General features: G+C 63.8%; 97 protein-coding genes, 7 tRNA genes and 1 pseudogene (1 of these 105 cut by a window edge). 36 read left to right on the top strand and 69 right to left on the bottom strand.

The window, feature by feature from the left end:
• The 5 genes in view from carB to pyrR are tightly spaced (at most 33 nt apart) and all read right to left on the bottom strand, a layout consistent with a single transcriptional unit that may run on beyond the window.
• A protein-coding gene (carB, locus tag HMPREF3227_RS12185; RefSeq protein WP_066493161.1) for a carbamoyl-phosphate synthase large subunit crosses the window boundary here: on the bottom strand, positions 1-726 show its beginning. The gene continues 2,610 nt to the left of window position 1, outside the view; the window shows 726 of its 3,336 coding nt (coding positions 1-726); it begins with the start codon at positions 724-726; its stop codon lies off the left edge, out of view.
• Positions 727-757: 31 nt separating this feature from the next.
• Positions 758-1,966: a glutamine-hydrolyzing carbamoyl-phosphate synthase small subunit gene (gene carA, locus HMPREF3227_RS12190; RefSeq protein ID WP_066513361.1), complete on the bottom strand. Its 1,209-nt coding sequence runs from the start codon at positions 1,964-1,966 to the stop codon at positions 758-760.
• Between the two features lie 16 nt (positions 1,967-1,982).
• On the bottom strand, positions 1,983-3,335 hold the full coding sequence (locus tag HMPREF3227_RS12195; RefSeq protein WP_066513364.1) for a dihydroorotase: 1,353 nt from the start codon (positions 3,333-3,335) through the stop codon (positions 1,983-1,985).
• 33 nt (positions 3,336-3,368) lie between these two features.
• Entirely contained in the window at positions 3,369-4,325 is a 957-nt protein-coding gene (locus HMPREF3227_RS12200) for an aspartate carbamoyltransferase catalytic subunit (RefSeq protein ID WP_066493151.1), read from the bottom strand.
• A complete protein-coding gene (gene pyrR, locus HMPREF3227_RS12205; protein ID WP_066493149.1) occupies positions 4,326-4,907 on the bottom strand; it encodes a bifunctional pyr operon transcriptional regulator/uracil phosphoribosyltransferase PyrR in 582 nt (193 codons plus the stop codon).
• Positions 4,908-5,088: 181 nt separating this feature from the next.
• Between pyrR and HMPREF3227_RS12210 the strand changes: the two genes are divergently transcribed.
• From HMPREF3227_RS12210 to HMPREF3227_RS12230, 5 genes are all read left to right on the top strand, one after another.
• Positions 5,089-6,468, top strand: coding sequence for a TIGR01777 family oxidoreductase (locus tag HMPREF3227_RS12210; protein WP_066513365.1), 1,380 nt, complete (start codon positions 5,089-5,091; stop codon positions 6,466-6,468).
• A gap of 75 nt (positions 6,469-6,543) precedes the next feature.
• Positions 6,544-7,044: a YbjN domain-containing protein gene (locus tag HMPREF3227_RS12215; RefSeq protein WP_066493144.1), complete on the top strand. Its 501-nt coding sequence runs from the start codon at positions 6,544-6,546 to the stop codon at positions 7,042-7,044.
• Positions 7,037-7,534 carry a YbjN domain-containing protein gene (locus tag HMPREF3227_RS12220; protein ID WP_066493143.1) on the top strand — a complete coding sequence of 166 codons (498 nt, stop codon included), beginning with the start codon at positions 7,037-7,039 and terminating at the stop codon, positions 7,532-7,534. The genes HMPREF3227_RS12215 and HMPREF3227_RS12220 overlap by 8 nt, the downstream gene beginning before the upstream one ends.
• A 2-nt stretch (positions 7,535-7,536) precedes the next feature.
• Positions 7,537-8,094 (top strand): hypothetical protein, encoded by a 558-nt coding sequence (locus tag HMPREF3227_RS12225; protein ID WP_066493138.1) that lies wholly within the window; start codon positions 7,537-7,539, stop codon positions 8,092-8,094.
• A gap of 3 nt (positions 8,095-8,097) precedes the next feature.
• Positions 8,098-8,604 (top strand): hypothetical protein, encoded by a 507-nt coding sequence (locus HMPREF3227_RS12230; RefSeq protein ID WP_066513369.1) that lies wholly within the window; start codon positions 8,098-8,100, stop codon positions 8,602-8,604.
• Between the two features lie 107 nt (positions 8,605-8,711).
• Here the strand turns inward: HMPREF3227_RS12230 and HMPREF3227_RS12235 are convergent.
• Positions 8,712-9,541: pseudogene (locus HMPREF3227_RS12235) on the bottom strand (PPK2 family polyphosphate kinase).
• Positions 9,542-9,629: 88 nt separating this feature from the next.
• On the opposite strand from HMPREF3227_RS12235, the gene HMPREF3227_RS12240 reads away from it, so the two are divergent.
• Positions 9,630-9,947: a PadR family transcriptional regulator gene (locus HMPREF3227_RS12240; protein WP_066493136.1), complete on the top strand. Its 318-nt coding sequence runs from the start codon at positions 9,630-9,632 to the stop codon at positions 9,945-9,947.
• Between the two features lie 2 nt (positions 9,948-9,949).
• Positions 9,950-10,636 carry a DUF5808 domain-containing protein gene (locus HMPREF3227_RS12245; protein WP_066513371.1) on the top strand — a complete coding sequence of 229 codons (687 nt, stop codon included), beginning with the start codon at positions 9,950-9,952 and terminating at the stop codon, positions 10,634-10,636.
• Here HMPREF3227_RS12245 and HMPREF3227_RS12250 read toward each other — a convergent pair.
• From HMPREF3227_RS12250 to HMPREF3227_RS12295, 10 genes are all read right to left on the bottom strand, one after another.
• Positions 10,602-11,276 carry a GNAT family N-acetyltransferase gene (locus HMPREF3227_RS12250; RefSeq protein WP_197429533.1) on the bottom strand — a complete coding sequence of 225 codons (675 nt, stop codon included), beginning with the start codon at positions 11,274-11,276 and terminating at the stop codon, positions 10,602-10,604. The two genes, HMPREF3227_RS12245 and HMPREF3227_RS12250, sit on opposite strands and share 35 nt — an antisense overlap.
• A 77-nt stretch (positions 11,277-11,353) precedes the next feature.
• Positions 11,354-11,950 (bottom strand): transcription antitermination factor NusB, encoded by a 597-nt coding sequence (gene nusB, locus HMPREF3227_RS12255; RefSeq protein ID WP_066513375.1) that lies wholly within the window; start codon positions 11,948-11,950, stop codon positions 11,354-11,356.
• Positions 11,951-11,964: 14 nt separating this feature from the next.
• Positions 11,965-12,528 (bottom strand): elongation factor P, encoded by a 564-nt coding sequence (gene efp / locus HMPREF3227_RS12260; RefSeq protein ID WP_066493128.1) that lies wholly within the window; start codon positions 12,526-12,528, stop codon positions 11,965-11,967.
• 115 nt (positions 12,529-12,643) lie between these two features.
• Positions 12,644-13,735 (bottom strand): M24 family metallopeptidase, encoded by a 1,092-nt coding sequence (locus HMPREF3227_RS12265; protein WP_066493125.1) that lies wholly within the window; start codon positions 13,733-13,735, stop codon positions 12,644-12,646.
• A 144-nt stretch (positions 13,736-13,879) separates the two neighbouring features.
• Positions 13,880-14,314: a type II 3-dehydroquinate dehydratase gene (aroQ, locus tag HMPREF3227_RS12270; RefSeq protein ID WP_066493119.1), complete on the bottom strand. Its 435-nt coding sequence runs from the start codon at positions 14,312-14,314 to the stop codon at positions 13,880-13,882.
• Between the two features lie 10 nt (positions 14,315-14,324).
• Entirely contained in the window at positions 14,325-15,401 is a 1,077-nt protein-coding gene (gene aroB, locus HMPREF3227_RS12275) for a 3-dehydroquinate synthase (RefSeq protein WP_066513376.1), read from the bottom strand.
• 9 nt (positions 15,402-15,410) lie between these two features.
• Positions 15,411-16,007: a shikimate kinase gene (locus HMPREF3227_RS12280; protein WP_082723333.1), complete on the bottom strand. Its 597-nt coding sequence runs from the start codon at positions 16,005-16,007 to the stop codon at positions 15,411-15,413.
• Positions 16,008-17,219, bottom strand: a complete 1,212-nt coding sequence (aroC, locus tag HMPREF3227_RS12285; protein ID WP_066513377.1) for a chorismate synthase — start codon at positions 17,217-17,219, stop codon at positions 16,008-16,010.
• A 62-nt stretch (positions 17,220-17,281) separates the two neighbouring features.
• Positions 17,282-17,707 (bottom strand): prepilin peptidase, encoded by a 426-nt coding sequence (locus tag HMPREF3227_RS12290; RefSeq protein ID WP_066493112.1) that lies wholly within the window; start codon positions 17,705-17,707, stop codon positions 17,282-17,284.
• A gap of 39 nt (positions 17,708-17,746) precedes the next feature.
• Positions 17,747-18,097 (bottom strand): ArsR/SmtB family transcription factor, encoded by a 351-nt coding sequence (locus HMPREF3227_RS12295; protein ID WP_066513380.1) that lies wholly within the window; start codon positions 18,095-18,097, stop codon positions 17,747-17,749.
• An 83-nt stretch (positions 18,098-18,180) separates the two neighbouring features.
• Between HMPREF3227_RS12295 and arsB the strand changes: the two genes are divergently transcribed.
• Positions 18,181-19,239: an ACR3 family arsenite efflux transporter gene (arsB, locus tag HMPREF3227_RS12300; protein WP_066513381.1), complete on the top strand. Its 1,059-nt coding sequence runs from the start codon at positions 18,181-18,183 to the stop codon at positions 19,237-19,239.
• Here the strand turns inward: arsB and HMPREF3227_RS12305 are convergent.
• Complete coding sequence (locus HMPREF3227_RS12305; RefSeq protein ID WP_066513385.1) at positions 19,236-20,060, bottom strand: shikimate dehydrogenase; 825 nt, start codon at positions 20,058-20,060, stop codon at positions 19,236-19,238. The two genes, arsB and HMPREF3227_RS12305, sit on opposite strands and share 4 nt — an antisense overlap.
• Before the next feature lie 184 nt (positions 20,061-20,244).
• On the opposite strand from HMPREF3227_RS12305, the gene HMPREF3227_RS12310 reads away from it, so the two are divergent.
• Positions 20,245-21,249 carry an HNH endonuclease signature motif containing protein gene (locus HMPREF3227_RS12310; protein WP_066513386.1) on the top strand — a complete coding sequence of 335 codons (1,005 nt, stop codon included), beginning with the start codon at positions 20,245-20,247 and terminating at the stop codon, positions 21,247-21,249.
• Positions 21,250-21,300: 51 nt separating this feature from the next.
• Here HMPREF3227_RS12310 and mltG read toward each other — a convergent pair whose 3' ends face one another.
• The 6 genes from mltG to aspS all read right to left on the bottom strand — a co-directional run bounded on the left by mltG (position 21,301) and on the right by aspS (position 30,516).
• Positions 21,301-22,485 carry an endolytic transglycosylase MltG gene (gene mltG, locus HMPREF3227_RS12315; RefSeq protein ID WP_066513473.1) on the bottom strand — a complete coding sequence of 395 codons (1,185 nt, stop codon included), beginning with the start codon at positions 22,483-22,485 and terminating at the stop codon, positions 21,301-21,303.
• Between the two features lie 100 nt (positions 22,486-22,585).
• Positions 22,586-23,101, bottom strand: a complete 516-nt coding sequence (gene ruvX / locus HMPREF3227_RS12320; protein WP_066513389.1) for a Holliday junction resolvase RuvX — start codon at positions 23,099-23,101, stop codon at positions 22,586-22,588.
• A gap of 4 nt (positions 23,102-23,105) precedes the next feature.
• Complete coding sequence (alaS, locus tag HMPREF3227_RS12325; protein WP_066493100.1) at positions 23,106-25,790, bottom strand: alanine--tRNA ligase; 2,685 nt, start codon at positions 25,788-25,790, stop codon at positions 23,106-23,108.
• A gap of 117 nt (positions 25,791-25,907) precedes the next feature.
• A complete protein-coding gene (locus tag HMPREF3227_RS12330; protein WP_066513391.1) occupies positions 25,908-27,269 on the bottom strand; it encodes a replication-associated recombination protein A in 1,362 nt (453 codons plus the stop codon).
• 1 nt (position 27,270) lies between these two features.
• Entirely contained in the window at positions 27,271-28,542 is a 1,272-nt protein-coding gene (locus HMPREF3227_RS12335; protein WP_230384125.1) for a phosphotransferase family protein, read from the bottom strand.
• A gap of 171 nt (positions 28,543-28,713) precedes the next feature.
• A complete protein-coding gene (aspS, locus tag HMPREF3227_RS12340) occupies positions 28,714-30,516 on the bottom strand; it encodes an aspartate--tRNA ligase (RefSeq protein WP_066513394.1) in 1,803 nt (600 codons plus the stop codon).
• 330 nt (positions 30,517-30,846) lie between these two features.
• Here aspS and HMPREF3227_RS12345 point away from each other — a divergent pair, with 330 nt between their 5' ends.
• From HMPREF3227_RS12345 to HMPREF3227_RS12370, 6 genes are all read left to right on the top strand, one after another.
• Positions 30,847-31,764 carry a KPN_02809 family neutral zinc metallopeptidase gene (locus HMPREF3227_RS12345; RefSeq protein WP_066513395.1) on the top strand — a complete coding sequence of 306 codons (918 nt, stop codon included), beginning with the start codon at positions 30,847-30,849 and terminating at the stop codon, positions 31,762-31,764.
• Positions 31,765-31,951: 187 nt separating this feature from the next.
• Positions 31,952-33,571, top strand: a complete 1,620-nt coding sequence (locus HMPREF3227_RS12350; RefSeq protein ID WP_231732361.1) for an inorganic phosphate transporter — start codon at positions 31,952-31,954, stop codon at positions 33,569-33,571.
• Positions 33,572-33,674: 103 nt separating this feature from the next.
• A complete protein-coding gene (locus HMPREF3227_RS12355; RefSeq protein ID WP_066513397.1) occupies positions 33,675-34,394 on the top strand; it encodes a CBS domain-containing protein in 720 nt (239 codons plus the stop codon).
• A 91-nt stretch (positions 34,395-34,485) separates the two neighbouring features.
• Entirely contained in the window at positions 34,486-35,607 is a 1,122-nt protein-coding gene (locus HMPREF3227_RS12360) for an LLM class flavin-dependent oxidoreductase (protein WP_066513400.1), read from the top strand.
• Entirely contained in the window at positions 35,600-36,271 is a 672-nt protein-coding gene (locus HMPREF3227_RS12365) for an FMN reductase (protein ID WP_066513401.1), read from the top strand. Before HMPREF3227_RS12360 ends, HMPREF3227_RS12365 begins: the two co-directional genes overlap by 8 nt.
• 187 nt (positions 36,272-36,458) lie before the next feature.
• Positions 36,459-37,868, top strand: coding sequence for an L-serine ammonia-lyase (locus HMPREF3227_RS12370; protein WP_066493081.1), 1,410 nt, complete (start codon positions 36,459-36,461; stop codon positions 37,866-37,868).
• A 117-nt stretch (positions 37,869-37,985) separates the two neighbouring features.
• On the opposite strand, the gene HMPREF3227_RS12375 is transcribed toward HMPREF3227_RS12370, so the two are convergent.
• The gene (locus HMPREF3227_RS12375) at positions 37,986-38,363 is read right to left on the bottom strand and encodes a hypothetical protein (protein WP_066513402.1); all 378 of its coding nucleotides are present in this window, start codon (positions 38,361-38,363) and stop codon (positions 37,986-37,988) included.
• On the opposite strand from HMPREF3227_RS12375, the gene HMPREF3227_RS12380 reads away from it, so the two are divergent.
• Positions 38,362-38,940: a TetR/AcrR family transcriptional regulator gene (locus tag HMPREF3227_RS12380; protein WP_066513403.1), complete on the top strand. Its 579-nt coding sequence runs from the start codon at positions 38,362-38,364 to the stop codon at positions 38,938-38,940. The genes HMPREF3227_RS12375 and HMPREF3227_RS12380 overlap by 2 nt on opposite strands.
• A 40-nt stretch (positions 38,941-38,980) precedes the next feature.
• Here the strand turns inward: HMPREF3227_RS12380 and hisS are convergent, their stop codons facing one another.
• Positions 38,981-40,261: a histidine--tRNA ligase gene (hisS, locus tag HMPREF3227_RS12385; protein WP_066513481.1), complete on the bottom strand. Its 1,281-nt coding sequence runs from the start codon at positions 40,259-40,261 to the stop codon at positions 38,981-38,983.
• A 6-nt stretch (positions 40,262-40,267) separates the two neighbouring features.
• On the bottom strand, positions 40,268-40,912 hold the full coding sequence (locus HMPREF3227_RS12390; protein ID WP_066513406.1) for an MBL fold metallo-hydrolase: 645 nt from the start codon (positions 40,910-40,912) through the stop codon (positions 40,268-40,270).
• Between the two features lie 662 nt (positions 40,913-41,574).
• Here HMPREF3227_RS12390 and HMPREF3227_RS12395 point away from each other — a divergent pair.
• The 3 genes from HMPREF3227_RS12395 (at position 41,575) to HMPREF3227_RS12405 (ending at position 43,544) form a co-directional block, all read left to right on the top strand.
• On the top strand, positions 41,575-42,426 hold the full coding sequence (locus HMPREF3227_RS12395) for a peptidylprolyl isomerase (RefSeq protein WP_066513407.1): 852 nt from the start codon (positions 41,575-41,577) through the stop codon (positions 42,424-42,426).
• A gap of 372 nt (positions 42,427-42,798) precedes the next feature.
• Entirely contained in the window at positions 42,799-43,149 is a 351-nt protein-coding gene (locus tag HMPREF3227_RS12400) for a hypothetical protein (RefSeq protein ID WP_066513408.1), read from the top strand.
• A gap of 149 nt (positions 43,150-43,298) precedes the next feature.
• Entirely contained in the window at positions 43,299-43,544 is a 246-nt protein-coding gene (locus HMPREF3227_RS12405) for a hypothetical protein (RefSeq protein WP_066513410.1), read from the top strand.
• 94 nt (positions 43,545-43,638) lie between these two features.
• Here the strand turns inward: HMPREF3227_RS12405 and HMPREF3227_RS14035 are convergent, their stop codons facing one another.
• The 13 genes from HMPREF3227_RS14035 to HMPREF3227_RS12470 form a co-directional block, all read right to left on the bottom strand.
• Complete coding sequence (locus HMPREF3227_RS14035) at positions 43,639-44,343, bottom strand: DUF421 domain-containing protein (protein ID WP_369799448.1); 705 nt, start codon at positions 44,341-44,343, stop codon at positions 43,639-43,641.
• Positions 44,344-44,446: 103 nt separating this feature from the next.
• Positions 44,447-46,531, bottom strand: a complete 2,085-nt coding sequence (locus HMPREF3227_RS12415) for a bifunctional metallophosphatase/5'-nucleotidase (protein WP_066513482.1) — start codon at positions 46,529-46,531, stop codon at positions 44,447-44,449.
• A gap of 222 nt (positions 46,532-46,753) precedes the next feature.
• Entirely contained in the window at positions 46,754-49,051 is a 2,298-nt protein-coding gene (locus HMPREF3227_RS12420) for a RelA/SpoT family protein (RefSeq protein WP_066513414.1), read from the bottom strand.
• 84 nt (positions 49,052-49,135) lie between these two features.
• Positions 49,136-49,681 carry an adenine phosphoribosyltransferase gene (locus HMPREF3227_RS12425; RefSeq protein WP_066513415.1) on the bottom strand — a complete coding sequence of 182 codons (546 nt, stop codon included), beginning with the start codon at positions 49,679-49,681 and terminating at the stop codon, positions 49,136-49,138.
• 29 nt (positions 49,682-49,710) lie between these two features.
• Positions 49,711-51,333, bottom strand: coding sequence for an ABC transporter substrate-binding protein (locus HMPREF3227_RS12430; protein WP_231732362.1), 1,623 nt, complete (start codon positions 51,331-51,333; stop codon positions 49,711-49,713).
• Between the two features lie 54 nt (positions 51,334-51,387).
• The gene (gene secF, locus HMPREF3227_RS12435) at positions 51,388-52,524 is read right to left on the bottom strand and encodes a protein translocase subunit SecF (RefSeq protein WP_066513416.1); all 1,137 of its coding nucleotides are present in this window, start codon (positions 52,522-52,524) and stop codon (positions 51,388-51,390) included.
• A gap of 3 nt (positions 52,525-52,527) precedes the next feature.
• The gene (gene secD / locus HMPREF3227_RS12440; RefSeq protein ID WP_066493057.1) at positions 52,528-54,381 is read right to left on the bottom strand and encodes a protein translocase subunit SecD; all 1,854 of its coding nucleotides are present in this window, start codon (positions 54,379-54,381) and stop codon (positions 52,528-52,530) included.
• Between the two features lie 263 nt (positions 54,382-54,644).
• Entirely contained in the window at positions 54,645-55,010 is a 366-nt protein-coding gene (yajC, locus tag HMPREF3227_RS12445) for a preprotein translocase subunit YajC (RefSeq protein WP_066493055.1), read from the bottom strand.
• A 184-nt stretch (positions 55,011-55,194) separates the two neighbouring features.
• Positions 55,195-56,307, bottom strand: a complete 1,113-nt coding sequence (gene ruvB / locus HMPREF3227_RS12450; protein WP_066493053.1) for a Holliday junction branch migration DNA helicase RuvB — start codon at positions 56,305-56,307, stop codon at positions 55,195-55,197.
• 19 nt (positions 56,308-56,326) lie between these two features.
• Positions 56,327-56,941: a Holliday junction branch migration protein RuvA gene (ruvA, locus tag HMPREF3227_RS12455; RefSeq protein WP_066493051.1), complete on the bottom strand. Its 615-nt coding sequence runs from the start codon at positions 56,939-56,941 to the stop codon at positions 56,327-56,329.
• A 9-nt stretch (positions 56,942-56,950) separates the two neighbouring features.
• Positions 56,951-57,514: a crossover junction endodeoxyribonuclease RuvC gene (gene ruvC / locus HMPREF3227_RS12460; protein ID WP_066513485.1), complete on the bottom strand. Its 564-nt coding sequence runs from the start codon at positions 57,512-57,514 to the stop codon at positions 56,951-56,953.
• A gap of 95 nt (positions 57,515-57,609) precedes the next feature.
• The gene (locus tag HMPREF3227_RS12465; protein ID WP_066493050.1) at positions 57,610-58,368 is read right to left on the bottom strand and encodes a YebC/PmpR family DNA-binding transcriptional regulator; all 759 of its coding nucleotides are present in this window, start codon (positions 58,366-58,368) and stop codon (positions 57,610-57,612) included.
• Between the two features lie 98 nt (positions 58,369-58,466).
• On the bottom strand, positions 58,467-59,312 hold the full coding sequence (locus HMPREF3227_RS12470) for an acyl-CoA thioesterase (RefSeq protein ID WP_066493048.1): 846 nt from the start codon (positions 59,310-59,312) through the stop codon (positions 58,467-58,469).
• Positions 59,313-59,469: 157 nt separating this feature from the next.
• Between HMPREF3227_RS12470 and HMPREF3227_RS12475 the strand changes: the two genes are divergently transcribed.
• Complete coding sequence (locus tag HMPREF3227_RS12475) at positions 59,470-60,837, top strand: glycosyltransferase 87 family protein (protein ID WP_082750361.1); 1,368 nt, start codon at positions 59,470-59,472, stop codon at positions 60,835-60,837.
• 15 nt (positions 60,838-60,852) lie between these two features.
• Here the strand turns inward: HMPREF3227_RS12475 and HMPREF3227_RS12480 are convergent, their stop codons facing one another.
• The 9 genes from HMPREF3227_RS12480 to HMPREF3227_RS12520 all read right to left on the bottom strand — a co-directional run bounded on the left by HMPREF3227_RS12480 (position 60,853) and on the right by HMPREF3227_RS12520 (position 69,124).
• The gene (locus tag HMPREF3227_RS12480) at positions 60,853-61,320 is read right to left on the bottom strand and encodes a hypothetical protein (RefSeq protein ID WP_066493047.1); all 468 of its coding nucleotides are present in this window, start codon (positions 61,318-61,320) and stop codon (positions 60,853-60,855) included.
• Complete coding sequence (locus tag HMPREF3227_RS12485) at positions 61,320-62,408, bottom strand: glycosyltransferase family 4 protein (protein WP_066513417.1); 1,089 nt, start codon at positions 62,406-62,408, stop codon at positions 61,320-61,322. The genes HMPREF3227_RS12480 and HMPREF3227_RS12485 overlap by 1 nt, the downstream gene beginning before the upstream one ends.
• The gene (locus tag HMPREF3227_RS12490; protein WP_066513421.1) at positions 62,409-63,317 is read right to left on the bottom strand and encodes a phosphatidylinositol mannoside acyltransferase; all 909 of its coding nucleotides are present in this window, start codon (positions 63,315-63,317) and stop codon (positions 62,409-62,411) included.
• A 15-nt stretch (positions 63,318-63,332) separates the two neighbouring features.
• On the bottom strand, positions 63,333-63,959 hold the full coding sequence (gene pgsA, locus HMPREF3227_RS12495) for a phosphatidylinositol phosphate synthase (protein ID WP_066493038.1): 627 nt from the start codon (positions 63,957-63,959) through the stop codon (positions 63,333-63,335).
• A complete protein-coding gene (locus HMPREF3227_RS12500) occupies positions 63,952-64,563 on the bottom strand; it encodes an HIT family protein (protein WP_369799447.1) in 612 nt (203 codons plus the stop codon). The genes pgsA and HMPREF3227_RS12500 overlap by 8 nt, the downstream gene beginning before the upstream one ends.
• Positions 64,550-66,607: a threonine--tRNA ligase gene (gene thrS / locus HMPREF3227_RS12505; protein WP_066513423.1), complete on the bottom strand. Its 2,058-nt coding sequence runs from the start codon at positions 66,605-66,607 to the stop codon at positions 64,550-64,552. Before thrS ends, HMPREF3227_RS12500 begins: the two co-directional genes overlap by 14 nt.
• A 77-nt stretch (positions 66,608-66,684) precedes the next feature.
• Positions 66,685-67,920 carry a Dyp-type peroxidase gene (locus HMPREF3227_RS12510; protein ID WP_066513425.1) on the bottom strand — a complete coding sequence of 412 codons (1,236 nt, stop codon included), beginning with the start codon at positions 67,918-67,920 and terminating at the stop codon, positions 66,685-66,687.
• A 9-nt stretch (positions 67,921-67,929) separates the two neighbouring features.
• Positions 67,930-68,565 (bottom strand): copper chaperone PCu(A)C, encoded by a 636-nt coding sequence (locus HMPREF3227_RS12515; protein ID WP_066493029.1) that lies wholly within the window; start codon positions 68,563-68,565, stop codon positions 67,930-67,932.
• Between the two features lie 13 nt (positions 68,566-68,578).
• The gene (locus HMPREF3227_RS12520) at positions 68,579-69,124 is read right to left on the bottom strand and encodes a copper resistance CopC family protein (RefSeq protein ID WP_066513426.1); all 546 of its coding nucleotides are present in this window, start codon (positions 69,122-69,124) and stop codon (positions 68,579-68,581) included.
• A 400-nt stretch (positions 69,125-69,524) separates the two neighbouring features.
• Between HMPREF3227_RS12520 and HMPREF3227_RS14040 the strand changes: the two genes are divergently transcribed.
• Positions 69,525-69,977 carry an HIT family protein gene (locus HMPREF3227_RS14040; protein ID WP_077210070.1) on the top strand — a complete coding sequence of 151 codons (453 nt, stop codon included), beginning with the start codon at positions 69,525-69,527 and terminating at the stop codon, positions 69,975-69,977.
• 46 nt (positions 69,978-70,023) lie between these two features.
• Here the strand turns inward: HMPREF3227_RS14040 and HMPREF3227_RS12530 are convergent.
• The 6 genes from HMPREF3227_RS12530 to HMPREF3227_RS12555 all read right to left on the bottom strand — a co-directional run bounded on the left by HMPREF3227_RS12530 (position 70,024) and on the right by HMPREF3227_RS12555 (position 70,615).
• A tRNA-Gly gene (locus HMPREF3227_RS12530) sits at positions 70,024-70,096 on the bottom strand.
• A gap of 40 nt (positions 70,097-70,136) precedes the next feature.
• A tRNA-Val gene (locus HMPREF3227_RS12535) sits at positions 70,137-70,208 on the bottom strand.
• 24 nt (positions 70,209-70,232) lie between these two features.
• Positions 70,233-70,303, bottom strand: a tRNA-Cys gene (locus tag HMPREF3227_RS12540).
• A gap of 47 nt (positions 70,304-70,350) precedes the next feature.
• Positions 70,351-70,423: transfer RNA gene (locus tag HMPREF3227_RS12545), tRNA-Gly, on the bottom strand.
• A gap of 22 nt (positions 70,424-70,445) precedes the next feature.
• A tRNA-Val gene (locus tag HMPREF3227_RS12550) sits at positions 70,446-70,517 on the bottom strand.
• A gap of 25 nt (positions 70,518-70,542) precedes the next feature.
• Positions 70,543-70,615 (bottom strand) — tRNA-Gly (locus HMPREF3227_RS12555).
• A 295-nt stretch (positions 70,616-70,910) separates the two neighbouring features.
• On the opposite strand from HMPREF3227_RS12555, the gene HMPREF3227_RS12560 reads away from it, so the two are divergent.
• The 3 genes from HMPREF3227_RS12560 (at position 70,911) to msrB (ending at position 72,789) form a co-directional block, all read left to right on the top strand.
• Positions 70,911-70,982: transfer RNA gene (locus tag HMPREF3227_RS12560), tRNA-Val, on the top strand.
• A gap of 105 nt (positions 70,983-71,087) precedes the next feature.
• Positions 71,088-72,383 carry a glycosyltransferase family 87 protein gene (locus tag HMPREF3227_RS12565; RefSeq protein ID WP_231732363.1) on the top strand — a complete coding sequence of 432 codons (1,296 nt, stop codon included), beginning with the start codon at positions 71,088-71,090 and terminating at the stop codon, positions 72,381-72,383.
• Positions 72,376-72,789 (top strand): peptide-methionine (R)-S-oxide reductase MsrB, encoded by a 414-nt coding sequence (gene msrB, locus HMPREF3227_RS12570; protein WP_066493026.1) that lies wholly within the window; start codon positions 72,376-72,378, stop codon positions 72,787-72,789. Before HMPREF3227_RS12565 ends, msrB begins: the two co-directional genes overlap by 8 nt.
• Before the next feature lie 41 nt (positions 72,790-72,830).
• Here the strand turns inward: msrB and hemQ are convergent, their stop codons facing one another.
• A complete protein-coding gene (gene hemQ / locus HMPREF3227_RS12575) occupies positions 72,831-73,526 on the bottom strand; it encodes a hydrogen peroxide-dependent heme synthase (protein ID WP_066513428.1) in 696 nt (231 codons plus the stop codon).
• A 130-nt stretch (positions 73,527-73,656) separates the two neighbouring features.
• Here hemQ and HMPREF3227_RS12580 point away from each other — a divergent pair, with 130 nt between their 5' ends.
• The 5 genes from HMPREF3227_RS12580 (at position 73,657) to HMPREF3227_RS12600 (ending at position 77,526) form a co-directional block, all read left to right on the top strand.
• Positions 73,657-74,292, top strand: coding sequence for a DUF3000 domain-containing protein (locus HMPREF3227_RS12580; protein WP_066513432.1), 636 nt, complete (start codon positions 73,657-73,659; stop codon positions 74,290-74,292).
• Complete coding sequence (locus tag HMPREF3227_RS12585; protein WP_066513442.1) at positions 74,292-75,524, top strand: HRDC domain-containing protein; 1,233 nt, start codon at positions 74,292-74,294, stop codon at positions 75,522-75,524. The genes HMPREF3227_RS12580 and HMPREF3227_RS12585 overlap by 1 nt, the downstream gene beginning before the upstream one ends.
• Before the next feature lie 196 nt (positions 75,525-75,720).
• Positions 75,721-76,059 carry a helix-turn-helix domain-containing protein gene (locus HMPREF3227_RS12590; RefSeq protein WP_197418410.1) on the top strand — a complete coding sequence of 113 codons (339 nt, stop codon included), beginning with the start codon at positions 75,721-75,723 and terminating at the stop codon, positions 76,057-76,059.
• Between the two features lie 2 nt (positions 76,060-76,061).
• Positions 76,062-76,898, top strand: coding sequence for an ImmA/IrrE family metallo-endopeptidase (locus HMPREF3227_RS12595; RefSeq protein WP_066493016.1), 837 nt, complete (start codon positions 76,062-76,064; stop codon positions 76,896-76,898).
• A 4-nt stretch (positions 76,899-76,902) separates the two neighbouring features.
• On the top strand, positions 76,903-77,526 hold the full coding sequence (locus tag HMPREF3227_RS12600; protein WP_066513447.1) for a PIN domain-containing protein: 624 nt from the start codon (positions 76,903-76,905) through the stop codon (positions 77,524-77,526).
• A gap of 131 nt (positions 77,527-77,657) precedes the next feature.
• On the opposite strand, the gene HMPREF3227_RS12605 is transcribed toward HMPREF3227_RS12600, so the two are convergent.
• Entirely contained in the window at positions 77,658-78,302 is a 645-nt protein-coding gene (locus tag HMPREF3227_RS12605) for a response regulator transcription factor (protein ID WP_066493010.1), read from the bottom strand.
• Complete coding sequence (locus tag HMPREF3227_RS12610) at positions 78,299-78,994, bottom strand: sensor histidine kinase (RefSeq protein ID WP_066493009.1); 696 nt, start codon at positions 78,992-78,994, stop codon at positions 78,299-78,301. Before HMPREF3227_RS12610 ends, HMPREF3227_RS12605 begins: the two co-directional genes overlap by 4 nt.
• Before the next feature lie 117 nt (positions 78,995-79,111).
• Between HMPREF3227_RS12610 and HMPREF3227_RS12615 the strand changes: the two genes are divergently transcribed.
• The 3 genes from HMPREF3227_RS12615 to HMPREF3227_RS12625 are packed head-to-tail and all read left to right on the top strand — an operon-like array spanning position 79,112 to position 82,148.
• On the top strand, positions 79,112-79,834 hold the full coding sequence (locus HMPREF3227_RS12615; RefSeq protein WP_066513449.1) for an ABC transporter ATP-binding protein: 723 nt from the start codon (positions 79,112-79,114) through the stop codon (positions 79,832-79,834).
• Entirely contained in the window at positions 79,831-81,234 is a 1,404-nt protein-coding gene (locus tag HMPREF3227_RS12620; protein WP_066513450.1) for an FtsX-like permease family protein, read from the top strand. Before HMPREF3227_RS12615 ends, HMPREF3227_RS12620 begins: the two co-directional genes overlap by 4 nt.
• Positions 81,231-82,148 (top strand): S41 family peptidase, encoded by a 918-nt coding sequence (locus HMPREF3227_RS12625; protein WP_066513454.1) that lies wholly within the window; start codon positions 81,231-81,233, stop codon positions 82,146-82,148. Before HMPREF3227_RS12620 ends, HMPREF3227_RS12625 begins: the two co-directional genes overlap by 4 nt.
• 62 nt (positions 82,149-82,210) lie before the next feature.
• Here the strand turns inward: HMPREF3227_RS12625 and dxs are convergent, their stop codons facing one another.
• The 5 genes from dxs to dut all read right to left on the bottom strand — a co-directional run bounded on the left by dxs (position 82,211) and on the right by dut (position 87,541).
• Entirely contained in the window at positions 82,211-84,121 is a 1,911-nt protein-coding gene (gene dxs / locus HMPREF3227_RS12630) for a 1-deoxy-D-xylulose-5-phosphate synthase (protein WP_066513458.1), read from the bottom strand.
• 70 nt (positions 84,122-84,191) lie between these two features.
• Complete coding sequence (locus HMPREF3227_RS12635) at positions 84,192-85,562, bottom strand: class I SAM-dependent RNA methyltransferase (RefSeq protein WP_066513459.1); 1,371 nt, start codon at positions 85,560-85,562, stop codon at positions 84,192-84,194.
• Between the two features lie 3 nt (positions 85,563-85,565).
• Complete coding sequence (locus HMPREF3227_RS12640; RefSeq protein ID WP_082723337.1) at positions 85,566-86,177, bottom strand: DUF3159 domain-containing protein; 612 nt, start codon at positions 86,175-86,177, stop codon at positions 85,566-85,568.
• 77 nt (positions 86,178-86,254) lie between these two features.
• Positions 86,255-87,055 (bottom strand): DUF3710 domain-containing protein, encoded by an 801-nt coding sequence (locus HMPREF3227_RS12645; RefSeq protein WP_066513460.1) that lies wholly within the window; start codon positions 87,053-87,055, stop codon positions 86,255-86,257.
• A 21-nt stretch (positions 87,056-87,076) separates the two neighbouring features.
• Positions 87,077-87,541: a dUTP diphosphatase gene (gene dut / locus HMPREF3227_RS12650; RefSeq protein WP_181734599.1), complete on the bottom strand. Its 465-nt coding sequence runs from the start codon at positions 87,539-87,541 to the stop codon at positions 87,077-87,079.
• Positions 87,542-87,586: 45 nt separating this feature from the next.
• Here dut and HMPREF3227_RS12655 point away from each other — a divergent pair, with 45 nt between their 5' ends.
• On the top strand, positions 87,587-88,156 hold the full coding sequence (locus HMPREF3227_RS12655) for a DUF3093 domain-containing protein (protein ID WP_082723332.1): 570 nt from the start codon (positions 87,587-87,589) through the stop codon (positions 88,154-88,156).
• Between the two features lie 164 nt (positions 88,157-88,320).
• On the opposite strand, the gene HMPREF3227_RS12660 is transcribed toward HMPREF3227_RS12655, so the two are convergent.
• Both HMPREF3227_RS12660 and HMPREF3227_RS12665 read right to left on the bottom strand, forming a co-directional pair.
• The gene (locus HMPREF3227_RS12660; RefSeq protein ID WP_066492996.1) at positions 88,321-88,611 is read right to left on the bottom strand and encodes a DUF4193 domain-containing protein; all 291 of its coding nucleotides are present in this window, start codon (positions 88,609-88,611) and stop codon (positions 88,321-88,323) included.
• Between the two features lie 127 nt (positions 88,612-88,738).
• Complete coding sequence (locus HMPREF3227_RS12665) at positions 88,739-89,614, bottom strand: inositol monophosphatase family protein (RefSeq protein ID WP_066493276.1); 876 nt, start codon at positions 89,612-89,614, stop codon at positions 88,739-88,741.
• Positions 89,615-89,836: 222 nt separating this feature from the next.
• On the opposite strand from HMPREF3227_RS12665, the gene ppgK reads away from it, so the two are divergent.
• Together ppgK and HMPREF3227_RS12675 are read left to right on the top strand one after the other, a co-directional pair.
• Positions 89,837-90,607 (top strand): polyphosphate--glucose phosphotransferase, encoded by a 771-nt coding sequence (gene ppgK / locus HMPREF3227_RS12670; protein WP_156452998.1) that lies wholly within the window; start codon positions 89,837-89,839, stop codon positions 90,605-90,607.
• A gap of 142 nt (positions 90,608-90,749) precedes the next feature.
• Entirely contained in the window at positions 90,750-92,183 is a 1,434-nt protein-coding gene (locus HMPREF3227_RS12675) for an RNA polymerase sigma factor (RefSeq protein WP_066492992.1), read from the top strand.
• A 140-nt stretch (positions 92,184-92,323) separates the two neighbouring features.
• Here HMPREF3227_RS12675 and HMPREF3227_RS12680 read toward each other — a convergent pair whose 3' ends face one another.
• The 5 genes from HMPREF3227_RS12680 to HMPREF3227_RS12700 form a co-directional block, all read right to left on the bottom strand.
• On the bottom strand, positions 92,324-93,067 hold the full coding sequence (locus HMPREF3227_RS12680) for an ABC transporter permease (protein WP_066492991.1): 744 nt from the start codon (positions 93,065-93,067) through the stop codon (positions 92,324-92,326).
• Positions 93,068-93,071: 4 nt separating this feature from the next.
• A complete protein-coding gene (locus tag HMPREF3227_RS12685; protein ID WP_066513467.1) occupies positions 93,072-93,818 on the bottom strand; it encodes an ABC transporter permease in 747 nt (248 codons plus the stop codon).
• Entirely contained in the window at positions 93,815-94,729 is a 915-nt protein-coding gene (locus HMPREF3227_RS12690; RefSeq protein WP_066492985.1) for an ABC transporter ATP-binding protein, read from the bottom strand. Before HMPREF3227_RS12690 ends, HMPREF3227_RS12685 begins: the two co-directional genes overlap by 4 nt.
• Before the next feature lie 73 nt (positions 94,730-94,802).
• On the bottom strand, positions 94,803-95,480 hold the full coding sequence (locus HMPREF3227_RS12695; RefSeq protein ID WP_066492983.1) for a response regulator: 678 nt from the start codon (positions 95,478-95,480) through the stop codon (positions 94,803-94,805).
• Positions 95,477-96,610 (bottom strand): sensor histidine kinase, encoded by a 1,134-nt coding sequence (locus HMPREF3227_RS12700; protein WP_231732364.1) that lies wholly within the window; start codon positions 96,608-96,610, stop codon positions 95,477-95,479. The genes HMPREF3227_RS12695 and HMPREF3227_RS12700 overlap by 4 nt, the downstream gene beginning before the upstream one ends.
• A 328-nt stretch (positions 96,611-96,938) precedes the next feature.
• On the opposite strand from HMPREF3227_RS12700, the gene HMPREF3227_RS13830 reads away from it, so the two are divergent.
• Entirely contained in the window at positions 96,939-97,319 is a 381-nt protein-coding gene (locus HMPREF3227_RS13830; protein ID WP_156452999.1) for a hypothetical protein, read from the top strand.
• The last annotated feature ends 196 nt before the right edge of the window (positions 97,320-97,515 follow it).

Below are 97,515 nucleotides of genomic sequence, written 5' to 3' on the forward strand. Positions count from 1 at the left end.
GACGTTTTCGATGGACGCGATGACGACCACGTTGTCGTCACCATCGCGCATAAGCTCGAGCTCGAATTCCTTCCAGCCGAGAATGGACTCCTCGATGAGTACGTTGGCTTCCGGCGAGGCGGCCAAGCCACCGCCGGCGATGCGGTCGAGGTCTTCGTTGTTAAACGCCAGACCGGAGCCCAAGCCACCCATGGTAAACGACGGGCGGACGACGACGGGCAAGCCCAGTTCCTTGACGGTCTCGTGGACTTCGTCCATGTTGTGGCACACGCGGGAGCGCGCGGACTCGCCGCCGACGGAGGCCACGATGTCCTTGAACATCTGGCGGTCCTCGCCGCGCTCGATGGCCGGAATGTCCGCGCCGATGAGCTCGATGCCGTACTTCTCAAGGATGCCAGCACGGTCGAGCTGGATGGCCGCGTTGAGCGCCGTCTGGCCGCCCAAGGTGGCGAGCACGGCGTCGATCTTGTGGCCCTCTTCGATTTCCTTCTGGAAGACCTTCTCGATGTAGGCCGGATCGATGGGCTCGATGTAGGTGTGGTCCGCGAACTCCGGGTCGGTCATGATGGTGGCCGGGTTGGAGTTGATGAGCGTAACGCGCAGGCCTTCTTCTTTGAGGACGCGGCAGGCCTGGGTGCCGGAGTAGTCAAACTCGCAGGCCTGACCAATAACGATCGGGCCAGAACCGATGACCAGGACGTGGTTGATGTCGTTGCGCTTAGGCATGAATTTCTTTCTCTTCCCTTTTCCTGGTTGCTTACTTGTGGTCGTCCATAAGCTGGATGAACTGGTCAAACAGCGGGTTGGCGTCGTGCGGGCCGGCGGCGGATTCCGGGTGGTACTGCACGGAGAAGGCCATGCCGGACTTGAGCGCCACACCCTCAACGACGTCGTCGTTGAGGCAGGTGTGCGTCACGAGAGCCGGGCCGAAGTCGGTGTCGAACTCGGCGCCGCCGGCGGGCTTGCCCTCGCCAGCCGGGTTTTCGAGCGCGAAGCCGTGGTTCTGTGCGGTGATATCGATCTTGCCCGTGAGGTGGTTCTTCACCGGCACGTTGATGCCGCGGTGGCCGAACTTGAGCTTGTACGTGTTCAGCCCAAGTGCGCGGCCCAGAATCTGGTTACCGAAGCAGATGCCGAAGAACGGGGTGCCAGACGCGAGGATGTCGCGGGTGATGGCGACCATCTTGTCTGCGGTGGCTGGGTCACCCGGGCCGTTGGAGACGAACACGCCGTCTGGGTTGTACTGCTTGATGTCCTCGTAGGGCGTATTCGCCGGAACGACGACGGTTTCGATGCCGCGCTTGGCGAAGTTATTCGGCGTCGAGGTCTTAATGCCCATGTCATAGGCGACGACGGTGAACTTCTTCTCCCCCTCCGCCGGGACGGTGTAGGGCTCAGTGGTGGAGACGTCCTCGGCCAGGTCGAGGCCCGCCATAGACGGCTGTGCCTTGACCTCGGCGAGCAGCTCCTCGACGGGGCGCTCGGCAGCCTCGCCGGAGAAGACGCCGGCGGCGATGGAGCCGAAGTTGCGCAGATGGCGCACAAGAGCGCGGGTGTCGATGCCGCGGATGCCGACGATGCCCTGCTTCTCCATCTCCTCAGGCAGCGAGCGCGCCGCACGCCAGTTAGAGACGCGGTGTGCAAGGTCGCGGATAACGAGGCCGGCGACCCAAATCTTCGAGCCGTGCGACTCGTCGTCCTCGTCGTTCCAACCGGTGTTGCCAATCTGCGGCGACGTCGCGACCACGATCTGGCGGTGGTAGGACGGGTCGGTCATGGTCTCCTGGTAACCGGTCATACCGGTGGTGAACACTGCCTCGCCGAGCGTGGTGCCGGTCTTGCCAAAGCCGAAGCCGCGGAAGACCTTGCCATCGGCAAGAACGAGCACGGCGGGGATAGGAGCAGAAGTCAAGGTTTCATCCTTTGATGTTGCGTTCTGTGATGTAGATCGGGTTGTGCTATTCATTATGGTCTGGTTCCGCCTACTCGGCAGCAGATTCGTCAGCAGCCACGTCGTACGTGAGCGAGCCGCGCAGGAAGGTGTGCGTGACGCGGGCGTTGAAGTGCTCGCCAGCGTACGGGTTGTTCTCGGCCTTGGACGCGAGGTGCTCGACGTCCGAGGTCCAGGGGCGCTGCGGGTCGACGATGGTGAGGTTTGCCGGCTCCCCCACCGCGATCGGGCGACCGTGGCCCGGCAAGCGGGTGATTTCGGCCGGTCGCTCGGACATGACGCGAGCGACGAAGCGCCAGTCGGCCAGGCCGGACTCGACGAAGACCTTCGCGATGACGGCGAGCGAGGACTCGAGGCCCAGCATGCCGGGCTTGGCGTGCTCGAACTCCACGCACTTGTCTTCCGAGCCGTGCGGCGCGTGGTCCGTGGCGACGCAGTCGATGGTGCCGTCGAGCAGCGCATCGCGCAGTGCGAGGGCATCGTGCTCCTCGCGCAACGGCGGGTTGACGCGGAAGAGTCCGTCGTAGTCGGCGATCTTCTCGTCGGTGAGCATGAGGTGGTGCGGGGTGACCTCGGCGGTGAGCGGAATGTCCTGGCCCTTCGCCCACTTGAGCAGCTCCACCGTACCCGTCGTCGAAGCGTGGCAGATGTGCATGCGATTGCCGTAGTCGCGTGCAAGCAGCGCGTCGCGCGCCACGATCGATTCCTCGGCGACGCGCGGCCAGCCACGCAGGCCCAGGCGTGCGGCGACCTCGCCCTCGTGGGCGACAGCACCCTCGGTCATACGGGAATCCTCGGCGTGCTGCGCGAGCAGGACGTCCTGGCCCTTGGCGTACTCGAGGGCGCGACGCATGATCTGCGGGTCCTGGACGCACTTGCCGTCGTCGGAGAACATGCGGACCTTGGCGTCCGAGTTCTTCATCATGCCGAACTCGGTAATGGTCTTGCCCTCGAGGCCCTTCGTGATGGAGCCCACCGGGTGGACGTCGCACACGCCGAGCGCCTGGCCCTTGGCCCACACAGACTCGGCGATGATGGGCTGATCCATCACCGGCATGGTGTTCGCCATGGTAAACACGGCCGTGAAGCCGCCCTTTGCCGCGGCGCGAGAGCCGGTCTCGATGGTCTCGGTATCCTCGCGGCCCGGCTCGCGCAGGTGCACGTGCATGTCCACGAGGCCCGGCAGAAGCACGTGGCCCTCGCCGTCCACGACGCGGTCTGCACTCGCGTCCGCGTCGGCGTTCACAGACTCGATGAAACCGTCACGCACGAGCACGTTGACGGGCTCGCCCTCGCCATACGGGCGGACGTTGGTGATAAGCAGCGTGCCGGCGGCGGGTGCGGACAGGCCACCGGTCGCCGGGAAGTTCTCAGGTGAAGTCATAATCTACTGAACGTCTTTCTGTACTCGAACCGGTTAGAATCCAGCATTCTCGCCGTTGGCCAGGAGGGTAAACAGGACGGCCATGCGCACGTGCACGCCGTTGTTGACCTGCTGCAAAACAGCGGAGCGCGGTTGATCCGCGACCGCGTAGTTGATCTCCATGCCGCGCAGCATGGGACCTGGGTGCATGACGATGGCGTGGTCCTGCATCTTCTTCGCACGGTCCTTGGACAGGCCGTAAAGCGCCGCGTATTCGCGGTGAGACGGGAAGAAGCCGCCGTTCATGCGCTCGGCTTGGACGCGCAGCATCATGACCACGTCGGCATCGACAAGCTCGGCGTCGAAGTCATAGGAGACGCGCACCGGCCACTTCTCCACGCCAAACGGCATAAGCGTAGGCGGGGCGACGAGGGTGACCTCGGCGCCGAGCGTGGTGAGCAGGTCGACGTTGGACCGCACGACGCGGGAGTGGAGGCAATCGCCCACGATTTTGACGCGCAAGCCTCGGAAGGAGGCGGCATCGGAAAGCCCGAGACGCTGGCGCATGGTGGTGGCGTCGAGCAGTGCCTGCGTGGGGTGCTGGTGCGCGCCGTCGCCGGCATTGATGACGGACGGGCCGTCGCCATTGGGGGCGACCCAGCCAGCGAGCTGCTTTGCTGCGCCCGAGGACGGGTGGCGAATGATGATGGCATCCGTGCCAATCGCCGAAATAGTCAAGCCGGTGTCCTTGAGGGACTCGCCTTTCTTCACCGACGAGCTCGCCGCGGAGATATTGATGACGTCCGCGGACATCCACTTGCCGGCCGTCTCGAAGGAAGAACGGGTACGCGTGGAGTTCTCATAGAACAGGGTGTAAACCGTGCGCCCGCGCAGGGTGGGCAGCTTCTTCACTTCGCGGCCATTAATGGCCTCGCGGAAGCGGTCGGCCTCGTCCATGAGCCCCAGGATCTCGTCTGCCGTGAGATCCGCGATATCGATGAGGTGCTTCATTTACTTGTCCTCTTCTGCTTTGCGCGTTAAAACAACCGCATCGCGGCCGTCAATGGCCTCGATGAAGACGGTGACATCCTCGTCGCGGGCCGTGGGAATATTCTTGCCCACGTAATCGGCGCGGATGGGCACCTCGCGGTGGCCACGGTCAACGAGGCAGGCGAGTTGGATGATGTCCGGGCGTCCAATGTCGCGCAGGGCATCGAGTGCTGCGCGGATGGTGCGTCCCGAATACAACACGTCATCGACAAGGATGACCGTGGCGTTATTAATGCCGCCGTCGGGGATCAGCGTGGGGCGCAACGCGCGGTGCGGCTTGCCGCGGAGATCGTCGCGGTACAAGGTGATATCGAGTGCCCCGGCCGGAATTTCCACCCCCGAGAATTCCTTGATTTTTTCAGCCAGGCGCTCCGCCAACGGCACGCCACCAGAGGGAATGCCAAGTAGCACGACGCGTGGTGCGTCGGCCGAATCGAGCGCCGTCTTTTCAATGATCTGGTGCGCGATGCGTGCAACGGTGCGCGCGACGTCATCCGAGCTGAGCAGCTCAGTTGCGTCCGCGGTAGCGTTATCAACACTCATCGTGACCTCCTTCCCCGCCTCACGGTGCGGTCTTTAAAGGATGCCTATATATGTGTGTCCTCAAATCGAACGACTCCAACTGTAGCACCCACCCGCCGTAATGGGGGTACCTCGACTAGAGTGGACGGAGTTCTTACGGCGCCGCCGCGCGTCCTCCCCGTCCAAGGAAGAATCCACCCCGTTGAGTTTTGAGGCTTCCCACGTCATCGACGCACCCCGCGAGCTCGTGTGGCAATGGCACACTCGCCCCGGCGCCTTAGCGCGTCTTACCCCGCCTTTCTTGCCCGTGACCCCGCGCCGCCAGGCCGAACGGCTCTCCGATGGCACCACGGTCCTCGGCTTTCCTGCGGGTCTCACATGGGTCGCGCGCCACGATCTCTCCCGCTACCAGCGCGGCCGCAGCTTCGCCGACGTGTGTATCAACGCGCCCATGCGCAAGCTCGCGAACTGGCGTCACACCCATACCTTCGCGGACTTTGAGACGGCCAGCGCCGCCCTGCGAGGCGAGCGCACACTCATCACCGACACCGTCGACACGCGTATTCCGGCATCGGCGCTGACGCCGATGTTTGCCTACCGCCAGCGCCAGCTCATCGCGGACTTCGACTTCCTCGCGCGAGTGCAGAGTATCAACGGTGCGGCCCGCCCGCTTACCGTCGCTATGACCGGCTCCCGCGGCGCCGTGGGTCGTGCCCTGACGGCACAGCTCACCACCGCCGGTCACACCGTCATCCAGCTCGTGCGTTCCAAGGCCAAAGAGGGCCAACGCGTCTGGAACCCCGCGAATCCTGCGCCCGATCTCCTCGCGGACGCCGACGTCCTTATTCACTTGGCCGGCGAGCCCATTTTCGGCCGCTTCAACGACTCCCACAAGGCGGCCATACGCGACTCCCGCGTGGGTCCCACGCGCAAGCTCGCAGAGCTGGTCTCCCGCACGCAGTCTGTCAAGACCTTCGTCTCCGCCTCCGCCATCGGCTACTACGGCCCTGACCGTGGCGATGAGCTCCTTACGGAGTCCTCGGACTCCGGCGACGGCTTCTTGGCCGAGGTCTGCCGCAACTGGGAGGCCGCCACGGCGCCTGCTGCCGATGCCGCCCGCGTTGTCCAGGTCCGCACCGGCGTCGCGCTCACCGGCAACGCCGGGTTGCTTCCGCTGCTCCGCGCGCTCTTCCACACAGGCCTGGGCGGCACCTTCGGCGACGGCGACTTTTGGCTGAGTTGGATCGCGCACGACGACCTCACCGATATCTATTTCCGTGCCGCGATCGACGACGCGCTCACCGGCCCCGTCAACGCCGTAGGGCCGGAACCCGTTCTCAACCGCGACATGGCGCATCTGCTGGCAAAGGAGCTCGGCCGTCCCGCTATCATCCCCATCCCCACCCTCGGTCCGGCCCTGTTGCTCGGCCGCGAGGGTGCTCAGGAGCTGGCGCTGGCGAACCAGCGCGTCGCGAGCGAGAAGCTCACGCCTGCGAACCACACGTACCGCTTCGAGACGATAGCCGCGGCGCTCGCCCACGAGCTTGGCGGCGAGGAACTCGTCGCGCTGCCTGCCGTCTAAGGCCGCTCGCCACGCCACACGCCCGCATGCCTTAAGCTGGTGGGCGCACTCTATCGACACAAGTTAAGGATTCACGTGACTTCACCCGAGCAGAAGATCCTGCCGGATACCGAGGTATCCCCCGCGACGGTCGCCCGTATCGCGGAGATTTTTGACCAGCAAGGACTGCAGTACCGCACCGAGGAGCACCAGCACGAGGACGGCTCGACCGTCGAGGTCTTCCGCTCCGGCTTCGCGAACACCGCGATTGCCATGCAGGTGCGCGAGGACACCCTCATCATCGACTCCATCTGGCGCGGCCAGGTACCGGTTTCCGAGGGCCCGACCATCCTCACCCACATCAACCAGTGGAACGCCGAGCACTTCGCGCCCACGCTGCGCTTCTACGAAGGCGGCGCGGACGAGAAGGCACTCGTCGTCTCCGCCGTGCGCGAGCTCACCATCTCCGAGGGCGTTTCCCGCAATCAGCTCGGCGCCTTCGTCATGTCCTCGCTCAACTCCATCCTGGAGGCGTGGACCTTCATCGAATCGCAGTACCCGCAGCTCGTGACCTGGGAGGAACACAAGCATGACTAATCAGCAGACCCTCAACCCGGAGGATCCGAATTCGTTGCCCGTCGTGACGCTCGAGCGCGTTATCGACGCCATGGCGACCTTCGACGTCACCCTCGACAAGATCGAGGGCCGCGACGACTCCGCCACGGCGAACCTCAACGGTCTGCCCTGCCTATTCGCAGTGCTCGACTCCGTTCTCATCGTCCGCTGCGACGTGCAAACGGACGCGACCTTCTCGCAGGCGGACGCCGGTCTCTTCCTCGCCGCCAACCAGATCAACTCGGTGCAGATGGGTGCCCGCGCCGCCATCACTGATTTCGACGACTCGCTCGTCGTGCGCACCGAGCGCGACATTCCGGTCGCCGCCGGCATGAACGACACGCAGCTCGCCGCCGCCCTCAAGGCCGCCGTCGACGGCGTCATCGGCGCCCAGAATGCCATGGTCGCCGCCGCAGAGGAGATGGCAAAACTCGGTTCTGAAGCCGCCAACCAGGCTCAGAACGGCGAATAGCAATGGCCTCCAACGCTCCGTCTCACGCGGCCGACACCGAGGTACAGCCCGTCAACATTCACCGCCTCGTGGAGATCTTCGAGCTCCTCGGCGCAGACTACGTGCTCGTCTCGGCGCCCAACGACTCCGAGACTGACCCCGAGACCGACACGGATGCCGATGCTGCGGCCGCCGCGCCGGAGGACGAGCGCATCGTCCTCCAGACCGGCCTGCCGCATCTCACCATCCACTTCGACATTCAGGATGACACCCTGAGCGCCTTTGCGACGTGGGAGGGCCGCCTCGACGCGTCCGCGGAGGAAACTGTCGCGCCCATCATTGCGGACTTCAACTGGCAGATGGTTGCGCCGACGCTGAGCTACGCCTTCAGCGACGGTCAGGGCAAGCACCCCACCGAGCAGATCGTCATCAACGGCAACCGTGCGATGGCCATCGGCGAAGGCCTCAGCCGCAACCAGCTGGGCACGTTCATCCTGAGCGTCTTTGGCAGCTTCTCCGCCGCTTTTGAGGCCGTCGCGCAGGCCTTCCCCCAGGCCGTCACGTGGAACGAGGAGGACTAGTTCATGACTGATGCAACTCAGCAAGCACCAGAGTTCGAGAACCCCTACGAATTCTTCTCCCACACTGACCTTCCCGCCGTCACCCTCGAGCGCGTCATTGCCTCGCTCAACGAGGACGACTTTGGCGCCGTCGCCCACCCCGAGACTCCGAATATGGCCGTCGCTCAGCGCAACGACCTTGACTGGGTGTTTAGCATCACCGACGAGCTCGTGCGCGTCGAATGCGTCCTGCCCACCGAACTCGACTTCGCCGAGATCGCCCCGGTCTTCCACGTCATCACCAACGAGCTCAATGCCGCCGCCTTCGACGGCCGCGCGCTCGTGGGCGACGTGGACGGACACGCGGAGCTGCGCGGCGACGCCACGTTCACGGCCGGCCCGGGCATGAACGATGATCAACTCTTCCACGCACTTAACTACGCCGTCTTCGCGGCGCAGGAAGCACTGCTGGGCACGCTCGACAACTTCAACGAATTCGCCCGCACCGTCCAGGAGCGCGACGCCGAGTAATACGCACACCCGCTCACACGCTCATCCAAAAAATCCCTTCAGCACATATAAGCTCTGCCCGCCGCACCGAGCGGGCCCGTTATATGTCCTGAAGGGATATGTACCACCTAAGACTCCTCGATACGCGTGCGCACGGTCTCTGGATCACACTCCGCCGCCGGCCATGGCAGGTCCGGGTGACGCAGCACGTCGACGATGAGGAACATGAGCGCCATGCGCGCGTACTTCTTATTGTCCGTGGGGATGACGCACCACGGCGCGTGGTAGGCATCGGTGCATCGAATGGCGTCCTTATAGGCGGCCATGTAATCATCCCAATAGGCGCGTTCCTCGACGTCGGACGGGTCGTACTTCCAGAACTTGTACTCACGCTCGGCGCGCTCGAGGAGGTTCTCTTTCTGCGCCTTCTTCGACAGGTGCAGGAAAACCTTAATGATGTGGACGCCGGACTTGGCGAGCTCACGTTCGTAGTCCTTGATGGCCTCAAAGCGGCGGTCGATCTCGTCTTCATCAACCCATGTGTGGACACGCTGGATCAGCACATCCTCGTAGTGCGATCGGTCAAACGCGACCACGTGGCCCGGCTTGGGGTCGTGCTTGCGGATGCGCCAGAGAAAGTCGTGCTTCATCCCTTCCTCGGTCGGCTTGCCAAAGCCCACGGAGTCCGTGCCCTGCGGATCAAACGTACTGAACACGTGGCGAATGACACCCCCTTGCCGGAGGTGTCCATGCCCTGCAGAATGACGAGCACCGAGGGGGCCTTCTCCCCGTAGGCACGACCATTGGCGTAGAGCTCCTCGTCGTAGTGACTGGGGCGCGCGGCCAGTTCGTCCTTGTCTCCGTCAAAGCCCGGCGTGGAGCTCGGATCGACGGAGGACAGCTCGACGTTCTTTCCGGCGCGCAGCGCTAGCGCGTCGGCAATCTTAAATGTCGACATTCCCCCACTGTAAGCGTGAGCCCTTCCCTTTTGCCTCGAATCACGCTACGATGTAATACATAGTAGTTGGCACAACAAAGGAGCTTGCATGGCAGATACACAGCTTCGCAAAGGCGTGTTGGAACTCATCGTTCTGCGTTCCCTTCACGTCAGCCCCGGCTACGGAGGCGCGCTTCTCGAGCGGCTCAACGCGCAAGGGCTCGAGGTCTCCTCCGGCACCCTCTACCCGCTCCTCGCGCGTCTAAAGAAAGCCGGATACCTCACCAGCCGCTGGGAGGAATCCCCCAGCGGGCCACCACGCAAGGTCTACGTCGTCACCGACGCGGGCCGCACTCAGCTCGCCGCTCTCACCGCCGAATGGCAGACCCTCACCACGATCGTCGACACCATCCTGAAAGGGCAGTAACCATGAAACTCTACGATCCCACCACCCACCGTTTCCTCGGTATCCCGGCCGACTTCTCGGGCCTTACCAACCCCGCCGCGCGACCCGGCGCCTTCGAACCGGAGAACCCGAAGCTCCTCGTCCCGCGCGCCGCAGGCATCGGCTGGGACTTCAACATCGGCGCCATTGCCAGCCGCCTAGGTCTCATCCGCCCCGACGACTCGCTCCCCGACCTCGAGGCCCACATCCCAGCCACCACGATCGCCGTCCTGCGCGGCGCACCGTGGACGCTCCTCGCCCTGAGCACCGCAGCGGTCCTCCCCGCCATCAAGGACGGTCGCCCGCTTCCCCAGAAGTGGTCAGCCACCTTCGCCCCCAAGAAATGGACGAGCCCCGCCCGCGCCATGCTGAGCTCCATCCTCCCCGCCGCAGCCGTCGCTGGCTTCGCCGAGTGGACCACGCGCCGCGACAACAAGCTGGACGTCACCGGCAGCCTTCTCGCGACCAGCCTGGGCGCCATGTCCCTGCTGCTCACTCTCGCCGCCCGCCAGGCTGCCGATGCCCCCGCTACCGCCCGCGCGCTCAGCGCCGCCGGCACGCTCGCCCTCCCCGTCGTCGAGGTCGCAGGCTTCGTCGCCGTCATCAAGTCGGCGCTCGCTCAGGTCGACCGCGAGCTCAAGCGCCCAGCATCGTCCGTAGCTGCGGCGTAAGGCCCGCGCATTCGACGCGCGCCGCCGGCGTGTAGTCGGCGGCACGCAGCCGTCCGCGTCGCACGGGCCTAGGCTTACCTTCCGGACTGCACGGCGTGGTCTCCCCGTCGTCCGGCAGCAGCTCGTAGCCCAGCTTGCGAGACACGCTTTCCGATGCCGCGTTCCCCACGACCCAGTCACTCGCAATGCTCGCCGCTCCCAGGTGGTCAAAGCAGAACTGCGCGACGGCATGGCGCACCAACGTTCCGAAGCCTTGGCCCTGGAACCGGTGGAAGACCCACGAGCCGGTGCTGACCTCGCGCGTATGCGCGAAGTCGCTGCTACGCATGTCGACGACGCCAATAGGCTCGCCGCCTGCGGTCACCAAGAAGTCGAGCGACCACTCTTCGGAGCTCAAGTTCGCACGGTTAAACCAGCGATGCTGCGCCGAAGACTGCGGCGAATTATGGAAAACCCACGGAAACGCGTGTTCGGGCACATCGTCGCCGTAGACGTCGTGGACGCCCACGCCTGCAATACGCGCGACGTCTTCGTCGCGCAGGACGCGCACAGCAATCTCGTGCCGGTCATCGCGCGCCGCAATGCGCAATCCAAACGGCGGCCACATGTCCACCAGTGCAGCTTCGGAATCAACAGTCATGCGCAACATCGTACTGCGCGCACCACTACTAAAAGCGAAAACCCACGCCAAGCGGCGTGGGTTCGGCTCACAGCCGGTTACTTCTCAGCATCGTCCTCGTCGAGCGGAGGGAACTCAGGATCCCCGAACTCGTCGAGCGGCTGCGCCTCCGCAACCTCGTGGTCTGCTGGGGCTTCGCCTTCTCCGAGACCCGACTCGTTCATTGGGTTCGACAGCGAGCGCGACTGGGCGATGTCGTCGAGGACGGCATGCACGTAGGGTGCCGCCTTGTCTGTCGAGTACTCGCTGGCGAGCTCGACGCCTTCCACGATGGCCGTCGCCGTGGGCACGTCTGGGTTGAACAGCAGCTCCCACGCCGCGACGCGCATGATGGCGCGGTCGACGGCCGGCAGGCGATGGAACTCCCAGTCCTCTGAGAGGAAGCGGGCGATATTCTCGTCGACAATGTCGAGTTCCTCGGCCGCGCCGCGGACGATCTCTGCCGTGTACTCCGCGATGGGAGCCACACCGGACTCCTTGTCGCGGGCAAGCTGAATGCGGTCCTCCACGATCGCGACGGGATCGATATCGCGAGTCTCGGCCTCGAAGAGGATGTCGGCCGCGCGGCGACGCGCGCGGTAACGTGCGGTGTGTCGCTTGTAGTTGATGTCGCGCGACTTCTCTTTATCACTCACAGCGAGGGGGTGCCTTAGTTATTGACGCGGGAGAGGTACTCGCCGGTGCGGGTATCGATCTTGAGGACGTTGCCGATCTCGATAAACAGCGGGACCTGGATCTCAGCACCGGTCTCGAGGGTGGCAGGCTTGGTGCCGCCCGAGGAGCGGTCGCCCTGCAGGCCCGGCTCGGTGTGCTCGACCTTGAGGTCGACGGAGATGGGCAGCTCGCCGAAGAGGATCTCGCCCTCGTGGAAGGAGACCTGGACCTGCATGTTCTCCAGCAGGAACTTGCCAGCGTCACCGAACTTGTCGAACGGAACCTCGAACTGCTCGAAGGTCTTGTCGTCCATGATGACGTAGTTGGAGCCGTCGTTGTACAGGTAGGTCATCGTGCGGCGGTCGACCGTGGCGGTCTCGACCTTGACGCCCGCGTTGAAGGTCTTATCCGTGACCTTACCGGTGACGACGTCCTTGAGCTTGGTGCGCACGAACGCAGGGCCCTTGCCCGGCTTGACGTGCTGGAACTCGATAATCTGCTGCAGCTTGTTGTCCATCTTGAGGACAAGGCCGTTCTTAAAGTCGGTGGTATCAGCCATGGAAGGTTTTTCTCCTGGGTCTTTTACGAATGAATAGGCGTGTGAAAACAGTGTCTAAGCCTACCACCGCGCACGGTCCCTGCTGGAATGGGACCCGCGCACGGGGACGCAGGCATTAAATCTCGCGCATATCCTTCGGGTACTGCGTAATGATCTGCGGCGCGCCCGAGGTGATGATGAGCGTGTCCTCGATGCGCACGCCGCCCTTACCCGGCACGTAGATGCCCGGCTCGATGGTAAGCGTCATGCCCTCGGCCAGCTCGCCCGTGCCGGTCTTCGCAGCGTACGGCCCCTCGTGGACGTCGAGACCCACGCCGTGGCCGGTGGAATGGACGAAATACTCGCCGTAGCCTGCGTCCTCGATGACGGTGCGGCTCGCGGCGTCGACGTCGACGAGCTTCGCGCCCGGCACCGCGGCGCGCACGCCGGCCAGCTGCGACTCGAGCACGACGTTGTAGATTTCCTTGGCGAAGTCGTTGGCCTCGCCCACGACGAAGGTACGCGTGCAGTCCGAGTTGAAGCCTCGGAGGTGCGCGCCGAAGTCGATGGTGACGAGGTCGCCGTTTTCAATAACGCGGTCGTCCGCGCCGTGGTGCGGCTTCGCGGAGTTCGGACCGGAGGCAACGATGGTGTCGAAGGACACGCGCTCCGAGCCGAGGGTGCGCATGCGGTACTCGAGATCCGCGGCGACCTGGCGCTCGGTGCGTCCCGCGGCGAGCTCGCCCGCGTCGATGAGCTGGGTGAGCGCCGTGTTGGCCAGCTCCGCGATCTCGGTGAGGCGGCGCAACTCGTGCTGGTCCTTGACCAGACGGATGTCTTCGATAACACCGGTGACGGGCACGAGCGTGATATCGGAGGGCGCGGCTGCGGTGAGCTTTTCCAGCTGGGAGACGGAGACGTAGTCCGCCTCGTAGCCCACGCGCATGGGGCCGGTGAGGGTCTTGAGCAGCTCCTCGCCTACCGCGCGGCCCAGAATGGCCTTGAGATCCGGGACCTCCTCGGCGATCTGCGTGGTGTAGCGGCCGTCCGTCGCCATCGTCGCCGTGAGATCCTTGCGCAGCAGCAGGCCGCCGTTGGATCCGGAAAAGCCGGACAGGTAGCGCACGTGCGTGAGGTGGGTGACCAGCATGGCGTCGATGCGCTGGCCGGCGAGCTGCGCGGCGAGCTTGCGGCGACGGTTACTAAAACGGGTATCAGCCAGGGCCATGGTGGTCTCCTCTGTCATACAACGGCCGGGACCCCAGCGCGTGACGCGCGGGGTCTCGTGCGGACGAAACGAACGCCCTCTATGGTAGCCCGGTCCACGGCCGGAAATGCTCGATTGGGGGTAATTGACGCCGCGCCGCTGCGCCTACGCCGACTGCGCGAAGTATTCGAGCGCCGCGAGGTAGCCAAAGGTGCCGAGACCCGCGATAACGCCGCGCGCAATCGGTGACAAATACGAGAAGTGACGAAATTCCTCGCGGGCGTGGACGTTGGAGATGTGGACCTCGACGAAGCCCGCGCCGTCAGCAATCTCCGCCAGCGCGTCACGCAAGGCGACCGAGGTGTGGGTAAAGCCGCCGGGGTTGATGATGACGCCCGCCTTCGCGTCCGCCGCGGCGTGGACTCGGTCGATCAAGGCACCCTCGTGGTTGGACTGGAAAAACTCGACCTCCAGGCCCAGCTGGGCGGCGCGGTCGGCGACCATGGCCTCCACGTCCGCGAGCGTCGTCGAGCCGTAAATCTCCGGCTGGCGCTTGCCCAAGCGGTTGAGATTCGGTCCGTTGAGAACGACAATCTTCATGAATTCTCCTTTACTCCGAAATGGCCTCGTACGCCGCACGCATCTCATCCTCGGTGGCGTCTTCAATGCGCGTCGTCGCGCCGATATCCGTGAGCGCGACGAAGCGGATATGGCCGCCGCGGTTCTTCTTATCGTGCGTCATGCCGGCGTAAAGCTCCTCGAAGTGGCCGCCCTCATACGTCGTGGGCAAGCCTATCGCGGTCAAAATAGCGCGGTGCGTTGAGAGCAGCTCAGGCGTAATAAGCCCGCGCGCCGCCGAGAGATTCGCGATAAACATCATGCCCACCGCGACGGCGTTGCCGTGGCGCCAGGTGTAGTGCTCGCGCAGCTCGACCGCGTGGCCGAAGGTGTGGCCGTAGTTGAGGGTTTCGCGCAGGCCCGACTCTTTGAGGTCCTGGCCCACGACGTGGGCCTTAACCGTAATCGAGCGCGTGACCAGCTCGGGCAGGAAACCGTCCACGTCGAGGCACGCAGCCGGATCTACGAGATAACGCTCGATGATGACGGGATCGTGGATGAAACCGGTCTTAATGATTTCCGCTGAGCCGGCGCGCAGCTCGTCTTCCGGCAGCGTGCGCAGGAGGTTGAGATCCACGAAAACGGAGTCCGGCTCATGGAACGCGCCCACGAGGTTCTTGCCTGCTGCGGTGTTGATGCCGGTCTTGCCGCCTACGGCGGCGTCGACCATGGCCAGCAGCGTCGTGGGAGCTTGAATGACCTTGATGCCGCGCATCCAGCCAGAGGCCACGAAGCCGGCGAGGTCCGTCGCCGCGCCGCCGCCCAGGCCGATGAGCGCGTCGGCGCGCGAAAAATTCGCCTCGCCCAGCTGGTCCCACAGCTCGCCGCACACGGCGAGCGTCTTACCCGCCTCCGCGTCCGGGATGGGCAGGAGCACCGGCGTCACATTGAGCGATTCCAACGCCGAAGCGATCTGGCGCGCCGCCGCCGCAAGCGCCGGCTGGTGGACGATGCCCACGTTACGCGCACCGATGGTGCGCACCCGCGCGACGATATCGTCAGACAAATCGTGGCCAATGCTCACCACATAGGGGCACGGGCCGTTGACGGCAACGGTGTCCTGGATCATGTCTTCTCCTTAGAGGCTTTCGAGGAAGCTCAAAATATCGCCCACCACTTGCTGCGGCGAGCGGCCGTCGGTACGCGCGCGGAAGTCCGCGACCTCGCGGTAGTACGCGGCGCGGTCCTCGAGCAGCTGGCGGTAATGCGCGACGGGATCTGCAGCGGCGAGCACCGGCCGGGTGTTCTCGTTGGCCGTGCGGCGCACGCCTTCCTCCGCGCTCACGTCGATGAGTACGACGGTCATCGCCTCGAGCAGATCGCGGTTGGCCTGCGAGATCACGGCGCCACCGCCCAGCGAAACCACGCCATCCGACAGCAGCGCGTTGGCCACGTGCTTTTCTTCCAGCTCACGGAAGGCCGGCTCGCCGAGAGCTGCGAAGACCTCGCCACAGGAGCGGCCCTCGGCGGCCTCGATGAGCGCGTCCGAATCCACGAACTCACAGTTGAGCGCACGAGACAGGCGGCGGCCGATGGTCGACTTTCCCGCCCCCGGCGGGCCCACAAGCACGACGCGCGGACGGTGACCGAAGTGGATGGCCTTCTCGACGGTCTCCGGCCCCGCGGCCGTGACCTCGTCCGCGACAGGCTGCGGGCTATTGAGTCGGTCGGTCATCTACTCCCCCTCCGGAAAGCTCAGGCGTTTAGCGACATACTCCTGGTACGCCGCGATATTGCGCTTCGTCTCGGCGAGCGAATCCCCACCGAACTTCTCCAGGACCGCACGCGCGAGCACGAGCGCCACCATGGCCTCGGCGACCACGCCGCCGGCAGGCACCGCACACACGTCGGAGCGTTGGTGAATACCGCTCGCTGCCTTGCCCGTGGCCATATCCACGGTCTTCAGCGCGCGCGGCACCGTCGAAATCGGCTTGAGCCCCGCGCGCACGCGCAGCGTCTGGCCATTGGTCATGCCACCTTCCAGGCCGCCCGCGCGGTTCGTGAGCCGCGTGACGCCGCCCTCCGCGCGCACCATCTCGTCGTGCGCCTCGGAGCCACGGCGGCGAGCTTCCTCAAAGCCGTCGCCAATCTCTACGCCCTTGACTGACTGGATGCCCATGAGCGCGGCCGCCAGCTGGGCATCCAGGCGATCCTCGCCCGAGATGTGCGAGCCCAGCCCGATGGGCAGGCCGTCCACGATGACCTCCACGATGCCGCCTAGCGTGTCTCCCTGCTTCTTCGCCGCCTCAATCTCGGCGACCATGGACGCCTCCGCGCTTGCCGATGCCGCCCGCACCGGCGAAGCGTCGATACCCTCCAGGTCAGCGAAGGTAGGGGTGGCATCGGAAGGCTCAGACGCCCCGATGGAGATGACGTGGGAAAATACCTCGACGCCGAGGGTCTCGCGCAGGAAATTGCGCGCGACGGTAGCGGCCGCAACGCGGGCGGCGGTCTCGCGTGCAGAGGAACGCTCGAGGATGGGGCGCGCGCCATCGTGGTCATACTTCACCATGCCGGCGAAATCGGCGTGGCCTGGGCGCGGGCGGGTGAGCTTGGCGCCGCGGCCCGACTCCATGCCCTTGGCGACCTCCGGATCGTCCATGTCCAGCGGTGCCGGGGACATAATCGTGGTCCACTTGGGCCACTCGGTGTTGCCGATCTGGATGGCGATGGGGCTGCCAATCGTCTTTCCGTGGAGGATGCCGGCGAGCAGCGTGAGCTCATCCTGTTCAAACTTCATGCGCGCGCCGCGGCCATAACCCAGACGACGGCGGGACAGTTGCAAGGCAATCTCTTCTTCTGTGATGGGAACGCCAGCGGGCATGTGCTCAATCATCGCGATGAGCGCCTGGCCGTGGGATTCTCCGGCAGTAGTCCAACGAAGCATGCGGATTATTATCGCACGCCGCGCGGGCCCATGCTGGCACTAGGTCGCCAGTGCTTTTAAATTCATATGCCGTGCGGCCCCCACATACCCCACGCGAGGACGCTGCCCGCCGCAGCAAGCATGCCAGGGCCATGCGCGGGAGCGGGATCACCTGCGCCAGCCCAGTGCCACCGCGCTGCCTGCGCGACGAGCGTCGCAACGTTCGCGAGGAAGACCGCCGCAAGCACGCCCGGCCACCCCGTTACGTGTGCCACGGCGATGCCCAGCGATAGCGCAAGCTTGATATCCCCGCCGCCGATGCCGCCCCGGGCCACCCCCAGCGCCAAATACAGTCCCGCCCACGCGCAGCCGGCGAGGCTTATCCAGGGCAGCGCGCCAGCCGCGGCGGGCAGCGTGAGCCACGCGGGCAGCCGGCGCTCGCGCACGTCGAAGCGCCACAACGCAGCCGCCCAGGCTACGACGAGTATCCCCACGAGTCCACCCCACATGCCGCCCGATACTAGCGGTCCCGAGCGTGACGCGCAGGCTTAGCCGATCTGCAGCACGCTGCGCAGCTCGGCGAACGCCTCAGGCACGACCGCGTGCGTCACGGTGCGGCCTTCCTTGGTGCGCGTGAGCAGGCCAGCCTCCGTGAGACGTTTGAGGTGGTGGGACACCGTGGGCTGCGTCAATCCGGTGAGAGCAACGAGGTCGCCGACGCTCATGGGCGCACAACCCGCGTCCGCGATTTGTGACAACAGGCGCAAGCGCGTGGGGTCAGCGAGTAGACCGAAGAGAGCGGCAAAGCGCGCGGCGTCGGACTCCTCGAGGAGCCCCTCACCCAGGCTGCAGCACGGTTCAGAGTAATCGCGAAGAGGAATCTCCGGGGACGAATTCATATTCCCATTTTATATTGACGCCATAAACTATGAAAATTAAAATTAATATTTACTTACATCTATACTAATAAATTTGGAGATTCATGCCACGGCTCTCATTCCTTGACCGCTTCCTTCCCCTGTGGATCCTTCTCGCCATGGGTCTCGGGCTGGTGCTCAGTCGCGTCGCACCCGGCCTCGCCGCGTGGCTCGACGGCGCCAAGATAGGCACGATTTCGCTGCCCATCGCGCTCGGCTTGCTCGTCATGATGTATCCGCCGCTGGCGAAAGTGCGCTACGACAAGGCGGGCGGCCTCGTCGCCGATAAGAAGCTCATGACGCTCACCATCGTCCTCAACTGGGTGGCTGGCCCGACCTTCATGTTCGCGTTGGGTTGGATCTTCCTTCCGGACCAGCCAGAGCTGCGCACGGGGCTTATCATCGTCGGTCTCGCGCGCTGCATCGCGATGGTGCTCGTGTGGTCCGACCTCTCCTGCGCTGACCGCGAGGCTACCGCCGTCCTCGTCGCCATGAACTCCCTCTTCCAGGTCCTCTTGTTCGGCGTCCTCGGCTGGTTTTACCTCCAGATTCTGCCGAGCTGGCTGGGATTATCTACCACGTCCGCGGATTTCTCCTTCTGGGCCATTGTGGTCTCCGTGCTCGTCTTCCTGGGCATCCCGCTGCTCGCTGGCATCGCCTCGCGGCTCATCGCCGAGCACACCGCTGGCCGCGAGTGGTACGAAAAGCGCTTTCTGCCCGTCGTCTCTCCTCTTGCGCTGCTCGGGCTGCTCTACACCATCGTCGTGCTCTTCTGTCTCCAGGGCGAGTACGTCATGGCGCAGCCCTGGGCCGTCGCGCGCGTCGCGCTGCCGCTGCTGTGCTACTTCGTGGTGATGTTCGGCGTCGCACTCGTCGCGGCCCGGGCCGCGGGCATGCCCTACGATCGCTCCGCGTCCGTCGCGTTTACGGCGGCGGGCAATAATTTTGAGCTTGCTATCGCCGTGGCCATCGGTACCTTCGGCGCCGAGTCCGGCCAAGCGCTCGCCGGTACGGTGGGCCCACTTGTCGAGGTTCCCGTGCTCGTCGCGCTCGTCTACTTCATGCGTTGGGCAGGGCCCACGCTCTTCCCCGCTGACGCGACGTTGCCACCGGCGCGCGTTTAGTCGCGCTTCTTCAGCGCTTCGAGGAGCGCGTCCACCATCGCTGCGCGCGGCGCCGAGAGCCCGGTGAACTGCTCGAATTGGCTGAAAGACTGGTGCGCCAGCATGATGTGCCCACCCACGGTGGGATAACCGTCCGCCGCAGTGTATGCCATGAGCGGTGTGGGTAGCGTGTCGTAAATGACGTCGAGCACCGGCGCATGGCTGAGCGCCTCGAGGTGGTCCGTGAGTGCAGCGGACGGCACTGTCGAGACGATGACGTCAGCCTGCTTGACGCGCGCCCGCAGATTGTCGGCGTAGCTCACCGGGGTGAGGTTGAGCTCGAGGGCATCGGCAAGCTTGGCAAACTCTGCCGTGCGGTCCCGGCGGTTGAGCACATCGATGTCGCGGTAGCCGCGTTGCGCCAAGCCCCACAGTGCCGGGCGGGCCGTGCCACCGGCCCCAATGACCAGTGCCCTGCGGCCCGTGCCAGGCGTGGCCCCCATGAGCTCAGCCAAGGCGCCGGCGATGCCCTCGGTGTCTGTGTTGTCCGCGCGCCAGCCGCCGCCCTCGAGGCGCACGAGCGTATTCGCCGAGCCCATAAGCCGCGCGCGGTCGGTGACCTCCGTCGCGAAGTTGAGGGCGGCGAACTTACCGGGCATCGTCACCGAGAACCCACGGAAGTCAGACTCGGACTCCCCCACGCGCTCCGGCAGCTCCTCGGCGGTGGTCTCGAAGCGCTCGTAGCTCCAGTCGTCGAGCCCCAAGGCCGCGTAACCCGCATTGTGCAGGACGGGCGAGAGCGAGTGCGCGATGGGTGAACCAAGAACGGCGGCGCGGGGCATGGAAAGGGCCTTTCACTAGGACGAACGTGAGCGGCAGACGGCGGAGGGTCCCGGCGAGAACCTACGGTTCCGTATCCACAGTCTGGATCTTTGCCCATTATATTGGGCAAGAAAATCGGGGTTATCCACAGGCGCACGCACGGACCATTGCCGCGGTAGTGACGCTGGCCATAGCGTCGCAGGCATGACTATCTCCTATGTTGAAGCGACCACCATTGGCGTCGACTCTCTCCGCGACCTCGTCGGTCTCGAATCCAAAGACCTCCGCGCCCGGGGCGTGCCGAAGACCGATGCCTTCGACGGCGTGAAGCTCGCCCACATCTACTGGGGCCCGACGCACGCGACGCGCTTACAGCGCAAGGCTCGCGATGCTGCGCGCACCCGCAGGCATACCGTGAAAACGTTGAAGAAGATCGAAAACCACGTCAAAAAGGAAAAGAAAACTCCCGACCGGCTGCGCGTGAAACTTTGCGATACGCCCGCCGAGAAAATCGACGAGGTGGCCGCGAAATGGCTGCCCGCGCCGGAGAAGAAGCCAACGGCGCGCCACACGTACCGCAAGGACGGCTGGCACAAGCTCGTCCTCGACACGAACGAGCCGTGGCTCATCGACTTGTTCAATCTTCTACCCGGAGTCAACGAATCCGGGCCGCAGAATTTCGACAACCTATTAGAAGGATTCAAGGCGCTCACCGAGGGCAAAGCCAAAGACACCGTGCCCGGGCGCGCGGCGCATATCGTCATCACTCTCGATGATGTTGAAGAGATCCTCGATGGAACCGCGGGCGAGAAGAAGTTTCGCGCCACGGACGGGACGGTGCGCACGGGCAAACAGCTCGTCGAGGAGAAGCTGCTCGGCGCGGGGCTTGTCACGCTGGCCACGCGGTGGAACGAGCCGGTGGATTGCTACCGGGTCACGCCGCTGTTCAATCGGAAGCAGACCGCCATGGCGTGGGCGCTATGGCCGCAGTGCATCCACCCGGGTTGCAAGGCGCCTGCCATGAAGTGCCAGCGCGACCATCTCATCGCCTGGGCGAAAGGCGGGATGACGAACGCGTCGAATCTCGTGCCGCTGTGCGCCCACCATAACGGCAAGAAAGCAGATGGGAATTCCTATTTTCGAGACGAAGATGGCGTGCTGTGGTTCGTCACACCGTACGGCAAGCGCATCGAGTGCACGGTGGACTAACACGGCAAGCGCCCCGCCCGCGGAGTGCGGACGGGGCGGCATGCGGCGGCGTTACTGCTCGGCGTTGCCTGACGCGCCGGCGCCTTCGCCCTCGCGCTGCGAGTCGAGAATGCCGGAGTTGATGGCGCGGTCGACGTTGGCCAGGTGCTCATCGTAGTTGTTGCTGAACACCGTGGTGCCCTGCTCGTCGACGGTGACGAAGAACGTCCAGTCGCCCTCAGCCGGGTTCTCCATGGCCTGGATGGCGTCTTCGGATGGCGACGCGATCGGAGTATCCGGCAGACCGTCCTTGGCGTAGGTGTTCCACGGGGTCTCGCGGGCGCGGGCCTCGTCCGTCGTGGCGAGTTCGACGTCCGCGAGGTCATAGTTAACCGTGGAGTCGAACTCGAGGCGCATAGGCTCGGCGAGACGGTTGAGGATGACGCGGGCGACCTTGTCGAACTCGCCGGCTGGCGCCTCGCGCTCGACGAGGGAGGCTGCGGTGAGCAACTCGTAGGGGCTCAGGTTCATCGCCTGCGCGCGCTCCACGATATTGGTCTCGTTGTACTGCTTCGTCGAACGCGTGATGAGGTCGGTGAGGATCTCCTGGGCCGACATATTCGGGTCCAGCACGTACTGGCCAGGGGCGATGAGGCCCTCAAGGCGCTTCGGGTCGTTGCCGCGCGCACGGATAGCGTCGAGTGCCCATTCCGGGGCACCAAGCTCGACCGGGTCGACGTTGGCCGCGACGCGCTCCAGCTCTGCCTTGTCCACGCAGGAACCGTCAGAGCAGGAGACCTTGGAGATCTTCGAGTAAATGCCGTAGCGGATATCGCCGCCGACGACGACCACGTCGCTGAGCGTGAGGCCGCCGGGCACGTCGAGCATGTCCACCTTATTCTCGTCGTTGAGCAACGCGGATACGGCGGACTTCGCGCTCATCTCCTCCTGCAGGCGGAAGAAGCCGGGCTGAATCTGCGAGGCCATCGGGTTGTTGGCGACGGCGGTCTGGAAGGACTCCTCCGAGGCGACGACATTCTTCTCCACGAGCTGGGGTCCCAGCTGCGACATAGAGCTGCCCTCTTCGACTTGTACGAGCTGCGTCACGCCGTTGCCCTCACCTTCGTAGTCCTTAGGCACGCCGAGATCGCGCAGGTTATGCCACGCGACATAGCCGATCGTTCCGACGATCAGCACGATGGACGCGACGAGCACGGCCAAGCCGTTTTGGCGTCGCTTGACGTACTTCGGTTCCATGCGCTTGCCGATGCGCTGTTCGTTGCGGCTCACTGAAGCTTCAATCTCCTCGTTTCCGGGGTGCCGCGGCCAGGCGTCGCGCCGAGCCGCGGGCGGGGACTTAGTCCGCCAAGGCGTTAACGCGGCCGTCTAGCCACGACTGCAAAATCTCTACCGCCGCCGCTTGGTCGATGACCGCGCGGCCCTTGCGCTCGCTCACGCCAGACGCACGCAGTGCATGAGTCGCAGCGACTGTGGTGAGACGCTCGTCCGCCATGCGTACGGGAGGTAGAACTTTATCCATAGTGGCACCTGCGGCCAGCCTACGGCGGATGCGAAACGCGATTTCTTTAGCATGTTTCACACTTTTTGACCCATTGGCGTGCAAATCACGGGGCAAACCGACCACGACTTCCACGACATCGTAGTCCTCGATGAGTTCGAGGATGCGGTCGATGTCGCCTTTGTCGCGGTCCTTGAACCCCGTCTCGCGCGGCACGGTCTCCACGGGCGTGGCGAGCTTCGCGTCACGGTCGGACACGGCGACACCAATGCGCACCGTGCCCACGTCGAGCGCAAGGCGGCGGCCCAGGCCCGGGTCGTCGACGCCGGGCTTATCGGGTTCGACTTTCGCCATTGGCTTAGAGCGACTCGACGTAGCTCTTGAGGGCGGCGAAGCCCTCTTCGATGCCGGCGGCGTTGGAGCCGGAGCCCTGCGCCATGTCCGGCTTGCCGCCGCCCTTGCCGCCGACGAACTCGCCAAAGCGCTTGACGAGGTCGCCGGACTTGACGCCGCGGGCGATGGCGGCATCGGAAGCAGCGGCGATGAACGGCACCTTGGGGCCGTCCTCGGCAGCGAGGAAGATGATGGCAGCCTCGTCGCGGACGCGGTTGCGAATCTCCGTCGCGACGGTGCGCAGGTCCTTGCCGGACGTGCCCTTGGGCAGGCGCGTGGTGAGCACGCGGAAGCCGTTGATGTCACCGGCACCGGCGAGGAACTCCGAAGCCTTCGCTGCGAGCTGGGCGGAACGCAGATGCTCGATTTCCTTCTCCGCGGCCTTAAGCTTCTCTGCCAGCTGGGCGACGCGCTCCGGCAGGTCCTCGGTCTGGACCTTGAGCTCGCGGGAGACGCCCTCGATAAGCGCGGTCTCCTTAGAGTAGTAACGGAAGGCGTCGAGACCCGAGTAGGCCTCGATACGGCGTGCGCCGGAGCCCACGGAGGACTCGCCGAGCACGGAGACCGGGCCGATCTGAGCCGTGGCGCCGACGTGCGTACCGCCGCAGAGCTCGAGGGAGAACGGGCCGCCCATCTCAACGACGCGGACCTTCGAGCCGTAGTTTTCGCCGAAGAGCGCCATGGCGCCCATGGCCTTGGCTTCCTCGAGCGAGGTCTTGATGGTGTTGACCTGGAAGTTCGCGTCGACAGCCTGGTTGGTAATCGTCGCGATTTCCTGCAGCTGCTCCGGAGTGAGCTGCTCGGTGTAGTTGAAGTCAAAGCGCAGGTAGCCCGGGCGGTTCATAGAACCGGCCTGGACGGCCGTGGGGCCGAGCACCTGGCGCAGGGCGGCGTGGATGAGGTGCGTGGCGGAGTGCGCCTGGACGGCGCCATGGCGCCACTCTTCGTTGACCTCCGCCGTGACGGACTGGCCGAGGTCCAGGCCGCCAGCCGTGACGGTCGCCTTGTGGACCCACAGCTTCTTGCCGATTTTCTGAACGTCGCCGACCTCAAGCAGGGTCTCGCCCGCAAAGAGGCGACCACGGTCAGCCATCTGGCCGCCGGCCTCGGCGTAGAGCGGCGTCTGGTCGAGGATGACCTCGACCTCGTCGCCCTCGGAGACCTCGGTGACCTTTTCGCCGCCGCGCAGCAGGCCGATGACCTTTGCGTCGGAGGTGAGCTCCTCGTAACCGGTGAATACGGTCGGGTTATTATCGACCCACTCGCGGTAGATGGACAGGTCCGCATGGCCGTGCTTCTTGGCCTGATTATCGGCCTTAGCGCGGCGACGCTGCTCGCCCATTGCCTCGTTGAAGCCGTCCATGTCGACCTCGAGGCCGGCCTCGTTAGCCATCTCAAGCGTGAGGTCGATCGGGAAGCCGTAGGTGTCGTGCAGCTCGAAGGCCTTGTCGCCAGAAAGGACCTTCGGCGTCTTGGCGCGTGAGGTGTTCTTGAGCTCCTCGACGGCCTCGTCGAAGAGCTTCGTGCCGGACTCGAGGGTCTTGAGGAAGGCCTTCTCCTCGGTGAGGGCGACGCGCAGGATGCGCTCGCGGTTGTCTGCAATTTCCGGGTAGGACGGCGTCATGGTGTCCATGATGGTGTTCATGAACTGCTCCAGCGTGGCGCCCTTGGCACCCAGCAGGCGAGCGGAACGCACGATGCGGCGCAGCAGGCGGCGCAAGATGTAGCCGCGGCCCTCGTTGGACGGGGTGACGCCGTCGAGGATGAGCATCATGCCGGTACGGGAGTGGTCAGCGATGACGCGGAAACGGATATTGTCTTCCTTCGGCGCGCCGTCGCCGTACGTGGAGCCGGTAAGTTTCTCCGCCTCGTCAATGACGGGGCGCAGGAGGTCCGTCTCGTAGACGTTGTCCACGTCTTGGAGGATGCAGGCCACGCGCTCGATGCCTAAGCCGGTATCGATGTTTTTCTTCGGCAGCGGGCCCACGATCTCGAAGTTGCCCTTGCCGATGCCCTCGCCGCGCTCATTCTGCATGAAGACCAGGTTCCAGATCTCCATGTAACGGTTATCGTCAGCAATGGGGCCGCCCTCAGCACCGTACTCCGGGCCACGGTCGTAGTAGATTTCCGAGCACGGGCCGCACGGGCCGGGAATACCCATGGACCAGTAGTTGTCTTCCATGCCTAAACGCTGGATGCGGTCTTCGGGCACGCCAATCTTGTCGCGCCAGATGTCGCGCGCCTCGTCGTCGTCGAGGTACACCGTCACCCACAGCCGCTCCGGGTCGAGGCCGAAGCCGCCGTCCTCGAGCGAGCCGGTGAGCAGCGCCCAGGCGTGCGTGATGGCGCCTTCCTTGAAGTACTGGCCGAACGAGAAGTTGCCGGCCATCTGGAAGAACGTGTTGTGGCGCGTCGTAATACCGACTTCCTCGATGTCGAGGGTGCGCACGCATTTCTGGATGGACGTCGCCGTGCCGTTGGGGAACGGCGGGTTCTGCTGCCCCAGGAAGTAGGGCTTAAACGGCACCATGCCGGCGTTGACGAACAGCAGGTTCGGGTCGTCGAGGATCAGCGAGGCGCTGGGCACGGCCTGGTGGCCGGCTTTGACGAAGTGCTGGGTAAAGCGTTCCCGAATCTCATGGGTTTTCACGTCGCAAACATCCTTATGTGCGGTAGCGTCAGCGGGGCGCAGCGCGCCCCTGGGTTTAACTCGCACAACTTTACCCGCTCCCCGCACATCGGGCGGAACCGGGGCGCATACGCGCCGCTATTTTTTCCCGCGAATGAGGTTGCGCAGCCGCCCCAGGTAATCGCGGATGCGCGACTCGGCGCCGTGATTAGTGGGCTCGTAGTAGACCGCACCCGCCAGCTCGTCCGGCAGATACTGCTGCGCGACGACGCCGCGCGGGTCATCGTGCGGGTATTTGTAGCCCACCGCGTGGCCGAGCTTTTTCGCGCCTTCGTAGTGGCCGTCGCGCAGGTGGGGCGGGACGTGGCCAATCTTGCCCGCGGCGACGTCCGCCTGCGCCGCAGAAATCGCCGCGATAACCGCGTTCGACTTCGGCGCCGTCGCGAGATGAATGGTCGCCTGCGCGAGCGGAATGCGCGCCTCGGGCAGACCGATAAGCTGCGCCGCCTGCGCGGCCGCAACGGCCGTGTGCAGCGCCGTGGGATCCGCCATGCCGATGTCCTCAGACGCATGCACCATGAGCCGCCGCGCAATAAATCGCGGGTCCTCCCCCGCCTCAATCATGCGCGCGAGGTAATGCAGCGCCGCGTCAACATCCGAGCCACGGATGGACTTAATAAACGCGCTCACGACGTCGTAGTGCTGGTCACCGTCGCGGTCATAGCGAACGACGGCGCGATTGACGTTGTCCTTAATCGCCTGCGGGGTGATCTCCCCGCCGTCCGGCACAGCCTCCGCCGCGGCCTCCAGGTAGGTCAGCGTGCGCCGGGCGTCGCCGCCCGCGAGCAGGACCAGCTGGTCCAGCGCCTCTTCCGTGGCTCCCACGCGCTTGCCGATGCCCCGTTCGTCCTCCAAGGCCCGCCGCGCCAAGGTTTTCAGATCCTCCGGCTCCAACGAGTTGAGCTGGAGCAGCAGCGAGCGCGAGAGCAACGGCGCCACGACCGAGAACGACGGGTTCTCCGTCGTCGCGGCGACGAGCAGCACGGTGCGGTTCTCCACGGCGGCAAGCAGAGCATCTTGCTGCGTCTTGGAGAAACGGTGGACCTCGTCGATAAAGAGCACGGTGCGTCGGCCTTGGATGAGCTCTTGGCGCGCGTGCGTAATGACCTCACGGACTTGTTTTACGCCCGAGTCGAGCGCGGACAGCCCCACGAAGTTCTGGCCCATCGCCGACGCGATGAGCGAGGCGATGGTCGTCTTCCCCGTACCAGGCGGGCCGTAGAGGATGACGGAGGCCTCGCCGGAGCCCTCAACGAGGCGACGCAGCGGCTTACCCTCGCCGAGCAGATGGTCCTGGCCGAGTACCTCGTCGAGCGTGCGCGGGCGCATGCGCGCGGCGAGCGGGCTGCCGGCATGCGTAGCGAAGAGATCGCGGCCGGGGCGGGGCGCTGCGCCGGAGGGGGCATCGGCAGGCGCACCGAAGAGGGATTCCTGTGCCATATCAGTACGTGGATGGCGGGAGAAGGCGTGCGGCGACGTTCTGCGCGAAGACGGAGACGGGCAGGCATTCGTCAGTCTCACATTGTGCAGCGAAACGGCCGAGCGCCTCGAAGGTCTCGAAGAGGTCCTGGCGCACGAGCAGTTCGTCCTCGCTGAAGTGGCCCTCATCCGGGCTGCGGAGGATGGACTCACGGTTTTCCGTGGCGAGGATGTCCTCGCCGCGCGCGAGCGCGAGGATGCCCTCCAAGCTATCGGCGTAGAGCATCGTCACCGAAGACAATGCCCAGCCGATGAGCGAGGAAACAAGCAGGCGGTGGAGCTTATGCTCGTCCGCGTAGCGTGGCCAGGTCTCCGCGATTTCGCGGGCCCACGCGCCGACGAAGACGTCGGCCTCTTCGTTGGAGATGGGGCGCGAGAAGAGGAACTGCGGGAATCCGGCGATGACACACGCGACGTCGAATCCGACGTTGCGGAAACCGGCCCACTCGTAGTCGAGGAAGTAGATCTTGTCGCCGACCACGATATTGTCCGGCGAGAGATCAAAGGGCGTAAACGCGCGGGAGCGGCCGGACTGCTGGATTTCGGTGGCGTGCGTGGCCAGCTCCGTGAATTCAGCGGGCGGCTCGAGACCCGCGTCGCGCAAGAGGTCAAGGCCCATGAGAATAGAGCGCTGCAGTGCATCGTCGCGCTTAGCCTGGTTCGCGCGGTAATCGGGGTGCTTGTGCAGCATCCGCGCGAGCAGCGCCTCATAGTCCTGTTCGCGGCCCGCAGTGCCCGCATGCATGAGGCCGAGCTGCTCGCCGAGCAGGCGCACGATTTTGATGCGCTCCGCGTCATCGGCGGCGCGCAGGCGATCGACGAGGGTGTCGGCATCGCCGATGTCGGTGAGCACGACGATGCGCTGGTCCATGTCATAGGCCAGCAGCACCGGACCAGGGCGCACCTCCTCGGGAAGCGAGGTCGTGAACTGGTACGCAACGACCTCACTCATGAACGCCGAGTCGTCGATGGCGTGGCCTGTGACGGGCATGTGCTTGACCACGACGGAGCGATGCGGAAGGAACGCCGACGAGGACAGCCGCGCGCGGACGACCGTGGCGTTGCCCGAGCCACCCAACAGCTCGACGTCGCCAAGGTCCGGCGTGCCACCAAAGCGCCGCGCCAAGAGGTCGCGGGCGATGGCGACGACGCGATCGACGTCGAGGTCTTCTTGGGGAGCGTGCGGTGCGCCTAACGCGCCGTCTGGCGCGGGACTACCCGTCGCTGCGTCCATGATCTCTACAGCCTCCTGCACGAGTGCGTGCGGCGTGGATGCGCACGCGAAATAGAAAGTCTTGGCGGCGCGGCTGCGTAGGCCGCGCCATGGGCGTGGGCTCAGGCTACCTGCGACCGGTTCGCGTGAAGCACGCCGGTCCGCGGCAGCCGAAGCCTCGACAGGCTCGCCTTAAGCCTGGGCGGCGTCCTTCTTCGCCTTCTCCGGCTTGAAGTCCACGCCGGTCTCCTTGCGCTGCGCGGCCGGAATCGGGGCCGGGGCATCGGTAAGCGGGTCGACGCCGCCGCCGGACTTCGGGAAGGCAATGACGTCGCGAATGGACTCAAAGCCACCGAGCAGGGAGACGATACGGTCCCAGCCGAAGGCGATGCCGCCGTGCGGCGGAGCGCCGTACTGGAAGGCGTCGAGCAGGAAGCCGAACTTCTCCTGGGCTTCCTCTGCGCCAATGCCCATGACGTCGAAGACGCGCTTCTGGACATCATCCTGGTGGATACGGATGGAGCCGCCGCCAATCTCGTTGCCGTTGCAGACAATATCGTAGGCGTAAGCCAGCGCGGAGCCCGGGTCCTTGTCGAAGGAGTCGAGGAACTCCGGCTTCGGCGAGGTGAACGCGTGGTGCACAGCAGTCCACTTGGAGTGGCCGAGCGCGACGTCGCCGGAGGCGGTGGCGTCTGCGGACGGCTCGAACATCGGGGCGTCGACGACCCAGGTAAAGGCCCAGTCGCCGTCCTTGATGAGGTCGAGCTTCTTGGCGATCTCGCCACGCGCGGCGCCGAGCAGCGCGCGGGAAGACTTGGTGTCACCGGCAGCGAAGAAGATCGCGTCGCCCGGCTTCGCGCCGACATGGGCAGCGATGCCCTCGCGCTCAGCGTCGGTGATGTTCTTAGCGACCGGGCCGCCCAGCGTGCCGTCCTCGCCCACCGTGATGTAGGCCAGGCCCTTAGCGCCGCGCTGCTTCGCCCACTCCTGCCACGCGTCGAACTGACGGCGCGGCTGCGAGGCACCGCCTTCCATGACGACGGCGCCGACGTACTCGTTCTGGAACACGCGGAAGGTGGTGTCCTTGAAGAAGTCCGTGCACTCGACGATCTTGATGTCGAAACGCAGATCCGGCTTATCGGAGCCGTAGTACTTCATGGCGTGGTCGTAGGTCATGCGCGGGATCGGCGTGGTGATCTCGTAGCCGATGAGCTTCCATAGCTCGACGAGGATTTCCTCGGCCAGCGCGATGATGTCGTCCTGGTCGACGAAGGACATCTCAACGTCGAGCTGGGTAAACTCCGGCTGGCGGTCAGCGCGGAAGTCCTCATCACGGTAGCAGCGGGCGATCTGGTAATAGCGCTCCATGCCAGCGACCATGAGCAGCTGCTTGAACAGCTGCGGGGACTGCGGCAGGGCGTACCAAGAACCCGGCTTCAGGCGAGCCGGCACGAGGAAGTCGCGGGCGCCTTCCGGCGTGGAACGGGTGAGCGTCGGAGTCTCGATTTCCGTGAAGTCGTGGGAGTCGAGGACCTTGCGCGCAGCACGGTTGGCGGCAGAGCGCAGTCGCAGGGCATTACCTTGGGACTTGCGGCGCAGGTCGAGGTAGCGGTAGCGCAGGCGGGCTTCCTCGCCCACCTCACCGGAGGTGGAGGGGTCATCGATCTGGAACGGCAGCGCAGCAGACTTGTTGAGGACCTCGAGGTCAGACACGTTGACCTCGATCTCGCCCGAGGCGAGGTTCGGGTTGGCCGAGCCCTCCGGGCGCGGCTCGACGACGCCGGTGACCTTGACGCAGTACTCGGATCGCAGATCGTGGGCGCGCTCAGCAACCTCGGACTCGCGGAAGACGACCTGGGCAATACCGGAGCGGTCGCGCAGATCGATAAAGATCACTCCGCCGTGGTCGCGACGGCGGGAAACCCAGCCCGTCAGCGTCACGGTCTCACCGGCCAGCTCCTTGCGAAGCTCGCCTGCCAAATGGGTACGCAGCACTAGTGCTCATTCCTTTCAGATTTTTATTTCTCGGGGCCATCCGCCACGCGTAAACGGCGCGCGCAGTATGACCCACAAGTCGTGTTCCCGCCGAATGGGTCCTCGTTGGCCCCGGGGCGGCACCCCGCCTGGCGGCGTGCTCCGCGGCGCGGCGCACTGTGTCATAAAGGGCGGCCCTCAAGTTTACCCGCCCTCGCCCCACCGGGCAGTGATGAGGTCACCCCCACCCGTCCGGGTGAGTGGCCTGCAGACGCCGGATACACACTCGTCACTTATCTTTTACCCCAACCTGCGGGACGCGCAGTCCGAAACTGTGGTTGGATTGATTTTATGACATTTCGCTCAGGAGCAAATTACGAAGGCAGGCGCGCACGATCGGGTTCAGGCGGTCGCCGCGGCGGAACCATTGCGGCCGGCGGCGGCATTGGCACCCTGCTCCTCATCGGCCTGTTCCTGCTCATGGGCGGCAACCCCGGTGATCTAGGCGGGATGCTGGGCGCGAACGATTCTCAGGGCCAGATCGAGTCCAGCGAATCCACAGACGGAACCGATCCGCTCGCGCACTGCGACTCTGCAGAAGCTGCCAACACGTACGACGACTGCCGCGTCGAGGCGACGGCTCGTTCCGTCGACCAAGTGTGGACGGCCATCCTGCCGGAGCAAGCGGGGCTCGACTACACGGAGCCGGGACTTGTCATCTTCCAAGACGCCACCAATTCCGGCTGCGGCTATGCCAGCGCACAGACCGGCCCCTTCTACTGCCCGGGCGATCAGTCGGCGTACTTCGACACGTCCTTCTTTGACCAGCTCACCCAATTCGGCGCCGAGAACGCTCCGCTTGCGCAGGAGTACATCGTCGCGCACGAGTTCGGTCACCACATCCAGCAGATTGAAGGCACGCTCGGCCTGTCGAACTACAACCAGCCGGGCGAAGACTCCAACGCGGTGAAGATCGAGCTGCAGGCCGACTGCTACGCCGGCATCTGGGCGCACCATGCCTCTGAGCCAGGCGCCAACGGCGAGGAGCCGTACATCGAAAAAATCACGGACGAGCAGGCGCAGTCCGCCATCGATACCGCCCGCGCCGTGGGCGACGACAATATTCAGCGTCGCTCCGGTGGCCAGGTCCGCCCCGACCAGTGGACGCACGGTTCTTCGGAACAGCGTGGCAACGCTTTCCTCACGGGTTACCGTGAGGGCACGATGTCCGCATGCGACTACTTGGAGCGCGGCGCCTACAACTCTTAAACGTCACACTGTGAGAGTCACGCATCATAGGCCCGCGACAACAGTGGGTAGTCTCACGTGGTCACGGGCCGTTATGTATACAGTAGCCAACTCCACGCCACTGTCCGTTAACCTCCTGGCAACCTTGATCTTTTAGGTTTGACGGGTCCCGTTCGCGGGCTCTCGACTTAGAAGGAAAGGAAAGCCGTTGTCCCAAGCGATACACGCTGCCGCCCCCGCACCCAACAGTGCGCCGGGCAGCACAAAATCCAATGACTGGATATGGCATCTCTCGTTCGGCTTGCTCACGGCCGTCACGCTCGTCTGGTTTCTGCTGTGGACGAACGGTTACGTGGCCGAAGGCTCCAACAAGCTCGTCTTTATCACCGCCGTCATCTTCGCGATGTTCATGGCGTTTAACATCGGCGGTAACGATGTCGCTAACTCCTTCGGCACCTCCGTGGGTGCTGGCACGCTGACTATGAAGCAGGCGCTCGGCGTCGCCGCCATCTTTGAGGTCTCGGGCGCCATCCTGGCAGGCGGCGAAGTTACAGACACGGTGCGTTCCGGCATCGTGGACCTCGACGCCATCAATGGTCTCGATCCCATGGAGTTTGTCTACATTATGATGGCCGCACTCCTCGGCGCAGCAGCCTGGCTCTTAGTCGCCACGCGCATGGGCTGGCCGGTTTCGACGACACACTCGATCATCGGCGGCATCGTCGGCGCGGCTCTCACCGTCGGCTTCACCACCCACAAGGGCGGCTGGGAGATGGTCCAGTGGGGCGGCATCGGCACCATTGCTATCTCCTGGGTCCTCTCCCCCGTACTCGGCGGTGTGGCGGCCTGGCTGCTTTTTGGCTGGATTAAACGCTCCATCCTCTACTACAACGACGAAGCTGACGCAAAGCTGCGGGAAATTAAGACCCGCCGTTATGAAATGCGCGAAAAGCACAAGTCCAGCTTCGACCGCATGGACGAGCTGCAGAAGATTTCCTACACCAACGCCATGGCCCGCGACGCCGCCCTCGTGGCTGAAGAGAACTTCGACGCTGACCAGCTCGAGTCTGATTACTACCGTGAGCTCTACGCCATCAACATGGAGCAGTCGAGCGTCAACGCGCACCGCGCCTTGGAAAACTGGGTGCCCATTCTCGCCGCCGCGGGCGCTGTCATCATTTCCGCGATGATGCTCTTCAAGGGCCTCAAGCATGTGGGCCTTGACCTATCCTCGCTCCAAAACTTCCTCATCATGGGCATGGTGGGCGCCGTGGTGTGGATGGCCGTGGCCATCTTCGCGCGCACCCTCAAGCGCCACTCGCTGCAGCGCTCGACTTTCCTGCTCTTTAGCTGGATGCAGGTCTTTACCGCTTCCGCCTTCGCCTTCTCTCACGGCTCCAACGACATCGCCAACGCGATTGGCCCCTTCGTCGCCGTCATCGACGTGCTCAAGACCGGCCAGATCTCGGATGAGGCAGCCGTCCCTCCGGCCGTGATGATCGCGATGGGCATTGCGTTGATCGCCGGACTGTGGTTTATCGGTCGCTTCGTTATCCAGACCGTGGGTTCCGGCTTGACCCAAATGCACCCTTCCTCCGGCTTCGCCGCTGAGCTTTCCGCCGCTGCAGTCGTCATGGCCGCGTCCCTGTTGGGCCTGCCGGTCTCCTCGACCCATATCCTCATCGGCGCCGTCCTCGGTATCGGTATCGTCAACAAGGCAGCCAACTGGAACCTGATGAAGCCCATCGCCTTGGCATGGGTCATCACGCTACCGGCCGCCGCAGGTATCGCCGCTGTGACGGTGTCCATCCTTCGCGTCGTCTTCTAATAATCACCTCAGTCGCCTAAGCCGCCGCCCGGTCACCCGGGCTGGCGGTTCCGTCGTTTTCGCGCGCTGTCAGCGTGTGGTCACGCAGGTAGACTCGGGCACCATGACGCACACCTCCGCAGCCTTCTTCGCCGCATTCAACGACATCGAACAACATCTGCGCTCCCGGCTCAACGCCAAGAATTCAGACTCCTTCTGGTGGATGGCGGACCGCGCCGTAGAGCGGCACATCCTCTCAGGCAAGCAGGCGGAAACGCTCAAGGATTATTCCAACCTGCGCAACGCTATCGCGCATGGCCGCTACTACGACGGCGACCCCATCGCAGAGCCGCACCCGCGCGTCGTCGAAAGCATCGAAGGATTGCGCGACCTGCTTACTAATCCGCCCACGGCCTTGAGAATCCTGGGGGGACAGGACGTTGTCGTGCTGGAACCCAATGCATCCATCTCACAGGCGCTAAGCCTCATCGCCCAACACGACTTTTCGCAAATCCCCATCTATGAGAATGGTTCGTTCCTCCAGCTGCTCACCACCAACGTCATCACGCGGTGGGTCGCCGCGGACCTTGAGGATAATAGCCAGCTCGACGCCGTGACCGTGCGAGAAGTCCTCGCTTTCGGCGAGCCTGCAGACCGCGCCGTGTTCCTTGACCGCCAGGCCACCGCGCAGGAGGCCATAGACGCATTGACGGATCCCGCGAAGGACGGCACGCACGCATGTGCAGCCGTCATGACGGAGCACGGTAAGAAGAACCAAAGCCCCATTCGCATCATCACCCCCTCTGACCTGTCTGAACTCATCGACGCCGTCGAGTGGGAATAGATGAATTTCCGGTTGTTGTTACGTCATATAGAATTATTCAAGGATTAAACGTAAATAGCGAATGAATTAATTATAGGGAAAGGCCACGGCCATGCAGTTTGGTATTTTCACCATCGGTGACGTCACGAAAGACCCCACCAACGGCACCTCACCCACCGAGGCGCAGCGCATTAAGAACATGACGGAGCTCGCGCTCAAGGCCGAGGAAGTCGGACTTGACGTCTTCGCTACCGGCGAGCACCACAACCCGCCATTCGTGCCATCCTCCCCCACGACGCACCTAGCTTTCATCGCGGCGCAGACGAAGAATATTCAGCTCTCGACGTCTACGACGCTGATTACGACCAACGATCCCGTGAAGATCGCCGAGGATTACGTCTTCCTTCAGCACCTCGCTGGCGGCCGCGTGGATCTCATGATGGGCCGGGGCAATACCGGCCCGGTCTACCCGTGGTTCGGCAAAGATATCCGCCAGGGCATCCCGCTCGCCGTTGAGAATTATCACCTCCTTCGTCGCCTGTGGCGCGAACCCGTCGTCAACTGGCAGGGCAAGTTCCGCACGCCGCTGCAGTCGTACGTCTCCACCCCGGCCCCGCTCGACGGCGTGCCGCCGTTTGTCTGGCATGGGTCCATCCGCTCCCCACAGATTGCAGAGCAGGCCGCGTATTACGGCGACGGTTTCTTCCACAACAACATCTTCTGGAACAAGGAACACACCGCGAAGATGGTCGCGATGTACCGCCGCCGCTACGAGAAGTACGGCCACGGCCGCGCAGATCAGGCCATCGTCGGCCTGGGAGGCCAGGTCTTCATCGCAGACACGGAGCAGGAAGCCAAGGACACCTTCCGTCCTTACTTCGACAACGCGCCGGTCTACGGCCACGGTCCCTCGCTCGAGGACTACACCGCACAGACGCCACTGACCGTCGGCACCGTGGAGCAGGTTATCGATCGCACCATGCAGTTCGCGGACTGGGTGGGCGACTACCAGCGTCAGCTCTTCCTTGTCGACCACGCAGGGCTCCCTCAGGAGCTCGCGCTCAAGCAAGTGGAAATCCTCGGCACTGAGGTCGTGCCCGAGCTGCGCCGCCGCATGGAGGCCCGCCGCCCGGACCACGTCCCGTCCGATCCGCCCACCCACGGCTGGCTCCAGGACCACCGCGACGCCCCGCACTTCCAGGTCGCACCCGCCAAGGAGGAAAACCATGCGTAACCTCGTCGTCATCACCGCCGGCCTGTCTACCCCCTCCTCCACCCGCAAGCTTGCCGATGCCCTCTCCGCAGCCACCGAGTCCACAATCGGCGCCCGCGGCGAGGGCGTTAAGACCACCGTCTTCGAGCTGCGCGAGCTCGCCGGTGAGCTCGCCGAGGCCATGACGAACTGGGGCGCGGTGACCCCGCACCTCGACGAAGCCAAGCGCGCGATCTCCACAGCGGACGGGCTCATCGCCGTGACCCCGGCGTTCCAGGGCAGCTTCTCGGGACTATTCAAGATGTTCTTCGATACGCTCGACACGCACGCGCTCGACGGATTGCCCACGCTCATTGGCGCCACGGGCGGCTCGACGCGGCATGCGCTCATGCTCGACTACGCCATGCGACCGCTGTTTAACTACCTCCACGCCGTCGTCGTCCCCACGGGCATCTACCAGTCCACGGACCCCTTCGGCTCCGAGGAAGGCGCTCAGACTGCACGCCGCATCGAACGCGCCGCGGCCCAGCTGGCCGACCTCATGGTGGGGCCCTCGGACCGCGTCGGGGGACTCAGCGGCATCGGCAGCAATGATGACTCCTCCCCGCGCCGGAAGACCGGCCTCGACCTCGAGGAAGACTTCGTGCCCTTCGAACAGCTCTTGGGCGGTCATACCGGCGACTAGTCCGTCGCCGCCGCGGCCTTCTGCATTATTGCAGGCGGCCGTAAACTATGCATGAGCTGGGCGAACCTTGCGAATACCCCCATTTAACCCCACTCTCGTGGGCCAGCGCGGCGCGATCGCGGCCACGCGTTAGGATGGGTCGTCATCCCTTTGGCAACCCCGAATTTTCCGAAGGACTCATCTTTCCATGACTATTAGCGTCACCGATATCTTTTCGATCGGCATCGGCCCCTCCTCCTCGCACACCGTCGGTCCCATGCGCGCGGCCAAGGTTTTCGTGGAGTCTCTGCCCGAGTTCCCGGCGAAGGTCCACACACAGCTGCGTGGCTCGCTCGCCGCCACGGGTAAGGGCCACGCGACCGACCGCGCGGTCATCCTGGGACTTGCCGGCTGGGAGCCGCTTACCGTGCCGCTCGACGCCAAGCCCGCACCCGGCTCGATTATCCCCTCCGCCGGCCGCGTCAAGGGCCCGCTGGGCTCGCTCGACTTCTCTATCGGCTTCGACCCGACGCCGGTGCCAGAACACCCCAACTGCCTCATCTTCAGTGCCTGGGACGCGGACGGCAACCTCGTAGCGTCGAACTCCGAGTACTTCTCGGTGGGCGGTGGTTTTATCCTCTCGCGCGCCGAGCTCGACGCCCAGCTGCGCGCCTCGGACGAGGTCCCCGCGGGCATGGCCGCCGCCTCCGTCGATGACGTGGTGCCTTATCCGTTTACCACCGGTGCCGAGCTCCTCGCCCACTGCGAGCGCACCGGCTTGCCGGTGTGGAAGGTCGTCCTCGCTAACGAGGAAAAGCTCCATGCCGACGAGGGTGGCGCCCAAGCCGTACTCGACCATCTCGACCTCGTGTGGGATACCATGCGCGAATGCGTCACCCAGGGCATCGCGACGAAGGGCATCTTGCCCGGCGGCCTCGACGTCACGCGCCGCGCGCCGAAGCTCTACACACAGCTCCTCAACCGCCAGGATGACGAATCCTGCGGCTTCTCCGCCATGGAATGGGTCAACCTCTACGCACTCGCCGTCAACGAGCAAAATGCCGCGGGGGGCCGCGTCGTCACGGCGCCCACGAACGGCGCGTGCGGCATTATCCCGGCCGTCCTCCACTACGCGCGCGATTTCCAGGCAGGCTTCACGCGCGAGTCTGCTCGCCGCTACCTGCTCACCGCGGGTGCCGTGGGCATGATCATCAAGCAGAACGCGTCGATTTCCGGCGCTGAGGTCGGCTGTCAGGGCGAGGTCGGCTCGGCCTCCTCGATGGCCGCAGCCGGCATGGCCGAGCTCCTCGGCTGCACGCCGCGCCAGGTCGAAAACGCCGCCGAGATCGCCCTCGAGCATAACCTGGGGCTCACGTGCGACCCGGTGGGCGGCCTCGTGCAGATTCCGTGCATCGAGCGTAACGCCATCGGTGCTGTCAAGGCCATCAATGCCGCGCGCCTGGCGAAGATGAGCGACGGCGAACACCGCGTCTCCCTCGATGACGTCGTGGAGACGATGGCGGAGACGGGCCGCGACATGATGGACAAGTACAAGGAGACCTCCATCGGCGGCCTGGCGAAAACGCTCGGCTTCGCCGTCTCTCAGGTCGAGTGCTAAGCAGTCCCGTTCTCACCAGTTTCTCTTCGCGCACACCCCGGAGCTGGGCTGTCGATTATAAACGACACCCCAGCTCAAAGCGGCAGACATCGAGCTGGTCTTAGAAAACATCGTCTTTCAAGAGCTGCGCTGACGCGGATTGTCCGTCACCGTTGGCCAGAGCCCGGCATACGGTGGCCACCAGCCCAAGAAATCAACGTCGTCGCCGAACGCGATGGGCAACGTCATTACTACCAGGTCACGGACCTTCTTGCCGCGGAGAGCACACGCGAGCGCGAGTTCGGCGCGCTGCGTGCGGTCCCCGATAACATCCCCAAGACGGATCTGGGCCTCGACGGCACTGAGCACCGCAACCTCGTTGACCTTCTGCTCGGCCTGCTGCCCGATGCCGCCTCCCGCCCGCCAACGCAGTGACCAACCGGTAGCGCCCCTGGACCGCGCCGCGTCGTACACGAAACCCGTCTCGTCTATATCTAGAAAGTAGTGTCTCCACATGCGTGCCGATGCCCTCCGCCGCCGCGATGCCCTCATCGACGCCGCCATCGAGCTCTTCCGCACCCAGGGTCCAGAGGTCACCCTTGACCGCGTCGCCGAGCGTGCCGGCGTGGGCATTGCCACGCTCTACCGCAACTTCGCCGACAAGGACGCCCTCGCCATCGCGTGTACCGAGCGCATGGGCCTCGCGTTTCTCGAGCGTCAGCAAGACATCAACCACCAGCTCGAGGACGCGGACGCCGCGGCAGCACAGGCACTCGTGCATGACTACGCCCAGGCCTTGCTCGATATCGGCGCGGCCACACTCGTCCCGGTATTCGTCCCCGAGCAACTCTCTGCGCTTGACCCGACGCTGCTGCCCGAGCTGGAGAAGCTCATCGCCGGCGGCGACCGTTTTATCGCACGCGGTCAGGCGGCCGGCGCCATCGGTCCGGGCGTGACCCACCTCGAATTCGTGACGGGACTGCTTGCGCTCACCCGCCCCCGCACGGTGGATCTCGCCGAGTATCAGCCCGACATCGAGGCGCAGATGGTTGACCTCTACCTCGCCGGCGTGCGCGCAGGACACCAAGAATAGGAAAATCCCCGCGCCACGCGGGCGCGGGGAGGACGAGTTGCTAGGCCAGACGCGAAGAAATCTCGGAGGCAACGTCCGCGAGCTGCACGTCGTGCTGCTCGTGGGCCGCGAGGTCCTTGAGCGCCACCGTGCCGTTGGCAAGCTCCTGGTCGCCGAGAACGAGGGCGAAGCGGGCACCGGCGCGGTCCGCGCCCTTCATCGCGCCCTTGAGGCCGCGGTCGCCGAAGGACATATCGGCGGAAATGCCAGCCTTGCGCAGGTCGTTGACGATGAGCGCCATCTTCTTCTTCGCCTCGGCACCCAGCGCCACGCCGAAGACGTCGACGCGGGAGGAAGTGCCCTCGAGCTCAATGCCCTCGGCCTCGAGCGCGAGCAGCGCGCGGTCGACGCCCAGGCCGTAGCCGATGCCGGAAAGCTCCTGGCCGCCCAGTTGCGACATGAGTCCGTCGTAGCGGCCGCCGCCGCCGATGCCCGACTGCGCGCCAAGGAGCGGGTGGACGAACTCGAAGCACGTCTTCGTGTAGTAGTCGAGGCCGCGAACCATGCGCGGATTGATGGTGTACTCCACGCCCATGTCGTCGAGGAGACCCGTGACGGTCTCGAAGTGCTCCTGGCACTCCGGCGACAGGTAGTCAAGCATGAGCGGCGCATCCGCGGTCATCTCCTGCACCTCGGCACGCTTATCGTCGAGCACGCGCAGCGGGTTGATCTCCGCGCGGTGGCGGGTCTCCTCATCGAGCGGCAGCTTGAAGAGGAACGCCTGCAGCTTCTCCCGGTAGGCCGGACGGCACGTGTTATCACCCAGGCTCATGAGCTCGAGGCGGAACTGAGAGAGACCGAGGGCGCGGAAAGAGCGGTCGGCCAGGGCTACGACCTCAGCGTCGAGCGCCGGATCGTCGACGCCGATGGCCTCGACGCCCACCTGCTGGAGCTGACGGTAACGGCCGGCCTGCGGGCGCTCGTAGCGGAAAAACGGGCCAAAGTAGTTGAGCTTGACCGGAAGCTGGCCGCGGTCCAGGTTGTGCTCGATGACGGCGCGCATGACACCGGCGGTGCCCTCTGGGCGCAGCGTCACGGATCGGTCGCCACGGTCGGCGAAGGTGTACATCTCCTTCGTCACGACGTCCGTGGACTCGCCCACGCCGCGGGCAAAGAGCGCGGTGTCTTCGAAGATGGGCAGCTCGATGTGCTGGAAGCCAGACAGATGCGCCTCGCGCACCATGGTCTCGCGGACCTTGTAGAAAGTAGCCGACTGCGGCGGAACATAATCCGGCACACCCTTCGGCGCGGACAGGGCCTTAAACTGCTTCTTATCACTCACGGCCACTTACATTACCTCCCCAATCTGGATGAGGAACGGATTGGTCGCCCTCTCCGCGCGCATGGTGGACGTGGGCCCGTGGCCAGGCAGAATAGCAAGCTTATCGTCAAGCTCCCACACAGGTCCGCGCAGCGAGGCCTGCATAGCCTCCGGATCCGAACCAAAAAGATCCGTGCGGCCGATGGAGCCGCGGAAGAGCACGTCGCCCGTGAGCGCAAAATCCTCGCCGATAATGAGCACGCACCCGGGCGAGTGACCGGGGGCATGGCGGAGGGTAAAGGGGGCATCGGCAAGCTCCAGGGTGGAGCCGGAAAGATAGCGCAGGTCCTTGATGGGGAGCATATTCTCCGCATCGAAGAGCTGACGGGACTGCTCGGACATGCCCTTGGCCTTGTCGAGGAAGAATTCATCGTCCGGGTGAATATAGACCGGAATATCGAGCTCCGCCGCGAGGTCCCCCGCCTCGCGCGAGTGGTCCACGTGGCCGTGCGTGAGCACAATAGCCTCAAGCGTCAACGAGTGCTCCGCCACGAGATCGAGCACACGCTGGCGCGCATGGAGGCCAGGATCGACAACAAAGGCGCGCGCACCGTTGGCGACAAGATAGGTATTCGCTTTGTAGGGGCCGGCTCCGAATCCATAAATATCCATGGAGGCGAGCCTACCGCGCGGTGAATAGAGCGCGTCGATGGCTGCGTCGTCATCGGACTGGCGCTCAAACTCAGAGACTGAGCTCCGAATAGGGGTCTATGACCACAACGCCGCTCGCACGCAGGCCGTTCGCCGGCGAAGTAGGGATGGTCTTGCCGCAATCATCACCACACGTGAAGCGGAAGTCCGTCACAACGTTTTCAATATTCTCCGCCGAGCAGAAACGCGCCAGCGCGAACGGCAGGTGATTCGATATACACCTCCATGCAGGCCGCGCGCTCATTCAACTCGCGTACAGAGGAACTGCACGCTTCCGTATCAATCAACGGGAAGATGGACAGCACCAGGCGCTTGCCAGCGAAGCCCGAGTCCTTACATCGGCTTGAAGCGAGCGCCCACGAGCTCGAACGGGAGAAGACTTCGGCACCTCGCCATTCGGCGCTGCGGAGCTCTCGTAAAAGTGATTGCGGCAATCCAAAAGGGCAATACAGTAATTGTTAATCCAGCGATAAGGGATGATCAGCGTGCCCACGTGTGAAACCGTGGACACCGCGTCGCGTAAGATAATGGCGCTAGCTTCCTCACGCCGCGGGCCCCACCGCACGCGGCGCGAACGGAGGCCCCGAAACGTGCCCGTTACCTACAGAAAGCGTAGAACTCCAGTGGCTGATAACTCCCAGCGCGGCGCAGAGGCGCTCAACCAGCTTGAGCGCGAGCTCAAGTCCCGCGACCGCAAAGAAAAGGCCCGCCCGCTCGGCGTCGTGCTCGCCTCCCTCCTCGCGATTCTCGCCATCGGCGGCGGCATTACGTACATGGCCACCCGCAGCAACGACGACGCAGCGTCGGTCGCCGAGTCCTCCCAGGCCGCCACCACGACCGCCACCCCGGAGGCCGTCGCCCTTACCGGAAAGCGCGCCACGCCGCTGGAAAAGACCGTGGAGTGCACCTACAACGAGTCCCAGGGTTCCGACAACAACGGCGCCAAGGTTCCAGACGGCAAGGACATCTCCACCGAGGGCACCGCCAAGGTCACGTTCAAGACCAACCAGGGCGATATCCCCATGGAGCTCGATCGCGCGCTCGCACCGTGCACCGTCAACGCCATTACCTCCCTGGCCAAGCAGGGCTACTACGATGACTCGGTCTGCCACCGCATGACCTCGTCTGGCATTTTCGTCATCCAGTGTGGCGACCCCACCGGCACCGGCTCCGGCGGCCCAGGCTTCCAGTTCGCTAACGAGTACCCCACCGATGAGATCGAGGATCAGTCCTCCCCAGTGACCTACCCCAAGGGCTCGCTCGCCATGGCGAACAGCGGTCTGGACACCAACGGCTCGCAGTTCTTCATTAACTACGCCGATTCCCCGCTGGCTCCGGCCTACACCTACTTCGGCACCGTGACTGACAAAGGCATGGAGACCGTGGACAAGATCGCCCGCCTCGGCATTCAAGACGGCGCCACCGATGGCGCCCCCGCCAAGGAAGTCAAGATCGAGTCCGTCTCGGTCGCCTAATACTGCTATCCCAGCCCGCCCTCACCGGGGCGGGCTTTCTTCGTTTTCCCTAGCTTTCCGATGCCCCCTTCACCCACCGTCGCACGCGCCGGCGTTCTGAAAGCCTCTCCTCCACTTAATATTCACCTCAAGCCAGCTGTGACGGTCGACACAAAATTACACCCGCGTCATTTAATTTCTGGCGACAAAACTTAAAACTCTCAGGTAAGTGCCCAGCTCATAGACCTAACAGGCACATTCCACCCAACTTTCAAGCTCACAGGGAAATAACAGGTTGGGGTTGATCATCAAAAAGCGCTTGCAAAGCTATAACGACACCGTTACTATCAGACGCGTCTGTAACACCGCGACTTCTTTTTAAGGATTCACAACATGAAGTTCTTCTCCCGCAAGGCGCTCATTGCCTCCGCTACCGCCGTTGCCGTTGCTTTCGGTGGCGCTTCCGTTGCCTCCGCTCAGGACAACACCCCCAGCGCAACCGCCACTCCCACGGCAACCGCAACCGCCACCCCCACTCCTTCCAAGGATGGCTCCAAGGATGCAGACGACTCCAAGAAGCCTAAGACCACCACAGACGCAAATGACAAGAAGGACGAGGGTTCCTCCATCAGCGACATGGAGCCGAAGGAGATCCGCGACTGGATCGCCGTCTTCACCGCCGTCATCGGCGCCCTGGGCACCCTGCTTGCATTCCTGGGCAAGTACTTCGACCTTCCGTTCTAAGAAGAAGTCAGAGCGCACCGCGCATTTCTTGACTGAAGAATAGATAGCCGCCCTCCACCTTTTCTAGTTGCGAGGGCGGTTTCGTCTAAGCGTTCCGTCTCACCAGCCTACTTATCCCCACCCCATCACCCTGAATCAAAGGAACTTCCATGCAGCACTCCATCCGTAAGACCCTCGTTGCTGGTGCGACCGCCATCGCCCTCACCTTCGCCGGCACCGGCTTCGCCGCCGCTGAGGACGACGTCACCGCTACCGAGTCTGGCTCGAGCGACAGCTTCTTCGCTGGCTCTTCCGACGATGACGAAGAGGTGAGCCCGGGCGAGATCCGCGACTGGATCTCCATCTTCACCTCCATCATCAAGGCGCTCGACAGCGCCATGTCTTTCGCTGCGTAGTCTCTACCTGCGAACGCACCAACGCCCCGGCGGCGACTCCTAGATTCTGGAGTCCACCGCCGGGGCGTTTCTCATGTGCTCCGACGAATCCGCGCTAGTTCGAATCCTTAGGGGGATTCGCCGGGTTGAGGTCGAGCGTCGGCGGATTCGCTGGTTGCTGAGCCGTGCCCCTGCTTTCAACCCGCGTCTCTCCCCCGCTGGATTCTTCAGCTGCGGCAGCTTCTGCTTCGCGTTGTTCGGCCTCGATCTGTTCACAAAGCTCCACGGCGCCGCGTGCGTCGGCGAGAATGGCGTTGTCGAGCGGTTGGCCCGATTTCACGATGGATATCTGGCCGGTAGGCTCAAGAACCATAGCCTGCACATCTTGGAAGCGTCCCAAGCCGGCCTTGCGTATGGCCGAGATGATGTCCGAATTACTGATGTGCGCAAACTGCATGTTCTCCACGTGCTTGCGGCCCTTGTACATGAGGAGGACAGGACGGCGGTCGATGAAACGCGACCAGCCCACGTAGCGACGCACGGTACCAAAGGCGGCCTCGAGCGCCATAAGGGTTGCCAGGCCGACAACGCCCGCGGCGAGCGTGGGTGGATTACCCACGATGACACGGCCTGAGACGGCACCGAACATAATGATGATGACGGCATCAGACGCGGACATGGACGTGAGCACTCGCGAACCGAAGAGTTTGACCAGAATCATAAAGGCCAAATAGATCCCCACGGTCGCGACAACAACGACGATGATGCGATGGGGTTCGATGCCGAGTTGGTACACGAGCTCATTGCCTAGAACTTTCACGTCTTCGACCCTACTATCCGCAGCAACACGAAAGCGGGGCGCCCCTGCCGTTTCTGGTGGGAACGCCCCGCTGAGTGCGGTTGGGAGCGCTAGAACTTCAATGCTAGATCTTCAGCTGAGCGCGCAGCTGCGCGATGATGGAGCGCACCGGCTCCGGCAGCGCGTTGCCCGCCATGGCGAGCGCGCCAGCAACCGCGGCGATGACGGCCACGAGAGCCGCAATGCCGCCGCCGATGGAGGAACCGTCGGCGCTGGAATCCTTGTTGCTGGAGCCGTTATCGCTCGAACCCTTGTCGCTCGAGCCGTCGCCCTTGTCGTCGCCGCCGAAGTCGAACGGCAGCGCGACGTTGGTGCCCGCGTCGGTGGTGATCTTCAGCTCCTGCGCACCGGTGATGCCTTCCGGAACAGTGAGCTTGACGGAGGCGCGGCCGCGCTCGCCGTGCTGGGCGTCGCCTTCCAGCGCCGCGTTGTCGATGTCCGCGGTAACCTTTGCGTCGCCGAGCTGCACGGTGACGGTCTTCGCCATCGGCTCGCCCTCGGTCGAGTAGTTGAGGGAGGACAGGTTGACCGTGATCTCCTTGCCCGGGACAACCTCGCCGTCGATGTGGACGCCCACGTCGGACTGGCCAGCGCGGACCTTGGCGTCGCCCGCCTTGATGTAGTCGATCATGGCCTGGGTATCCATGTAGCCCAGGTCAGTCACGTCCTTGATAGCTCCCTCGGCGAAGAAGCCGTCGCCACCGCCGATGAGGAACGTGGACAGCGCGATGGTGTAGTCCTTCTCAGCCTCAACCTGCTTGCCGTCGATGGTGACGGACTGGACGCGCATGCCTTGCTCCGCCGTCTGATCGTAGACAACCGAGACGTTGTCCGAGACACCCAGGGACAGGCGCGGGCGGGAATTGCCCGGCTGCCACTGGTTCTCAAAAGCCTGGATGAGGTCCTTGCCCGAAATCTTGCCGTACGCGACCGAGTTGCCGAAGGGCTGGACGGTGAAGACTTCCTCGTAGGTGGTCTCGCCCTTGTCGAGGTCTGCGCGCACGCCGCCGGCGTTCATGACACCCAAGTCGATGGTCTTGCCGGTGGCCTTGGCCACGGAGTCACGCTGTGCCTGCGCAATGAAGTTATTGAGGGTGGACTCGACGCCGCGGTTGGAGCCGGAACCCTTGCCCTCGTCAGAGCCGCGGAACATGGCCTGCTCGGTCGTGCCGACGACATCCTTGCCCAGCTCCTCGGCCTTGGTCTTTGCCTCGGCGACGATCTGCGCGATGGCCTCGTCCTCGGTCAGCTCCGCGGCAGCGGTGGCATCGTACTGGGTGAGCTTGATGTCAGTGATCTTGTCCGCATCGCGGTCGAAGGTGATGTCCACGTCGTTGAGCAGCTTGCCATACTCCCAGCCCTGTGCCCACTGCAGCGGCAGCGCGCCCTCGCGCTCCACGGTGCCTTGGGTCTTCAGGTGGGTGTCGCCACCGAAGAGAACGTCAACATCCTTGTTAAAGCCCTTGGCGTACTCTTGAGCGTCCTCGTGGAACAGCGCGATGACAACGTCAGCCTCGCCGGACTCCTTGAGGCGGGTAGCCTCCTTGTTGGTGGCCTCGACCGGGTCGCCAAACTCCACGCCCTCGATGAGCGACGGAGCAACCTTGTTCTCGGTGTTCTTCGTGACGGAGCCGACGAAGCCGACCTTGACGCCGTCGATCTCCTTGACCACGGAGGCATCGAGAAGCGGCTTGCCGTCCTTCGTGATGTTGGCGCCAAGGATCGGGAAGTCCGAGCTCGCGTCGATGCGGCCCATGAGGTCCTCGGTGCCCTTGTCGAACTCGTGGTTGCCGACTGCCGATGCCGCCACGCCCATGGCGTTGAGCGCGTCCATCGTGTACTCATCGCCGGAGATGGCGGAAATGTAGGCGGAGCCGCCGACGTTGTCACCGGAGGTGGTGAGCGCGTAGTTCTGGCCCTCGTTGACCTTCTTGATGAGCGACTGCAGCAGAGCGACGCCCATCTCGTCGCCCTCCTGTGCGCCTTCTTCGGTGTTGAGGCCATTGGCGATGTGGCCGTGCAGGTCCGTGATGTTGGAGACGGAGAAAGTCACGGAATCCTCGGCGAAGGCGGCGGGTGCGCCGGTGAGGACGGTAGCGGTGACGGTCGTGGCCGCGAGCAGCTGGCCAAAGCGACGGAAGTTGGTCATGGAAGCTCCAAAAGAGAAAAGAGGGATGATCACTACGACGTTCTTTATAACGCCAATTCCCACCGCGCGCAGCGCGAATCCCCACGAATGAACAGGAGCTTTACCCGACTGGCCCGCGAAATTCATCAAGGTTTCACCATGATGTCGCGCCGCGTTTCTTTACCGGCATGCGAAACGCCCCGCAGAAGAATCTGCGGGGCGAAGGGCGGCGGGGCGGCGCGGCTAGGCCGTGACGCGGTAGACGTCGAAGACGCCTTCCGTGTTGCGCAGCGAGGTCATGAGCTGCCCCAGCTGCTTGATGTCGGAGACGGAGAATGTAAAGCGGATGGTCGCGATGTTGTCGTCGCCGCGGTTGGAGCTCATGTTGAGCACGTTGAGCTTCTGGTCGCTGAAGATCCGGGTGAGCTCGAAGAGCAGGCCTTGACGGTCGAGCGCCTCGAGCTGCACGGTGGCGGCAAAGGCGCCATCGGAAGGCGTGCTCGTCGCCCACTCCACGCGCATCATGCGCTCAGGCTCAGAGCGGAGCTTCTCGGCGTTCGTGCAGTCCGCGCGGTGGACGGACACGCCACCGCCGCGGGTGACGAAGCCAAAGATTTCGTCACCGGGCACCGGCTGGCAGCACTTCGCGAGCTTCGCCATGACGTCCGGGTTGCCCTCCACGAGGACGCCCGTCGCCGAGTGCGAATCCGCGGTGTGTGCCTTGGCGGTGGCCTCGAGCTCGGACAGCGAGGTGCGCGACGCGAGGGCATCGACAGCGTCGTCCTGGTCGCCAAAGAGCGCCATGAGCTGGTTGGCGACATGCTGCGCGGAGACGTGGCCCGCGCCGATGGCAGTGTAGAGCGCGTCCACGTCGGTAAAGTGCAACTGCTGCACGACCTGCTTCATGGACTGCGCGGTAAACAGGCGGTGCATGGGCAGACCGCCGCGCTGGACCTCGGCGGCGAGCGCGTCACGGCCGGCCTCAAGGTGCTCCTCGCGGCGCTCCTTGGCGAACCACTGGCGCACCTTCGCCTTGGCGCGCGGCGAGACGAGGAACTCCTGCCAATCGCGGGACGGGCCGGCGTTCTCGTCCTTGGAGGTGAAGATCTCCACCTTGTCGCCAGATTTCAGGGTCGATTCGAGGGCGACGAGCTTGCCGTTGACCTTCGCGCCGATGCAGCGGTGGCCAACCTCCGTGTGGACGGCGTAGGCGAAGTCCACGGGCGTAGAGCCGGCGGGCAGGTTGACCACGTCACCCTTGGGCGTAAAGGCAAAGATCTGCTGGCTCGTGAGGTCATAGCGCAGCGAATCAAGGAACTCGTTGGGGTCCGCGGCTTCCTTCTGCCAGTCGAGAAGCTGGCGCATCCACGCCATCTGGTCGACTTCCTCGTTTGAGTGGCCGTTCTTGCCTTTCATCTCCTTGTAGCGCCAGTGCGCCGCTACGCCGAACTCCGCGTTGTAGTGCATCTCGTGCGTGCGGACCTGAACCTCGAGGGTCTGGCCGCCAGCAGCCATCACGGTGGTGTGCAGGGACTGATAGACGCCAAAGCGCGGCGAGGAGATGTAGTCTTTGAAGCGGCCCGGCAGCGCCGAGTACAAGGAGTGGACCACGCCGATACCCGCGTAACAGGAGTTCACGTCGTCCACGAGGATGCGGATGCCCACGAGGTCAAAGATCTCAGCGAACTCGTGTCCGCGGACGATCATCTTTTGGTAAATCGACCAGTAGTGCTTCGGGCGGCCCATGACCTCGGCGTCGATGCCATTTTCGCGTAGTGCGCGCGAGACTTCGTCGATGATTTCTTTCAGCGCCTTATCGCGCGAGGGCGCGCGGTCAGCGACCATGCGCACGATCTCGTCGTACTTCTTGGGGTACAAAATCGCGAAGGCGAGGTCCTCGAGTTCCCACTTCACGCTCGCCATGCCCAGGCGGTGCGCGAGCGGTGCGATGACGTCGAGCGTCTGGCGGGCCTTCTTCGCCTGCTTCTCCGGCGGAAGGAACCGCATCGTCCGCATGTTGTGGAGACGGTCGCAGACCTTGATGACGAGGACGCGCGGGTCCGTGGCCATGGCGACGACCATCTTGCGGATGGTCTCGGCCTCCGCCGCCGCGCCGAGGGCCACCTTGTCGAGCTTCGTCACCCCGTCGACCAGGCGCATGACCTCCGGACCAAAGTCGCGGGTTAAGTCATCAAGCGAGTAATCCGTATCTTCCACCGTGTCGTGGAGTAGGGCCGCGACGACGGTGGTGGTGTCCATGCCGATCTCCGCAGCAATGGTCGCCACGGCGAGCGGGTGTGTGATGTACGGGTCGCCCGACTTGCGGAACACGCCCTCGTGCAGGCGCTCGGCGGTCGTGTACGCACGGTTGAGCAGGGCCACGTCGGCGCGGGGGTGAAACTTCTTGTGGATGGACAGCAAGGGGTCAAGGACCGGGTTGACCTTGACGCGGCCACCGCCCGTGAGCGACCGCGCCAGGCGGGCCGACATGCTGCGCATGCCCGAGCCGGAGGAACGTTTGGTGCCGCGGTCGTTAGTCATATGCGCGCCCACTTTCTTGCTCGAAGGCTCCCCCACGCCGGGAATTAGGCCGCGGCACGGGGAACAGTGCTAGGACTTCTCAGTCTAGTCTGTGTTCCCCAACACAACGAGCGGGGGTCCCGCTAGGCGCTCACGCCCGCCCAATCCCTTCACTTCGATGATGACGACGTTGCCCACGACCTCGGCGCCGGCCTTCTCCAGGAGCAGCTTCGCGCCGTAGAGCGTGCCGCCGGTGGCGAGCACGTCGTCGACGAGGGCAATCTTCTTGCCCTTGAGCTCCGAGCTATCGGCGGGGATTTCCAGGGCCGCGTGGCCATACTCGAGCGAGTAATCCTGGTGCAGGACCGGCGGCGGAAGCTTGCCGGCCTTACGAATGGCGAGGATGCCCAGGCCCATTTTGTAGGCCACGGCCGAGCCCAGCAGGAAGCCGCGGGCATCGAGGCCGCCGATAAGCTCGGCGCCGAGCTCCTCGCAGGCCTCCGCGAGACCGTCGACGACCGTCCTAAAGGCCTCCGCGTCCGCGAGCACCGGCGTGAGGTCCTCGAAGAGCACGCCCTCGGCCGGGAAGTTAGGCACAAGGCGAATCTTGTCTTGGAGCGCCTCTGCGGCGCTGGCGTAAGTCTTGCTCATAACGTCTTTATATCCTAGAAACTAGTCAACTAACGGGTCGTCGAAGCCGCCGCAGGGGCGTTCCCTACGCGCCAACGGTCCATGTTCCAGCCTATGCCAGACGCGCCGGTATTCGGCAGCACTCCTTCCACGGACTGGTCGACGACGAAGGTGCGCGGCTGCGCGGCCACCGGAATGGCAGGCACGGAGTCCCACAGCGCAAGCTCGTCCTTCTTGAGCGCCTCGACCTCCCCGATGCGAGCATCAGCCGAGCTGTATTGGCTCAGCGGATCCACCGCGCCGAGGAAGGCATCGATGGTCGGAGCGCCGGTATCCGGGTCGAGCTCGAGGTAGGCCTTAGACATGAAGTCAGAGGAGGAATCCTCAATGGTGATGCCGGCCGGGGCGCAGGCGTCCTTGAGCGCCGCGACCATTGCGGCCAGGCGCTCATCCGGTCCCTGGTAACCCACGCGCACCGTCGTGCCAGAGGCTGCCGATGCCCCCTGTACATCCACCGCCGCGTGCGCGTCGCCAATGGACTTGAGTTGGGCCGCGATTGGGTCGCCGGCGCTCAAAGTGTGCAGGTAGACCGGCGGGACATCAACGCCGGAGACGCGGGAACTGGCCTTCGCCATGGCCGCAGCATCGACGCACTTGGCAAAGGCCTGGCGCATCGACTTATCAGCGAAGAGACCCTCCTCGGACAGCGTGAGCGTATCCGTGAGCGCGCCCACGTGGGACTCGACCTCGTAGGGGTTGTCGTCCATGCTGACGTCGAGCCACTCCGGCTTCGCCGACGGGGAGTCCGCGATACGCAGCGCGCCCGTGTCCTTGAGTGTGCGCGAGTCCGCGTTCGCCGGCCAAATGACGAGAGTGTCAAGCGCGGCCGGATCGCCGTAGTAGTTCTCGTTGCGCTTGAGGACGACCTCGCCCTCGGAGCCCACCTTATCGATGACAAACGGGCCGTAAGACACCTGCGTAGCAGGGTCGAATTTGGTGAGCATGAAGCCGAAGCGCCACACGTCCGCGATGGGTTCGACGGTGGCGGGATCCCAGGACTGAAGCGCCGTGACGAGTTCTTCCTGACTCATGCCCACCTGCTTGGCGATGACATGAGACGGCAGCACCGTACCCGGGCCAAAGAGGTGACGCCAGCGCCCGCCCTTGTCCTTCTTGAGCACGAGCGTGAAGTCCTTGGCGCCGGCAGCGCACTGCAGGTCCTCCACGTCGCTGGCCATAACCGGCAAATCGGAGCCGAACGTTCCAGGCATAGAGCCTGCGGTATACGCCAGCAGGAAGTCCTCGCACGAGACCGGGATGTCATCCGAGTAGGTCGCCTTCTCGGAGATGGTGTAGCGAATCTGGCGCAGACCGTCGGCTCGCTCCGGAAGCTCTTCCGTCTTCACCAAATCCGTGTTCGGGATGATCTGCCCTTCGGGCCCAGGCACGAAGGCCGCCGGATAGAGGCGCGAGGAAAGCACTTGCGCATTCGTCGCCGTGCCGAAAGCCGACGCAGCGTTGGTGGTCACCAAGCGCGAGGCGACCTGGTAACCAAAGTAGTCCGTGCTCACCGGCGCAGACGGCGCAGCGTTGTCTTCGGAGTCCCCTGCCCCACAGGCGACGAGGGTCGATGCGGTGGCGAGGGCGGCGAACGTTGCCAGAAGGCGTTTCACGGGGTGCTCCTTAGAAGAAGACGAGGCGGGCACTGACTCGGGCGCGCGGGACGCTTAGCGGCCCGGGCGCCACGTGGCGCCAGCGTGGCGTTCCGACGCCGGAGCGGGCAACGCGTCCGGCTCGGCGGCAACGGGCGAAGCGACGGTGCGCGGGGCGGCATCGGCAAGCTCGGGGTCTGCGTCCTCACCATGCCGAGCGCGGAACGCCGCGACCTCCGCATTGTGGGCCTTGATGTCCTTGGTGCGATTGGCAATGGACACGAGCAGCGGGGTGGCGAGGAACAGCGAGGAGAAGATGCCCTCGATGACGCCGATGAGCTGAATGAGCGCGAGGTCGCGGAGCGTACCAATGCCGAGGAGCCAGACGGCGACGACGAGCAACGCGATGATCGGCAGGGCCGAGATGACCGAAGTCGAAATCGAACGCATGAGAGTCTGGTTGACGGCGAGGTTGGCCTGCTCCGCGTAGTTGTGCTTGCGCTGGCCTGTGATGCCCTCGGTGTTCTCGTTGACCTTGTCAAAGACGATGACGGAGTCGTAGAGAGAGAACGTGAGGACGGTGAGCAGACCGATGATGACGGCCGGCGAGACCTCGAAGCCAAAGAGCGCGTAGATGCCGGCGATGATGACGGCGTCGACGATGAGCGCGAAGATGGCGGCAAACGCCATGGAGCGCTGCAGGCGGACGGCGACGTAGACCGTAGCGACCGCAAGGAAGACGATCATGGCGAGCAGCATGCGCTGGGTAATGGAGGAACCCCACGACTCGGACACGGTGGAGACACCAATGGCGTCCGGGGTGGCCTTACCCGACTGGTCGACGGGCTGGTACTTGTCGTAGATGGCCTGGCGAGCCGCGTCCGTCTGTTCCTGGCTCAGGCGCTCGGAGGTGACCTCCAGGGTGGCCGAGTCGCCGGAGCCAACGACCTGAGCAATCTCCGGGGTAACTCCCGTGGCTTCCTCGAAGGTGTCAGCGACGTCCGTCGCGACGAGGTCAGCGGCCGGCATGTTGACCGTGGTGCCGCCCTCGAAGTCGATGGAGAGGTTGAAGCCGCGCAGCAGCATAGCCAGGAAGGACACGATGACAAGGCCGACGGTGATGCCGTACCAGAGCTTGGAGCGGCCAATGACGTTGAAGCCGCTGCCTTCGGTGTAGAGGCGGTCGAAGCGGGAAATCTTCTTGCTTGCCATGATTTAGTTCTCCTTCTCCGCGGTGTCCGGGGTGGCCGGGTTCTTCGCGGCGGGGGTGACGGCCGTCTCGGTCGAGGCGGACTTCTTGGCCGGCTTGGCGTAGAAGCCCTGCTCGCGACGCTCCTCGACGAGGTTGAAAATGCCGCCCAGGCCGTTGAGCGCAGGCTTAGCCCACGCGGGCTTGGAAGCGATGAGCTGCATGAGCGGCGCCATGACGAGGAAGGACACAACCAGGTCGAAGGCCGTGGTGAGGCCCATGGTGAACGCGAAGCCCTTGACCTCGCCGATGGCGAGGAGGTAGACGACGACGGCGCCGATGAGGGTGACGGCGTTACCAGTCACGATGGTGGCGCGGGAGCGCTCCCATGCCGTATGAACCGCCGAGCGGAACGTGCGGCCTTCGAGCAACTCATCCTTGATGCGCTCGTAGTAAACGACGAAGGAGTCCGCCGTCGCGCCGATGCCGATGATAAGACCAGCGATACCGGACAGGTCGAGCGAGTAGCCAATCCAACGGCCCAGCAGCACGAGGGTGCCGAAGGTAAGGAAGGCCGAGGCGATCAGCGTGAGGATCGAGAAGACCGACAGCGCACGCATGTAGAACACCGAGTAGATGAGGATGAGGATAAGACCCACGATGCCGGCGATAAGACCAGCCTCCAGCGCGGCCTTACCCAGGGACGGCGGGACGATTTCGGTCGTGCCACCCGGCTCGCCGTTCTCACCGACGAAGGACAGCGGCAGCGCACCGTACTTCAGGTTATTAGCCAGCGACTGTGCCTCGTCCTGAGTGAAACTACCGGTAATCGACGTCGAAGAGCCGTACGGCGTCTGGCCCTGAATGACCGGGGCAGAGATAACAGCCGAGTCGAGCGTGATGGCGATCTGCTGCTGCAGACGTTCCTGCGTGAGGTCCGCCCACGTCTGGGAACCGCTCGGGCCGTCGCCCGTCTTGAAGGCGAAGGAGATTTCCATCTGGCCGGTCTGCGGGTTAAGGCCGCCGTTGATCGGCTTATCGGTGTCGATCTCGTTACCGGTAAGACGCGTGCCGTTTTCGTCCGAGATGCCGTTGAGCAGCGGGGCTTCCTCGAGCAGCAGCGGCTGACCCGTCGTCGAGTCACAGGACGCGAGCGGCTTGGACGGATCATCCGCACCGGCCAGCGGGTCGATGGCACCCGGGGTGCACTGCAGCAGCGTCGAGGCCGCCGAGAGCGTGGTGACGTCCTCGGACTGGCGGTCCTTGAGCAGCATCGCGGTCACTTCGTCGCGGCGCTTGGCCTCCTCGATCGAGTTAGACGGCTCCGGCAGCGGCTTCTCAGTGACCTTCTCCGCCTCTGCCTGGGCGCCCGCCTGGGTAAGCGTCTGCGACAGCTGCGTGAGGCGCGCGTTGGCCTCGTCTGCAGTGAGCACGCCGTACTTCACCCAGCGGTTGGCCATATCGCCAGCGACCTTGCTGATCTTCGAGGTATCCGGCATGGGCTGCGCCATGACCGGGCGGAAGAGCAGCTTGGAGGTTTGGCCCACGGCCTGCGCCTGCGCCGTGTCCTCACCCGGGACGGTAATAACGAGCGTGTTGCCGTTTGTCACGACCTCGGCACCGGACACGCCCTGGCCGTTTACACGCTGCTCCAGAATGGTGCGCGCCTGGGCCAGCTGCTCGGACGTCGGCTCCGCGCCCTGGGGCACGAGGGTGACGCGGGTGCCGCCCTGCAGATCGATACCGAGCTTCGGTGTCGGCGACTTGCTGCCGGTGAAGAAAACCAGGGCGTAGACGACAGCGATGATAAGTACGAAGAGGGCGAGCGCCTTCTTCGGCCATGATCTGCTGCCGCTACCCACGCGAGACTTGCTGCTCAAGGCATGTACTCCTCTGGGGACGTTGAAATAAAAGGGTCAAAATAATCACTGCGGCGCGAAGGTGACACACCTAGGCCGCAGACACGATCCACAATCGTACCTCCTTGCACCTCCAATTCCTTAACGCGCCCCAAGAAAACGCGCGCGTGTGTGACAAGTCCAACCCTGTCCCACACGCGCGTCGGTTCACGCTCCCCGATTGAGTTCTCTCACATCGCGAAAGGCGCCGCCCACACGGACGGCGCCATCTCTCTTGCCTTCGGTTAGCGCTGCGCGCCACCTTGAGCGTCACCCTGTGCATCGTGGCCGTCCTCGTTAAGCGGCGGGTAGTCCTCGCTCGCCGTGGTATCGGCAGCCGGCGTACTGACTGCAGCATCAGACTCCGGACGGATAACCGCGGTGCGTTCCACCGTGGCGGTAACACCCGGCGCAATCTCCACGTCGAGCTCGGTCTCGCGCACCGCAACGACGGTCGCGTGGAAGCCGCCCGCAGTCACCACGCGCGCGCCCGGCGTGAGAGAGGCCTGGAAGGACTCGACCGTCTTACGCGCCGCGCTCTGTTTGCGCATCATAAGAATGTAGGGAACGAAGAGGACAAGCAGAAGGACGATAAGCAAAAGGAAATCCATGGCACCCAGTCTGCCATGCCACTTCCCTGCCCGTCTGCAGCCTGGCGGGGCGTTCGCTCACAGCGTGCGGGGACGAGCGCGCCGTTCCTTAAAACCGATGACGCACCCACGCCGTGGCACTTGCCAAAAATGGTGAAGATTCCGCGCGGAAGGAACGCATTGTTGGCACTCTCGGAGCAAGAAGCTAGAAGAGCGTCGCGCCGATGGTGCCCTCGGGCGGCTCGAGGCCGAGGTGCTGCCAGGCGGCGGCGGTGGCGACGCGGCCGCGGCCGGTGCGGGCGACCATGCCGGCGCGCACGAGGTAGGGCTCGCAGACTTCCTCGACGGTGGAGGGCTCCTCGCCCACCGCGACGGCGAGGGTGGACACGCCCACGGGGCCACCGCCGTGGCCGACGATGAGCGCGCGAAGAACGGCGCGGTCGAGACGGTCGAGCCCCATCTCGTCGACGTCGAATACCTCGAGCGCGCCTTGGGCCGCGGCGAGATCGATGTGGCCGTCACCATTAACCTCAGCAAAGTCCCGGACACGACGAAGCAAGCGGTTGGCGATACGCGGTGTGCCGCGGGAACGGGAACCGATTTCTACGGCGGCATCAGGGTCGATCTTCACGCCGAGGATGTGCGCCGCGCGGGTGATGACACGCGTGAGGTCTTCCGTGTCGTAGTACTCCATCTGCGCGGTGAAACCGAAGCGATCGCGCAGAGGGCCGGTGAGCATGCCCGCGCGGGTGGTCGCGCCCACAAGCGTAAACGGCGGGATCTCGAGCGGGATGGAGGTAGCACCGGGGCCCTTGCCCACGATGACGTCAATACGGAAATCTTCCATCGCCATGTAGAGCATTTCCTCGGCGGGGCGGGCGATGCGGTGGATCTCGTCGATGAAGAGGACGTCGCCTTCCATCAAGTTGGAGAGCATCGCCGCGAGGTCGCCAGCGCGTTCGAGGGCCGGGCCCGAGGTCATGCGCAGCGACGTCCCGAGTTCCTGGGCGATGATCATCGCCATCGTCGTTTTACCCAAGCCCGGAGGCCCGGAGAGCAGGACGTGGTCCGGGGTCACGCCGCGCTGCTTGGCGCCAGTGAGCACGAGGGCGAGCTGCTCGCGGACCTTGGGCTGGCCGATAAACTCGTCGAGCGACTTGGGGCGCAAGGAACGCTCGATGTCGTGCTCGCCGGGCTGCTCGAAGGCGTCGACGTCCGCGTTGCGGTTCGTCGCGGGAATACCGGCCGCCGAGGCCGCCGCGGCCTGGGCCGCGAGATCATCCGGAAGCTTGAATTCGGTGCGCTCTACATCGCTCATGGTCTTTTATCCTAACGAGTTACTTGGCGCGGCCCAGCTGCGCGAGAGCGGCGCGCAGGACAGCGGAGGTCGCAGCAGTGGGCTCGGCGGCGACGACGGCGTCGACAACAGGGCGCGCCGCCTTGTCTGTGAAGCCCAGGCCGATGAGGGCCTCGGTGACTTCGTCGACCGTGGCGGTGGCCGAGGCGGGTGCCGTGGGCGCCGAGGTTCCGGCGTCGGGTACGGCAGAAGTAAAGGCAGACACCTTGTCCTTGAGCTCCAGGGCCATGCGTTCGGCCATGCGCTTGCCCACGCCGGGGATGGACTGGAGGCGCTTGGTGTCCCCGCCCGAGATTGCTGCGGCGAGGTCGCCCGCGCCCATGACGGACAGCGCCGCCATGGCGAGCTTGGCGCCCATGCCGGAGACGGTCTGCAGCGTGTGGAACATGTCACGGTCTGCAAAATCACTAAACCCGTAGAGGGTCATGGAGTCTTCCTTGACCACCAGCGAAGTCAGCACTCGGGTCTCCTCGCCGCGGCGCAGCATGGACAGCGTGGTGGGCGTGGCGAGCACGCTGTAGCCCACGCCCGCGCATTCAATGACGGCGTGGTCGAGTGCGATATCAATGACCTCGCCGTGCAGGGAAGCAATCATGGAATCCTCCTAGAGATGAGACGTACGGGTGCGTGAGGCGTTCGTGCCGCCAGTGGTGCCAGGCGCGACGCCGGAGCCTGTGCCGAGTGCCTGGGCTTGGCGGGCGAGCAACGGGGCGCGCCAGGCGTGGCAGACGGCCAACGCGAGGGCATCGGCGGCATCGGCAGGCTTAGGCGGAGCTGTCAGGCCGAGGATACGGGTAATCATGGCCGTCATCTGCTTCTTGTCCGCGCGGCCGTTTCCGGAGATAGCCTTCTTGACCTCGGACGGAGTGTACATGTAGACGGGGATGTCGCGCTCCGCCGCGGCGAGGACGAGCACACCCACGGCGTGGGCCGTGTGCATGACTGTGGAGACCTCACCACGCTCAAACACGCGCTCGATGGCGACGACGTCCGGCGTGTAGTCATCCGTCCATTCGCGCACCGCCTGCGACAGGCGCAGGAGACGCTCCCCCAGCTCCGCGCCCGACGGCGTGCGGGCCACGCCCACGGCAACGGGAAAGACTTGGCGGCCGCGGCCCGTTTGGACCACGGACAAGCCACACCGGGTAAGCCCCGGGTCGATGCCCATGACGCGCACGCGCCACCTCCTTTTACTACATACGTTCTATAAATTAGCACAAAAAAGAGGCGCCGCGCGGGCGCCCCTTGACACACTACGAAAGCTTAGTCTTCAGCCTCGAGCTCAGCGAGGACCTCGTCCGAGAGATCCATGTTGGTGTAGACGTTCTGCACGTCATCCGACTCCTCGAGGGCGTCGATGAGGCGGAAGATCTTCTTCGCGTCGTTGGCCTGCAGCGGCACGTCGACGGAAGCACGGAAATCGTTATCCGTGTCGTCGACCTCAATGCCAGCCTCGGTGAGCGCGTCCTTAACGGCCGGGATATCGCCCGGGGCGCAGACAACCTCAAAGCGCTCGCGCAAGTCGTTGACCTCTTCGGCACCAGCGTCGAGCACGGCCATGAGGACGTCATCCTCGGTCAGCTCGCCCTTGGCCACGAAGACCAGGCCGGTGCGGGAGAACATGTAGGACACGGAACCGGACTCACCCAGGTTGCCGCCGTTCTTGGACATCGCGGTGCGCACGTCCGTGGCCGCACGGTTGCGGTTATCGGTAAGGCACTCGATGAGCATGGCCACGCCGTTAGGGCCGTAGCCCTCGTACATGATGGTCTCCCAGTCTGCGCCACCGGCCTCTTCGCCGGAGCCGCGCTTGCGGGCACGCTCGATATTGTCGTTCGGGACGGAGGCCTTCTTGGCCTTCTTGATCATGTCGTCGAGGGTCGGGTTCGCCGCCGGATCGCCACCACCAGTCCGAGCCGCAACCTCGATGTTCTTGATCAGCTTGGCAAATTCCTTGCCGCGCTTGGCGTCGTTGGCTGCCTTCTTGTGCTTCGTGGTAGCCCATTTGGAGTGGCCGGACATGGTCCATCCCCTTTCGGATTGGCGAATTTTTCTCGGTTGCCCATTATACGGATTTACGCCTGGGCCGTTTTTAAAGACCCTCCCTTAACGTGCAGGGTTTAAGCCCAGTGTTGCTCAGGGGTCGCGCGCGTGAGTCCTTCCTGGGACGTCGCTGCGACGAGCTCGCCGTGGTGGTTGTAAATGAGGCCGCGCGCGAGCCCCGTGCCATTTTCCGCCGATGGCGAATCCAAATGGTAAAGCAGCCAGTCAGTCACGCGCAGCGGACGGAAGAACCACACCACGTGATCGAGGCTGGCCATCTGCACGCGCGCGCCGGAGTGCGGGATGAGCGTCGCGCGCAGAAGCAGCATGTCCGTCATATACGTCAGCGCCGCCTGGTGGAACGCGTCATCGTCCGGCAGGTCCGCCGCTGTGTTGCGCAGCCACGCGTCACCAAAGCCACGACCAGTGGGCGACGGAATATCCATGTCCCGGTCCGGAACGACGCGGATGTCCCACTCCGCCCAGTCACCGAGCACCACGCGTGCCGATGCCGCGTGCGCCGGGGCCGGCTCGAGGGTCTCCGCGTCCGGAACCCTCGGCATGGGCGCGGCATGGCTGGGGCCCAAGTCACCAGAGCGGTGAAAGCTTGCGATCATGACGTTCTTGAGGTCGCCGTCCTGGTAGGCACGCGTCTCACGCACACAAAACGAGCGGCCGTCGCGAAGCTTTTCCACCCGCAGCTCCAGTGGCTTTGTGGAGTCAGACGGCGCCACGAAGTAGCAGTGCAGCGAGTGGACGAGTTTGTCCTCTACGGTGTGTTGCGCCGCGCGCAGGGCCTGCCCGGCGACCTGACCGCCAAACGTCCGCGTGATGTTCGAAGGCACCGCGGGACCCAGGAATTGCGTCGCCGCGTGGAGCGGGTCCGTCGCGCGCAAGGCGAGCACATCCGCGATTCTTTGCATGGTGATCTCCTCCGTGGTCCGCTGACATTAGAGCACGTCGCTAACGCCCGTTCATGGCGCCCGGGCGACCCCGGGCCAACGGTGCAAGTATAGGACCGATCTCACTTGCTATTGTTCTAGGGGTTACGTCTACCCTCGCCGCGTGAAAGTTGCCCGCATGTTGTCTCGTCTCCTCCGTTCCGTCCCCGCCGTGTGGGTCGGCTGGGTCGTCGCCCGGTTGCTCTCCGTCTGGTTTATCAAGCTCGAAGACAATCCGCTGGGCGACGTGTACTACTACCACTTTGGCATCTACGGGGATGACCCCACGGCCATGACGGAATATCCGTGGCTCGGACAGCTGCCTTCGGCACTGCTTGCCCGCCTCGTCGGACCCGACTTCCACGTCTATTGGATCGCCTTCCCCATTATGATCCTCGTCCTCGACGCGGCGTTTATGGCGCTCGTGCTGCGTCGCCATCCTGAGACGAAGGCTGCCATCGATGCCGCGTGGCTCTGGGTCTTCTTCGGCACAGCCGCCGGCCAGGTCTTCCTGCTGCGTCTCGACCTCTTCCCCGCCCTCGTCGTCGCGGCCGCGGGATACTTCCTCTTCAAGCACCCGGCTCTGTCCGGCGCGATGGTGGCTATCGCCACCGCCATGAAGCTGTGGCCGGGCGTGCTCGCCGCGGGCATCGTGGGCCGGGCCACCCGTGGGCGCACGTGGTCCGCACTTGCAGCCTTCGTGGGCACCGGCGCCGCCGTCGTCGCCGCGACCATCGCCTTCGCGGGCGTGGACCGGCTCACTTCGCCGCTTGATTACCAAGAGGTCCGCGGCCTCCAGATCGAGTCCGTCGCCGCCACTCCGTTCGTCTACCGCAACTTCTTCGACCTGGGCACATGGAAGCTTGCCTATGCCCCCTCCAAGAGCTTCGAAATCACCGGCCCCGGCGTTGAGACGGCCACCCAGATCACCACGTTCGCCATGGCTGCCGTCGTCCTCTTCGGCTTGGGCTGGGCCCTCTATCGTTTTATCCGTGGCGGCTGGACCCCGGAGAGCACCCTCGCCTTCTTCGTCCTCATGGTCCTTCTGCTCATCGTGACGAACAAGGTCTTTTCCACGCAGTACATCACGTGGCTTGGGCCCCTCCTCGTGGTCGCCTTGGCGCGCGGCGGCTGGCCCACCGCGCAGCGCACGCTGCTGTGGACGCTCGCCGTCTTCGCCGTCGTCTGCGCCGGCCTGGGCACCTTCGTCTACCCGTTCAACTACGAGGCCATCTACTCCCCCGATGGCACGCAGTTTCTGCCCATCGCCGCCCTTGCACTGCGCAACGTCCTCGTCGTGCTCATGGCACTAGTCGCCGCGGTGTGGTTCGTTCTTGCCTGCCGGAATCCGCGCAGCGGCGCGATGAGCGCCGGGCCAGCGGCCGGTACGCCGGGCGTCACGTCCACAGCCGCTGCGCCGAGCAGCAATCCCGCGGCGGAAGCAGACCCCCAGCGCGAACAGCCTGCGCAGAGCCACCCACACTCTGCGCCCTCCCCGAAGCTATAACGTCACCGCGCCTTACTACTGCGCCTCCGGCAGGCCGACGAATTCAAAGAACTCCGGCAGGCGCGCCGTGCCGCCCAGGCGCAGGCCGCGCACGAGCGGCCGCAGACGCAACGCGCGGGTATCGGACACCGCTTCGTTATAAAAACGGTGCGCGAGCTGCACCCGGGTCTCGGCCTCGACGAGCTCAGCTGGCCGTTGCGGGAACGCACGCGCAATGTCGGCCGTGAGTTCGCGCTCGCACACGCTTCGCTGTTCAAAGGCGCCGTCCGTAAGCGTGGCGGACTCCGCGGCGCGGGCCGCCTCGCGCAGCGAGGGTTCGAGAGCCGCCGCCACCGCAGCCCGGCGGTCTAGCGCCGCCTCGAGCTGCGCGAGCGAAGAGTCGATACGTATGTGCAGGCGATTGAGCCGCTGCGCCGTAAAATACGCCCAGGCAAGGATAACCGCGACGATAATCGCGACGACGGCAACGATCACATAATCCATTACGCCCTCACCTTCGATCCGTCCTGGACCGTCTCGTAGACCTGCAGCACCTGCGTGGCCACGTTGTCCCAGTCATATATCGCAGCCCGTGCACATCCGGCGTCGCGTAGCCGAGCGCGCTGTTCTGGCGAGTCAGTGAGCTCACGCAGGGCAAGCGCGAGGTCCGCGGCGTCGCCGGTCCGGAAGAGTCGGCCCGCGGGCTGTTCCGAGTCCGCGTCACACACGGCCGCGAAAGCTTCAAGGTCGCTGGCGACGACGGCCGCGCCGGCCGCCATGGCCTCGACGAGCACAATGCCGAAGGACTCCCCGCCCAGGTTCGGCGCGACATAAATATCCGCGCGACCGAGAATCTCGGCCTTCTCCGCGTCCGACACTCGGCCCACGAAGTCCACACCCTCCACGGAGCGCGGGCTGCCGCCGCCCATGACGGTCACGCGGACGTCGCGCTCCAGAACCTCCAGGGCCTTGAGCAGGACGTCGAGCCCCTTGCGCGGCTCATCGAGGCGGCCCAAGAAGACAATCTCCACAGGGCCCTCAGTGGAAGGCTCGCGCGCGGCCGCCGCGTAGACGGAGGTATCCACGCCGTTCGGAATGAGCACAGGGTCGCCGCCCAGCTGTTCCACCTGCCAGCGCCGTGCCATCTCAGAGACCGCTATCCCGCCGCGGACCTTTTCCAGCATGGGCATGAGGAAGGGCTTAGCCATGGTGAGCAGCCGCGAACTTGCCGCCGAGGCGTGATACGTCGCCACGATGGGCCCCTGCGCAATCCGCAGCGCCGCCATGGAAAAGGACGGACTATTGGGTTCGTGAATGTGGAGGATGTCGAAGTTGCCCTCGCGGATAAACCGACGCGTCGTCCGCACAACCTGCGGTCCAATGGACAATCGCGCCACGGAGCCGTTGTAGTTGATGGGAATCGAGCCTCCGCCCTTGACCACGAAGTCCGGCAGCGAGGTTTCCGGCGCCGCGGGGCCCAGCACCTGGACCTCGTGGCCGCGCTCGATGAGTACCGTCGCCAAGTCAATGATGTGCGCCTGCACGCCGCCGGGCTCATCGAAAGAATAAGGGCAGACAAAGCCAATTTTCATTCATTGTCCTTTCGCGCGGCGCGTGCGACGCGCCTCTACGTCGACGTTCCACTCCGGCTGCAGCATATGCCAATCCGCCGGGTGCGCCTCGATGTTCTCCGCAAAGCCATCGGCGAGGCGCTGAGTGGTCTCCTCCACCGTCGTCACCTCGACCGGCTCGGAGACGCTCAGGCCCCAGCCGTCGCCCTCGAACCAGGAGTGCACGACGTGCAGTGCCGCGCCCGTCTCCCGCGCGAGGACCGCCGGGCCCGCCGCGAAGTTGGCCTCCTCGCCAAAGAAATTCACGGTGACGCCGGTACGCGTGAGGTCGCGCTCGGCGAGCAGGCACACGACGCCTCCTTGCTCGAGCACAGACTTAAGGTGCGCCATGGGGTGCTCCCCGCCCGTGAGCGGCAACACCTCGAAGCCCAGGGACTCGCGGAAATCCACGAAGGCGTTGAAGAGGACTTCAGGCTTGACCCGCTCGGCCACCGTCGTAAACGATCGGCCGCGCCCGATAAGCGTCACGCCAGCCATGTCCCAGTTGCCCGAGTGCGGCAGCGCCAGGATGACCCCGCGCCCTGTGCTTTCCGATGCCGCGAAATGCTCAAACCCCTGCAACCCCGCGTTCAGCTTCGCTAGAAGATGCGGATCCTCATGCAAAGCCTGCAGGCGGAACGCCTCTTTCCAGTAGCGCATGTAGGAGCGCATCGAATCGCGCACCAGCTCGCGCGTGACGTTCTCCGGGCCCACGACACGCGCCAGGTTGCGGCGGAGCATCTCCATGCCCCGGCCGTTGTCCGAGGCATAATCGGCCCCGCGCTCGAAGATCCACGAGGCCACGGAGTCCGGTAAATAGCGGACAAGCCGCCAGCCGGCGAGGTAACCGGCGGCGGCAAGGTGTTCGGTCAGGAGAGCAGGCTTGCTCATGCGTGTCCGGCCTTTCTAGAGGTCTTCTTTAAAGCGTGCCTTCGTGTCCTGGCGGCGGGCCTGCAGCATGCGCTCAATAACGGTCCAGATGGAACCGACCACGAGGATCCACAGGGCGACCTCGATGGAGTACGGGATGCCGAGGCCCTCGAAGCCCACGCCCACGAGACCGATGATGAGGCGCTCGGGGCGCTCGATGAGACCGCCCACAATCGTGAAACCGCTCGCCTCTCCGCGCGCCTTGATATACGAAATGACCTGCGAGCACACGAGAACGATGAGGCACGCCACCACGGTCCACGAGCTCGCGTGGTCCACGTAAACCAACCAGTAGACGATGGAGGCAAACAGTGCGCCGTCCGTGATGCGGTCGCACGACGCATCGAGGGTCGCACCAAAACGCGAACCGCCCGTGGTCATGCGGGCCATCGTGCCATCGAGCATGTCGAACGCGGCAAAGAGACCGGAGAGGATGGCGGCAGCGAAGAGATGGTTCGTGGGGATGAGGACCACGGCGATCGCGATGGTGACCACCGTGCCCACCACGGTCACGACGTTGGGCGTGAGCCCCATTTTGAGAAATGTCTTGGCGACGGGTTCCACCACGACGGCGGCCGGCTTGCGGCCATGCACACTAAGCATGCTTGTCTTCCTCTTCGATTTCTTGCCACCCTGCGGCGAGCACCGCGCGGGTATCCCTCAGCAACGCAGGCAAAACCTTCGTGCCGTCGATGATAGTCATAAAGTTGCTGTCGCCCGCCCAGCGCGGCACGACGTGCAGGTGAAGATGGTCACCCACCGAGCCGCCCGAGGCCTTACCCAGGTTGAAGCCGACGTTGATGGCCTCCGGCCGGGAGACGCGCTTGAGCGTGCGCACAGCCTTCTTCGCGAAGGCCATAAGCTCAGCCGTTTCCGCGTCCGTCAGGTTCTCCAGCTGGGATTCCTTGCGGTACGGCACGACCATGAGGTGCCCCGCGTTATACGGAAACAGGTTGAGCAACGCATAGACGTGCTCGCCGCGCGCGATGATGAGCGCGTCCTCGTCCGACTTCTTCGGCGCCTCGACGAAGGGATCCGTGGACGTGCGTCCCGGGTCCGTGATGTAGGCCTGTCGGAACGGCGCCCACAGACGCTCCAAGCGATCGGGCGTGCCTACGCCGGAGTCAACGTACGTGCCCGCGTGAGCGGGCTCGCCCGCGGGCACGTCGGCCGAACCGGCGGCATCGGAAGGCTTAAACGCGGGCACCGATGTTTCCCTCAGACGGCTGCTCGTTGTTGCGCGAGCGGATCCAGTCCTCGATGACATCGACCGCGCGGCCCACCGGCACGCCGTTGACCTGCGTGCCGTCCAGGAAGCGGAAGGACACGGCGTCGGCCTCGACATCGCGGGCACCGGCTAGGAGCATGAACGGCACCTTGCCCGTGGTGTGATTGCGGATCTTCTTCTGCATGCGGTCGTCCGAGGTATCGACAGTCGCGCGCACACCGCGGGCACGCAGCTGCTCCATGATCCTCTCCAAGTGCGGCGCGAAATCGTCCGCGACCGGAATACCGATGACCTGGTGCGGCGCCAGCCAGGCCGGGAAGGCGCCGGCGTAGTGCTCAAGCAGCACGCCGAAGAAACGCTCGATGGAGCCGAAGAGCGCGCGGTGGATCATGATCGGGCGCTTCTTCGTGCCGTCCTGCGCGGTGTACTCCAGCTCGAAACGCTCCGGCAGGTTGAAGTCGAGCTGCACCGTGGACATCTGCCACGTACGGCCAATAGCGTCACGCGCCTGGACCGAAATCTTCGGGCCGTAGAACGCGGCACCCGCCGGGTCCGGCACGAGCTCGAGGCCCGAACGCTCCGCGACGCGCTGCAGGATCTCCGTGGAGCGCTCCCAAATCTCGTCCGAGCCCACAAACTTATTCGGGTCCTTGGTGGACAGCTCCAGGTAGAAGTCGTCCAAGCCGTAGTCCTTGAGCAGCGAGATGATGAACTCGAGCACGCTCGTGAGCTCTTCCTCGAGCTGATCCTCGGTGCAGTAGATGTGCGAGTCGTCCTGCGTGAAGCCGCGGGCACGCGTGAGGCCATGGATAACGCCCGACTTCTCGTAGCGGTAGACCGTACCGAACTCGAAGAGGCGCAGCGGCAGCTCACGGTAGGAGCGACCACGCGACGCGAAGATGAGGTTGTGCATGGGGCAGTTCATCGGCTTGGCGTAGTAATCCTGCGCCTGCTTGGTGACGTTGCCTTCCTCGTCCGTCTCGCCGTCGAGCTGCATGGGCGGGAACATGCCGTCCTTGTAGAAGTCTAGGTGGCCGGACTTGGCGAAGAGGTCGCCCTTCGTGATGTGCGGAGTGTTGACGAAGTCGTAGCCGGCCGCGATGTGGCGGCGACGGGAGTGCTCCTCCATCTCCAGACGGATGATGCCGCCGTTCGGGTGGAACACCGGGAAGCCAGAGCCAATCTCGTCCGGGAAGCTGAACAGGTCCAGCTCTTGGCCCAAGCGGCGGTGGTCGCGCTTCTCCGCCTCTTCCAGCATGGTCTGGTACGCCTCGAGCTGCTCCTTGGACTCGAAGGCCGTGCCGTAGATGCGCTGCAGGCCGGCATTGTTCTGGTCGCCACGCCAGTAGGCGGCAGAAGAACGGGTGAGCGCGAAGGCCGGGATGTACTTCGTGGTCGGCACGTGCGGCCCACGGCACAGGTCGAACCACTCGACCTCGCCCGTGCGCGGGTTGACGTTGTCGTAGTGCGTGAGATCGCCCGCGCCCACCTCGGCGGCCTCGTCCGAATCCGGGTCGACGTTGGATTTGTCGACCACGAGCTCGAGCTTGAACGGCTCCTCGGCCAGCGCCTTCTCCGCTTCCTCGTTGGAGGCGTAGGTGTGGCGCTCGAAGCGCTGTGCGGACTTGATGATCTTCTTCATCCGCTTCTCAATGTTCTTCAGGTCTTCCGGCGTAAACGGCTCGGCCGTCTGGAAGTCAAAGTAGAAGCCGTTCTCGATGGCCGGGCCAATGCCCAACTTCGTGCCCGGGAAAAGATCCTGCACGGCCTGCGCCATGACGTGACCCGTGGAGTGGCGGATGACGGCGCGACCGTCTTCCTCACTCGCTGCGACCGGCGTGAACACGGTGTCCGTCTCCGGGGTGTGGGAGAGGTCGAAGAGCATGCCGCTCTCGTCACGGACAACCACAACGGCCTCCGGGCCCTTGTTCGGCAAGTCCTTGAGGGCCTGGCCCACCGGAGTGCCGGCCGGGACCGTCACGGGCTCGTAGTTCACCGGTACAGCAGGGATCATTTCCGCCATGTCGCGCTCCTTATGCGCTCACGCGGGACGGGCATACCTGGCCAGCCCCGCTAAAGGTCAAGATACAGCGAATAAGTCTACCCCTTTAAGAGGTTTTCTCCCCAACTAGTACCGCCCTGCGTACCGGGCACCACGTAGTACATCGCCGAGCCCACGTGCGTAATCCACGTATTGAGCTGATCGAGCTCATCCAGGCGCGCTTGAATGGGCTCAAACTGCTCGCGCGGATTCTTCTGAAAGCAGATAAAGATCTGCCCGGAGTTAGACAATTCCCCCGGCCGTTCCGGTGAGGGCGCCAGGTCAAAGTTATACGGCCTGCGCAAAATGACCTGCTCCGGATGGTCCGCCGGCGGATGGGCACGCGCCACGTGCGACGTCGGGTCAATAGCCTTCAACCCGTACTTGTCGCGCGCCTCGAGGTCCACCGGATCGTTTTCTTCCGTGCCCGACAGCGGCGCACCGTTATCCAACGTGCGGCCAATGGAAATCTCCCGCGCATGACGGTCGACTTCCTCCCACGTCTCCATGTTCATATTGATGCGCCGCACGACCATCGCCGTGCCGCCCTTGAACGGCCCATCCTCAATCCATACCTGCTCGCCAAAGTCCGCGTCCGTCTTGGGATTGACGGTCCCGTCCTTCTGGCCGAACACGTTGCGCGGGGTCTCCCCGTCCTCCAACGAGCCGTTAGCATTGAGGAAGCCCTGCTGCACCCACGCCACGTCCGCATACGACGCGCCCGAGCGCACCATATGGCGCAGGACGTGCGAGGCCGTGAGCTGATCGTCGCAACAAATCTGTAGCACGACATCCGTCTGGCCCCATTCAGGGCGCAGCTTGTCCCTCGTATACGAGCGGACGTCGCCCAGCCACTCCGGCTTCTGCGCACCAATCTTTGCGAAGAAAGACTCGCCCCAGCCGCACGTCACCGTGAGGTTCGCGGGGGTCTGCGTCATCTCCGGCTCGAGCGATCCGCGCGGCGTTTCCGCCGTGCACAACGCCCGCGCGTCCTCGGTCCACAGCCGCATCAGGTTGCGCGCCCCACGCTGCCCCGCCCCATCCTTGAGGTTAAATCCGACGAGGTTGACGTGCGCCTGCGAGGGCGTTTGCACGCCCGCCTGGTGCTCGCCATCAAAAGGCACAATGGCATCCGCAAGCGGGGCACCGCTTACCGATGCCCCTTTCTCCCCACTCGTTGCCTGACCGACCGGATCCGCTTCTTTACCGCGGGCACAGCTCGCCACCACGAGCGCGCTTGCCGCGACGGCGCCGCCGGCCATGAGCTCGCGGCGTCCCAACTGCGCATGTGTCATTGCTAGTCCTTAGTGGGCGTGGTCGTGCTCGGACATGTCCGCCATCCCTGGCATCTCCGACATTCCGGCCATGCCGCCTTCCATGTCCTGGTAGCCCTCCTCGCCGGCGTTCATGGAACGCACCGGCTGCGCGCCCAGGTCGACGGTCGTGCCGTCCTCAAGCTCCAGCGTGACGTCGACTTCCTCGCCAGCCATGACCGGCTCGGCAACACCCATGAGCATGAGGTGCTGGCCACCCGGGGCCAGGGTCACGGACTCGCCGGCCGGGATCATGAGACCATCGGTGTCTTCCTGCATGACACCGTCGACGACCTCGTGAATCTGGTTCATCTTGGCGTCAATGGACGTGGTGAAGCCCGTGACGTGGATGTCCTTATTCGAGCCGTTGTGGATCTCGCCGAAGATGGCGGTCATATCCGAGTCCGCGGCCATCTCACGCACGACGCCGTCGTGCATGTGGATGTCGCCCATGGCGTGCTCTTCAGAACCTGCTTCAGCGCTCTTGTCCGCGCTAGCCTTTGCCGCTGCGGACGATGCAGTGTCCACCTTCTCTGCCGAGTCGTTCTCCTGCGCCGGCGAGCATGCCGCAAGCGCGAGGGCCGCGGCGACGACGGAAGAAACGAGGACGGTACGAGTATTGAGCATGAACGTGCCTTTCTTAATCATTACGGCGAGACTTTGCCGCGAAGAGGATGAGTACTGCGATAACTGCAAGGACCGCCCCCACGGCGATGATCCACTTCCACGGCGTCGACGCATTTTGCGCCGCATCCGCGACCGGATCGCCCGTCGTGGATTCCTCGGAGGAACCAGCCGCCTGGCCAGCAACGTCAAACGGCACCGAGCCACGCGTTGCATGTCCATCCGAGGACGTGATTTGGAATCCCACCTGGTAGTGGCCCGGTCCCGGGTTCACGCCTTCCGGCGTCTCCACGGTGAGCTCGCGGCCGTCCACGGTCGGCTCCGCATCGAAGATCACGTCGCCCGAGTTCGTGTCCGTCACCGCGAAGGTATTGAACCCCTCGCGCGGAATCGCGGAGAACTCCAGCGTGATTTCCTTTGGGAACTCTTCAAGCGGCGCATCGCTTACCACGTTGCCGCCCACCACTGAGTCGTGGGCCTGAGCAACCGGTGCCGTTGCGAGTGCCGCTGCCGCGACGAGCGCTGCTGCACTCGAACGAAGGCCCGAACGAAGAATTCTCATGAAGGTGATGCTCCTTGTCTCAAAGTGCGGAAGGTATCCGTGCAATTATCACATCGTATCGCCGCCGCCTACCCCCACAGCTTTCCGCCTCGGGACCAGCGCGCGATACCCAGATAGTCGTTGCCTCGCTGCCATTGGTTCCCAACAAAGATGAACGTCACACTTTCGCGGGCTCTTTGCGCCGCCACTGTAGTTTTCGCCGAGAAAGCACTTCCGCACCACCGATTTCGGGCATCTTCTCGGCGAAAATTTTCCACACCCCAGCTTCATGCCGCACCGAACTACCGCTAGAGGAAACGGACGTCATTCTCACATTCCGCGCACATTCAGTCAGTACTATGACGTCAAAGAATCCAGATGCCTCTGAACAGAGAGGCCCCAGCGAGAGGGACGACATCCAATGTGCTTAATCTGCGCACGTATCGACGACATCAAACAAGGTCGCAACCCCTATTTCGTTGCAGAACTCAATACTGGGTATGTCGTGCTCGGCGATCATCAGTATTTCCACGGCTACACGCTCTTTCTCTGCAAGCTCCACGACACGGAGCTGTTCCTCCTTGAGCCAGACTTCCGCTCCCAATTCCTCTTTGAGATGTCCGTTGTCGCGGAAGCCGTCACCACAGCCTTTGGCGCCGAGAAAATGAACTACGAACTCCTCGGAAACGGCGATACCCACCTTCACTGGCACCTTTTCCCACGCCGCAATGGCGACATGGGTGGACACGGGATGTCTGGGAAAGGACCGGTGTGGTGGGTCCCGCCAGAAGAAATGTATGACGATGTCCATCGACCATCGCCAAAGAAACTCGACTCAATGCGAGCAGGTCTCCGTGCACGGTTACGCGTCTAGACCCACAACGCAAAAGCGTCGCCCCGTAGGGCGACGCTTTAAACTGAGCGGATGACGAGACTCGAACTCGCGACCCTCACCTTGGCAAGGTGATGCGCTACCAACTGCGCTACATCCGCATTCGAAACCAGGCCCGGTTTCTGGGACTAAAAGTCCGTGTGCGCGATACTGGGATTGAACCAGTGACCTCTTCCGTGTCAGGGAAGCGCTCTCCCGCTGAGCTAATCGCGCGGGCATCTTCACGTGAAGACTTTGAGGTGGAAACGGGAATCGAACCCGTGTGCAAGGTTTTGCAGACCTTTGCCTCACCACTCGGCCATTCCACCGTGGCTTACCGCCTCAACAGTACACTCTCAAAGAAGAGAAGTACCTGAGCGGATGACGAGACTCGAACTCGCGACCCTCACCTTGGCAAGGTGATGCGCTACCAACTGCGCTACATCCGCATTCGAAACCCGGGGGTTTCTGTGCGCGATACTGGGATTGAACCAGTGACCTCTTCCGTGTCAGGGAAGCGCTCTCCCGCTGAGCTAATCGCGCGGGATTCGGTTCATAAAAGAACCTGAGCGGATGACGAGACTCGAACTCGCGACCCTCACCTTGGCAAGGTGATGCGCTACCAACTGCGCTACATCCGCATGCACTGCGATGTGATGTTTTGATGTAAGAATTAACAACACTGTGCGGTGCGAGTAGAAACATTATCCTTTGGAGCCACAGTTTGCCAAATCGCCCGTTCAGACGCGGGTTTCACTCATCCCCAAGCACCCGAGACACGCACCCGAATGACACCACTGTCATTTCAGCACAACACGACACCGTCACGGCCACTCGAACACGACGCAGCCCAGCGATCCGCGCCACGATTTCACCCCGACCTGCCGATTAGGTACCGCACACAGGAGCGTGCTATTTTTCTCCTGTACCCAATGAGGTCCTATAGCTCAGTGGGAGAGCGTTCCGTTCACACCGGAAAGGTCGTTGGTTCAATCCCAACTAGGACCACAATCAGCCCCGGCGGCGAGTTCACCTCGCAACCGGGGTTTTTGCTTGCCCGTACTCCGTGTGGCACCCCATGTTCCCTGCGCCTATTCCCTAGAATCCACACACGTGAATAAATCCCTGCGCGCGAGAATCGACGGCCTGTTTACCGCCCGGCACGCCCTAGCCCCCAGCTTCGGCGAGCCGGCCGCCCCGGCCTCACAGAATGACGGGCCCGAGACAGCCGCACCAAGCATCAGCCACCGCGTCCTCCGCGCCGCCGCGTGGCCGCTCGCACTTGTCCTTATCGCACACCGGATTCTCATCAGCGCCGTCAACGGCTCCCCTACGGACGACTTCACGACGGTCTACTCCGCCGTCCGCCGCATGCTGGCTGGCGACTCCGTCTACGCACAGGCCTACGACCAGGTCGATCCGCTCTATCTCTACAACCCCGGCGCCACGCTTCTGCTCACACCGCTGGGCCTCGCGGATAACCCAACGGCCGCGCGCATGGCGTTCATCCTCGCCAACGCCGCGTGCATCATCGTCGCACTAGCACTCCTCACCAGACTCGTTAACAAACCCTTAAGCGGCGCCACGCTCCCCATCGCCATCGCTCTCGCATGTGCCACCGAGTCTGTCACCAACACGCTGACCTTCTCCAATATCAACGGCGTCCTTCTCCTCTTGCTCACCGGCTGGCTCTACCTGTTCATCAGGGGCGCACAAGGCCAGACAAAAAAGATGTGGCTTGCCGGACTCGTCCTTGGCGTTGCCATCCTCGTCAAGCCGCAGTTTGCACCGCTACTTGCCTTGCACATCGTCAAACTGGACTGGAAGGGCCTCGTCGGCGGCATCGGCGTGCCGGTGCTGACCAACGTTATTGCCTGGCCGCTCGTGCCCGGCACGGAAGACTTCACGGGCAAGCTTCTCCCCTACCTTGGAACCACGCGCGACTACGCCAACTCCTCGTGGCCCGGCGTCAACGCCTACTTCCAGCTAAACAGCGGACTCTACTACACAGTCTGGACAGGCATGGCGCTCATAGTCGCCGCCGGACTCATCGCCCTCCTCAGGCGCCGCCACACCGACGTCGCGCTCTGGGCTATGACCACGGCTCCGCTCGTCCTCGTGGGCGTGTTCTTCCTCTCAAGCCTCGGACAGCAGTACTACTCCATGTGGATCGCGCCCCTTTTATTCACCATTTTCGCGCGCCGCAACGCGCTGGAGACGTGGCTGCCGTGGCTCGGCGCCGTGCTGTGTCTCGCGCCCATGTCGTGGACTTCTGTGCAGTGGCCAGACGCGGGACGGTGGATGAATTTCTTCGCGGGCACCGCGGGATGGGCCTTCGTTATCATCGGTGTAAGCGCCGCAGCCTTGGGATGGTGGGCCCATGAGCGCGTAGAATCGCGCCATGACTGATTTCAAGCTGATCGCGGACGAAGAGTGGAAGAAGCGCCTCACGCCGGAGGAGTTCTACGTCCTGCGCCAGGCGGGCACGGAACCGCCGCATGTCGGCGAATACACCAACACGACCACGGAGGGCGTCTACTCCTGCCGCGCGTGCGGTGCCGAGCTGTTCCGCTCCACTGAGAAGTTCGAGTCCCACTGCGGCTGGCCGTCCTTCTTCTCCCCGCTCGCGGGCGAAAAGGTCGTCGAGCACACGGATACCTCCCACGGCATGGTGCGCACGGAGGTCCGCTGCGCCAACTGCAACTCGCACCTGGGCCACGTCTTTGAGGGCGAAGGCTATGACACGCCCACGGACCTGCGCTACTGCATTAATTCCATCTGCCTGAATCTCGAAGAGAAGCCGGTAGAAAAATAAAACAAGGGCCGCACCACCGAGGTGCGGCCCTTCACATCGTTTTACGGGAGAATCTTAATCAGATCCGCCACATCCGCCACGCGGTGGCCGGTGTGGAACGGAATCTCCTCACGCACGTGGTGGCGCGCCTCGGTGTAACGCATTAGGTGCATGAGGTCAACGATGCGGTCGAGGGTCGGGGCCTCGAACGCGAGCATCCACTCGTAGTCACCCAGCGCGAAGGCCGGCACGGTGTTCGCGCGCACATCGGGGTAGTTACGCGCCTGCTTGCCGTGCTCGACGAGGATGCGGCGGCGCTCCTGCGGGTCCATCGTGTACCAGTCGTAGGAACGCACGAACGGGTAGACCGCAATCCACTCGCCCGGCTCCCCGCCCATGATGAAGGACGGTAGGTGCGAGCGGTTGAATTCGGCCGGGCGGTGGAGCGCATTGCCCACCCAGGTGACTTCAGAGACCTGCCCCAGGGTCGTCTCGCGGCGGAAGTCCGCGAACGCCTTCTGGATATCGGAGAACTCCTCCGCGTGCCACCAGATCATGTAGTCGGCAGATGCACGCATGCCGGACAGGTCGTAGATGCCACGAACGGTGATCGCCTCATCCAAACCAGCGAAGAAGGCCTGGGCCTGTGCGATAGCCTCATCGCGTTCGGCGCCCAGCGCGCCCGGGTAGACGCGGAAAACCGCATGCTGCGAGTACTGCTGACGGGAGTTGAGCTCCTCGAAATCAAGCTTGGCCATGAATCCTCCATGAAAGTAAAAAGGTTGAACGCAGTCCATCTTAAGTTGGATACCGCCCCGTGCGCACCTTTCCACCCCACACGGCGCGCCTCACACCCCCAGCCTCACCCACCGGCTAGGTTTATCCCCCGTGACCCCAACTAATTCGCAGCAGCCTACAGAGCTCCGCCCTACCGAGCCTGCCGATGCCCCCCGCGAGTCCGGCACCCCCGCCGCCTTCACGCAGGCCGTCGAGTCCATGCACGCCGCGCGCATGCGTCCCGAGATCACGCTGGGCACCATCCGTCCGCCGCAGAAGCTGGCGCCGTTTAGCCACGCGATTGGCCTCGAGGTGGGCGATCAGGACCTCGACGTCGTTCCGCAGGACTCCGAGGGCGATGCCTTTGGTCGCCTCATCCTGCTCCACGACCCGGCCGCGGAGGAGTCGTGGACCGGCTCTATGCGCCTTGTCGCCTATATCCAGGCCGACATGGACTCCGAGGTCGCCTCTGACCCCCTGCTTCCCGATGTCGCCTGGGAATGGCTCACCGAGTCTCTGTCTGCCTGCCACGCCGAGTACACCAACCTCGGCGGCACCGTGACGTCCACGGCGTCTGTCCGCTTCGGCGAAATCGGCGGCCCGCCGCGCGCCCACCAGATGGAAATGCGCGCCTCCTGGACCGCGGACGGCATCGATCTCTCCTCGCACGTGGAGGCCTTTGCCAAGGTCCTCGCCAATGTTGCCGGCCTTCCGCCGGAGGGCGTCACCGACCTTATGCGCGGCTAATGTCCCATCTTCTCGATAGGCCCGCGGACGGCATCCCACCCGTCGCCGCGACCCCAGCCGCCTTCCAGCGCGCCGCGGACCGGCTTGCGGCGGGCTCCGGCCCGTTTGCCATCGACACGGAGCGCGCCTCCGCGTTCCGCTATGACGACCGCGCCTTCCTGCTGCAGATTCGCCGCGCAGGCTCCGGCACGGTCCTCCTCGATCCCGAAGGCGGTCGCGACGCGCTGACCACAGCGCTCGCCCCCGTGCTCAACAACCAGGGCTGGATCATGCACGCCGCACCTAGCGATCTTCCCTGCCTCGCCTGGCTCGGTCTCTACCCCAGCGCCATCTTCGACACGGAACTCGCCGCCCGCATGGCCGGCTTCGACCACCCGAACCTTGGCGCCATGCTCGAGGAGCTCTTCGACGTCGAGCTCGAGAAGGCATACGGCGACGCGGACTGGTCCGCACGCCCCATCCCCGCCCACCAGCTTGCCTATGCCGCCCTCGACGTCGAGCTTCTCCTCGAACTCGGCCGTAAGCTCGCCGATATCCTCGCCGAGGAAGGCAAGCTCGGCTGGGCTAACGCCGAATTCGCCCATATCGTGGACGAACACCGTTCCATCACCGCGCCGCCGGAGCCAGACTGGACGAGCTTACGGGGCATCGGCAGCCTGCGCACGCCCACACAGCTCGCCGCTGCCCGCGCCCTGTGGACGCACCGTGACCGCCAAGCCCGCGCGCGTGACATCGCGCCCGGCAAAATTCTCGCGAACAAGGCGCTTCTCGAAGTCGCTCGTTCCCTGCCGCGCTCCGAGGAAGCCCTCCGCCGCACCCGTGGATTCCCTCGCCGCCGCGCCGGCGCCTCCCAGGCCTGGTTCACGGTCCTCGACACCGCCCTGCGCGCCGACCCCTCGACATTCCCGCGCCCTGACCGTTCGCTGGCTCCCGTGCCCGGCAAGTCCACGTGGTCACGCGACTACCCCGAACTCTGGGAGGTCTACCAAGACATCCGCGCCGAGATCGACGTCCTCGCGGACGACCTTGTCATGCAGCCCGAGACCATCATCAAGACCTCTGCGGTCCGCGCCGCCGTGTGGGCTGCGCTGGGCGAGCCCCGCTTCTCCAGCGACCTCGCCGGCACGCTTAGCCGCGCTGAGGACATCCCGTCCCTCCTGCGCGACGAAGACTGCCGCGACTGGCAAATCCAGCTCGTCACGCCCATCCTCGAGCGCGCCCTCTTCCGCTAACCCCCGGTTCGTGCCGAAAATCGATCCACTATCGCGATTCTGAGCACAATTTTCGGCAGGAACCCTCTCCGGCAAGGCCGGATCACTAATACCAATGCTTGGATCGTGTTTCTTTTCCCTGTTCTACTGGACTTTTACTTGATCTAGCAGTAACCTGAATCAAAGAAACCTTGCATGATTCAGAACGGAGATGACCATGGACTCCCGCGCCGTGGGGGCACGCATCAATGAGGCCCTCGTCAGCGCTCAGCTGTCACAGCGAGCACTGGCAGACCGCACTGGGCTTGCGCAGTCCACGCTATCGCGTATTGTCAACGGCACCCGCACGGCTACCATGCCCGAGCTCGTCCGTATTGCTGCCGCCACCGGCACCACCGTGGGTCTTCTTACCGGCACGAGCGATGCTCCCGCACGAGTTCAGTACGCGGCGCGCTCAACCAACGGGTCTACGATGACTACGCTCCGCGATAAGCTCATTTCTTTTGTTGAAATCAACGACTACCTCACGGACCAAGGATTCCAGGCGGAGCAATAGGCGTGTCAAACGAAACAGAAGCGCAAGCAGCAGCTGCTCATTTCCGTTCCGAGCATCATCTCGGCAACGGCCCACTCGGTGATCTAGCGACGCTCATCGAGCAAACTACGGGCCACCAGGTCGCCGTCGTCAAGGTCGATGACCCTAACGAACATGGACTCACAATGTGGGACCCAAAGCGCAACGTCACCTTCATAGCGGTGGCATGTACGCCGAACTTCATGCGCCAGCGCAGCTCACTTGCCCATGAGCTCGCCCATGCACTATTTCGCGACTGGTCTACACGCGAGGCCGACCAGCTTTCGAATCGAAGCCCCAGCGAAATTCGAGCAGATGCGTTTGCACGCCACTTCCTCCTGCCTGTCGACGGTCTCCGGGAATTACTTGGAGCTCCCACTGGTGACCTGGATCCCATCGACTTTTCACAAGTCATCCAGGATTTTCGAGTTTCGCCTTCTTTAGCCTCCATCGCGTTATGTTCTGCGGGGTTCATCTCCGAAGAAACCAAAAAGGTGTGGATGAAGACTACTACCAGTGCTTGGGCAACACGATTCGGGTGGATCGACCACTACCGTTCGCTGCAAATCGAGTCCCAATGTCCACGTGTCCCGCAGCGCTTGCTTGCTGCTGCTGTCCGCGGCTACGAAGCAGGCGTGGTCACGGTCGCGACAATCGCCACCCTCCGCGGCATCGACGCAGACACAGCACGTCAAGAACTGGAAGACGCTGGCATCGTGCCAACTCCCCCGCTCGTCCGTGAAACTTCTGCAAACGAAATACACAATGTCGAAGTCGACTTTTCCGACTGGCCAGCAGAACTCGAGGACGATAAGGAATAGCCCCTTGACCCCACATTCTCGTCCCATTTTAGATGCCGGACCTGGGCTCAATTTCTTTTCTATCAATAAAGAACGTCTGCTCATTGCTACACTAGGCCCGCTCTCGGCGCCGGCCATCGTCGGTGAGGAAATCCAACGGAAAGCGCGCCAGGATGCGCGTTTTGAGCGTTCGTACCGCGTATGGAAGACACTATCTTCCTCACAGTACTTGGAAGTCCTATCTGATGAGGCTACGGATGAGTTGTCTGCTGCTGTCTCACGCATCTCTGATATGTCGCTCGCTGACCGTTTCACAATCAGCAAAGACCTCGGCGAAACGATAGTCATCGCGCACGCCGTCGTGCTCGCCGAACAAGGAAAATCGGTCACGGTTCTCATTGATGACGGCGCCGGACAGCAACTCCTCGCTTTCCAGCAGGCTCGCCTCGAAAGGCTGCGTGCTGCAGGGCATAATTTCGGAAACCTGAACCTCATCACCACCCTGACTGTCTTAGAGCGAGCGGCTGGTTCCACGCACATTCCGGACAAAGCCACGATGCGCAAGCTCTACGAACGCCTACGTGGCCTGGACGACGGATTACCTCCCATCACACATACTCAGTTACTCGCTCCCTCCACATGGAGTTAATGTCTTAGCCCACGCGATCGAGCCTGCCGCCGAAGGCCGTGGAGTACTACTCGAAGTAAGGAAACGTATTCGCTCGTTCCTGCCGAAAATCGATCCGCTATCGCGATTCTGAGCACAATTTTCGCAAGGAACTACGGCCGCGCCGCCAGGTACTCCAGAATCGCTTTCACGCGCCGGTTGTCTTCCTTCGGGTCGAGCCGAAGTTTGAGGAAGATATTGGACACGTGCTTGGCCACCGCCGCCGCAGAGAGCACCAGCGCCGAAGCAATCTCCTTGTTCGATTTTCCCTGGCTCATGAGCTCGAGCACCTCGCGCTCGCGCGGCGTGAGCTCCGCCAGCCCCGAGCGCCCCGAGGCCATAAGTGCCTTGGCGACCGTCGGGTCGATGACCGTGCCGCCCTGCGCCACGACCTCAAGGCTCGACAGAAAGTCCGCGACCTCGGAGACACGATCTTTGAGGAGGTAGCCCGTCCCGGCCGTGTCCACGTCGAAGAGTTCCACCGCATAGGCCGGCGCCACGTACTGCGAGAGCACCATGACTGCCAGCGACGGAAACTCGCGTCGCAGAGACACCGCCGCTTTCAGGCCATCGTCCGCCATATTCGGCGGCATCCGCACGTCCGTCACCACGATGTCCGGCAACGGGCCCGTCTTCACCAACTCGATAAGCGAGGGCGCCGTCGCGGCTTGGCCCACGATCTCGTGGCCTCGGCGCTCCAAGAGACCGGCCACGCCCTCGCGCAACAGCGCCGAGTCATCCGCCAACACGATCTTCATCGCACACCTCCCAGTCCAGAAGCCCCACGGTCCAACAGCAACGGAATGGAACACGCCACACGCGTCGGCCCACCTGGAGGCGAGGACAACGTCAACGCGCCGCCGAAGGCCTCCAATCGCTGCGCCATGCCTGCAAGCCCCTGGCCCGGCACGACGGCCGCGCCACCCGGGCCTTCGTCCACGACTGAGATATGCAGATCCGCATCCGAGGTCACGAGCACCGTCACGGGCGCGCCCGGCGCGTGCTTCGCCGCATTCGTCAATGCCTCCGTCCCGAAGAAGTATCCGGCCGCGAGCACGGACGGCGACAGCGAAGGAAGCGGGTGCGGCGCAAAGACGGAAACGTGCGGACCGTAGGAGGAGGCGACATCGGAAAGCGCGGCCACCAGCCCGTGGTCCTTGAGCACCTGCGGATGGATGCCGTGCACCGTCGTCCGCAGAGCCGCAAGTCCCGCGTCAAGGTCTTTCTTCGCCGACGCGACCAACTGGGCGGCTTCCCCAGTAAGATCCAAGGAAGCCTCACCGAGCTTGATGGACGCCGCCACAAGGTACTGTTGCGTCCCGTCGTGGAGGTCGCGCTCGATGCGCTGGCGCTCAACCTCATAGGCGTCCGCAATCGCGCGGCGTGAGGCCGTGAGCCGGGCAATCTCCGCAGCCTGGCGCTCCTCGTTGGTGGTCTTTCGCTTAAACATCGCCTCCGATCATAACCATGGCGCCAGCCGTGGCGGGCGGGGGTAGAGCTCGCACTACCGCGAACTCTAGCGGTGGCACCATTCAATCTGTGCGCCTTAACCTGTGAAATTAGAACCATGACACATTCACTTTCACTTCATGACATCACGAAGGACTACGGCCAAGGCCCAGTCCTCTCCGGCATTTCCCTCGACATCCAGCCCGGCGAAACCGTCGCCGTCATGGGCCCCTCGGGTTCCGGCAAGTCCACGCTGCTGCATTGCATGTCGGGCGTGCTCACGCCCACGGACGGCGCCGTCTTCTTCGGCGAGACCAACATTGCCCAGCTTTCCGATGCCGCCCGTTCCCGCCTTCGTCTCCAGCACTTCGGCTTCGTCTTCCAGGACGGCCAGCTCCTTCCGGAGCTCACCAACGTCGATAACGTGGCGCTGCCGGCCATGCTCACGGGGTCCTCGCGCGGCGCGGCCCGCAAGCGCGCGCAGGCGCTGCTCGATCAGCTGGGTCTGGGCGGTCTGGCTATGCGCCGTCCGGGCGACGTCTCGGGCGGCCAGGCCCAGCGCGTCGCCATCGCTCGCGCGCTTGCCGCTGAACCGTCCATCGTCTTCGCGGACGAGCCGACGGGCGCTCTTGACCAGTCCACCGGCCATGAGGTCATGCAGATGCTCACCACCATCGTCCGCCAGTCGGGCGCGAGCCTCGTCATGGTTACGCACGACCCCAAGGTCGCGGATTGGATGGAACGCCGCGTAGAGATCCGCGACGGCCTCGTCCACGACGACCGTCTCGTGGGCGGCGTGCGTATCGGAGCGCCCGCTGCAGCACAGGGAGGCGCACGATGAGCACGGCAACCCTCACTTTCCAACTGCATCGCGCCTCACTGCATGCCCGCACGGGCACGGGCACGCTATCGCTCCTGTCCATCCTGTCCATCGCCGTGGGTTCGACCGCTGCGTTTCTCGTCGCGGGTGGCACATGGATGTTCTGGGTACGCGCCCACCACCCTGAGCTCATCACTGAATCGATGCGCGCGACCTACGGCAACGAGCCGGGCTTCCTCTACTTGTGGTTCACGTTGGCGATGTTCGCGTGCGCGTTTATCGTTCCCGCCCTGTTTAGTCTCACCGCCCAGGCCGCCGTCCTCGGCGCCTCCGGCCGCGAGCGCCGCCTCGCCACGCTGCGACTGCTCGGACTGTCCTCCCGCGACGTCACGCGCATGACGGTCATCGAGACCGGAATCCAGGCCGTCATCGGCATAGCACTCGGCCTCGCCAGTAGCGTGTTGCTTGCCCCCGTCTTCACCAACCTTGAGTTCCAGGACCGTCCCGTCGAGCTCCGCGAAATCCTCTTGCCATGGTGGGGCTACCTCGCAGTCGCCGCGACGCTGTTCTTCCTCGCGCTCGGCGCTGCGTTCGTGGGCATGCAACGCGTCCGCGTGAGCCCCCTCGGCGTGGCACGCCGCTCGACTCCGCCAGCGCTGAAGTACTGGCGTCTTATCGCATTCGTCCTTCTCGTCGCCGTCGTCGCCGTCATCGTGCGCAACTTCGACTTCGATGCCGCCATCGCAGCCATCGCCGGAATGATCGGTTTGCTCTTGCTTGTCGTGCTGAGCATCAATTTCGTGGCCCCCTACCTGCTGCAGGTGGCTGGCCACATCGTTTCCCGCTTTCCGGGCACCGCGCATTTTGTCGCATGGCAGCGCGTGGCCACGAACGGCAAGCGTGCCTGGCGCCGGGTGGCCTCTCTCGCCTTCTTCGGCTTCCTCGCGGGCTACCTCGTCTGCTCGCCGCTGAAGCAGGATAACCTCACGCTCGCCATGAGCGAGGAGGGCGGTACTCTCACCCTCTTCAAGGACGTCTCCACAGGTGCCTTGCTCACGCTGCTATTCGGTTTCATCCTCACCGGGTTGTCCATATTCCTGGGCCAGGCAAGCGCCGCCTTTGAAGGCGCTCAACTCTCGCGCTCGCTTCAGCTCATGGGAGTGCCGCGTCGATTCCACACCGCCGTGAACTTCATCGAGATCTCGGGCCCGGCTGTAGGCGTAAGCCTCCTTGGCTTTGCCCTCGGTGCCCCATTCGCGTTTGTCATGTTCTCCTCCATGGGCAGCGACGTCGACATTGCCGGCCGCCTGCTCATGGCGCTGAGCTTCCTCGGCGCCGGCTGGGGCATCACCCTCATCGCGGCACTCGCTGCCGAGCCCCTGCGCTCCCGCGTACTGGCCTCTGGGGGGCGCCACGAATGAAACTCGCACTCAAAATCACCGGTGCCGTTCTCGCGGTGCTCATCGTTGCAGCCCTCGCGCTCGTCTACGTCTTCGGCCCGTCGGTCGGCGCCGCGTACCTAGGCAAGCCCGTCTTCCTTTTCGGCGCCTCCGAGTCCCGCATCAACAAGGCAATGCTCGACGCCGCCGCCATGCAAGGTCTCTACGCCGACTCGCCCGAGTTCAAGCAAGCCTACGACGCAGCGAAAGAGGATTCGTCCCGAATCGAGGACGCCATCACAGCTGCCGGCGGCAAGCACTCCACCATCTTCACCCGCGGAGAAGAGGAATCCATGCCGCGCACCGACCCGAAGGTGGAACTGCGCGACAACGTTGTCTGGGCCACCGTGCCCGGCATCGGGCGCTTCGACGACGGCCAAGCCTACGCCGACACGCTCGCCCACGGGCTTTCCGATGCCCCCGCCTGCGCCGCCGTTGTCGACCTGCGCGGAAACGGCGGCGGCGACATGGGACCCATGCTCGCAGGACTCAGTCCCCTGCTCCCTGACGGTCCGGCGCTCTACTTCCAGTCCCGCTCGCGGAAGACTCCCGTCACCGTCGATGGTAACTACGTCGCGGGCGGCGGCACGCCCACCACGACCTCCGGTGGCAAGCTGGACCTGCCAGTGGCGGTGCTCACCGATGGTGAGACGGCATCGTCAGGCGAGGCAACGCTGCTGGCCTTCCGCGGTCTAGACAACGTGCAGACCTTCGGCGAGCCCACCGCGGGCTACGCGTCAGCGAACGTGGTCATCGACTACCCCGACGGCCGCTCGCTCATGCTCACCGTCGCCAAGGACGTCGCCCGCACCGGCGAGGAATTCGCTGAAGACCCCATCGCCCCGGACGCGCCGCTGAGCGAGCTCGATGGCTGGCTCCACGACGTGTGCCGCTGACTTTTACGCCGACGAAGGCCCCAGAACACCACAGATCTGGGGCCTTCGTCGGATAAAAATTCCTACTCGGAGTCAGGGTCCTCGGTCAGATCCGAACACCATCCCATAATCGACTCCGCGATGCCAGCCGGGTCGAGGCCAACCTCTTGGAGGAGCTCGCCGCGCGAAGCGTGCTTCGGGTACATATTCGGGAACGCGAGGCGACGGTGCGGGGTGTCGACCTCGGCGGCGCTCAAAGCCTCGGAGACCAGGGAACCAATGCCCCCGCGCATCACTCCGTCCTCAATCGTCACCACGAGGTCGTGGTCGCCGGCGAGCCCGATGACGGACTGTGGGACCGGCACAACCCAGCGCGGGTCGACGATGGTGACGTTGACGCCCTCGGCTTCGAGGAGTGCGGCGGCATCGAGAGAGCGCTGCGACATCGCGCCGATGGACACGATCAGCACGTCGGGCGACGCCTCGTCCTTGTTGTCGCTGTAGTGGAGGATGTCCACACCGTCGGCCAAGGTGTCCACGGCCTGCTGGTCCTCGAGCAGGTTGCCCTTAGGGAAACGCACGACCGTGGGGCCGTCGTCGACCTCGATGGCCTGTTGAAAGAGCTCGCGCAGGCGCAAACCATCGCGCGGGGCCGCCACGCGAATACCCGGGACGATGGACGAAATAGCCATGTCCCACACGCCGTTGTGCGAGGCACCGTCCGAGCCCGTCACACCCGCGCGGTCGAGCACGAGCGTGACAGGCATGCCCAAAAGACCCACGTCCATGACGAGCTGGTCGAAGGCACGGTTGAGGAACGTCGAGTAGAGCGCCACGACCGGGTGCAGGCCCGCCAAAGCGAGACCAGCAGCGGAGGCCACGGCATGCTGTTCCGCGATGCCCACGTCGAAGAAACGCTCCGGGTATTTATCCGCGAAAGGCTGCAGGCCCGTGGGCCCAGCCATGGCGGCGGTGATCGCCACGATGTCATCGCGGCGCGCACCGGCGGCGAGAAGCTCCTCCGAGAATGCCGCGGTCCAGCCCGGCTGCGATTCCTTGAGTGCTACGCCCGAGACCGGGTCGATGGCACCCGTGGAATGCATTTGGTCGTTCGGCTCGTTGACGGCCGGCGCGAAACCGTGGCCCTTCTCCGTCACGCAGTGGACGATGATGGGGCCCTCGTAATCGCGGGCATAGGAGAACGCGTGGTTGAGCGCATCGATATCGTGGCCGTTGATGGGGCCGATATACTTCATGCCCAGCTCAGGGAACATCTCCTCCGGCATGACGGTGGACTTGATGCCCTCCTTCATCGCATGCAGGGCATCGAAGGCGCGCTCGCCTACCCAACCGAGCTGCTTGAGACGCTTCTTGCCGTGCTCCATGAGCTCGTCATAGCCGTGCTGCGCACGGATATAGGACAAGTTCTCGGACAGGCCACCAATCGTCGGCGAGTAGGAACGACCGTTGTCGTTGACCACCACGACGGCGTTGCGCGACTTTGTCGTCGCCAGGTTATTGAGCGCCTCCCAGCACATGCCGCCCGTCAAAGCGCCGTCGCCGACCACGGCCACGGCGTTGCGGTGCCCCTCGCCCTTGAGCGCAAATGCCTTAGACAGGCCGTCCACGATGGAAATCGCCGCCGAGGCGTGCGAGGATTCCGTCCAGTCGTGCTCGGACTCGCCGCGGTCGGTGTAGCCGGACAGGCCGCCCTTCTGACGCAGCGTATCGAATTGGTCTGCGCGACCCGTGAGCATCTTGTGCACGTAGGACTGGTGCGAGGTGTCGAAGACGATCGCATCATTGGGCGAGTCGAAGGTGCGGTGCAGCGCGATGGTGAGCTCCACGACGCCCAGATTTGGGCCCAGGTGACCGCCGGTGGCGGAGACCTTCTCAATGAGCAGCGCACGCACCTCGTCCGCGAGCTGACCCAGCTGCTGCGGGGTGAAGTTCTTCAAATCGCGGGGCGATTTCACCAGATCCAACAGTGCCATGGAGTGCTTTCTACCTCTTCTTGGAAAACAATGGGTTCTCTTCACGTTACCCGTTCAGGCACGCGGGAGACTAATACAACTCGGCGGGTTCCAGGAATGCCAGCGCCTCCATATGGTGAGTACCCGGGAAAGCATTGATGACGGCGAGGCGGCGCACGGCGTAGCCCTGCTCGCGCCACGTCGCCAAGTCCCGCGCGAAGGTCGCAGGGTCGCAGCCCACGTGCACCACAGCGCCCGGGCGTGCCGATGCTGCCTTTTCCACAACCTCGGCACCCGCGCCCGTCCGTGGCGGGTCAAGCACGATGGCATCGGGCTTGGGCAGCTGGTCGATGGCCTTTTCTACCAGGTCGTTGTGGAGCTCCACGTCGTAGTCTGCGAGCGCGTCCTGGCGTGCCTTCGCCGCAGCCGGCGAGTAGTCGACGGAGACGACGGTGACCTCGAGGCCCGAGGGGGCTTCCGAGTCCGCGTCGATATCGGCGTCGAACTCCTCGTCGAGCACGGAGGTCGCGCCGGCGGGCAGGCCGGGCGCGGTCGTGGCTAGGGTCTCGGCGAGCGCGGGGACGAAGACGCCCACGCCGCCGTAGAGGTCCCACGCCACGCGCTTGGAATCCGGGTACGGCAGATCCGCATACGCGCCGTCGACATCCGCGACAGACAGCCAGTTGCGCACGAGCTTCGCGTACGTATCCGGGGCCGCGGTATGCGCCTGCCAGAAGGCGGTGGCTGGGAAGCGGAAGTCGTGGCCATCGGCGGTCTCGCGGACGGTGCCGGAGCCCTCGAGGACGCGCTCCACGCGTTCGACGCGCTGGCCGCGCGGCGGCTTGGAGGTCTCCACGACGTGGCGCACGCCATCGGCGTCGAGCACGGCGATGACCTCGGAGCCCGGCGTAAAGCGCTGGGCGCCCGGCCCCACGAGTCCGTCAACGAGGCCCGGGGCCAGCTGCGTGCAGGCCACGTCCGTGACGAGGTCGTGGCTGCCACGCTTACGCAGGCCCGCGCGGCCCTGGGCGTCCACGCCCAAGCGGACGCGGGTGCGCCAGCCACGGCGCGGGTGCACGTCGATGAGCTGCGGGTCCGGAAGGTCCGTGAGCTTGCCCAGGCGGCGAAGCTGGTCGAGCATGACGTCAGCCTTGAGGCCAAGCTCGGCCTCCGGGTCGAGCGTTGCGAAGTCGCAGCAGCCAGCGCCGGCCGCGGCAGCCGGGCACGAAGACTCGACGCGCAGCGGGCCGGCCTCGACAACGTCGACGAGCCGGGCGCGGCCAAAGCGCTTCTTCAGCTGCGTGAGCTCGGCGTCAACGGTGTCGCCCGGGTACGCGCCCGCGACGAAGATGGTGCGCCCGTCCGCGGCGTGGGCAATACCCTCGCCGCCGTGGGCCATGCGCTCCACGGTGAGCCGAATGGTGTCGCCTTTGGCGAGCTCGGGTGTTTCTGCGGAAGCCATGAATTATGCCTCTTTCTCGGCAGGTTCTGGAGTCTCGACGAGGCCTGCAGCCTCGACGGCAGCGTTGGCACGGCGGACCATCCAGATGGTGAGCAGGGTGACCAGGCCGGTAAGCGGCCAGCCCATGAGAATGCGGGTGACGCCCAGCGTCGTGGTGTCACCGTGGTTGTACATGCCGTTTTGGACGAGGAAGCGCGCGAGGAACACGGCGGCCCAGCCGGCGGTGGCGTAGGAGTACGCCCACATGGCCTTGGGCACCTGGCGCCAGACCATGGATTCGCCGTTGATGCCCTTCCACACCACACCCACGACGGGCCAGCGGAAGATGATAGAAGCGATGGACAGCACCGCGAGCACGAGCGAGACCCAGATGCCGTACAGGAAGTAGCCCTTCGCGTCGCCGGTAAACCACGCGATGGCCGCGCACAGCGCCACGCCCAGCAGGCCCGAGATCGCCGGCTGCAACGTCTCCTTGCGGATGATGCGCCACACCGTGATGACGAGCGCCACGCCGAGCGCGGCGAGCAACGCCGGGCCCAAGCCCCACTGATTATTGACCGGGATCAGCACGACGACGGGCAGCGTCGCCGAGACGAGACCCGTGAGCCCGCCCATCTGCTCGAGCAGCGTGGGCTCGCCCTCGGGAGCGTCGTCGGGCTCGTCGACAGGACGCTCAGTAGAATGATCTGCCACTAATTGTCTTCTTTCAGTTCACGCAGCTGTGCGGCCGCCTGTGCCTCGGCATCGGTGGGCTGCTTATTCGCCTCGGCCTTCTGGGCCTCTTCGCGCTGCTTCATGGCCTTCTGCATCTCCTCGACGAGCGGGGCCGGCATGACCACCGGCAGCGAGTTGCCGGCGAGCACTGGGTCGTCGCCACGGTAGACGAACGTGCGCGCGGCGACCTCGCGGCCGAGCACGGCGAGCTCATCTTCCATGCCCGCCGGCGCGGCGAGCGTAAGACGCAGCATCCAGCGCGGGCCTTCAATGCCCACGATGCGAATGACGCCGCTATCGCTATGGCCCAGTACCTCGCTGCCCCACGGGCCCTCCTCGACGGAGGTTGTGAGCCCATCTTTCTCGATGCCGCGCAGCAAGTCCCGCGCGGCCTCGGCCCACTGGCCCGACGAGCGCGGTGCGGCGAATGCGACCGGCGTAATCCGGCCCACGCGCGTCACGATATGGAGCATCTTCGGGCCTTCCGGGCCCATCTCCACCTGCACCTGCGAATCCTTGGGCAGCGGAATGCGCATGGAGCCCAAGTCGAGGATGCCCACCGAAAAATCCTTGAAGTCAAAAGACTCGATGTCGACCTGGTCGCCGTCGTAGGGACCATTCGCACCATTGACCGGATCGTGCGGGATGGTGACAATCTGCACGCCCGGCTGCGAGGCGGCCGAAGACTCGGCGCCAGCAGCCGCAAGGGTCGCAGAGGTGTCTGGGGTCTCGGCCGAGGGGGCATCGCCAGGCTCGGATTTCTTGCTAAAAGGCCACATAGTTTTCTCCTCAGAGTCGGGCTAGTTCACGCCGGTGGAGCCGTAGCCGCCGGCCCCGCGTTCGGTTGCATCGAGATCCTCGACCTCCACGAAGCCAGGCAACTCGACGCGCTGGACAACGAGCTGGGCAATGCGCATACCGCGCTCGACCGTAAAGGCCTCGCGCGGGTCGTGGTTGATGAGGCAGACCTTGAGCTCGCCGCGGTAATCAGCGTCCACTGTACCCGGCGTATTGACGATGGACAGGCCGTGCTTGGCGGCCAGGCCCGAGCGCGGGTGGATAAGGCCTACCGTGCCCAGCGGCAGAGCGATGGCAATGCCGGTGCCGATAAGGGCGCGCTCCTCCGGCTCGAGCGTCACGGTCTCGGCGGCATAAAGGTCAGCGCCGGCGTCGCCGCGGTGCGCGCGCTGCGGCAGCGGCAGCTCGGGGTCAAGGCGCTTGACGCGGATATCGGCGATGGGCTCCTGCGAAGTAGTAAAAGTCACGGGCCCCAGCCTACCGCCCCGCGCGCCCCGCGACCCCACCGGGAGATGGAACTTAAGTTGGACTGTCGTAGACTGTCCCTTGTGTCTGATTCCGTGTCTGATTCGCAAAACTCGCCCACTCCTGCCCCCACTGTCCTTTACCAGGAGCGGTTCTGGGTGCCGTGGTACTTCTGGCTATACGGCGCCATCGTCATTTTCGTGGCCACCGCCACCTTCAGCTTGAACCGCGCGCCGATGTGGCTCTACATCATTGGCGCCGTCCTCACCGCGCTGGGCGTGTGGGTGCTCATCGCGTGGTCCGGCACCGTCCTGCGCGTTGAGAAGGACCCAGACGGCTCGCGCTGGCTCACCGTCAAGGGTGCGCAATTGCCTTCCGATGTCGTCTCGCGCTCTCTCGCCATCCCCTCCACCGCCCGCCGCAACGCGCTCGGCCCGCAGCTTGACCCCGCGGCCTTCCTCGTCACGAAGGGCTGGATGAAGGAGCACGTCATGCTCGTCCTCGATGATCCCGAGGACGACACGCCCTATTGGCTCATCGCCACGAAGCATCCGCGTGAGGTCCTCGAGGCCTTCGTGCCCGCCCAAGCCGAGCAGGCGGCGTCCACGCTGGACTAACCGGGTTGCTGTCGAAGACCTTCTCCCGGTGCACGATCGCAGCAGAATTCTCGGCAGGAACAACGTATTCGCCTGCGCCGCATCACAACAGCACAAAGCCCGGCTCTCCCACCGCGCCGCCCCAAAGGCAGCGGCAGGAGGCCGGGCTTGCGCAGTTGTACGCTTTAAGCGCAGTCCATGCAGATAGGGTCGTCGCCTTCGTAATGGGACAGACGCTTATTGGACTGCACGAGGAAGCACGAGGCACACGTGAACTCGTTTTCCTGGCGCGGGATGACCTCGACGTTGAGCTCCTCACCGGTGAGGTCATCCATCGGCGGCGCGAAGGGCTCCACAATCTCGCCGTCGTCGTCCATGCCATTGTTTTCGGCCTCAGCGGCCTTGAGACCCTCCAGGGAGTCGGTCTCTTCCTCGTCCTCCGCGCGGCGGCGCGGTGCGTCGTAATCGGTAGCCATGATGGTCAATCCTTACAGGGTTAGGTGGGGACTTTTTCTAGCTTTATCGGGGTGCATACTAAACGACGATTGGCCGCTTGTCATTCTCCGCTTGCCACGGGGTTAATCCCCATTTACCCCCACCGCTCTACGCTGGGATTTTATCGGTTCCCTTAGCCTCACTTAAGGTCGCCCACGCCGCCGGCGCGACGCTCGGCTGGGCGGCAAAAAAGATGGCACCATCCTTGCCGTCGGCCTCCATGCCCGGATGCACGACCGCGCACCCGGCTTCACGAGCGATAATCGTGCCCGCAGCGCAGTCCCACGCCTTGATGCCGTGCTCGTAGTAGACGTCCACGGACCCGTCCGCCACGCGGCAGATATCGAGCGCCGCTGCGCCAATGCGGCGAATATCACGCACCTGCGGCAGCAGTCGCACGAGGACTTCCGCTTGCGCGCGTCGCCGCGATGCCTCGTAGCCAAAGCCCGTCGCCACCAGGCTTAAGGCCGGGTCGGTCTCCGTACGCGGATGCACAGGCTGCGGCGACGAACCGCCGCGCACAACCGTCGCGCCATGCCCCAGCGCCGCCGCGTACGTCACGTCCTGTGCGACGTTGACCACGCAGCCTGCCACCGGCTCGCCGTCGACGACCGCGCCGATGGAGACGGCATAATCCGGCACGCCATACAGGAAGTTCACTGTGCCATCGATCGGGTCGACCACCCACGTCACCCCGCTCGAAGACTCACGTGCGGCGCCCTCCTCACCCAGCAGGCCGTCAAAGGGTCGCGCCGCCAGGAGCTCGCCCGTAATAAAGCTTTCCGATGCCTCGTCGACCTCCGTCACCGGATCCACCGCCGAAGACTTCGTGTGATGGGCATGCAGCCCCGCCCCCTGCGGTCCGGCCAGCTCCGCGCGGCGCGTACGGATGAGCGCCGCCGCCTGGCCCGCCACGCGGACCGCGAGGTCGCGCAGCTCGACGGCGTCGACGTCCTCCGGAACCTCAGGCGCCGCCGCGGACATCGTCTCCAGAGACGGCACCTCGCCGCACAGTTCCGGGTCGTTGTACGAGGACCCCACCAGCGCCGCGAAGGAGGAGCCAGGACCGGTTGGATTCTTAGGACTAGTCATGGTCTCCATCATGCCCACCCCACCACGCGCCCGCATCCCCACGACTTCGAACTAACAACACGGTTGCGCACAAACGCCCCACATCACGCGCAGCAACACCGTATGCTGGCACTTATGACTGAGAAATCCCTGCCCGCCAACGCAGGCTTTGGCATCGACGTGGGTGGCTCCGGCATCAAGGGAGCCATCGTGGACCTCGACACCGGCGAGTTCGTGGGCGAGCGCCATAAAATCGCTACCCCGCAGCCAGCCACCCCGGAGGCCGTCGCCGAGACCATCACCGCCATCATTGAGCACTTTCGTTGGGACGGCCCCGTGGGCATTACCCTCCCGTCCGTCATGAAGCACCAGGTTGCGCGCTCTGCCGCCAACGTCGACCAGCAGTGGATCGGCACCGACACCCAAGAACTCTTCGGCCGCCATCTGCCCGGCCGCGAGGTTACCGTTCTCAATGACGCAGACGCCGCGGGCCTGGCCGAGGTCGAATTTGGCGCCGCGGAAGCGCGCGAGGGTGCGGCTATCTTCCTCACGCTAGGAACGGGCATCGGCAGCGCATTCCTACTGGAAGGAAAGCTGTTCCCCAACACGGAGTTGGGCCACATGATCGTGGGCAAGAAGGAAGCCGAGAAGCAGGCGTCCTCCGCGGTCAAAGACAAGAAGGAGCTCAGCTACAAAGACTGGGCGAAGCGCGTCAACACGGTGCTCGAAGAGTACGAGAAGCTCTTTAACCCGGACGTCTTCCTCATCGGCGGCGGCATTTCCCGCAAGTTCGACAAATGGAGCGGCTACCTCACGCTCGAGACCCCCGTCATGCCTGCGAACCTGCGCAATCGCGCGGGAATCGTTGGCGCGGCGCTGGCCGCACAGCGCGGGGTGAAGCCCTAAAATCAACGGATAGTAATGGCCCAGTTGCGCGGCAAAAGATCCTTTTACGTTATACTGGGCCGCTGTTCATAGCAATGGCTATTTGAGGAGCGCCACACGGCGCCCCACCGGTCCATTGAAGGCACAAGGCGAAAGGGCTTACGTGGCAGCCACTGACTCTTCAGACAAGGCACTCGGCGACAACGCAGAGGTCGACGCTTCCGGCACGCGCACGGCCAAGAAGACGACGAAGAAGACCGCCAAGAAGACTGCTAAAAAGACGGCCAAGAAAACCGCCAAAAAGACTGCGAAGAAGACGGCTAAAAAGACCGCTAAGAAGGCAGTAAAGAAGACGGCGAAGAAAACTGCGAAGAAGTCGGCAAAGAAGACCGTCAAGAAGTCGACGCGTTCCAAGGCTACGTCCCCGGAGGAAACCAGCACGGCAACCGACGAGGAGGAGCTCGAGGATCAGGAGCACCTCGACGACGAGGATGACGACGTCGACTTCGACCCGAATCACGAGGACCTTGAGGACGAGGACCTCGGCGAGGACGATGACGTCGTAGACGACGAGGATGAGGACGAGGACGAAGAAACCACGTCCGTCTGGGACGAGGAAGAATCCGCACAGCTGCGTCAGGCCCGCAAGGACGCCGCACTCACCGCCTCGGCGGACTCCGTACGCGCCTACCTCAAGCAGATCGGCAAGGTCGCCCTGCTGAACGCCGAGCAGGAGGTCTCCCTGGCCGAGCGCATCGAAGCCGGCCTCTACGCCCAGCACAAGCTGGACCAGGCCACGGCTGCCGATGTCCCCAAGGAGGCCCAGCTCAAGCCGTCTGAGAAGCGCGATCTGCGCGCCATCGCCCGCGACGGCCGCAAGGCAAAGAACCACCTCCTCGAGGCCAACCTGCGACTCGTCGTTTCGCTTGCGAAACGCTACACGGGCCGCGGCATGGCCTTCCTCGACCTCATCCAGGAAGGCAACCTCGGCCTCATCCGCGCGGTTGAGAAGTTCGACTACACCAAGGGCTACAAGTTCTCCACCTACGCCACGTGGTGGATCCGCCAGGCCATCACGCGCGCCATGGCGGACCAGGCCCGCACGATTCGTATCCCGGTCCACATGGTTGAGGTCATCAACAAGCTGGGCCGCATCCAGCGCGAGCTCCTCCAGGATCTGGGCCGCGAACCCACCCCGGTCGAGCTGGCCAAGGAAATGGACATCACCGAGGAAAAGGTGCTGGAGATCCAGCAGTACGCTCGTGAGCCCATCTCCCTGGACCAGAACATTGGTGATGAAGGCGACAGCCAGCTCGGCGACTTCATCGAGGACTCCGAGGCCGTCGTCGCCGTCGACGCCGTCAGCTTCACCCTCCTGCAGGATCAGCTCCAGGACGTGCTCACCACCCTGTCCGAGCGCGAGGCCGGCGTCGTGCGCCTGCGCTTCGGTCTCACTGACGGCATGCCACGCACTTTAGACGAAATCGGCCAGGTCTACGGCGTCACGCGCGAGCGCATCCGCCAGATCGAGTCCAAGACCATGTCCAAGCTGCGCCACCCGTCGCGCTCCCAGGTCCTACGCGACTACCTCGACTAAAAGGCCAAGCTAGTCGAGGCAAGCGACAAGACGCGCATGCTTGCCGACGCCGCCCTCGCCTCCCCCGTTAGCACTAAATTGCGGAGGGACGCGAGGGCATTTTGCATCTGTGGCACAAAGAAGAGTCCCAAGGATGAGCCCTAAGCCTCAACGTCATGGGTTCGCAGCCAGGCAACAGATGCAATCCAAGCTCCGATGACGAAGCAGATAGAAGCAGCCATCCGGAACACAATACCGCGCACATCAGGGGTGTCATCTGCGCCGAAGGCGGTACTGCCGAGCGAAATCGTCGACGTAACCATAGCCGGTGGCAGCAGCATCGGGATGAGCCGAATACCGCTGTAGAGAATTCCGACTGAGGCAATCGCGCCCACAAGTGAAATCGCCACGGGCGTGGCAAAGCTGCGAATGATCATCGAGAAGAAGGATTGCCAGGCCCCGACTGCGAACGCCGGGATGATTGCTAGGAACAGCGCACTCACGTTGAGAGGCGAAATCTCTCCCTGTATTCCTAAGCCGCGTCCAATGCCTAATGCCAGCGCAATGAACACCGCCTGCATTAGCGCGATGAGGACCATGATGGAGAAAAACTTGGCCGCGACTACTTCTCCCGCCGAGCGCGGTGAGGTCAAAATAGTGTTCCAATTGTGGTTGCGGTGTTCCAGGCGCCAGGCCGCTGCAGCGATGATGGCCACTCCCACGGTCATAAAGATTAGGCCGTAGAACAGCGTTGCTTGGGAAAGATAGCTTGCCCATCCGGCATTAAGCACCGCCAAGTTGGCGTGATAATTCGCGGCCCCAATGCCGACTGCTATAGACGGCACGAGGAAGATGACAGCCCATACGTAGGAGCGTCGAAATTTCAGCAGGTCGATAACAAACATGAACTTATTCCTCCTGGGAGTCAAGCGTGCGGCAAAGCACGGTGAAGATGACGGTGACAACGGCGATGAACAGTGCCCATGGAATCCACAGTGGTTCGACGCTCACTAGGCCTTCGGGGCGGAAGGTAAACGGGGCCAAGACTGCGTAGTAACCGAAGGGATTAATGAGCGTGACCGCGGTTGGGGAAAGCATTCCTGCCACACCAAGGAAGCCGCCTACTACCCCAGTGCTGAGCACCACGAGCTGGGATTCCACGCGTGCTGCCTGCCACAAGAAAATCGCCATCAGTGCGCACGAGGTTCCATATAGACCAGCTGCTGTAAGAACCCATGTGCCGGGTGAATCAATCGACGGAGCACCGAAGAGGAAGGGAGTGGTCAAGACCGCGAGCAATTCAACTACCTTTACTGCGGCTAGAACAAGGGTTAAAGCTGCGAATTTCGCTCGGAGCAGACCACCGCGGCGATATCCGGCGATGGAATTAAGCCGCCAGCCGCCGTGGAGATGCTCTACATCGGCTGCGCGACTGGCTAACAATGCCACCTGCACCGGAGTGAGGAAGGCCGTCACCATGATGTAGCCAAGGAGATATCCGCCCCATTGACTATGTGGATCTTGCTGAAATTGTTCGGCGGTGTTCTCACTCATCAGATTCATACTGGAAAAGGCAACGATGGCGAGCGTGATAGCAAGGGCAAGCGGCAGCATCCGGGTATGCCGCATCTTGGCATATTCAGTCTGCAGGATCATTGCAAGCCACCTCGTCCCGTAATCGAAATGAAGATCTCTTCGAGACTGCGGTGCGTTCTTAGCACCTGGTAGATGGGCACGCCATGGTTGACGAGCTGCGCGCAAGCCCCCGCGACGTCGCGCTCGCTTAAGTTCGGGACCCGAATACCACCTTCTACAAAACGCACTGAGATACCCGCGAGTGCTTGCGCCGCTTCCTTGGGGTTCGGGGTTTCGATAAAGACTTCAGGCGGCTGGGAATGGAAAAGCTCCTGCTTTGTACCTTGGAAGAGCAACTGCCCGCGATTGATAATGGTCAGCTCACTAGCCATCTTTTCGATTTCCGAGAGAAGGTGGCTCGAAACCAATACCGTTCGCCCCTCATCGGCAGCGAGGCTGACGATGAGATTGCGAATCTCTTCGATACCGGCAGGGTCAAGGCCGTTCGTTGGTTCATCAAGGATCAGAAGCTGCGGGTTACGAATCATAGCCATTGCGATGCCGAGGCGCTGCTTCATGCCCAAGGAATAGTTCGCAACTTTCTTGTCCAGCTGCTTTTCCAGCCGCACGAGGTGCACTGCGCGATCCACGTCGTCTGCTCCAGCGCGTAGAAGTCGCGCAGCGATGCGCAGATTCTCTCGCCCGGTGAGATGCAAATAGGCCGACGGCTGCTCGATGAGAGAGCCAGTGCGGGCCAAGGCCCGGCTGCGCGTCTTAGGCCCGAAAGGCTCGCCGAACAAACTGATGCTTCCCTCAGTCGGCTTTGCCAGACCCAAAAGCATTTTCATGGTCGTGGACTTGCCCGAACCATTCGGCCCCAATAATCCGTGGACGACACCGTGGCCGATTGCCATATCAAGGCCGTCGACGGCCTTGAATCCCTTATATTCCTTGGTCAAACCCTGAGTTTCGACAACATATTCTGTGCTCATAACTCAATTGTTTCCCGGCACGCCTACGCCGCACATCGCCGCGAGGCACGATTTTGCGAGTCATACCGGGGTATTAGGAGCTAAGCAGGTCTGCACGGGAGACAACTCCGGTGCGATAGGCGAAAAGGGCTGCGTGTACACGGTCCCTGGAACTCGTCTTGGCGAGCACTCGTCCAACATGCGTCTTGACGGTCGGCATAGAGATGAACATCCGCTCACATATCTCTGTGTTTGACCATCCCATCCCGATTGCTTCAAGGATTTCTTGTTCACGGGCAGTCAGCGATTCAAGTACCCGACGGTCTGCGCCGCTAATACTCAGCGTGTCCGTCGAATCATCCCTCATACTGTGGACAAGGCGCTTAGTGGCGCGGGGTGAAATTACCGCGTCTCCGCGATAGACAGTGCTCAACGCTCTTAGTAGCTCCTCTGGCTCTGCGTCCTTGAGCACGAAGCCACTCGCTCCTGCTCGCAGCCCGGACACTACATAGTCTTCGTCATCGAAGGTTGTCAGAATGATGACCTTCGTCTCCGGAAGAGTGGATGCGATCTCAGCAGTGGCGCTAATTCCATCGCGGACAGGCATCTGTACATCCATGAGCACCACATCGGCAGGCGTGGCCGCGCATTGGGTCAGCGCATCTTCGCCATCGTTTGCTTGCCAGATAACATCCATGTCTGGCTGCGAACTAATGATCTGAGCAATCCCGTGCAGGAAGAGAACCTGGTCATCTACCAATCCGACTTTCATTGCTCATTTCCTCCTACGGTGGGTAACTTTGCTTCTACTATCCATGTGCCAGCGTCACTGCGCTGGTTGAAGGTGCCTCCAACCAATTCCGCTCGTTCCTTCATGCCAGCAATGCCATGTCCCTCGTTTCGTACATCACCCATATATCCATTGCGCACCTCAAGGCGGACGATACCTTCAAGCCATTCGACTAGTACGTCTGCTTGCCCGCCACCATGTTTGTTTGCATTGGTCAAAGCCTCTTGGACAATTCGGTACAGGCTTAGTGACGTCGCGGCGGAAAGCTCTTCAGGTGGCGTTCCTGTGCAGCGATATCCCACAGCAATGCCAGCGCTTCTAACGCTGTTAATGAGTTCTGAAAGATCACCGAATCCCGCCATAGGCTGAGTGCCGCGCTTTTCCCCTGTGCGCAGTAAGCCCACGACTCCCCGCATCTCTCTCAAAGAGGTCCTTCCCACGCGGGAAATAGACTTCAAAGCTTCTTCTTGCGCTTCCGTGTCTTTGGTGTAGAGCGCCCCATCGGCCTGAGCAACTATGACCGATAACGAATGTGTGACGACGTCATGGATCTCACGTGCGATGAACGCCCGTTGTTCCGTCGAGCGTTTCTCGAATTCCAGGCGTTGTTTCTCTAAAGCACGCGAAATCTCCCGTGTGCGTTCTTCCTCTGCTCTCCTACGCAGTTCACCCACAAGCATGCATACCGCAAGGACCAGTAGGCTCCAGCCCACGACGAAAAGGCGCCGCGCAATATCCTGTGTTGCTTCCTGTACCGTTTGGCTCACCCAAAATATGCCGACAAAGTCCGCAGCAAGCATCCCTATAGTCACTATTCGACGTAGCGGCTCTTCCAGCCTGCGGCGAATAATGTAGGCGACCTGCCCCGCAAGGATTATGATGCCCACGGTGAGTTCCACCTGGAACAGGCTGGCGAAGAGCACCACTGATGCAACGAAGACCACCAGACGCGGCCACCGCCTGCTAATAATTGGCACTAGCACGACCAAGGCAATAATCAGGTAGTCAAAGAGCGGCCGGGACATCAGATCCCTACCGATGAGAGACACCGCTCCGCACAAAAGCGACACCGCAAGGTCACGAATCATTCGCCTATCAGAAAAGACTTCCACGCCTCTACGCTATCCGGTTCGACGAGTTAAGTAGTCATGCCTGAGTACGATTTCGTCGGCCCTTTTTATCCAAGGCCGGGCCTAAATAGACCTCCTTCGCCAATCAACTGATCTGCCGCAGAGACGTCTTCCGATGATGCGTGCGCTACAACACGTGCCGACGGCACACTTGGTGCGGGTACCAAACTCCCGATGAGTTCGGCCAAGCCGCTTAAGGTCTGATAAGCTTAACCTACATTTTGTTCACCCCACGGTGTCTACTTTCCAGGGGTCGGGCCCTCCACAGCGACCCAAGAACCGGCCTATCGTTACTCACGCACAAAGAGGCGTGGAAATTACGTGTGTCGCCGGGACTGCGGCCACTGGCAATAAGGATGCCCAACCTGACGTTAAGCACCGGCGTGGCCCTGAAACGGCCAAAGCAACTGCCAATCAACTAGTTCTGTTTTCAGAAATTGATCTGCGGCCAACCCCTAGTAAGTCGGTTGAGATCAGTAAGCTCCGCGGGACGTGGTTTTACCTGTACCACGTTCACCATGATGGCCATGTTTCTCACGAACTGTCCTACCCCTCTGCCTTGGAAGAAGGCCGTGTCACCGCGTGGGAATTGCGCATCCTCCTGCCAGACCTGGAGCCGTCCGATGTTACGATGAAGGTTATTCCGACCGACGACGATGATTCCATTGTCTTCAACATTCAGGCCATGTAACCTGGCGTTTTCCCTGCCGCCTGACACTTCACGAGAAAGTCCAAACCATGCTCTCCTTCACGCGACTCGATACCGCGCGCACCTTTCGCGGTCTCAGCACTGAGGAAGCATGCACTCGCTTGGGGCTAGACATCAGGCAATGGCAGTCGTTCGAAGCAGACGGTGAAGTGCCCCGGGTTTTGTTCCTAGGCATTTG

This window comes from Corynebacterium sp. CMW7794 (genome assembly GCF_001563605.1).
GTDB classification, from domain to species: domain Bacteria; phylum Actinomycetota; class Actinomycetes; order Mycobacteriales; family Mycobacteriaceae; genus Corynebacterium; species Corynebacterium phoceense.

Coding starts and splice junctions, on each gene's coding strand:
- carA (WP_066513361.1), bottom strand. CDS start 1,966: ATGAATAGCACAACCCGATCTACATCACAGAACGCAACATCAAAGGAT.
- HMPREF3227_RS12195 (WP_066513364.1), bottom strand. CDS start 3,335: ATGACTTCACCTGAGAACTTCCCGGCGACCGGTGGCCTGTCCGCACCC.
- HMPREF3227_RS12200 (WP_066493151.1), bottom strand. CDS start 4,325: ATGAAGCACCTCATCGATATCGCGGATCTCACGGCAGACGAGATCCTG.
- pyrR (WP_066493149.1), bottom strand. CDS start 4,907: ATGAGTGTTGATAACGCTACCGCGGACGCAACTGAGCTGCTCAGCTCG.
- HMPREF3227_RS12220 (WP_066493143.1), top strand. CDS start 7,037: ATGACTAATCAGCAGACCCTCAACCCGGAGGATCCGAATTCGTTGCCC.
- HMPREF3227_RS12225 (WP_066493138.1), top strand. CDS start 7,537: ATGGCCTCCAACGCTCCGTCTCACGCGGCCGACACCGAGGTACAGCCC.
- HMPREF3227_RS12230 (WP_066513369.1), top strand. CDS start 8,098: ATGACTGATGCAACTCAGCAAGCACCAGAGTTCGAGAACCCCTACGAA.
- HMPREF3227_RS12240 (WP_066493136.1), top strand. CDS start 9,630: ATGGCAGATACACAGCTTCGCAAAGGCGTGTTGGAACTCATCGTTCTG.
- HMPREF3227_RS12245 (WP_066513371.1), top strand. CDS start 9,950: ATGAAACTCTACGATCCCACCACCCACCGTTTCCTCGGTATCCCGGCC.
- HMPREF3227_RS12250 (WP_197429533.1), bottom strand. CDS start 11,276: ATGACTGTTGATTCCGAAGCTGCACTGGTGGACATGTGGCCGCCGTTT.
- efp (WP_066493128.1), bottom strand. CDS start 12,528: ATGGCTGATACCACCGACTTTAAGAACGGCCTTGTCCTCAAGATGGAC.
- HMPREF3227_RS12265 (WP_066493125.1), bottom strand. CDS start 13,735: ATGGCCCTGGCTGATACCCGTTTTAGTAACCGTCGCCGCAAGCTCGCC.
- aroQ (WP_066493119.1), bottom strand. CDS start 14,314: ATGAAGATTGTCGTTCTCAACGGACCGAATCTCAACCGCTTGGGCAAG.
- aroB (WP_066513376.1), bottom strand. CDS start 15,401: ATGATCCAGGACACCGTTGCCGTCAACGGCCCGTGCCCCTATGTGGTG.
- HMPREF3227_RS12280 (WP_082723333.1), bottom strand. CDS start 16,007: ATGACCGACCGACTCAATAGCCCGCAGCCTGTCGCGGACGAGGTCACG.
- aroC (WP_066513377.1), bottom strand. CDS start 17,219: ATGCTTCGTTGGACTACTGCCGGAGAATCCCACGGCCAGGCGCTCATC.
- HMPREF3227_RS12290 (WP_066493112.1), bottom strand. CDS start 17,707: ATGTGGGGTGGACTCGTGGGGATACTCGTCGTAGCCTGGGCGGCTGCG.
- HMPREF3227_RS12295 (WP_066513380.1), bottom strand. CDS start 18,097: ATGAATTCGTCCCCGGAGATTCCTCTTCGCGATTACTCTGAACCGTGC.
- arsB (WP_066513381.1), top strand. CDS start 18,181: ATGCCACGGCTCTCATTCCTTGACCGCTTCCTTCCCCTGTGGATCCTT.
- HMPREF3227_RS12305 (WP_066513385.1), bottom strand. CDS start 20,060: ATGCCCCGCGCCGCCGTTCTTGGTTCACCCATCGCGCACTCGCTCTCG.
- HMPREF3227_RS12310 (WP_066513386.1), top strand. CDS start 20,245: ATGACTATCTCCTATGTTGAAGCGACCACCATTGGCGTCGACTCTCTC.
- mltG (WP_066513473.1), bottom strand. CDS start 22,485: ATGGAACCGAAGTACGTCAAGCGACGCCAAAACGGCTTGGCCGTGCTC.
- ruvX (WP_066513389.1), bottom strand. CDS start 23,101: ATGGCGAAAGTCGAACCCGATAAGCCCGGCGTCGACGACCCGGGCCTG.
- HMPREF3227_RS12330 (WP_066513391.1), bottom strand. CDS start 27,269: ATGGCACAGGAATCCCTCTTCGGTGCGCCTGCCGATGCCCCCTCCGGC.
- HMPREF3227_RS12335 (WP_230384125.1), bottom strand. CDS start 28,542: ATGGACGCAGCGACGGGTAGTCCCGCGCCAGACGGCGCGTTAGGCGCA.
- HMPREF3227_RS12345 (WP_066513395.1), top strand. CDS start 30,847: ATGACATTTCGCTCAGGAGCAAATTACGAAGGCAGGCGCGCACGATCG.
- HMPREF3227_RS12355 (WP_066513397.1), top strand. CDS start 33,675: ATGACGCACACCTCCGCAGCCTTCTTCGCCGCATTCAACGACATCGAA.
- HMPREF3227_RS12360 (WP_066513400.1), top strand. CDS start 34,486: ATGCAGTTTGGTATTTTCACCATCGGTGACGTCACGAAAGACCCCACC.
- HMPREF3227_RS12365 (WP_066513401.1), top strand. CDS start 35,600: ATGCGTAACCTCGTCGTCATCACCGCCGGCCTGTCTACCCCCTCCTCC.
- HMPREF3227_RS12370 (WP_066493081.1), top strand. CDS start 36,459: ATGACTATTAGCGTCACCGATATCTTTTCGATCGGCATCGGCCCCTCC.
- HMPREF3227_RS12380 (WP_066513403.1), top strand. CDS start 38,362: ATGCGTGCCGATGCCCTCCGCCGCCGCGATGCCCTCATCGACGCCGCC.
- HMPREF3227_RS12375 (WP_066513402.1), bottom strand. CDS start 38,363: ATGTGGAGACACTACTTTCTAGATATAGACGAGACGGGTTTCGTGTAC.
- HMPREF3227_RS12390 (WP_066513406.1), bottom strand. CDS start 40,912: ATGGATATTTATGGATTCGGAGCCGGCCCCTACAAAGCGAATACCTAT.
- HMPREF3227_RS12400 (WP_066513408.1), top strand. CDS start 42,799: ATGAAGTTCTTCTCCCGCAAGGCGCTCATTGCCTCCGCTACCGCCGTT.
- HMPREF3227_RS12405 (WP_066513410.1), top strand. CDS start 43,299: ATGCAGCACTCCATCCGTAAGACCCTCGTTGCTGGTGCGACCGCCATC.
- HMPREF3227_RS12415 (WP_066513482.1), bottom strand. CDS start 46,531: ATGACCAACTTCCGTCGCTTTGGCCAGCTGCTCGCGGCCACGACCGTC.
- HMPREF3227_RS12420 (WP_066513414.1), bottom strand. CDS start 49,051: ATGACTAACGACCGCGGCACCAAACGTTCCTCCGGCTCGGGCATGCGC.
- HMPREF3227_RS12425 (WP_066513415.1), bottom strand. CDS start 49,681: ATGAGCAAGACTTACGCCAGCGCCGCAGAGGCGCTCCAAGACAAGATT.
- secF (WP_066513416.1), bottom strand. CDS start 52,524: ATGGCAAGCAAGAAGATTTCCCGCTTCGACCGCCTCTACACCGAAGGC.
- yajC (WP_066493055.1), bottom strand. CDS start 55,010: ATGGATTTCCTTTTGCTTATCGTCCTTCTGCTTGTCCTCTTCGTTCCC.
- ruvB (WP_066493053.1), bottom strand. CDS start 56,307: ATGAGCGATGTAGAGCGCACCGAATTCAAGCTTCCGGATGATCTCGCG.
- ruvA (WP_066493051.1), bottom strand. CDS start 56,941: ATGATTGCTTCCCTGCACGGCGAGGTCATTGATATCGCACTCGACCAC.
- ruvC (WP_066513485.1), bottom strand. CDS start 57,514: ATGGGCATCGACCCGGGGCTTACCCGGTGTGGCTTGTCCGTGGTCCAA.
- HMPREF3227_RS12465 (WP_066493050.1), bottom strand. CDS start 58,368: ATGTCCGGCCACTCCAAATGGGCTACCACGAAGCACAAGAAGGCAGCC.
- HMPREF3227_RS12470 (WP_066493048.1), bottom strand. CDS start 59,312: ATGCAAAGAATCGCGGATGTGCTCGCCTTGCGCGCGACGGACCCGCTC.
- HMPREF3227_RS12475 (WP_082750361.1), top strand. CDS start 59,470: ATGTTGTCTCGTCTCCTCCGTTCCGTCCCCGCCGTGTGGGTCGGCTGG.
- HMPREF3227_RS12480 (WP_066493047.1), bottom strand. CDS start 61,320: ATGGATTATGTGATCGTTGCCGTCGTCGCGATTATCGTCGCGGTTATC.
- HMPREF3227_RS12485 (WP_066513417.1), bottom strand. CDS start 62,408: ATGAAAATTGGCTTTGTCTGCCCTTATTCTTTCGATGAGCCCGGCGGC.
- HMPREF3227_RS12490 (WP_066513421.1), bottom strand. CDS start 63,317: ATGAGCAAGCCTGCTCTCCTGACCGAACACCTTGCCGCCGCCGGTTAC.
- pgsA (WP_066493038.1), bottom strand. CDS start 63,959: ATGCTTAGTGTGCATGGCCGCAAGCCGGCCGCCGTCGTGGTGGAACCC.
- thrS (WP_066513423.1), bottom strand. CDS start 66,607: ATGGCGGAAATGATCCCTGCTGTACCGGTGAACTACGAGCCCGTGACG.
- HMPREF3227_RS12510 (WP_066513425.1), bottom strand. CDS start 67,920: ATGACACATGCGCAGTTGGGACGCCGCGAGCTCATGGCCGGCGGCGCC.
- HMPREF3227_RS12515 (WP_066493029.1), bottom strand. CDS start 68,565: ATGCTCAATACTCGTACCGTCCTCGTTTCTTCCGTCGTCGCCGCGGCC.
- HMPREF3227_RS12520 (WP_066513426.1), bottom strand. CDS start 69,124: ATGAGAATTCTTCGTTCGGGCCTTCGTTCGAGTGCAGCAGCGCTCGTC.
- HMPREF3227_RS14040 (WP_077210070.1), top strand. CDS start 69,525: ATGTGCTTAATCTGCGCACGTATCGACGACATCAAACAAGGTCGCAAC.
- msrB (WP_066493026.1), top strand. CDS start 72,376: ATGACTGATTTCAAGCTGATCGCGGACGAAGAGTGGAAGAAGCGCCTC.
- hemQ (WP_066513428.1), bottom strand. CDS start 73,526: ATGGCCAAGCTTGATTTCGAGGAGCTCAACTCCCGTCAGCAGTACTCG.
- HMPREF3227_RS12585 (WP_066513442.1), top strand. CDS start 74,292: ATGTCCCATCTTCTCGATAGGCCCGCGGACGGCATCCCACCCGTCGCC.
- HMPREF3227_RS12590 (WP_197418410.1), top strand. CDS start 75,721: ATGGACTCCCGCGCCGTGGGGGCACGCATCAATGAGGCCCTCGTCAGC.
- HMPREF3227_RS12605 (WP_066493010.1), bottom strand. CDS start 78,302: ATGAAGATCGTGTTGGCGGATGACTCGGCGCTGTTGCGCGAGGGCGTG.
- HMPREF3227_RS12610 (WP_066493009.1), bottom strand. CDS start 78,994: ATGTTTAAGCGAAAGACCACCAACGAGGAGCGCCAGGCTGCGGAGATT.
- HMPREF3227_RS12615 (WP_066513449.1), top strand. CDS start 79,112: ATGACACATTCACTTTCACTTCATGACATCACGAAGGACTACGGCCAA.
- HMPREF3227_RS12620 (WP_066513450.1), top strand. CDS start 79,831: ATGAGCACGGCAACCCTCACTTTCCAACTGCATCGCGCCTCACTGCAT.
- HMPREF3227_RS12625 (WP_066513454.1), top strand. CDS start 81,231: ATGAAACTCGCACTCAAAATCACCGGTGCCGTTCTCGCGGTGCTCATC.
- dxs (WP_066513458.1), bottom strand. CDS start 84,121: ATGGCACTGTTGGATCTGGTGAAATCGCCCCGCGATTTGAAGAACTTC.
- HMPREF3227_RS12635 (WP_066513459.1), bottom strand. CDS start 85,562: ATGGCTTCCGCAGAAACACCCGAGCTCGCCAAAGGCGACACCATTCGG.
- HMPREF3227_RS12640 (WP_082723337.1), bottom strand. CDS start 86,177: ATGGGCGGGCTCACGGGTCTCGTCTCGGCGACGCTGCCCGTCGTCGTG.
- HMPREF3227_RS12645 (WP_066513460.1), bottom strand. CDS start 87,055: ATGTGGCCTTTTAGCAAGAAATCCGAGCCTGGCGATGCCCCCTCGGCC.
- HMPREF3227_RS12655 (WP_082723332.1), top strand. CDS start 87,587: ATGGAACTTAAGTTGGACTGTCGTAGACTGTCCCTTGTGTCTGATTCC.
- HMPREF3227_RS12660 (WP_066492996.1), bottom strand. CDS start 88,611: ATGGCTACCGATTACGACGCACCGCGCCGCCGCGCGGAGGACGAGGAA.
- HMPREF3227_RS12665 (WP_066493276.1), bottom strand. CDS start 89,614: ATGTCCGCGGCGGCGCCTGAGGTTCCGGAGGACGTCGACGCCGTCGAG.
- ppgK (WP_156452998.1), top strand. CDS start 89,837: ATGACTGAGAAATCCCTGCCCGCCAACGCAGGCTTTGGCATCGACGTG.
- HMPREF3227_RS12680 (WP_066492991.1), bottom strand. CDS start 93,067: ATGTTTGTTATCGACCTGCTGAAATTTCGACGCTCCTACGTATGGGCT.
- HMPREF3227_RS12685 (WP_066513467.1), bottom strand. CDS start 93,818: ATGATCCTGCAGACTGAATATGCCAAGATGCGGCATACCCGGATGCTG.
- HMPREF3227_RS12690 (WP_066492985.1), bottom strand. CDS start 94,729: ATGAGCACAGAATATGTTGTCGAAACTCAGGGTTTGACCAAGGAATAT.
- HMPREF3227_RS12695 (WP_066492983.1), bottom strand. CDS start 95,480: ATGAAAGTCGGATTGGTAGATGACCAGGTTCTCTTCCTGCACGGGATT.